This window comes from Mesorhizobium sp. M0030 (assembly GCF_040323695.1).
GTDB lineage: Bacteria > Pseudomonadota > Alphaproteobacteria > Rhizobiales > Rhizobiaceae > Mesorhizobium.
This window is the reverse complement of record NZ_JAMYVE010000001.1, coordinates 623641-735200: the sequence shown is the minus strand read 5'-3', so window position 1 is coordinate 735200 and position 111560 is coordinate 623641. Positions and strand designations below refer to the sequence as shown.

At 63.6% G+C, this 111560-nt stretch carries 111 protein-coding genes, 1 tRNA gene and 4 pseudogenes (2 of these 116 only partly in view); 65 read left to right on the top strand and 51 right to left on the bottom strand.

From position 1 onward, the window contains the following. The 3 genes from accD to NKJ80_RS03440 all read left to right on the top strand — a co-directional run. Positions 1 to 712 carry the 3' portion of an acetyl-CoA carboxylase, carboxyltransferase subunit beta gene (accD, locus tag NKJ80_RS03450; protein ID WP_023687437.1) on the top strand. The gene continues 215 nt to the left of window position 1, outside the view, so the window shows 712 of its 927 coding nt (coding positions 216-927); its start codon lies beyond the left edge, outside the window; it ends in the stop codon at positions 710 to 712. A 62-nt stretch (positions 713 to 774) separates the two neighbouring features. Then, positions 775 to 2100 (top strand): bifunctional folylpolyglutamate synthase/dihydrofolate synthase, encoded by a 1326-nt coding sequence (locus tag NKJ80_RS03445; protein WP_023728840.1) that lies wholly within the window; start codon positions 775 to 777, stop codon positions 2098 to 2100. Positions 2101 to 2127: 27 nt separating this feature from the next. Next, positions 2128 to 2547: a VOC family protein gene (locus NKJ80_RS03440; RefSeq protein WP_023687435.1), complete on the top strand. Its 420-nt coding sequence runs from the start codon at positions 2128 to 2130 to the stop codon at positions 2545 to 2547. 438 nt (positions 2548 to 2985) lie between these two features. Here NKJ80_RS03440 and NKJ80_RS03435 read toward each other — a convergent pair whose 3' ends face one another. From NKJ80_RS03435 to NKJ80_RS03375, 13 genes are all read right to left on the bottom strand, one after another. Continuing rightward, positions 2986 to 3267: a cupin domain-containing protein gene (locus tag NKJ80_RS03435; protein WP_023672296.1), complete on the bottom strand. Its 282-nt coding sequence runs from the start codon at positions 3265 to 3267 to the stop codon at positions 2986 to 2988. Between the two features lie 190 nt (positions 3268 to 3457). Then, entirely contained in the window at positions 3458 to 3781 is a 324-nt protein-coding gene (trxA, locus tag NKJ80_RS03430; RefSeq protein WP_023672297.1) for a thioredoxin, read from the bottom strand. A gap of 72 nt (positions 3782 to 3853) precedes the next feature. Beyond that, complete coding sequence (addA, locus tag NKJ80_RS03425) at positions 3854 to 7375, bottom strand: double-strand break repair helicase AddA (RefSeq protein ID WP_352497040.1); 3522 nt, start codon at positions 7373 to 7375, stop codon at positions 3854 to 3856. After that, positions 7372 to 10509: a double-strand break repair protein AddB gene (gene addB / locus NKJ80_RS03420; protein ID WP_352497039.1), complete on the bottom strand. Its 3138-nt coding sequence runs from the start codon at positions 10507 to 10509 to the stop codon at positions 7372 to 7374. Before addB ends, addA begins: the two co-directional genes overlap by 4 nt. Then, the gene (locus NKJ80_RS03415; protein ID WP_031197320.1) at positions 10506 to 11210 is read right to left on the bottom strand and encodes a nucleotidyltransferase family protein; all 705 of its coding nucleotides are present in this window, start codon (positions 11208 to 11210) and stop codon (positions 10506 to 10508) included. The genes addB and NKJ80_RS03415 overlap by 4 nt, the downstream gene beginning before the upstream one ends. Positions 11211 to 11224: 14 nt before the next feature. After that, positions 11225 to 12736, bottom strand: coding sequence for a tRNA (adenosine(37)-N6)-threonylcarbamoyltransferase complex ATPase subunit type 1 TsaE (tsaE, locus tag NKJ80_RS03410; RefSeq protein WP_352497038.1), 1512 nt, complete (start codon positions 12734 to 12736; stop codon positions 11225 to 11227). 8 nt (positions 12737 to 12744) lie between these two features. After that, a complete protein-coding gene (locus NKJ80_RS03405; RefSeq protein WP_023687430.1) occupies positions 12745 to 15309 on the bottom strand; it encodes a sensor histidine kinase in 2565 nt (854 codons plus the stop codon). A gap of 309 nt (positions 15310 to 15618) precedes the next feature. Then, entirely contained in the window at positions 15619 to 17019 is a 1401-nt protein-coding gene (ahcY, locus tag NKJ80_RS03400) for an adenosylhomocysteinase (protein ID WP_023681401.1), read from the bottom strand. Positions 17020 to 17226: 207 nt separating this feature from the next. Continuing rightward, complete coding sequence (locus tag NKJ80_RS03395; RefSeq protein WP_023672303.1) at positions 17227 to 17517, bottom strand: HPr family phosphocarrier protein; 291 nt, start codon at positions 17515 to 17517, stop codon at positions 17227 to 17229. Further along, positions 17514 to 17915, bottom strand: coding sequence for a PTS sugar transporter subunit IIA (locus tag NKJ80_RS03390; protein WP_023672304.1), 402 nt, complete (start codon positions 17913 to 17915; stop codon positions 17514 to 17516). The genes NKJ80_RS03395 and NKJ80_RS03390 overlap by 4 nt, the downstream gene beginning before the upstream one ends. A 164-nt stretch (positions 17916 to 18079) precedes the next feature. Beyond that, positions 18080 to 18541 carry an HPr kinase/phosphorylase gene (locus NKJ80_RS03385; RefSeq protein ID WP_352497037.1) on the bottom strand — a complete coding sequence of 154 codons (462 nt, stop codon included), beginning with the start codon at positions 18539 to 18541 and terminating at the stop codon, positions 18080 to 18082. Positions 18542 to 18553: 12 nt separating this feature from the next. Next, a complete protein-coding gene (locus NKJ80_RS03380; protein WP_023750805.1) occupies positions 18554 to 20335 on the bottom strand; it encodes a sensor histidine kinase in 1782 nt (593 codons plus the stop codon). A gap of 85 nt (positions 20336 to 20420) precedes the next feature. Then, positions 20421 to 21122, bottom strand: coding sequence for a response regulator transcription factor (locus NKJ80_RS03375; protein ID WP_010912942.1), 702 nt, complete (start codon positions 21120 to 21122; stop codon positions 20421 to 20423). Between the two features lie 347 nt (positions 21123 to 21469). Here NKJ80_RS03375 and NKJ80_RS03370 point away from each other — a divergent pair, with 347 nt between their 5' ends. The 4 genes and pseudogenes from NKJ80_RS03370 (at position 21470) to NKJ80_RS03355 (ending at position 25641) form a co-directional block, all read left to right on the top strand. Continuing rightward, complete coding sequence (locus NKJ80_RS03370) at positions 21470 to 23080, top strand: phosphoenolpyruvate carboxykinase (protein ID WP_352497036.1); 1611 nt, start codon at positions 21470 to 21472, stop codon at positions 23078 to 23080. Positions 23081 to 23166: 86 nt separating this feature from the next. Continuing rightward, the gene (gene arfB / locus NKJ80_RS03365; RefSeq protein WP_023672309.1) at positions 23167 to 23601 is read left to right on the top strand and encodes an alternative ribosome rescue aminoacyl-tRNA hydrolase ArfB; all 435 of its coding nucleotides are present in this window, start codon (positions 23167 to 23169) and stop codon (positions 23599 to 23601) included. A 150-nt stretch (positions 23602 to 23751) separates the two neighbouring features. After that, positions 23752 to 24381, top strand: a pseudogene (locus tag NKJ80_RS03360) (alpha-ketoglutarate-dependent dioxygenase AlkB family protein). Positions 24382 to 24504: 123 nt separating this feature from the next. Then, complete coding sequence (locus tag NKJ80_RS03355; RefSeq protein ID WP_023681407.1) at positions 24505 to 25641, top strand: phosphatase PAP2 family protein; 1137 nt, start codon at positions 24505 to 24507, stop codon at positions 25639 to 25641. Here the strand turns inward: NKJ80_RS03355 and coaA are convergent. The 9 genes from coaA to hisB form a co-directional block, all read right to left on the bottom strand. Further along, complete coding sequence (gene coaA, locus NKJ80_RS03350; protein ID WP_023672313.1) at positions 25628 to 26587, bottom strand: type I pantothenate kinase; 960 nt, start codon at positions 26585 to 26587, stop codon at positions 25628 to 25630. The two genes, NKJ80_RS03355 and coaA, sit on opposite strands and share 14 nt — an antisense overlap. A gap of 132 nt (positions 26588 to 26719) precedes the next feature. Next, positions 26720 to 27043 carry a phosphoribosyl-ATP diphosphatase gene (locus tag NKJ80_RS03345; RefSeq protein WP_023681408.1) on the bottom strand — a complete coding sequence of 108 codons (324 nt, stop codon included), beginning with the start codon at positions 27041 to 27043 and terminating at the stop codon, positions 26720 to 26722. Between the two features lie 8 nt (positions 27044 to 27051). Continuing rightward, positions 27052 to 27858, bottom strand: a complete 807-nt coding sequence (gene hisF, locus NKJ80_RS03340) for an imidazole glycerol phosphate synthase subunit HisF (RefSeq protein WP_023703763.1) — start codon at positions 27856 to 27858, stop codon at positions 27052 to 27054. Further along, the gene (locus tag NKJ80_RS03335; RefSeq protein WP_023681410.1) at positions 27855 to 28691 is read right to left on the bottom strand and encodes an arginase family protein; all 837 of its coding nucleotides are present in this window, start codon (positions 28689 to 28691) and stop codon (positions 27855 to 27857) included. The genes hisF and NKJ80_RS03335 overlap by 4 nt, the downstream gene beginning before the upstream one ends. After that, positions 28688 to 29434: a 1-(5-phosphoribosyl)-5-[(5-phosphoribosylamino)methylideneamino]imidazole-4-carboxamide isomerase gene (gene hisA, locus NKJ80_RS03330; RefSeq protein WP_023703761.1), complete on the bottom strand. Its 747-nt coding sequence runs from the start codon at positions 29432 to 29434 to the stop codon at positions 28688 to 28690. The genes NKJ80_RS03335 and hisA overlap by 4 nt, the downstream gene beginning before the upstream one ends. Positions 29435 to 29437: 3 nt before the next feature. Continuing rightward, complete coding sequence (locus NKJ80_RS03325; protein WP_023703760.1) at positions 29438 to 29728, bottom strand: DUF1330 domain-containing protein; 291 nt, start codon at positions 29726 to 29728, stop codon at positions 29438 to 29440. A gap of 1 nt (position 29729) precedes the next feature. Then, positions 29730 to 30380 (bottom strand): imidazole glycerol phosphate synthase subunit HisH, encoded by a 651-nt coding sequence (gene hisH / locus NKJ80_RS03320; protein ID WP_352497035.1) that lies wholly within the window; start codon positions 30378 to 30380, stop codon positions 29730 to 29732. A 1-nt stretch (position 30381) separates the two neighbouring features. After that, entirely contained in the window at positions 30382 to 30858 is a 477-nt protein-coding gene (locus tag NKJ80_RS03315) for a DUF2628 domain-containing protein (protein ID WP_023739747.1), read from the bottom strand. Between the two features lie 4 nt (positions 30859 to 30862). Further along, complete coding sequence (gene hisB, locus NKJ80_RS03310; RefSeq protein WP_023724184.1) at positions 30863 to 31462, bottom strand: imidazoleglycerol-phosphate dehydratase HisB; 600 nt, start codon at positions 31460 to 31462, stop codon at positions 30863 to 30865. Positions 31463 to 31699: 237 nt separating this feature from the next. Between hisB and hslV the strand changes: the two genes are divergently transcribed. The 5 genes from hslV to NKJ80_RS03285 all read left to right on the top strand — a co-directional run bounded on the left by hslV (position 31700) and on the right by NKJ80_RS03285 (position 35923). Further along, complete coding sequence (gene hslV, locus NKJ80_RS03305) at positions 31700 to 32251, top strand: ATP-dependent protease subunit HslV (RefSeq protein ID WP_023672322.1); 552 nt, start codon at positions 31700 to 31702, stop codon at positions 32249 to 32251. Continuing rightward, entirely contained in the window at positions 32241 to 32768 is a 528-nt protein-coding gene (locus NKJ80_RS03300) for a GNAT family N-acetyltransferase (protein ID WP_352497034.1), read from the top strand. Before hslV ends, NKJ80_RS03300 begins: the two co-directional genes overlap by 11 nt. 4 nt (positions 32769 to 32772) lie before the next feature. Then, the gene (locus NKJ80_RS03295) at positions 32773 to 33375 is read left to right on the top strand and encodes a DUF2585 domain-containing protein (RefSeq protein ID WP_023727851.1); all 603 of its coding nucleotides are present in this window, start codon (positions 32773 to 32775) and stop codon (positions 33373 to 33375) included. Position 33376: 1 nt separating this feature from the next. After that, positions 33377 to 34690: an ATP-dependent protease ATPase subunit HslU gene (gene hslU, locus NKJ80_RS03290; protein WP_023672325.1), complete on the top strand. Its 1314-nt coding sequence runs from the start codon at positions 33377 to 33379 to the stop codon at positions 34688 to 34690. Positions 34691 to 34966: 276 nt separating this feature from the next. Then, on the top strand, positions 34967 to 35923 hold the full coding sequence (locus NKJ80_RS03285; protein WP_352463452.1) for a DUF1402 family protein: 957 nt from the start codon (positions 34967 to 34969) through the stop codon (positions 35921 to 35923). Between the two features lie 132 nt (positions 35924 to 36055). On the opposite strand, the gene NKJ80_RS03280 is transcribed toward NKJ80_RS03285, so the two are convergent. From NKJ80_RS03280 to NKJ80_RS03270, 3 genes are all read right to left on the bottom strand, one after another. Further along, on the bottom strand, positions 36056 to 37285 hold the full coding sequence (locus NKJ80_RS03280; RefSeq protein WP_352497033.1) for an NAD(P)/FAD-dependent oxidoreductase: 1230 nt from the start codon (positions 37283 to 37285) through the stop codon (positions 36056 to 36058). Between the two features lie 4 nt (positions 37286 to 37289). After that, complete coding sequence (locus NKJ80_RS03275) at positions 37290 to 37604, bottom strand: MocE family 2Fe-2S type ferredoxin (RefSeq protein WP_023672328.1); 315 nt, start codon at positions 37602 to 37604, stop codon at positions 37290 to 37292. Positions 37605 to 37689: 85 nt separating this feature from the next. Next, the gene (locus NKJ80_RS03270) at positions 37690 to 38793 is read right to left on the bottom strand and encodes a fatty acid desaturase family protein (RefSeq protein ID WP_352497032.1); all 1104 of its coding nucleotides are present in this window, start codon (positions 38791 to 38793) and stop codon (positions 37690 to 37692) included. A gap of 174 nt (positions 38794 to 38967) precedes the next feature. On the opposite strand from NKJ80_RS03270, the gene NKJ80_RS03265 reads away from it, so the two are divergent. The 12 genes and pseudogenes from NKJ80_RS03265 (at position 38968) to NKJ80_RS03210 (ending at position 48518) form a co-directional block, all read left to right on the top strand. After that, positions 38968 to 39999 (top strand): LacI family DNA-binding transcriptional regulator, encoded by a 1032-nt coding sequence (locus NKJ80_RS03265; protein WP_023684066.1) that lies wholly within the window; start codon positions 38968 to 38970, stop codon positions 39997 to 39999. A 372-nt stretch (positions 40000 to 40371) separates the two neighbouring features. After that, a complete protein-coding gene (locus NKJ80_RS03260; protein ID WP_023684065.1) occupies positions 40372 to 41313 on the top strand; it encodes a sugar ABC transporter substrate-binding protein in 942 nt (313 codons plus the stop codon). A 161-nt stretch (positions 41314 to 41474) separates the two neighbouring features. Next, positions 41475 to 42551 carry an ABC transporter permease gene (locus NKJ80_RS03255; RefSeq protein WP_352497031.1) on the top strand — a complete coding sequence of 359 codons (1077 nt, stop codon included), beginning with the start codon at positions 41475 to 41477 and terminating at the stop codon, positions 42549 to 42551. Between the two features lie 2 nt (positions 42552 to 42553). Continuing rightward, positions 42554 to 43336 carry an ATP-binding cassette domain-containing protein gene (locus NKJ80_RS03250; RefSeq protein WP_027049093.1) on the top strand — a complete coding sequence of 261 codons (783 nt, stop codon included), beginning with the start codon at positions 42554 to 42556 and terminating at the stop codon, positions 43334 to 43336. Between the two features lie 113 nt (positions 43337 to 43449). Next, positions 43450 to 44445, top strand: a complete 996-nt coding sequence (gene iolG, locus NKJ80_RS03245) for an inositol 2-dehydrogenase (RefSeq protein WP_352497030.1) — start codon at positions 43450 to 43452, stop codon at positions 44443 to 44445. 30 nt (positions 44446 to 44475) lie between these two features. Further along, the gene (locus NKJ80_RS03240; RefSeq protein WP_352497029.1) at positions 44476 to 45270 is read left to right on the top strand and encodes an SDR family oxidoreductase; all 795 of its coding nucleotides are present in this window, start codon (positions 44476 to 44478) and stop codon (positions 45268 to 45270) included. Positions 45271 to 45342: 72 nt separating this feature from the next. Continuing rightward, positions 45343 to 45606, top strand: a complete 264-nt coding sequence (locus tag NKJ80_RS03235) for a type II toxin-antitoxin system prevent-host-death family antitoxin (RefSeq protein WP_352497028.1) — start codon at positions 45343 to 45345, stop codon at positions 45604 to 45606. After that, positions 45603 to 46025 (top strand): type II toxin-antitoxin system VapC family toxin, encoded by a 423-nt coding sequence (locus NKJ80_RS03230; protein WP_352497027.1) that lies wholly within the window; start codon positions 45603 to 45605, stop codon positions 46023 to 46025. Before NKJ80_RS03235 ends, NKJ80_RS03230 begins: the two co-directional genes overlap by 4 nt. 258 nt (positions 46026 to 46283) lie before the next feature. Then, a complete protein-coding gene (locus NKJ80_RS03225) occupies positions 46284 to 46409 on the top strand; it encodes a hypothetical protein (protein WP_280938682.1) in 126 nt (41 codons plus the stop codon). Positions 46410 to 46499: 90 nt separating this feature from the next. Continuing rightward, a pseudogene (locus tag NKJ80_RS03220) lies at positions 46500 to 47570 on the top strand (3-deoxy-7-phosphoheptulonate synthase); the annotation flags it as partial. Between the two features lie 95 nt (positions 47571 to 47665). Beyond that, positions 47666 to 48025: an ArsR/SmtB family transcription factor gene (locus NKJ80_RS03215; protein ID WP_023672338.1), complete on the top strand. Its 360-nt coding sequence runs from the start codon at positions 47666 to 47668 to the stop codon at positions 48023 to 48025. Beyond that, positions 48003 to 48518, top strand: a complete 516-nt coding sequence (locus NKJ80_RS03210; protein WP_352497026.1) for an SRPBCC domain-containing protein — start codon at positions 48003 to 48005, stop codon at positions 48516 to 48518. Before NKJ80_RS03215 ends, NKJ80_RS03210 begins: the two co-directional genes overlap by 23 nt. Positions 48519 to 48632: 114 nt before the next feature. On the opposite strand, the gene NKJ80_RS03205 is transcribed toward NKJ80_RS03210, so the two are convergent. Next, on the bottom strand, positions 48633 to 49268 hold the full coding sequence (locus tag NKJ80_RS03205) for a LysE family translocator (protein ID WP_352497025.1): 636 nt from the start codon (positions 49266 to 49268) through the stop codon (positions 48633 to 48635). 127 nt (positions 49269 to 49395) lie between these two features. On the opposite strand from NKJ80_RS03205, the pseudogene NKJ80_RS03200 reads away from it, so the two are divergent. Continuing rightward, positions 49396 to 50094 (top strand): annotated as a pseudogene (locus NKJ80_RS03200) (helix-turn-helix transcriptional regulator). Between the two features lie 8 nt (positions 50095 to 50102). Here the strand turns inward: NKJ80_RS03200 and NKJ80_RS03195 are convergent. Further along, positions 50103 to 51212 (bottom strand): Gfo/Idh/MocA family protein, encoded by a 1110-nt coding sequence (locus NKJ80_RS03195; RefSeq protein WP_352497024.1) that lies wholly within the window; start codon positions 51210 to 51212, stop codon positions 50103 to 50105. 213 nt (positions 51213 to 51425) lie between these two features. Here NKJ80_RS03195 and NKJ80_RS03190 point away from each other — a divergent pair, with 213 nt between their 5' ends. From NKJ80_RS03190 to phnN, 10 genes and pseudogenes are all read left to right on the top strand, one after another. After that, positions 51426 to 52271 carry a MurR/RpiR family transcriptional regulator gene (locus NKJ80_RS03190; protein WP_023744933.1) on the top strand — a complete coding sequence of 282 codons (846 nt, stop codon included), beginning with the start codon at positions 51426 to 51428 and terminating at the stop codon, positions 52269 to 52271. An 18-nt stretch (positions 52272 to 52289) separates the two neighbouring features. Continuing rightward, the gene (locus NKJ80_RS03185) at positions 52290 to 52844 is read left to right on the top strand and encodes a hypothetical protein (RefSeq protein ID WP_352497023.1); all 555 of its coding nucleotides are present in this window, start codon (positions 52290 to 52292) and stop codon (positions 52842 to 52844) included. A 249-nt stretch (positions 52845 to 53093) separates the two neighbouring features. Next, on the top strand, positions 53094 to 55028 hold the full coding sequence (locus NKJ80_RS03180) for a bifunctional 5-dehydro-2-deoxygluconokinase/5-dehydro-2-deoxyphosphogluconate aldolase (protein WP_352497022.1): 1935 nt from the start codon (positions 53094 to 53096) through the stop codon (positions 55026 to 55028). A gap of 33 nt (positions 55029 to 55061) precedes the next feature. After that, complete coding sequence (gene iolD, locus NKJ80_RS03175) at positions 55062 to 56912, top strand: 3D-(3,5/4)-trihydroxycyclohexane-1,2-dione acylhydrolase (decyclizing) (protein ID WP_352497021.1); 1851 nt, start codon at positions 55062 to 55064, stop codon at positions 56910 to 56912. A gap of 144 nt (positions 56913 to 57056) precedes the next feature. Beyond that, positions 57057 to 57974 (top strand): myo-inosose-2 dehydratase, encoded by a 918-nt coding sequence (gene iolE, locus NKJ80_RS03170; RefSeq protein ID WP_352497020.1) that lies wholly within the window; start codon positions 57057 to 57059, stop codon positions 57972 to 57974. A gap of 9 nt (positions 57975 to 57983) precedes the next feature. Beyond that, positions 57984 to 58232, top strand: coding sequence for a hypothetical protein (locus tag NKJ80_RS03165; RefSeq protein ID WP_023687401.1), 249 nt, complete (start codon positions 57984 to 57986; stop codon positions 58230 to 58232). Between the two features lie 192 nt (positions 58233 to 58424). After that, entirely contained in the window at positions 58425 to 59237 is an 813-nt protein-coding gene (gene iolB, locus NKJ80_RS03160) for a 5-deoxy-glucuronate isomerase (protein WP_023672346.1), read from the top strand. A gap of 154 nt (positions 59238 to 59391) precedes the next feature. Next, positions 59392 to 60099, top strand: a complete 708-nt coding sequence (locus tag NKJ80_RS03155; RefSeq protein ID WP_352497019.1) for a DUF1045 domain-containing protein — start codon at positions 59392 to 59394, stop codon at positions 60097 to 60099. Between the two features lie 34 nt (positions 60100 to 60133). Further along, positions 60134 to 61287 (top strand): annotated as a pseudogene (locus NKJ80_RS03150) (alpha-D-ribose 1-methylphosphonate 5-triphosphate diphosphatase). Further along, positions 61284 to 61913: a phosphonate metabolism protein/1,5-bisphosphokinase (PRPP-forming) PhnN gene (phnN, locus tag NKJ80_RS03145; protein WP_023741263.1), complete on the top strand. Its 630-nt coding sequence runs from the start codon at positions 61284 to 61286 to the stop codon at positions 61911 to 61913. The pseudogene NKJ80_RS03150 and the gene phnN overlap by 4 nt, the downstream one beginning before the upstream one ends. A gap of 2 nt (positions 61914 to 61915) precedes the next feature. Here the strand turns inward: phnN and NKJ80_RS03140 are convergent, their stop codons facing one another. The 3 genes from NKJ80_RS03140 to NKJ80_RS03130 all read right to left on the bottom strand — a co-directional run bounded on the left by NKJ80_RS03140 (position 61916) and on the right by NKJ80_RS03130 (position 65570). Beyond that, positions 61916 to 62902, bottom strand: a complete 987-nt coding sequence (locus NKJ80_RS03140) for an ABC transporter permease (RefSeq protein WP_023684050.1) — start codon at positions 62900 to 62902, stop codon at positions 61916 to 61918. 44 nt (positions 62903 to 62946) lie between these two features. Then, positions 62947 to 64485 carry a sugar ABC transporter ATP-binding protein gene (locus NKJ80_RS03135; RefSeq protein ID WP_352497018.1) on the bottom strand — a complete coding sequence of 513 codons (1539 nt, stop codon included), beginning with the start codon at positions 64483 to 64485 and terminating at the stop codon, positions 62947 to 62949. Between the two features lie 122 nt (positions 64486 to 64607). After that, the gene (locus NKJ80_RS03130) at positions 64608 to 65570 is read right to left on the bottom strand and encodes a sugar-binding protein (protein ID WP_023672352.1); all 963 of its coding nucleotides are present in this window, start codon (positions 65568 to 65570) and stop codon (positions 64608 to 64610) included. A gap of 580 nt (positions 65571 to 66150) precedes the next feature. Here NKJ80_RS03130 and NKJ80_RS03125 point away from each other — a divergent pair. Together NKJ80_RS03125 and NKJ80_RS03120 are read left to right on the top strand one after the other, a co-directional pair. Further along, a complete protein-coding gene (locus NKJ80_RS03125) occupies positions 66151 to 67251 on the top strand; it encodes a LacI family DNA-binding transcriptional regulator (RefSeq protein WP_027049100.1) in 1101 nt (366 codons plus the stop codon). Between the two features lie 218 nt (positions 67252 to 67469). Next, positions 67470 to 67652: a hypothetical protein gene (locus NKJ80_RS03120; RefSeq protein ID WP_031205052.1), complete on the top strand. Its 183-nt coding sequence runs from the start codon at positions 67470 to 67472 to the stop codon at positions 67650 to 67652. A gap of 358 nt (positions 67653 to 68010) precedes the next feature. Here the strand turns inward: NKJ80_RS03120 and NKJ80_RS03115 are convergent, their stop codons facing one another. The 13 genes from NKJ80_RS03115 to NKJ80_RS03055 form a co-directional block, all read right to left on the bottom strand. Beyond that, positions 68011 to 68604, bottom strand: a complete 594-nt coding sequence (locus NKJ80_RS03115; protein ID WP_286461242.1) for a hypothetical protein — start codon at positions 68602 to 68604, stop codon at positions 68011 to 68013. Positions 68605 to 69149: 545 nt separating this feature from the next. Further along, entirely contained in the window at positions 69150 to 70061 is a 912-nt protein-coding gene (locus tag NKJ80_RS03110; protein WP_023734807.1) for an ABC transporter permease, read from the bottom strand. Beyond that, on the bottom strand, positions 70058 to 71158 hold the full coding sequence (locus NKJ80_RS03105; protein ID WP_023734808.1) for an ABC transporter permease: 1101 nt from the start codon (positions 71156 to 71158) through the stop codon (positions 70058 to 70060). Before NKJ80_RS03105 ends, NKJ80_RS03110 begins: the two co-directional genes overlap by 4 nt. Further along, positions 71155 to 72678, bottom strand: a complete 1524-nt coding sequence (locus tag NKJ80_RS03100) for an ABC transporter ATP-binding protein (RefSeq protein ID WP_023739727.1) — start codon at positions 72676 to 72678, stop codon at positions 71155 to 71157. Before NKJ80_RS03100 ends, NKJ80_RS03105 begins: the two co-directional genes overlap by 4 nt. 3 nt (positions 72679 to 72681) lie before the next feature. Continuing rightward, complete coding sequence (locus NKJ80_RS03095; protein WP_196814159.1) at positions 72682 to 73779, bottom strand: BMP family ABC transporter substrate-binding protein; 1098 nt, start codon at positions 73777 to 73779, stop codon at positions 72682 to 72684. 26 nt (positions 73780 to 73805) lie between these two features. After that, a complete protein-coding gene (locus tag NKJ80_RS03090) occupies positions 73806 to 75185 on the bottom strand; it encodes an amidohydrolase (protein ID WP_023700478.1) in 1380 nt (459 codons plus the stop codon). A gap of 1 nt (position 75186) precedes the next feature. Then, positions 75187 to 75846 carry a glutathione S-transferase family protein gene (locus tag NKJ80_RS03085; protein ID WP_023689145.1) on the bottom strand — a complete coding sequence of 220 codons (660 nt, stop codon included), beginning with the start codon at positions 75844 to 75846 and terminating at the stop codon, positions 75187 to 75189. Further along, a complete protein-coding gene (locus NKJ80_RS03080) occupies positions 75843 to 76688 on the bottom strand; it encodes an aromatic ring-hydroxylating oxygenase subunit alpha (RefSeq protein ID WP_023699367.1) in 846 nt (281 codons plus the stop codon). Before NKJ80_RS03080 ends, NKJ80_RS03085 begins: the two co-directional genes overlap by 4 nt. Next, a complete protein-coding gene (locus tag NKJ80_RS03075; protein ID WP_023714514.1) occupies positions 76685 to 77338 on the bottom strand; it encodes a Rieske 2Fe-2S domain-containing protein in 654 nt (217 codons plus the stop codon). The genes NKJ80_RS03080 and NKJ80_RS03075 overlap by 4 nt, the downstream gene beginning before the upstream one ends. 157 nt (positions 77339 to 77495) lie before the next feature. Then, entirely contained in the window at positions 77496 to 77729 is a 234-nt protein-coding gene (locus tag NKJ80_RS03070) for an acylphosphatase (protein ID WP_023822906.1), read from the bottom strand. Positions 77730 to 78026: 297 nt separating this feature from the next. Further along, positions 78027 to 78103, bottom strand: a tRNA-Arg gene (locus tag NKJ80_RS03065). A gap of 162 nt (positions 78104 to 78265) precedes the next feature. Next, positions 78266 to 79168 carry a DUF1003 domain-containing protein gene (locus tag NKJ80_RS03060; protein WP_023703727.1) on the bottom strand — a complete coding sequence of 301 codons (903 nt, stop codon included), beginning with the start codon at positions 79166 to 79168 and terminating at the stop codon, positions 78266 to 78268. A gap of 429 nt (positions 79169 to 79597) precedes the next feature. Then, complete coding sequence (locus tag NKJ80_RS03055) at positions 79598 to 80566, bottom strand: D-alanyl-D-alanine carboxypeptidase family protein (RefSeq protein ID WP_023689149.1); 969 nt, start codon at positions 80564 to 80566, stop codon at positions 79598 to 79600. 249 nt (positions 80567 to 80815) lie between these two features. Between NKJ80_RS03055 and NKJ80_RS03050 the strand changes: the two genes are divergently transcribed. The 4 genes from NKJ80_RS03050 to NKJ80_RS03035 all read left to right on the top strand — a co-directional run bounded on the left by NKJ80_RS03050 (position 80816) and on the right by NKJ80_RS03035 (position 85302). Beyond that, on the top strand, positions 80816 to 82627 hold the full coding sequence (locus NKJ80_RS03050) for a methyl-accepting chemotaxis protein (RefSeq protein WP_352497017.1): 1812 nt from the start codon (positions 80816 to 80818) through the stop codon (positions 82625 to 82627). Between the two features lie 236 nt (positions 82628 to 82863). After that, positions 82864 to 83955 carry a hypothetical protein gene (locus tag NKJ80_RS03045; RefSeq protein WP_352497016.1) on the top strand — a complete coding sequence of 364 codons (1092 nt, stop codon included), beginning with the start codon at positions 82864 to 82866 and terminating at the stop codon, positions 83953 to 83955. A 269-nt stretch (positions 83956 to 84224) separates the two neighbouring features. Next, the gene (locus NKJ80_RS03040; protein ID WP_023689152.1) at positions 84225 to 84845 is read left to right on the top strand and encodes a nucleoside triphosphate hydrolase; all 621 of its coding nucleotides are present in this window, start codon (positions 84225 to 84227) and stop codon (positions 84843 to 84845) included. An 85-nt stretch (positions 84846 to 84930) separates the two neighbouring features. Beyond that, the gene (locus tag NKJ80_RS03035; protein ID WP_023700470.1) at positions 84931 to 85302 is read left to right on the top strand and encodes a hypothetical protein; all 372 of its coding nucleotides are present in this window, start codon (positions 84931 to 84933) and stop codon (positions 85300 to 85302) included. 25 nt (positions 85303 to 85327) lie between these two features. Here the strand turns inward: NKJ80_RS03035 and NKJ80_RS03030 are convergent, their stop codons facing one another. From NKJ80_RS03030 to NKJ80_RS03020, 3 genes are all read right to left on the bottom strand, one after another. Then, on the bottom strand, positions 85328 to 86032 hold the full coding sequence (locus NKJ80_RS03030; RefSeq protein WP_023732693.1) for a glutathione S-transferase family protein: 705 nt from the start codon (positions 86030 to 86032) through the stop codon (positions 85328 to 85330). A gap of 153 nt (positions 86033 to 86185) precedes the next feature. Then, a complete protein-coding gene (locus NKJ80_RS03025) occupies positions 86186 to 87394 on the bottom strand; it encodes a beta-ketoacyl-[acyl-carrier-protein] synthase family protein (RefSeq protein ID WP_023683604.1) in 1209 nt (402 codons plus the stop codon). A 5-nt stretch (positions 87395 to 87399) separates the two neighbouring features. Then, positions 87400 to 87654, bottom strand: a complete 255-nt coding sequence (locus NKJ80_RS03020) for an acyl carrier protein (RefSeq protein ID WP_023671226.1) — start codon at positions 87652 to 87654, stop codon at positions 87400 to 87402. A 235-nt stretch (positions 87655 to 87889) separates the two neighbouring features. Between NKJ80_RS03020 and NKJ80_RS03015 the strand changes: the two genes are divergently transcribed. The 5 genes from NKJ80_RS03015 to NKJ80_RS02995 are packed head-to-tail and all read left to right on the top strand — an operon-like array spanning position 87890 to position 90241. Further along, positions 87890 to 88711: an urease accessory protein UreD gene (locus tag NKJ80_RS03015; RefSeq protein ID WP_081732475.1), complete on the top strand. Its 822-nt coding sequence runs from the start codon at positions 87890 to 87892 to the stop codon at positions 88709 to 88711. 30 nt (positions 88712 to 88741) lie between these two features. After that, positions 88742 to 89044, top strand: coding sequence for an urease subunit gamma (locus NKJ80_RS03010; protein ID WP_023671228.1), 303 nt, complete (start codon positions 88742 to 88744; stop codon positions 89042 to 89044). A gap of 11 nt (positions 89045 to 89055) precedes the next feature. Next, a complete protein-coding gene (locus NKJ80_RS03005; RefSeq protein ID WP_352497015.1) occupies positions 89056 to 89310 on the top strand; it encodes a DUF1272 domain-containing protein in 255 nt (84 codons plus the stop codon). 29 nt (positions 89311 to 89339) lie between these two features. Continuing rightward, positions 89340 to 89927, top strand: a complete 588-nt coding sequence (locus NKJ80_RS03000) for a HupE/UreJ family protein (RefSeq protein WP_352497014.1) — start codon at positions 89340 to 89342, stop codon at positions 89925 to 89927. 8 nt (positions 89928 to 89935) lie between these two features. Then, positions 89936 to 90241, top strand: coding sequence for an urease subunit beta (locus tag NKJ80_RS02995; RefSeq protein ID WP_023671231.1), 306 nt, complete (start codon positions 89936 to 89938; stop codon positions 90239 to 90241). Positions 90242 to 90267: 26 nt separating this feature from the next. On the opposite strand, the gene NKJ80_RS02990 is transcribed toward NKJ80_RS02995, so the two are convergent. After that, positions 90268 to 90765 (bottom strand): hypothetical protein, encoded by a 498-nt coding sequence (locus tag NKJ80_RS02990; protein WP_023671232.1) that lies wholly within the window; start codon positions 90763 to 90765, stop codon positions 90268 to 90270. A gap of 123 nt (positions 90766 to 90888) precedes the next feature. Further along, positions 90889 to 91251, bottom strand: a complete 363-nt coding sequence (locus NKJ80_RS02985; protein ID WP_023671233.1) for a hypothetical protein — start codon at positions 91249 to 91251, stop codon at positions 90889 to 90891. 180 nt (positions 91252 to 91431) lie between these two features. On the opposite strand from NKJ80_RS02985, the gene ureC reads away from it, so the two are divergent. The 8 genes from ureC (at position 91432) to NKJ80_RS02945 (ending at position 97719) form a co-directional block, all read left to right on the top strand. Continuing rightward, positions 91432 to 93144, top strand: coding sequence for an urease subunit alpha (gene ureC, locus NKJ80_RS02980; RefSeq protein ID WP_031245402.1), 1713 nt, complete (start codon positions 91432 to 91434; stop codon positions 93142 to 93144). A 92-nt stretch (positions 93145 to 93236) separates the two neighbouring features. Next, a complete protein-coding gene (locus tag NKJ80_RS02975; protein ID WP_023750391.1) occupies positions 93237 to 93830 on the top strand; it encodes a hypothetical protein in 594 nt (197 codons plus the stop codon). A 42-nt stretch (positions 93831 to 93872) separates the two neighbouring features. Further along, a complete protein-coding gene (locus NKJ80_RS02970) occupies positions 93873 to 94478 on the top strand; it encodes a glutathione S-transferase family protein (RefSeq protein WP_352497013.1) in 606 nt (201 codons plus the stop codon). Further along, positions 94475 to 95077 (top strand): urease accessory protein UreE, encoded by a 603-nt coding sequence (gene ureE, locus NKJ80_RS02965; protein WP_023750392.1) that lies wholly within the window; start codon positions 94475 to 94477, stop codon positions 95075 to 95077. The genes NKJ80_RS02970 and ureE overlap by 4 nt, the downstream gene beginning before the upstream one ends. Continuing rightward, entirely contained in the window at positions 95070 to 95741 is a 672-nt protein-coding gene (locus NKJ80_RS02960; protein ID WP_023750393.1) for an urease accessory protein UreF, read from the top strand. Before ureE ends, NKJ80_RS02960 begins: the two co-directional genes overlap by 8 nt. Then, the gene (locus NKJ80_RS02955; RefSeq protein ID WP_023671239.1) at positions 95738 to 96178 is read left to right on the top strand and encodes a DUF3995 domain-containing protein; all 441 of its coding nucleotides are present in this window, start codon (positions 95738 to 95740) and stop codon (positions 96176 to 96178) included. Before NKJ80_RS02960 ends, NKJ80_RS02955 begins: the two co-directional genes overlap by 4 nt. 13 nt (positions 96179 to 96191) lie before the next feature. Beyond that, a complete protein-coding gene (ureG, locus tag NKJ80_RS02950) occupies positions 96192 to 96824 on the top strand; it encodes an urease accessory protein UreG (RefSeq protein WP_023671240.1) in 633 nt (210 codons plus the stop codon). A 127-nt stretch (positions 96825 to 96951) separates the two neighbouring features. After that, positions 96952 to 97719: a class II aldolase and adducin N-terminal domain-containing protein gene (locus NKJ80_RS02945; RefSeq protein ID WP_023671241.1), complete on the top strand. Its 768-nt coding sequence runs from the start codon at positions 96952 to 96954 to the stop codon at positions 97717 to 97719. Positions 97720 to 97800: 81 nt separating this feature from the next. Here the strand turns inward: NKJ80_RS02945 and NKJ80_RS02940 are convergent, their stop codons facing one another. Then, positions 97801 to 98433, bottom strand: a complete 633-nt coding sequence (locus NKJ80_RS02940) for an HAD family hydrolase (RefSeq protein WP_023671242.1) — start codon at positions 98431 to 98433, stop codon at positions 97801 to 97803. 219 nt (positions 98434 to 98652) lie between these two features. On the opposite strand from NKJ80_RS02940, the gene NKJ80_RS02935 reads away from it, so the two are divergent. Next, positions 98653 to 99612 (top strand): sugar-binding transcriptional regulator, encoded by a 960-nt coding sequence (locus NKJ80_RS02935; RefSeq protein ID WP_023671243.1) that lies wholly within the window; start codon positions 98653 to 98655, stop codon positions 99610 to 99612. Between the two features lie 35 nt (positions 99613 to 99647). Here the strand turns inward: NKJ80_RS02935 and NKJ80_RS02930 are convergent, their stop codons facing one another. Continuing rightward, positions 99648 to 99833 carry a hypothetical protein gene (locus NKJ80_RS02930; RefSeq protein WP_352497012.1) on the bottom strand — a complete coding sequence of 62 codons (186 nt, stop codon included), beginning with the start codon at positions 99831 to 99833 and terminating at the stop codon, positions 99648 to 99650. A gap of 110 nt (positions 99834 to 99943) precedes the next feature. Here NKJ80_RS02930 and NKJ80_RS02925 point away from each other — a divergent pair, with 110 nt between their 5' ends. The 10 genes from NKJ80_RS02925 (at position 99944) to NKJ80_RS02880 (ending at position 110429) form a co-directional block, all read left to right on the top strand. After that, a complete protein-coding gene (locus tag NKJ80_RS02925; RefSeq protein ID WP_023671245.1) occupies positions 99944 to 100852 on the top strand; it encodes a LysR substrate-binding domain-containing protein in 909 nt (302 codons plus the stop codon). A gap of 112 nt (positions 100853 to 100964) precedes the next feature. Next, positions 100965 to 101306, top strand: a complete 342-nt coding sequence (locus NKJ80_RS02920) for a hypothetical protein (protein ID WP_155923262.1) — start codon at positions 100965 to 100967, stop codon at positions 101304 to 101306. Positions 101307 to 101551: 245 nt separating this feature from the next. Then, positions 101552 to 102862: an ABC transporter substrate-binding protein gene (locus NKJ80_RS02915; RefSeq protein WP_023671248.1), complete on the top strand. Its 1311-nt coding sequence runs from the start codon at positions 101552 to 101554 to the stop codon at positions 102860 to 102862. A gap of 119 nt (positions 102863 to 102981) precedes the next feature. Then, entirely contained in the window at positions 102982 to 103854 is an 873-nt protein-coding gene (locus NKJ80_RS02910; RefSeq protein ID WP_023729779.1) for a carbohydrate ABC transporter permease, read from the top strand. Positions 103855 to 103865: 11 nt separating this feature from the next. After that, positions 103866 to 104690 (top strand): carbohydrate ABC transporter permease, encoded by an 825-nt coding sequence (locus tag NKJ80_RS02905; RefSeq protein ID WP_023671250.1) that lies wholly within the window; start codon positions 103866 to 103868, stop codon positions 104688 to 104690. A 50-nt stretch (positions 104691 to 104740) separates the two neighbouring features. Further along, positions 104741 to 105745 carry an ABC transporter ATP-binding protein gene (locus tag NKJ80_RS02900; protein ID WP_023689168.1) on the top strand — a complete coding sequence of 335 codons (1005 nt, stop codon included), beginning with the start codon at positions 104741 to 104743 and terminating at the stop codon, positions 105743 to 105745. After that, entirely contained in the window at positions 105742 to 106512 is a 771-nt protein-coding gene (locus NKJ80_RS02895) for an L-iditol 2-dehydrogenase (RefSeq protein WP_023729778.1), read from the top strand. Before NKJ80_RS02900 ends, NKJ80_RS02895 begins: the two co-directional genes overlap by 4 nt. Positions 106513 to 106558: 46 nt before the next feature. Then, positions 106559 to 108037 (top strand): mannitol dehydrogenase family protein, encoded by a 1479-nt coding sequence (locus NKJ80_RS02890; protein WP_352497011.1) that lies wholly within the window; start codon positions 106559 to 106561, stop codon positions 108035 to 108037. A gap of 11 nt (positions 108038 to 108048) precedes the next feature. Then, positions 108049 to 108708, top strand: a complete 660-nt coding sequence (locus NKJ80_RS02885; protein WP_023729776.1) for an HAD family hydrolase — start codon at positions 108049 to 108051, stop codon at positions 108706 to 108708. Between the two features lie 134 nt (positions 108709 to 108842). Continuing rightward, a complete protein-coding gene (locus NKJ80_RS02880) occupies positions 108843 to 110429 on the top strand; it encodes an FGGY-family carbohydrate kinase (RefSeq protein ID WP_352497010.1) in 1587 nt (528 codons plus the stop codon). 54 nt (positions 110430 to 110483) lie between these two features. Here NKJ80_RS02880 and NKJ80_RS02875 read toward each other — a convergent pair whose 3' ends face one another. Further along, positions 110484 to 111560, bottom strand: partial view of an ABC transporter ATP-binding protein gene (locus NKJ80_RS02875; protein ID WP_352497009.1) — the 3' portion only. The gene runs 18 nt beyond the window's last position; the window shows 1077 of its 1095 coding nt (coding positions 19-1095); the start codon falls outside the window, past its right edge; the stop codon is at positions 110484 to 110486.

Here is a 111560-nt window from a genome sequence, read left to right as displayed (position 1 = left end):
ATACGAGCAGCTTGAGAACCCCAAGGTCATGCAGGACCCGCTCAAGTTCCGCGACGAGAAGCGCTACACCGACCGCTTGAAGGACGCCAAGGCCAAGACCGGCCTGGAAGACGCCATCATCAATGCGCTGGGCACGGTCGAGGGCCTGCCGGTTGTAGTGACGGTGCAGGATTTCGCCTTCATGGGCGGCTCGCTCGGCATGGCCGCGGGTGACGCCATTGTGCACGGTTTCGAGGTCGCCTTGCAGCGCAAGCGGCCGCTGATCCTGTTTGCCGCCTCCGGCGGCGCGCGTATGCAGGAAGGCATCTTGTCGCTGATGCAGTTGCCGCGCACCACGATCGGCGTCGATCGGCTGAAGGAAGCCGGCCTCCCATACATCGTCGTCTTGACCAACCCGACCACCGGCGGCGTCACCGCCTCCTACGCCATGCTGGGCGACGTGCATATCGCCGAGCCCGGCGCGCTGATCGGCTTCGCCGGCCCGCGCGTCATCGAGCAGACTATCCGGGAGAAACTGCCGGACGGTTTCCAGCGCTCCGAATATCTGATGGAGCACGGCATGGTCGACATGGTGGTGTCGCGGCTGGAACTGCGCGAGACGATTTCACGGCTGTTGAAAATCCTGCTCAAACTGCCGCAGGAGCAAAAGCCGCTGGAGCCGGAAATCCTGCCGCCGTCGGTCATCCCGACGGAAGCCCGCCCGCAGGCCTGACGCGACATTTCTGGCCGCAAACCGCGATTGCGTGCACCTGCGCGCATGCGTAGGATTCGCTCATGACAACGCTTGCCGCAGATCGTGAAATCGAAGCCCTGATGGCCCTGCATCCGAAAGGCTTCGACCTTTCGCTCGACCGCATCACAAGGCTGCTCGAACGCCTCGGCAATCCGCAGGAGCGGCTGCCGCCGGTCATCCATATCGCCGGCACCAACGGTAAGGGCTCGTGCGCGGCCTTTTCGCGCGCGCTGCTCGAAGCCGGCGGCCACCTTGTCCATGTCCACACTTCGCCGCATCTGGTGAACTGGGCCGAGCGCTACCGACTGGCGGCCGAGGGCGGCGGCCGGCTGGTCGACGACGAGACCTTCGCCGAGGCCATCGCCCGCGTCGCCCGGGCCAATCAAGGCCAGAAGATCACCGTCTTCGAAATCCTAACCGCCGTCACCTTCATCCTGTTTTCCGAACATCCGGCTGCCGCCGCCATCATCGAGGTCGGCCTTGGCGGCCGCTTCGACGCCACCAATGTCGTTGCCCGGCCGGCGGTGTCGGTGATCATGCCGGTGTCGATGGATCACGAAGCCTATCTCGGCGACCGGGTCGAACTGATCGCCGCCGAAAAGGCCGGCATCATGAAGCGCGGCTGCCCGGTGGTCATCGGCGCGCAGGAGAGCGAGACGGCGCTGCAAGTGCTGATCGAAACCGCCGAGCGGCTGGATTGCCCGACCTTCGTCTACGGCCAGGATTTTCTCGCCTTCGAGGAAAACGGCCGCATGGTCTATCAGGATGAGGACGGGCTGATGGACCTGCCGCCACCGCGCCTGCCCGGGCGCCACCAGTTCGCCAATGCGGCGGCAGCGATTGCCGCCGTCAAGGCCGCCGGTTTCGAAATCAGTCATCGCGCCACTGAGAAGGCGATGGCGAGCGTCGCATGGCCGGGCCGCATGCAGAAATTGGCACAGGGCCGGCTGGCGGACCTCGCTCCCAAGGGCGCCGACATCTGGCTCGATGGCGGTCACAATCCGGGCGCCGGCGTGGTGGTGGCGGAAGCCTTGGCCGAGCAGGAGGAAAAGAACCCGCGGCCGCTGTTTTTGATTGCCGGCATGATCAACACCAAGGACCAGAGCGGCTATTTCCACGCCTTCAAGGGCCTGGTCCGCCATGTCTACACCGTGCCGGTGAGCATGAGCGACGCCGGTGTGCCGAATGACGAACTGGCGATCCGGGCGACCGAGGCCGGCCTCACCGCCGAGCCGGTCAGCTCCGTCGCCAGCGCGCTGATGCTGTTGCGCGACACCTGGGACGGCCCGGCGCCGCGCATCCTGATCGGTGGTTCGCTGTATCTCGCCGGTGCGGTGCTGGCCGAAAACGGCACGCCACCGACCTGAATCCACACTTTCGCGAGGGAGCCGGTGATGATCAAGGTGAAGCAACTCGCCCATGTCTGCATCTTCGCGCATGATCTGGAAGCGACGCGGGCCTTCTACCGCGACGTGCTCGGCCTCGACACGCAGTTCAACTTCCTGCGCGACGGAAAGGTGTTCGGCTTCTACCTCAATTGCGGCGATCGCAGCCATGTCGAGGTGTTCCAGAAGGACGGCACCAGCCATAGCGAGCTCAACCAGATCAACCATTTCTGCCTTGAGGTGGAAAACATCGATGCGGCGATCGCCCACATCAAGTCGAAAGGCATTGATATCACGGCCAAGAAGCATGCCTGCGACGACACGTTTCAGGCCTGGATCCGCGACCCCAACGGCGTGAAGATCGAGCTGTTCGAATACACCGCAAAAAGCGCGCAATTCACCGGCGGGGATCGCATCGCCGACTGGTAGTATTTTGGCCCGGGGAATCTATCGGGCGGTTGCCCCTCGGGCAGAAGCCCCGATATGCTTGGCGAAGCATGGAGGCAAGCTCGAATGGTTGTGAAGTGTCTTGTTACCGTCGACAACGACCCGCCGGAGGAGCTGATATTTGAATATGCTCCGCGGGTCGGCGATCATGTGATGTTACCGGGAGCCATCGAGCCACCGCACCCAATTGTTCGAGTGGCCCACAGACCGACGCGCCCCAATGATGCATCCGGCCAGCCCAGTGTCGCGTATTTCGTAAGCCGAGAGACGTTTCTCTATCGTGTGTATACGGGCGCTATAGAGGGATATGGGCAGGTCCTGAAGCCCGCGACCGGACGGAAGCCCGGCAAGCCTAGGCAGGCCAAAAAAACCGTGGCTCAAACTAAATAGACATCGGCGGCCGCGGCACCAGTCTGAGGCCTATTTCAGCTCGATCTCGATGAAGGCGTATTCGCCGTCATTGGCGCTGATGACGTCGTGCTCGACGCCTTCCTTGCGGAAGTAGGGCGCGCCCTTCTTCATTTCAGCAAAACTCTCGCCGTCCTTGGTCACCAGCTTCACCTTGCCGTCCATCAGCGGCACCACGACGTAGTCATGGCGATGCCGGTGCCAGCCGGTGTTGTCGCCGGGCTGGAAGCGGTATTCGGTGACGATGACGCGCTCATTGTCGATGAAGACGGTGGCCTTGGCGGATCCGGTCATTCTGTTTCTCCCTGTCCTGCCTCAAGCAGATGACATGGAGTGCGCCGATGCGAGGGCCAGAGGCGGCCGGGCGATGACGCCAAAGAAAAAGCCCGGCGCGAGGGCCGGGCTTCGATCTCGGGAACTAATGCAGGTCACCCAAAAGTGGTCCCGGTTTTGGGAGGACGACATGCATCAAAACAAAGCCAGATCAGGCGAGGCTGCCATTGATCCAGTGCGACAGCGCGGTCTTCGGCGCGGCGCCGACCTTCATGTCGGCGACTTCGCCGCCCTTGAAGATCATCAGCGTCGGGATCGAGCGCACGCCGAACTGGGCGGCAAGCTCGGGGTTCTCGTCGATGTTCAGCTTGGCGATCTTGATCTTGTCGCCGAGTTCGTTGGCGATCTCTTCCAGCGACGGACCGATCATCTTGCAGGGGCCGCACCATTCGGCCCAGAAATCCACGACGACGGGCTGCGAGGCGTTGAGCACATCGGCCTGGAAATTGCTCTTGTCGACCTTGACGGTGGCCATGCGAAATCCTTTCGAAATTTATCTCGCACCAAATGTGGTGGTTGAGCAGCCCTTCTTCAAGCAGAACTTGTGTCACGCTCCCGTGAGTCGGGCAAGGGCGTCATCCATCGCCTGCGCCGGCAGTTCGATCAGCCTCGGCGCCTCGGTAAACAGCAGCGCCGCCGTCACTGCGCGGCCGGGGTAAAGCGGCTTGAGCAGCGCGCGGTAGAGCGCCAGCTGCAGTATATAGGCCGGCGGCACCTGGGCCAGACTCGCAGGCGCCGGCCGGTTGGTCTTGTAGTCGACGATCGATACGCGCTCGGGCGTCACCGCCAGCCGGTCGATCTTGCCCGAGATCGAGCGCAATCTGCCTTTGACTTCGAGGCTGCCCATGACCGCGACTTCAGCGCGTGACGAGGACGAAAACAGCCCGGCAAAACGCGAATCTCTGAGGATCGCCATCACCGAAGCCAGCGCCTTGTTGCGCTCGGCCTCCGGCCAGTCGGCGCCGGCTCGAATGAGATACTGCGCCGCCGCGCCTTGCCGTTCGTCTTCGGCAAAACCGGGCAGCATCTGCAGCAGCTTGTGCAGCGCCAGCCCGCGCATCACCGCAAAGCCCGGCTCCGCCTCGCTGTCCAGCACCGGCGAGCGGGTATCGACGACCGCCTCCTTGCCCTCGTCGATCAGCGCCGAAGCGCCAGAGGGCGATAGCGGGCGCGGCAGTTCTTCATAAGGCGGCAAAGGGCGAAACAGGTTTGCCGGCAAGAACGGCAAAAGCGGTTGCGGCAGCCGCGCCTCGTCGGCGGCTGCCAGCGCCACCGGCGGCAGCTTGGTCATGACGAAACGATGCACCGGCTCGCTGCTGGCGGGATGATGGCGCTCCGTGCTTTCCGGCGCGGCAAGCAGCGCGCGGCTGACAATCGAATGCCAGGTGCCGGTGCTCGGCGAACGCTTGCCGTGATAGCCGCAGACGATCAGCCGGTCCTCGGCGCGTGTCATGCCGACATAGAGCAGCCGCCGGTATTCGTCGTCGGCAAGCTCCCGCGCCCTGGCCGAGGCCGCCTTGGAGAAGCCGTTCGCGACATCGGCGGCCGAGCGCCAGAGATAGCCCTTGCCGTCGAAATTGCGGCCCGAAGCGTTGAACGGCATCAGCCGCGGCAGATGCTGGTCGCTGAACGGCGCCGAACCGCCATCGACCAGGAAGACAACAGGCGCTTCCAGGCCCTTGGCGGCGTGCACGGTCATGACGCGGACCTCGTCGCGCGTCTGGTCCATCTCGCGCTTGATCTCCGGACCGGTGTTCTCCAGCGTCGCCAGAAAGGCTTCCAGCCCCGGCAGTCCGGTGCGTTCCTCGGCCAGGCAGAAACTCAGGAATTCGTCGAGGATGTCGCCGGCTTCCGGTCCAAGCCGGGCGATCATCTTCTTGCGCAGGCCGTCGCGCGCCAGCACCCCGGCGTAGAATTCGAACACCGGCCGGAACGCCGCCTCGTTGGCCCAGCCGTCGAGCCGGGCAACGACATCGGTCAGCGCGGTATTGTCGACGGCATGCTGGCGTAGTGAGGCGATCAGCGATGTTCCGGCTGGACGTCCGGCGCCAAGCGTAAAAAGCGTCTCCTCCGACACGTCGAAGACCGGGCTGCGCAGCACGGCGGCGAGCGACAGGTCATCCTGCGGCTGGATGAGGAAATGGCCGAGTGCGATCAGGTCCTTGACCGCGATATGGCCGGGCAGGCTCAGCCGGTCGGCGCCGGCGACGGGAATATCGCGGTCCTTCAGCGCGCGCGACAGCGCATGGACGAAGCGGTCGCGCTTGCGCACCAGCACAAGAATGTCGCCGGCCCTCAGCCTGCGTCCCTTGCCCTCGATGATCTCGCGGTCCTTGAGCCAGGCCTCGATGGTCGCAGCCACATGCTCGGCCACCCGCACAGCCGGCGCGCTGGCATGGTTGACCGGCAACGTCCAGTCGTCGGGCTCCTCGACGGCGTCAGCGCCGAGCGACGGCCAGACCTCGACATAGCCAGGCGCGTCGTTGCGGATCGCCTTATGGTCGAGCGGATCGGGGTCATGGCTGATGCCGCGCCGCACGCCCGGATCGGCAAAGACGCGGTCGACGGCGGCAAGCACGTCGTCGGTCGACCGGAACGACCAGGTCAGTTTCAGGTCGGCAAACGAAGCATTGGCGGCGTTCACGCGTCCGGAAAACAAGAGCCGGCTGTCGGCGAAGGAATCCGGCGCGGCACCCTGAAAGGAATAGATCGACTGCTTTTCGTCGCCGACGGCGAACACCGTGCGATTGGTCGTGCCGCGCTGGCCGTGGCCGGCAAAGAACTCCTCCGCCAGCCGCTTCACCACCTCCCATTGGTCGGGGCTGGTGTCCTGCGCCTCGTCCAGCAGGATGTGGTCGATACCCTGGTCGAGCTTGTACTGCACCCAGGGTCCGGCATCCGGCCGCGCCAGAAGGTTGACGGTGCGGGTGATGAGGTCGTTGAAGTCGAGAAAGCCGCGGCTGCGCTTCAGGCGCTCGTACCGCACGATCAGCCAGTCGGCTATGGTCAACGCCGCGACCGTGCCTTCCAGCATCCGGAACAGCGCCAGCCGGTCGGAGACCTCTGTTATCGCCTTGACGGCCGCCAGATAGCGCTCGGGAAGGTCGGGCAGCCGGCCGAGCAGCGCCTTCTTGAACAACTTTGAGGGATCATAGGGGTCGCCATCGGCCTTGAGAAAGGCTTTGCCGAGCATCTGCAGCCGGCGGGTCGGGTCCGTCTCGGCAAAGGCCAAGCGGGCATAGGGCAAGAGATTGTTGAGCACGGTGCGGGCGTCGGCGGCCTCGGCGGCACTGGCGAACACTGCAAAGAAGTCCAGCAGGAAACCCGGCAGCGGCCATACCGATGCCGCTATGTCTTCGGCGTTCTGCCCGGGGCGAAAATGGAATTCGTCGAACAGGGCCCGAAAGCCGGCGCCGTCGCGCCGGACCGCATCGATGAAGCCGCGTAAGCCGTCGCGCTTGCGCACGATTTCGGCGAGCAGCGCGTCGAGCCCGTGTTCGCCGCCGCGCTCCAGCACGGTGGCAAAGGCCTCGGCCAGTCCGGTGTCTCCGGCTGACGTGCCCGAAATCATGTCGCGTCGCGCCGCGGCGAACAGCGAGGCCTCCATCTGCGGATCGAGCATTTCGAAATGCGCCGGGATGTTGGCCTCCAGCGGGAACTGGTGCAACACCGATTCGCAAAAGGCGTGGATGGTCTGGATTTTCAGCCCGCCCGGCGTTTCCAGCGCTTCGGCAAACAGCCGGCGCGCCCGCCGCATCGTGTCGCGGTCGGGCCGGCGGCCGTCCACCGCCTCAATCCTTGTGGCAAGCTCGGCATCGCCGAGCGCTGTCCATTCCGACAGGGTCGAGAACACGCGGTTCGACATGTTGGCGGCGGCCGCCCGCGTATAGGTCAGGCACAGGATCTTCGACGGATCGGTGCCGTTGAGCAGCAGCCGGACGACGCGCTGGGCCAGCACATGCGTCTTGCCCGAGCCGGCATTGGCCGACACCCAGGCCGAGTTCTTCGGGTCGGAAGCGCGCGCCTGGTTGGCGGCGGTTTCGCTCGGGACGGGATAGGCTTTTTTCATGCCTCCCCCGCCTCGTCATCGCTGTCGCCACCGGCCGACCATTCGAGCACGCGCGCCAGATGGTCGTAATCGCCATCGCTCTCGCCCTCGCGAAACGGCAGCGCCCGCGACAGGTAGCCGGTCGTCGGATCGGCATAATGGACCAGCAGCTTTTCCAGCCGCGCCCAGGCCTCCTCGGCGAGGTCTTCGGCGGTCCGGGGCTGGCGGTTGTAGTCGAGGATGGATTCCTCGAACACTTCGCCATTCGGCTTCAGCCGCACGAATGCAAGCTGCGAGGGTTCGCGCGCGCCAAGCCCCTTGAAGGCGCCGCGCCGGAGCAGCGCCCCTTCGAGCGCCAGCTGTGGCGCCAGCAGCGTGTGCGCCTGCGCCTTGGATGGCGAGGAGCCGGTCTTGTAATCGAGAATGTCGGCCATGCCACCGGCCAAAAGGTCGACGCGGTCGGCATAGCCGGACAGCGTCACACCGGTACGGCCGACAGCCGTCTTTTCGGCGCGCTCCTCGGCATGCCGCCGGGCGACGGCAGGGGCGCGGCCGCGCTCCCATTCGATGATGTTGGCGGCGAGCTTTTCGAAGCGCGGCCACCACACCGCCTCGACGTCGGCGGGCAGGGCGATCTCGGCAAAGCAGGTCCGGCCGGCAGCGATGAGGCGTTCCAGAGCTTCGGGCGCGCGGGGATCCGCCACCTCTGTCGAGAACAGATGCAGGATGTCATGAAACAGCGTGCCGCGCTCGGCCGCGCCGGGGTCGCGGATCACCGGCTCGAGCGGCAGAAGGCTCAGAATACGCTTGGCATAGACCGCATAGGGGTCGCGGCGCAGCGTCTCGATCTCGGTCACCGAGAAGTGGGTGGGCCGCATGCTCAGCGGCGGTTTCGGCTGCGGTCGCGGCGCGAAATGCTGCCGCTCGCCGGCATCGAGCGCGCGCGCCCAGGCAAGCAATTCGTCGCCGCGTCCGCGCAGTGCGGCTGCAGGATCCTTGCCGATGAAGGTGAGGATGCGCTGCAACCAGCGCGACGGCACCGCCGGTGCGTCGCCGGCTCGGGCGGAGCGCGTCAGCACCACCTTTTTCGCCCCCATCGCCATCTGGAAGTCGTGGGCGGCAAGGCCGATGCGCCGCTCCGGCGGCTCGAGATCGATGCCGGTCTTCATCAACCGCGACATGAAGCGATCGCTTTCCGGCTTGCGTGGCCACACGCCTTCGTTCAGCCCGCCAATGACAAGCGTGTCGACGCTCTGCAGCCGTGCCTCCAGCGCGCCCCATATCGCGATGTTGCGGTCTGTGCCTTGCCCCGGCTTGACCGTTTCCGGTGCTACCAGCGCGTCCATCACATCAGGCCATTCGTCGGCCGGGAAGTCGAACGATGCAGACGCGGCGACCACACCGCGCAGCAGCTCGGCGAGTTTCTCCCCGGCGTCGCCGGCATAAAATTCAGCCAGGCTGCCCTCCGCCGTGCGGCCGAGATTTTCCAGCGCGGCGACGCTCGCTCTGGTCAACGCGACGAGATCGGCATTCTCTTCACCGCGAAAGGCAGTCAGCGGCGCCAGCGCCGCCACAAGCCGGCTCAGCATATCGCGGGCATCGTCGATGCCGCGCACGCTCAGGCGCGAAAACCAGAAGGGCTGGCGCTTGTCCCCGCTCAGCCCGGCGAGACGCTCCTCGAACAGTGCTGGCAAGGCGGCGATGTCGGGGCGTCCGGTGCCGCCGCGCAGCGCCACGAGTTCGATGAGCTCGGCGGCATGGCGCACGCCGGTGCGCTCAAGTCCGAGCCCGAGCAGCGGATGCTTGAGCAGCGACAAAAGGTCGACGGGATCGCCGGGCCGGAATACCGCGTGAAGTGTGAGCCGGAGCAGGCTGGCTGCAGGCGTGTTGGCGAGCGGCGTGCCGCCGGAATCGTCAGCGATCACACCGAAGCGCAACAGCTCGGCCGAGACGCGCCGCGCCAGCCCGCGGTCGCCGGTAACGAGCGCTGCCCTGTGCCCCGGCTGTTCCACGGCGGTTTTCAGCGCGATGGCGATCGCCGCCGCCTCGTCGCGTTCGCTGGCGGCTTCGATCAGCGTCACGTCGGCGAAGGCCTCGGCGATGTCTACGGCGTTGAAGCATATGCGGGTCTCGGCCCATAATTCCGTGGTCTCGGCCGGCCGCAGCGCCTCGCCGACAAGGGCCGCGCGGAGCGCCAGTGCGGGCTCGGCGGAGACCACTTCCTCGACATCGCCACGCAGCACGCCAATCTTGCCGATCAGCTTGGCCATGCCGTATTGCGGGTGGCCAAGCAGTGCCGGCCGCGCACCGGGCGCCCCAATCGCGGCAAAAGACGGTTCGTCCAGCATCCCATCGAGCCCGGGCAGCACCACGGCGCCGTTGGGCAGGCTGGCGACCGTGGCAAGCAGTTCGGCCGTGGCGGGAATAGAGCCCGTCGAGCCGGCGGCGATCACCGGGCCTTTGGGCGGGTTGCGTTCCAGCCGCTTCGCCTCGCGCCGGATCAGCGCATTGCGGTGCGCGGCCGGGTTGGAGCGGTCGCGCTCCTCCAGCAATTTCGGCCAGGCCTCGGTGACGATACGGAGGAAATCGAGCGTCACAAGCCACCATCCGGCAAGATTGCCGGTGACCAGATCGGCAAGCCTGGTCCAGTCCGTGCCTTCGGTTTCGATCTCGTCCATCAGCCGGGCGAGGTCGCGCGCCAGCCAGATCGCATCGGCGGCGGAGGCCGGCACGACGATCTCTTCGTTGAACATATCAAGGACATGCGCCGGCAAGGTGCGCTTCCAGGCCCGCACCAGCGGCGCCAGTAGCAGCAGGCGTTCGATGGCTGCGATCGGCGGCGCCATTTCAAGCTCGGTCGGCGTGCCGGCGTCGAAGGCGGCTTCGTCCTCGTCGAACTCTCCGAGCGGGCGGATGACCGGCAGGATCGCCGAACGGCGGCTCCCCCCCGGTCCCGAAAGCGCGTCGACAAAAGCGCCGCGCAGCGCACGGGCCGCGCGCCGTGTCGGCACATAGATGGTGACATCAGCCAGCGCCAGCGGATCGCCGTCGAACCGGAAGCCGGGCACCAGCCGTCCGGCCAGCAAGGCCTCGGCCAGAGTCGGCAGGAATGGCGCTCCGGGCGGGATCGAAAGAACGCGGCGCGCGCCGCTCATACCACCTTCGCGAGAGCTTCGGCGGCGGCCGCTTCCGCCTGCGGAATGGCGTCGGGAGTGCCGACGGTGATCCAGCTTCCGCGCATCTGCATGCCGAACAGACGGCCAGAGGCGATTGCCTTGTCGAAATAGGTGTTGAGCGAATGCGCCCCGGCCGGCGCATCCCTGAAGATGGCGGGATTGACGATTGCCGCTCCGGCATAGATCAACCCGGCCGGATCGCCTTTCGAGCGCCGCAGGCCGCCATCCGGCGCCATCAGGAAATCCGTGCCGACACCGTGTCCGGTGGCCGAGTCGAGATCGGTAAGCATCAGCAGAATATCCATTTTCGCGCCGTCCCATGCAAGGGCAAGGCGCTCGAGGCTGGGCTGGCCGCTGTCGATCCAGAACGTATCGGCGTTGATGATGTAGAAGGGGTCGCTGCCCAGCAGCGGCAATGCCTTGACGATGCCACCCGCCGAATTCAGCAGTGCGTCGCGCTCGTCGGAAATGACGATCTTTGGCGCCCGCCTGTGGGCGATATGGGCGACGATCTGGTCCGGCAGATAGTGCACGTTGACGATGGCTTTCTCGACGCCGGCCGCTTCGAGACTGTCCAGCCCCCAGTCGAGCAAGGTCCTGCCGGCGATCCGCACCAGCGGCTTCGGCATGGTGTCGGTGATCGGCCGCATGCGCTTGCCAAGACCAGCCGCCAGCACCATCGCTGTGGTCAAGGTCACGGGAGCCGTTCCTCCAGCAGGCCATGTGCCATGTAAAACTCCTTCAACTGAGCCAGCGCCGGGTGCGCCAGCGCCCGCCTGAGATAATCGCGGATGCGCGGCAGGTGTCGGAGATAATAGGGCTTGCCGTCGCGCTTTTCGAGCCGCACGAAAATGCCGAGGATCTTCGAATTGCGCTGCGCCGCCATGATCGCATAGGCCGCGCGGAAGGCGTCCTCATCGAAGCCGCCGGCGGCGTGGCGCGCAGCGACATAGGCGTCCACGGTCCGCTGCTCGATATCGGGCGAAACGGTGACGCGGGCATCCATGGCCAGCGACGCAACGTCATAGGCCGCCGGACCCATCAGCGCGTCCTGGACATCGACGATGCCCAGCCGGTCGTGGCCTTTGCGGTCACCGCGCCAGATGATGTTGGGCGAATGGAAGTCGCGCAGCATCAGCGTGTATTCCTGTGTGTCCAGCCGATCGAGAACCGCGTTCCATTCCCTGTGATAGCCGGCGCGTAAAGCCTCGCTTGCCGGGCTGCCGGTCACCATCGGCACATACCAATCGACCAAGAGATCGGCTTCGATCAGCATGGCGGCGCGATCGAAGGGCGGCACCTCGTGGAAGACGCCCGGCACGGCCTCCATGCGCTGCGGCCAGGTCTTCCCATGCATCATCGCCAGCAATTCGGCCGCTGCCGCGTAGCGCTCGGCCACCGGCTCATCATTGCCGTCGAGAAAACCTTCCGAGCCCAGATGCTCCAGCAGCAGAAAGCCCCGTTCGGGATCCTCGGCATGGATTTTTGGGACACTGACACCTTGCGCCAGCAGCGCCTTGTCGATGGCGACGAAAGCGGTGACCGACTGCGCCGTGTGGGCGATCACGGCATAGGGCTTGCCGTCGCGCACCGGCGGCCCCAGCACCAGCCTTGGCGAATTCATCAGCACGCGCGGCGCAAGGCCGGCGAGCGAAACAATCTCGTAAGAGCGCGCCGAGGCGTCGCCGACGAAATGGCGCCGCGCGGCGTCGCCCCAACCGGCCGTTTTGAGGAAATCGCGCATCGCCAGCGATCGCGCCACGCGTTCGAAGGCAACGCCTTGGCCCGATAGTTTCGCCAATCGTCCTTCGTCCTGATGGACGAGTTCGATCCAGATCGACGTTCTCGGAAGAGCGGCCTCCGCCCGTTCCGGCCACTCGACAAGGGCAGCGCCCTGCAGCAGCGCCTCGTCGAAACCCAGCTCGTCCATCTCGCCGGCCGAGGACAGGCGATAGAGATCGAAATGGTGCACGGGGATGCGCGTGTCGTAGCTTTGCACCAAGGTGAAGGTAGGGCTCGGCACATCGAGGCCGGCATCATCGGCCAGCGCCCTGATCAGGGCCCGCGCCAGCGTCGACTTGCCGGCGCCGAGATCGCCCTTGAGCGCCAGCACGTCGCCCGGCCGCAGCGCCATGGCCAGGTCTTCGCCGAGCCTTGCGGTCGCAGCCTCGTCGGCGAGAAAACGCTCCAGCACAACAACAGTCATCGAGCGCGCTACTCGGCCGCGGCGCGGATGCCCGACGGTGCATCGGGGAAGGTGCAGATGACGGTGGTGCCCTTGTCCTTGCCGGTCTCGATGCGCACGCTGCCGCCGTGCAGCTCGACAAAGCTCTTGACGATCGACAGGCCTAAGCCCGCACCGCGCCGGCGCCCGCCATTGGTGCGCGGCTCGAAGCGGCGGAACACCGAATCGAGCAGGTCCGGCGGCATGCCGGGGCCGTTGTCATGGACGGAGAATTCCACACCTTGCTCCAAATGCCGGCAGGCAAGCGTGATAGTGCTCGCCTCCGGCGCGTAATTGGCGGCGTTGCTGAGCAGATTGTAGAGGATCTGGCGAACCCGGGTCTCGTCGCCGTGAAAACTCTTCGGCGCCGCAGCGGCGTCGATCCGGAGCTTGATCGAATGCTCTTGCAGCCGGTCGGCGACCAGTTCGGCCGCGGCCTCGATGGTGCGCTCGACGCTTACTTCCGAAATGTCGAGCTGCATGATGCCGGCGTCGACGGTGGCGAGGTCGAGTATGTCGTTGACGATGGTGAGCAGCACCGAGGATGACGAGCCGACATGCTCGACATATTCGCGCTGCTTTGGGCTGAGCGGCCCGGTCGCCGGCAGCGACAGAAGCTCGGTGAAGCCGATGATGTTGGTCAGCGGCGAGCGCAGCTCGTAGGAGACATGCTGCACGAACTCGTTCTTCAGCTGGTCGGATTTCTGCAGCGCTTCGTTCTTGTCCTTCAGCGCGCGCTCGACATTGACGCTGTCGGTGACGTCCACAAAGGTCATCATCACCTGGCCGTTGGGCAGCGGGATGACGGCGTAGCTGAGCACTGTGCCGTTCTTCAGTTCGGTCTGGCCATGGCGGTCGCGGCGCTCGTCGTCGAAACCGGTGATGGCGGCGACGAACCCGCCCCACGGGCTGTCGACGGCGCGCTGGTCGCTGAGATCGCGGATCGCCGAGACATGGACGTTGGGCTTGATCACATCCTGGCTCAGTCCCCACAGCGCGACAAAGGCCGGGTTCGACAGGCGCAGCCGCCCATCGGGACCGAACACCGCGACGCCTTCGGCCAGATTGTCGAGCGTTTCGCCCTGGACCCGCACCGCCGTCTGGTAGCGGCTTTCCAGGTCCATCTTCTCGGTCAGGTTCTCAAACACCCAGGTCACGCCGCCCTTCGGCTGGGGGTTGGCGACCACGCGGATGGTCTTGCCGTCGGGCAAATGCCACCAATGCTCTTGCGATTCCACCGCGCGGTAGGCGCCAAGCAGGCCTTCTTTCCAACGCCGCCATTCCGGCTGCTCGGCGATCTTGCCTTCGCTGCGCAGCCGGTCGAGCAGCAGCGCATTGTCGGGCGCGCTGTGCAGGAAGCCCGGGTCCAGCCCCCACAGTTTCTGGAACGCCTGGTTGAAGAAGCGCAACTTCTCGTTGGCATCGAAGATCGCCACCGCCGTGTTGAGCTGGTCGAGCGTGTCGGCATGGCTGCGCACCGTGCGCTCATATTCGCCGCGAATGGTTTCGGTGGCGCTGGTGTCGCAGGCAAGGCCGGCCGAGCCGTCCGCACCGGCGAAGTCGGTGACGGCGAACACGCGGCGGTCGCCCTCGATCACTGTCGACAGCGTTTGTTCGAAGATTGGGCGCGATTTGTGCTGCGCGGCGATCTGTTCGCGCGCTTGGGCGCCGAGGAATTCCTTGGCTTCGCGCACGGCGGTCTCGGCGTTCGGTGCCTCGACCGCTCCGGCATAGGCACGGTTGACCCATTTCAGCCGCCCGTCGGTGGCGCGCAGCCAGGCCGGCATCGGCAAGGCGTCGAGCAGGCCGATCATGGTCTCGTAGTCGGCGGCCAGACGCTGGTTCTCGATCTTCAGCCTGGCTTGGCTCCTCTGAGTTTCCGACAGCGAGACGAAGCGCACCAGCACATGCGCGGCGCTCTTGCGGCCATGCACTTCAAGCGGCGCCCCGGCCTGCGATTCGATCACGAGATCAAAGGGTTTCGCTTTCTCGCGCAGACCAGCGACGGCATTTTCGAGCGCCGCCGCCGAGCGCGGCATCAGCCAGCGGCCGAAGGCGAGGAAGGCTGCACGGTCGTCCGGCGCACCGCTTTCCAGCGGCAGCGTGCCGATGAGCTCCGGCTTCTTGTTCTCCGACGCCCAGACGATGACGCGCTGGTCACGCAGATTGAGCAGCGCCTCGGAGCGCTGCAGCGCCGCATTGATGTCGGCAATGCGGGCTCTGAGTTCGACATTCTGCGCCGAGGTGCGGGCTCTTTCGCGGATCAGGAAGATGGCCGAGACCAGTGCCGCGCCCATGACGCCGACGAACATGGCGAGCTGGATGACTTCGACCGCGCTGACCGACAGTCCGGCCTTCTGCGCAATGGCCGGCTCGGCATGGGCGGCAAACGAGGTGAGCGGGCCGGCAAGAGCTGAGGTGGCAAGAAAGCCGGCGGTGCGGGCGCCGACGCGCCTCTTCAGGCCACCGCCTGTCGTGACGGAGCCAGTGCTATCGGAATCGTCATGGCCGCCGGAAACGGCCGATCCCGCGCGAGGCGGGTTTTCCCCCGGCATGTCTTGGTCCTCTTCGCCGCCTGAATGCAAGACCGCCCAGATCAGGATCACGTTTGGTAGAAACGCCCTTCTGACCTAACTCTCTCTTGAAGAGCATGATCTTTTCCGAAAACCGCTTCCCACTTTTCGCTGACGCGGTCCTTCGGTTCGAATCATGCTCTCGATGCGTACGCCGGCCCTCGTCCCCGGCCCACGAATCAGCACAATAGCGCGTGCTGGAATCGGCGTGAAGAATCATCCGCGCAAAAAAGAAGCCGGGCGAAAAGTCAATCGCCCGGCTTCAATATCTAGTGATAAATGCCGCTTCTGTTAATAGCGGTAGTGTTCCGGCTTGAACGGACCCTGCGGGGTCACGCCGATATAGGCGGCCTGTTCGCCGGACAGTTCGGTCAGGCGGGCTCCGAGCTTGTCGAGATGCAGACGCGCCACCTTCTCGTCGAGGTGCTTGGGCAGCACATAGACCTGGTTCTGGTACTGGCCGGGCTTGGTGTAGAGTTCGATCTGCGCCAGCACCTGATTGGTGAACGAGGCCGACATCACGAAGCTCGGATGACCGGTCGCGTTGCCGAGGTTGAGCAGGCGCCCCTCGGACAGCAGGATCATCCGCTTGCCGTCCGGGAAGGTTATCATGTCGACCTGCGGCTTGACGTTGGTCCATTGCAGGTTGCGCAGCGACGCGACCTGGATCTCATTGTCGAAGTGGCCGATATTGCCGACGATCACCATGTCCTTCATCGAGCGCATGTGGTCGAGGGTGACGACATCCTTGTTGCCGGTGGTGGTGATGACGATGTCGGCGGTTGGTGCGGCATCTTCCAGCGTGACGACTTCAAAGCCGTCCATCGCCGCCTGCAGCGCGCAGATCGGATCGACTTCCGTGACCTTGACGCGGGCGCCGGCGCCCTTGAGCGAAGCCGACGAGCCCTTGCCGACGTCGCCATAGCCGCAGACGACCGCAACCTTGCCGGCCATCATGGTGTCGGTGCCGCGGCGGATGCCGTCGACCAGCGATTCCTTGCAGCCATATTTGTTGTCGAACTTCGACTTGGTGACCGAGTCGTTGACGTTGATCGCCGGGAACGGCAGCAGACCCTTCTTCTGCAGCTGGTATAGCCGGTTGACACCCGTGGTCGTCTCTTCGGTGACGCCGCGAATGGCTTCCTTCTGCTTGGTGAAGAAGCCGGGCGAGGCCTTCAGGCGCTTCTTGACCTGGGCGTAGAAGTATTCCTCTTCCTCGCTCTGCGGGTTGGACAGCACGTCCTCGCCGGCTTCGGCGCGGGCGCCGATCAGTATGTACATGGTGGCGTCGCCGCCATCATCGAGGATCATGTTGGAGAGGCCGCCATCGGCCCACTGGAAGATCCTGTCGGTATAGTCCCAGTACTCCTCGAGCGACTCGCCCTTGACGGCGAACACCGGGATACCGGCCTCGGCGATGGCCGCGGCCGCATGGTCCTGGGTCGAGAAGATGTTGCACGAGGCCCAGCGGATATCGGCGCCAAGCGCCTTCAGCGTCTCGATCAGCACCGCCGTCTGGATGGTCATGTGCAGCGAGCCGGTGATGCGCGCACCTTTCAACGGCTTCTTGTCGCCGAATTCTTCGCGGCAGGCCATCAGGCCCGGCATTTCGGTTTCGGCGATATCGAGTTCCTTGCGGCCCCAGCCGGCAAGCGAGATGTCGGCAACCACATAGTCCTTGCTACCTGTCATGGCAGTGCTCCGGTGCGATTTGTCTTCAGAATGCGCCTGCGCCACACGGCGCGTCGAAGGGCGCGGAATGCCGGCCTGACTAGCAGATCGCCGCCAAGACGACAATGGGATATAAAGAAATCTTTATGCGCGCATGTGTTTGCGGAGCATGATCCCGAAAAGTGGAAGCCGGTTTCGGACAAGATCATGCTCAAACAAAAAAGAGCTTCAGCACTCTTCGCCGAAGCGCGAGGCGACCAGCTGCTCCAGCGCGTCCATCGCCGCTGCGGCTTCAGCGCCGCTGGCTGTGACGCGGATCGAATAACCGGGGCTCGCCGCCAGCATCATCAGCCCCATGATCGAGGTGCCGCCGACCTTGAGACCATCCTTCTCGACATGGACGGTGGCGTCGAAGCCGCTGGCGACCTGGACGAACTTCGCCGAGGCGCGCGCATGCAGGCCGCGCTGGTTGACGATCGGGAACTCGCGCACGATCTCACCGGGCGACAGCGCGTTCATTTGCTGCTCAGCAGCTGACTTGCGACGTTGATGTATTTGCGCCCCGCGGCCTGCGCCTCGTCGAGCGCGGTCGCCATGTTGTCGCCCTTGCGGATCGACGACAGCTTGATCAGCATCGGCAGGTTCATGCCGGCGATGACCTCGGTGCGACCGGATTCCATCACCGAAATGGCGAGATTGGAAGGCGTGCCGCCGAACATATCGGTCAGAACGATGACCCCGGTCCCGGTGTCGACGCGGCCGACGGCGTCGACGATATCGCGCCTACGCTGCTCCATATCGTCATCGGCGCCGATTGCCACGGTTTCGAAATTGTCTTGTGGCCCCACGACATGTTCCACGGCATGGCGGAACTCGGCGGCCAGTTGACCGTGCGTTACAAGCACGAGTCCGATCATTCTATGGTGGCTCCCGTCATCGCCGCTTCACAGGCGCTTTTTATGCTCGCCGGCCATCCCAGGCGGCGGGAGCGCTATCTTGTCGACGCGCGGCGCGTTGACAAGCCCAAAATTGCGTCGGCCATGGCCAATTTGACGCATTGCAGCAAAAAACCGGCGGCGGATCATACGAAAGGCGCAATCTCCAGCCGCGCCATTACCGCCGGCAAAGCCGCAGTGACGTTGCGCTGAACGAGGTCGATGCGCGGCACCACACAGCCGGCAATGGTCGCGCTCGACTCTTCCTGGAAACGCTCCACAGCGTTTGCGGCAACCAGCTGGATCGTAAGGTCGATGACCCCCGCAGGTTGGAACAAAAGCGGCTTCGGACCAAGTCCGGGCACCTCTGTGAGGCCGGCGATGCTGGCGGGCGCATGGCAGACCAGCCGCCCGAAACGCGCCGCGACAAACAGCTGGTCGTCGCCGATCAGCCGCGCAAACAGCCCGAGCCGGCTGAAATGGTCGATGAGCGCCAGCGCCAGCGTTGTCTTGCCCGAGCCGGACGGCCCGGTGATCAGGACGCCCCGCTCGCCAATCAGGATTGCGGTGGCATGGATGTTCTCGGGTTCCGCGGTGGGATCGGGCATGCGCAGCCGCGATCAGCCTTCGGCCGGCAGCGTAACGACGAAGCGCGCGCCCTTGATGTCGCCGGGCTTGGTGCCGGGGATGTTCTCGGCGGTCAGCGTGCCGCCATGGGCTTCGACGATCTGCCTGGATATCGACAGGCCAAGCCCTGAATTCTGGCCGAACGCCTCGCCGGCCGGGCGGTCGGTGTAGAAGCGCTCGAAGATGCGGTCGATGGCGTCGGCGCGGATTCCGGGGCCGTTGTCGTCGACGGTGACGATGTTGACCTTGCCCGCGCGTGCCAGGGAAATGGCGATGTGACCGTGGTCCTCCGGCACGAAGGAGCGGGCATTCTCGATCAGATTGGTGATGACCTGGCCGATCCTGAGATCATGGCCGGTGACGAAATAGCCTTTGACGCCTTGCGGCAGCTTGGCGGCCTTGAATTCGATCTCGACAGCCTTTTTGTTGCGCGTCGCTTCGCGCGACACGGCGACGAGATCGGTGATGAATTTCTTCAAATCGACCGTGGCGGCATCCTCACGCGCCAGTTCGGCGTCTAGGCGCGAGGCATCGGAAATGTCGGTGATCAGCCGGTCGAGACGCCGGACATCGTGCTGGATGATCTCCATCAGCCTGCCGCGTGAATTGTCGTTCTTGGCAAGCGGCAAGGTCTCCACCGCGCTGCGCAGCGAGGTCAGCGGGTTCTTCAGCTCGTGCGAGACATCGGCGGCGAAGCTTTCGATCGCCTCGATGCGGGCATAGAGCGCATTGGTCATGTCGCGCACCGCGACCGACAAATTGCCGATCTCGTCCTGGCGGTCGGAAAAGTCGGGGATCTCCTCGCGGCTCTTGACGCCGCGCCGCACCCGCACTGCCGCCGCCGATAGGCGGCGCAGCGGATTGGCGATGGTGGATGCGAGCAGCATCGACAGGATGGCGGTGACCAGGGCGGCGATGCCGAACACGCGCAAAATAGCCTTGCGTTCGGCGGCGACGATCTTGTCGATGTCGCCGCCTTCCGTCGACAGCATCAGCACGCCGAGGACGGCACGGAAGCGCTGGATCGGCACCGCCACCGAAACGATCTGCTCGCCCTGTTCGCTCACCCGCACGATCGTCGATGGACTGCCGGTCAGCGCCTTGACCACTTCCGGGAAGGCCGCACCGTTGCCGCCGGGCTGCTCATGGTAGACGGGCAGGTCCTTGTTGCGGAAGAAGTCGAAGACGAATTTCTGCACGCGCTCCAGCATATCCGGCTGCTCGTCCTCGACCGGCGGCAGGTCGTAGCGCAGGATTTGGCCGCGCGAATAGAGATGGCGCGAATCGAGCAGCAGATTGGCGTCGCGGTCATAGATGCGGGCCCGGGTGCGCGTCGGCGAAATCAGCCGCCGCAGCACCGGCGCCACGCGCTCGGGATTGATCGGGAAATCCAGATTGTCGAGCTGGTCGGAGCCCGGCCCCAGGCTTTCGCCGGCCTGCAGTTCAAGCAGTTTTTCTGGATCGATGCTGATCGAATCGGTCTCGACCGTCGCCGACGCGGCAATGGCGCCGGCGATGATCTCGCCCTGCGTCATCAGGCTTTCGACGCGGGCGTCGATCAGCCCGTCGCGGAAGGTGTTGAGATAGAGGATGCCGGTGACCAGCACGGCGAGGCCGGCCAGGTTGAGGAACAGGATGCGCCGGGTCAGGCTGGAAAAGATGTGGTGGCCGAGGAAGCGGCGCATCGGCACCGTCAACCTCGACAGGAATGCGGGCAGAATCCGCGACCGCCTGACAGCGCTCGTTCGTCTGCTCCGCTGTACATCCACTGCCATCGAATAGCAGCTCCCGCCTAGTCTTTGGTTTTATGCATGTCGTCGTCCCAAAAACCGCGACCACTTTTGGGCGACATGCATCAACTCAAGCTTCGCGGAACCGGTATCCGACTCCGTAAAGGGTTTCGATCATTTCGAAGTCGTCATCGACGGCCTTGAACTTCTTGCGCAGCCGCTTGATGTGGCTATCGATGGTGCGGTCGTCGACATAGACCTGCTCATCATAGGCGGAATCCATCAGCGCATCACGGCTTTTTACCACGCCGGGGCGCTGCGCCAACGAGTGCAGGATGAGAAATTCGGTGACCGTCAGCGTCACCGGCTCGCCCTTCCAGGTGCAGGTATGGCGTTCCTGGTCCATGACGAGCTGGCCGCGTTCCAGCGAACGGGCCTGCTGGCTGGGCGCCTTTGCCGCAGCTTCGCGGGCGCTGGCGCGGCGCAGCACGGCGCGCACCCGCTCGACCAGCAGGCGCTGCGAGAACGGTTTGCGGATGAAATCGTCGGCGCCCATCTTGAGGCCGAAAAGCTCATCGATCTCATCGTCCTTCGAGGTCAGGAAGATCACCGGCAGGTCGGACTTCTGCCGCATCCGGCGCAACAGCTCCATGCCGTCCATGCGCGGCATCTTGATGTCGAGGATGGCGAGATTCGGCGGCCGCGCCGCCAGGCCTTCCAGCGCCGACGCACCATCCGTGTAGGTCTCGACGCGATACCCCTCGGACTCGAGGGCGATCGACACCGATGTCAGAATGTTGCGGTCGTCATCGACAAGCGCGATTGTTGCCATTTCAAGCGGCTCCCTCATGAGCTGTCCCTTCTGTCTTAGAGAAGGGGCTTTTGCAGGACAAATTAGGTACAAAATGTGGCACAGGCTCCACCCGCTGTCGCGGACGGCTTGCCGGCGGCCCCATCGGAACCTCTACACGGGGTTGGACGAACACTGTGTGCCAATCCTTGGGGCAACCACCGTGATTTTTTGCACATATAAACGATTTAAACAACTTTCAAAATTTTTAAATCGATTAATGATTTGATATCATTCGAGTTTTCTGGTTCTCACCGTCTCAGCCCCTAACGCGGGCTCGCCGGAAACGCGCCGGCAAAGTGCGGCGAATCCAGAAGAAGGGACCCTTGATGTCGGAAGTCGGCAAATGCAATTCTGCTTGCGCGATCGATCGTATCGGCCTGAAAACCACCGGCACGGTGCATTATAATTTTGGTGCGGCCGCCCTTTATGAGGCAGCGATCCGTCGTGGCGAGGCCCGGTTGACCGCCGGCGGCGCGCTGCTTGCCGAGACCGGCCAGCACACTGGCCGCTCGCCCAAGGACAAGTTTGTCGTCCGCGATGGCGCCACCGAGCCCCATGTCTGGTGGGACAACAACAAGGCGATTTCGGCGGGCCAGTTCGAAATGCTGCTCGCCGATTTCCTTGTCCACGCCGCGAATAGCGATCTCTATGTGCAGGACCTCGTCGGCGGCGCCGATGCCGAGCTGAAGCTGCCGACGCGGGTCATCACCGAATTCGCCTGGCACTCGCTGTTCATCCGCAATCTTTTGATCCGCCCGCAGGCCGCCGAGCTCGAGGATTTCGTGCCGGAGATGACGATCATCGACCTGCCGTCCTTCCGCGCCGATCCGGCCCGCCACGGCAGCCGCACCGAAACGGTGATTGCGGTCGATCTCACCCGCAAGATCGTGCTCATCGGCGGCACTTCCTATGCCGGCGAGATGAAGAAATCGGTGTTCACCATGCTCAACTATCTGCTGCCGGAAAAGGGCGTCATGCCGATGCACTGCTCGGCCAATGAGGGTCCGGGCGGCGACGCAGCGATCTTCTTCGGGCTTTCCGGGACGGGCAAGACGACGCTGTCGGCCGATCCGTCACGTACGCTCATCGGCGACGACGAGCACGGCTGGGGACCGCACGGCATCTTCAACTTCGAAGGCGGCTGCTACGCCAAGACGATCCGGCTGTCGGCCGAGGCCGAGCCGGAGATTTTCGCCACCACGCAGCGTTTCGGCACGGTGCTGGAAAATGTCGTGCTCGACGCCGACCGCGTGCCGGACTTCAACGACGGCCGGCTCACCGAAAACACGCGCTGCGCCTATCCGCTGGATTTCATCCCCAATGCCTCGAAGAGCGGACGGGCCAGCCACCCGAAAAACATCATCATGCTGACCGCCGATGCCTTCGGCATCATGCCGCCGATCGCACGGCTGACCCCGGCGCAGGCGATGTACCACTTCCTCTCCGGCTACACCGCCAAGGTGGCCGGCACCGAGAAGGGCGTTACCGAGCCGGAAGCGACGTTCTCGACCTGCTTCGGCGCCCCGTTCATGCCGCGCCACCCCAAGGAATACGGCAATCTGCTGCGCGAGCTGATCGCCCGCCACGGCGCCGATTGCTGGCTGGTCAACACCGGCTGGACCGGCGGCGCCTACGGCACCGGCAAGCGCATGCCGATCAAGGCGACGCGCGCCTTGCTGGCCGCAGCGCTTGACGGTTCGCTGAAGGCGTCCGGTTTCCGCACTGACGCCAATTTCGGCTTCGAGGTGCCGGTTGCTGTGCCTGGCGTCGAGAGCGCCATTCTCGACCCGCGTTCGACCTGGGCCGACAAGGCAGCCTATGACCGGCAGGCAGCGCGATTGGTCGGCATGTTCGCCGTCAACTTCGAGAAATTCGAGAGCCATGTCGATGCCGTCGTGCTCGGCGCAGCACCCCGCCTGCAGGAAGCTGCGGAATAGTCCAGGCATCTTCACCGAAGCATCCTTGAAAGGCGCGGTCTCGATCGGGCCTTTTCTTTTTTGGTCCGCCGCGCCATGACTGCGGCATGCCTATCGACGACATCATCATATCAGACGAAGCCGTAATCCATCCGGGCGACCTGCACGAGGATTTCATCCGCTCGTCGGGTCCCGGCGGCCAGAACGTCAACAAGGTGGCGACCGCCGTCCAATTGCGCTTCGACGCCGCCAATGCAGCTGGCCTGTCCGAACGCGTGCGCGCGCGCACGATCAAGCTCGCCGGCCAGCGCGCCACCAAGGACGGCGTCATCGTCATCGAGGCCGGCCGCTTCCGCACCCAGGAGCAGAACCGGGCCGATGCCCGGGCAAGGCTGACGGCGCTGGTCGCCAAGGCCGCGGAACCGCCGCCGCCGCCGCGCAAGAAGACCAGGCCGTCGAAAGGCTCGGTGGAGCGGCGGCTGCAAAGCAAGGCAGGGCGCGGCACGATCAAAAAGCTGCGCGGCCGGGTAGAGAACGACTAAGGACCGCGCCGACTGCGCATAAAGCGGCCTCCCCTGCCGCAGCCGCAAGGTTTCGCCATTGCCACAGAAAGGGAGGCCGACAACGGTGGCTTTCGGGTCGCCGTTCTGATTGGCGGTGGCATGGTTTCAGTATCAACCGGAGGCGAAGTCATGCTCGTTCTGCCCAAAGGCGTCCGCCACTTGCCTGGTTATCTGTCCCGCGCGGCGCAGGAAGCGCTGGTCGAAGAGGTGAGGACAATTGTACAGCGAGCGCCGCTGTACGTGCCGGCGATGCCGCGGACCGGCAAGGAGATGAGCGTGCGCATGACCAATTGCGGCACGCTCGGCTGAGTCACCGACAAGGAGCTGGGCTATCGCTACCAGCCAACGCACCCACTCACCGGAGAGCCATGGCCGCCGATCCCGGACGCGCTGCTGCAATTGTGGCGGGAGGTCGCCGCCTATCCGAATCCGCCGGAGGCCTGCCTGGTCAATTTCTATACGCAGGACGCCAAAATGGGTCTGCACCAGGATCGCGACGAAGCCGATTTCTCGGCCCCAGTGGTCTCGGTGTCACTTGGCGACGATTGCCTGTTCCGGGTCGGCCAAGTGACGGGCAGGGGGGCCACACGCGACGGCGGTACCAAATCGTTCCGCCTGAAAAGCGGCGACGTCGTCGTGCTCGGCGGCGAAGGCCGGCTCTGCTTCCACGGCGTCGACCGCATCTATCCGTCGACCTCGGCGCTGCTGAAAAAAGGCGGCCGGATCAATCTGACGCTGCGGCGGGTGACCTTGCCTTGAAGAGGTGAGAGTGCATTCTTGCACTTACTGAACCACTGACCTTGCGAATAAAAGTCCCTAACGGAATTTAAGGTTTCGGCCGCTAGTCTGCGCCAAAACGTCATCATTCCCGGTGTGGATACCATGCTCGAAATCGAATCCGAAGTGATTTGGCGCTACATTCGAAATGCCGCATGGCGCACGGTTTCGATCGCCCGCTCGGATGCATCGCTCTACCTGTTCATTGGCATCTACACTGCAACGGGGCTGGGGTTTCTGGCTTGGGTCGGCGCGCTCCATCGCACCGCATACCAGACCTACGTGCCGATATGGCTTATGGTTTTCGGTTTCGTGCTGCCGGCGGTATCGCTTCTCCTGGAAACCGGCTGGCTTTTGCATCGATTTGAGCGTCGGCGGAAATTTGCTGCGGGCAAGATGTTCTCAGCCGAGCGGATGGCGGTTCTCTTTTCCGGCATATGTCTGTTGATGGGCATCATGATTTTCCAAAGCACCTTCACCTCGGTCAAGAACGGCATGTCCGTCCTGTGGAAAGGTTTCCCCTATGATCGCGCCTTGGCAGATATCGATGCCTATCTGCATTTCGGCACTGATCCGTGGCGATGGCTCTACGTTATCGGCAAGCATGACTGGGTACGGGAATCCGTCGGATGGAACTACGACATGCTGTGGTTCATCATTTGCTACAGCATGCTGTTTTTCATGGTCACGTCACCACGCACCACGCATCTGAAGAGACGCTATGTGCTGTCCTTCATGGTGGTGTGGGTAGTCGTCGGAAACATCCTGGCCGGGCTGTTCATGTCGGCCGGACCGGCGTTCTACGGCTATGTCACCGGCGATGTGCCACGCTTCGGTGAACAGCTTTCGTTTCTTGCGCAAAGCCCGTCGGCGAGTTCCGCCGCCGTGTACCAGCAGTATCTGTGGACGCTCCAGACCGAGGGTGTGACTGGACTCGCGTCGGGAATATCGGCATTTCCAAGCGTTCATGTCGCCTTGATCACCCTGAATGCGGTGTATACCTGGGAGTACGACCAGCGGTTGGGCGCCATCGCATTTCTGTATGTCGCCTTCATAGTCGCGAGTTCGGTCTATCTTGGTTGGCACTATGCGATCGATGGTTATGCGGCGGTCGCGCTCACGATCGCCCTATGTGCGGCCGTCCGCAAGCTGGTACCCGACGGCGAAATCCTGATGCCAGGCCCGGCCCGGCAATCGGCGGCTGGCGGCAGCCGCCCGGAGGCGGCCGTCACAGTTTCCTGAGCGCCACTTCCTCGACCAGATGATTGGCGCCCTTGCGCAGGATGAGGTCGGCGCGCGCTCGTGTCGGCACGATGTTCTCGCGCAGGTTTTTCAGGTTGATGTTGGCCCACAAGCCTTCCGCAATGGCACGCGCGGCGTCTTCCGAAAGCTGCGAATAGCGGTGGAAGAAGGAGTCCGGATTGCGGAAGGCCGTCTCGCGCAGGCGCATGAAGCGGGCGATGTACCATTGGTGGATCAGCTTTTCGTCGGCGTCGATATAAATGGCGAAATCGAAGAAATCCGACAGGAACGGCACTATCTTGCCGTCCTTCGGCAATTTGCCGGGTTGCAGAACGTTGATGCCTTCGAAGATCAGAATGTCGGGCCGGTCGATGGTGACGAACTCGCCGGGGATGACGTCATAGGTCAAATGCGAATAGACGGGCGCGCGGACATTGCGCTGGGCCGACTTGATGCCCGAGAGGAAACGCAGCAGCGCACCGACATCGTAGCTGTCGGGAAAGCCCTTGCGCTCCATCAGATTGTCGCGTCGCAACACCTTGTTGGGCAGCAGGAACCCGTCGGTAGTGATGAGATCGACCTTGGGGCTCGACGGCCAGCGCGCCAGAAGCTCCTTCAGCACGCGCGCCGTGGTCGATTTGCCGACCGCAACCGAACCGGCAATGCCGATGATGAACGGTGTCTTGACCACATCCAGCGCGTTGAAGAAGGCCTGGCGCTGGCGAAACAGCAGCTGGCTGGCCTCGACATGCGCCGAAAGCAGCCGCGAGAGCGACAGATAGATGCGCTTGACTTCTTCCAGGTCGACCGGATCGTTCAACGAGCGCAGACGGTTGATCTCGTCTTCGCCCAGCGTCATCGGCGTGTCGGCGCGGAAGTTCGACCATTGCTCGGCCGAGAAGAAACGATAGGGGGAATATTTCTCGGTCGGAGCGAGCTGGTCCATCGAGTTTCCTGCCCTCTAGAGCATGAGGCCGAAAAGTGTGAAGCGGTTTTCGGGCGACATCATGCTCCCTCTATCAATTGAGAGACGGATTCAGATTTAAGGCCTCGGCCCGAAATCATCCGGCTCTAGCGGTCAGCCTTTAGGCCGGGATGCCTTTTCAGTGACGCCCGAACGGCCGGTGCGGCCCTCAAGCTCCTTCAGCACCTCGCCCAGCGAAACGCCGGCCATGCCAAGCACGACGAGCCAATGATATATGAGATCGGCACTTTCGGAAACGAGGGCTTTCTCGTCGCCCTTGACGGCGGCAATGACGGTCTCGACTGCCTCTTCACCAAGCTTCTGCGCCGCCTTGTCGATGCCTTTGGCGAACAGTTTTGCCGTCCACGAGTCCGGGTCGCCGGAACGGGCGCGTTCGCCAATGATTGTTTCCAGATCGGACAGCGAAAATTCAGCCATGGCGCAGCCTACTGCCTTTGTGGAGTGGATTGAACCGGGTAGTCCAGCCGCATCGGTAGCCCGGCCGCGGCCATATGCGCCTTGGCTTCCGCAATCGTGTAAGTGCCGAAATGGAAGATCGAGGCGGCGAGCACGGCGCCGGCATGGCCGTCGCGAATGCCCTCGACCAGATGATCGAGCGTGCCGACGCCGCCCGACGCGATCACCGGCGCGCGCACCGCATCCGCTATCGCGCGGGTCAGCGCAATGTCGTAACCGGCCTTGGTGCCGTCGCGGTCCATTGAGGTCAGCAGGATCTCGCCAGCGCCGCGATCGACCATTTTTCGCGCGAACTCGACCGCATCGATGCCGGTCTTTTCGCGGCCACCGTGGGTGAAGATCTCCCAGCGGCCGGGCTCTTTCGGCGCCGACACCTTCTTAGCGTCGATGGCCACGACAATACACTGGTTGCCGAACTTGTCGGCGGCTTCGGCGACGAAATCGGGGTTCTTCACCGCCGCAGTGTTGATCGACACCTTGTCGGCGCCGGCCAGCAACAGTTTACGGATATCGGCGACCTGGCGCACGCCGCCGCCGACGGTCAGCGGCATGAAGCATTGTTCGGCGGTGCGGGCGACGACGTCGAAGATGGTTTCACGGTTGTCGGACGACGCGGTGATATCGAGAAAGCAAAGCTCGTCTGCGCCGGCCGCGTCATAGGCTTTGGCCGCCTCGACCGGATCACCGGCATCGATGAGGTCGACGAAATTGACGCCCTTGACGACACGGCCGTTCTTGACGTCGAGGCAAGGGATGATTCGGGCCTTCAGCATCAGCCCTTCTCCATCGTCGCCAGCAACTCGCTTAGCAGTTCGCCGACCAGCGGCGGAACCTCGGCCTGCGCATCGAACGCCGGATCGTAGGCGGAAATGGTGATGCCGGAAATCGGCAGCAGGCCGGCCATGCCGCAGACAGCCTGGCGCAGCTGTTTCGGCTCCGGGCCGCCGGGCGTGGTGTAGCGGTTGGCCTGCAGCGCACCGGGGTCGTGCACGTCGAGATCGAGATGCAGGTGCACCCGCTTCGCATCCGGCGCCTTCAGCCTGCCGCTCGCCGTCGCCCAGTCCGGGCATTCGGTGCGGATGACCGGCAACGTCTTCAACAGCTCCGTTTCGGCCGGATCGAGATCGCGCGCGTTGACCAGCACGCAGCGCGCCGGATCGATCGGCCTGAAGCCGGGGATGGCCGAGGCCATCGGCTTCCAGCACAGGCCGAGAACCGTGGCCAGCGCCATGCCGTCGAGAAAGCCGAAGATGGACGTCTCCGGCGTGTTGAGATCGCCATGCTGGTCGGCCCAGATGATCGCATCGGCATCCTCGCCGGCAACCGCACCGGCCGATGTCAGGCAATTGCCGGCCAGCACGATGGGAAACCGGCCGCGGTCTATGGCGATGCGGACCTCGCCGGAGACGGCACCGCACACGGCAAAGCCGGTGGCGATCTCGCGCTGCTGTTCGTCGCCAACCCTGCCGATATCGGTGACGACGACGTCATGCCCGGAGAGCGTCAGCGCGTCGACAAGCCCGCCGGCGATGAGTGCATCCGGGCCTCGGCCCATGCCGCCGTGATAGTGGCCGCTGTCATAGGAGGCCAGGATGATGGAGATTTTCACGGCCGGGTCTCCATCGCCTTGCGCTGCAGCACCGCCAGCGCCTCGGCCGGATCGATGCGCCCGTCATAGAGCGCGCGACCGGAGATGGCGCCTTCCAGTTTCTTCGCGTCGGGCATGGTCATGCGCACGATGTCGGCGATCGAAGCCAGCCCGCCCGAGGCGATGACCGGGATCGAGACCGCGTCGGCGAGATCTATCGTGGCATCCCAGTTGATGCCGGTCAGAACGCCGTCGCGGTCGATATCGGTGTAGATGATGGCGGCAACGCCGGCGCCTTCGAATTTCCGCGCCAGTTCGATGACGCCGAGGCTGGAGGCCTCGGCCCAGCCTTCGACCGCCACCTTGCCGCCCTTGGCGTCGATGCCCACGGCGATCTTTCCAGGAAATTCCTTGCAGGCTTCCCGGACCAGGTCGGGATCGCGCACCGCCACCGTGCCGAGGATGACGCGGGCCAGCCCGCGGTCGAGCCAGTCCTCGATCTGCGCCAGCGTGCGGATGCCGCCGCCGAGCTGCACCGGGTTTTTCGTCGCCTTGAGGATGGCGCCGACCGCCGCGCTGTTGACGCTCTGGCCCTTGAAGGCGCCGTTGAGGTCGACGACATGCAGCCATTCAAACCCTTGCTCTTCGAAGGCCTTGGCCTGGGCCGCAGGGTCGTCATTGTAGATGGTCGCGGTCGCCATATCGCCGTGCTTCAGCCGCACGCACTTGCCGTCCTTGAGGTCGATGGCCGGAAACAGGATCACCGTTCAGACCCCTTCCACAATGGCGAAATGCGAGGTCGAACAAGCGCGCCGGAATTTCAGCGCTGCCTGGTATTCGGGGGAATGGAAGCAAGCCAGCGCGACCTCGTAGCTTTCGAACTCGACGATCACATGGCGATTGCCGGATGGCCCTTCCGGGCTTGACGACTGACCGCCTCGCGTCAGGAATTTCGCGCCGTATTTGTCGAACGCCGCTTTGTTGGCGGCGATGTATTTCGGATAGTTTTCCGGATCGGTCACATCGACCATCGCCATCCAGTAGCCCTTCTTGCTCATCTCAAGGCCTCCAGCGCAGGAAGTTGGTGATCAGTGCCAGGCCGAGCGCCTGGCTCTTTTCCGGATGGAATTGCGTGCCGGCAAGGTTGCCGCGCTCGACCGCCGCCGTTACCGGGCCGCCATAATCGGCAACGGCCAGCACTTCGTCCGGCCTTGTCGCGTCGAGATGGTAGGAATGAACGAAATAGGCGTGCAGACCCTTGGGCCCGGTCGCAATACCGGAAAACAGCGGGTGCTTGCGGTCGAGGTCGATCGTGTTCCAGCCGATCTGCGGGATCTTCAGCGCCGGATCGGCGGGCGTGATCTCCTTGACGTCGCCGGCAATCCAGCCGAAGCCCTTGGTCACGGTCTTTTCCAGGCCGCGCTCCGACATCAGCTGCATGCCGACGCAGATGCCGAGGAACGGCCGCGCCTTGGCGATCGCTACCTCTTCCACCGCTTCCCACATGCCGGCGACGCCGCGCAGGCCCGCCGCGCAATCGGCATAGGCGCCGACGCCGGGCAAAACGATGCGGTCGGCGCTGCGCACACGCTCGGCATCGGCGGTCAGCTCGATGGCAGCCGCAATGCCGGCTTCATGCGCGGCGCGCTCGAAGGCCTTGGTGGCCGAGCGCAGATTGCCCGACCCGTAATCGATGATCGCGACCCGCATCTCAGGCTTTTCCCGGCGTATGGCTCAGGCCCAGCGTCAGCCCGGTCTGCGCCGGCCGGGCCAGGCTGGCGTCCGGCACGATGCGCGGCAGCGGCGCCGGCTCATCGGCAAGCGCCTCGGCGTCCAGTGACTGGCGAATGTCGGCATCGTCAGGATTGTCGGCTTCGACGACGCCCCATTCATGCCAGCCGCCGCGGCGCAGCGCTGCGAGCCGCAACCCTTGGCCTTCCAGCCCGATATAGAGCGACACCAGTAAAGACAGTGCGGAGCCGGCCCAGTCCAGTCCCAGCCATTGGCCGAGCACCGAGATGAGCCCCATGGCGACGAAGGCGAGCGCGGCCTCGATCCAAAGCCGGTGCCAAGCGAGCCACAGCGGCGCCACCAGGAAAGCCAGCCAGGAAAAACCGTCGCGGACAAAAATGGTTGCGTCGGCCGCCTCGGTGCGGCCTGGCGGTTCCATCACGACATAGATGGCCATCAGCCTACCCTTTCAGAGATCCCTTGGTGGAGGGAACCGCTTCCGGCTGGCGCGGGTCGCGCTCCAGTGCGAAACGCAGCGCGCGCGCCACCGCCTTGAAGCAGGTCTCGGCAATATGGTGGTTGTTGGCGCCATAATGGTTGGTGACATGCAGCGTGATGCCGGCATTCTGCGCCAGCGCCTGGAAGAATTCACGCACGAGTTCGGTGTCGAACGTGCCGATCTTGGGCGACGAGAAGGCGACATTCCAGACCAGGAACGGACGGCCCGACACGTCGATCGCGGCCCGCGTCAGCGTTTCGTCCATGGCCAGGTCGACAGAGGCGTAGCGCATGATGCCGCGCCGCTCGCCCAGCGCCTTGGCCAGCGCCTGGCCGATCGCAATGCCGGTGTCCTCGACCGTGTGGTGGTCGTCAATGTGCAGGTCGCCCTTGGCCTTTACCGTCATGTCGATCAGCGAGTGGCGCGACAGCTGGTTCAGCATGTGGTCGAAGAAGCCGACGCCGCTCGACATGTCGGATTTTCCGGTGCCGTCGACATCGACCGAGACGCTGATCTCGGTTTCCTTGGTCTTGCGGCTGACTTCGGCGGAACGGGACGCCATGACCTTGTCCTTGGCTGAGGGGTTCGAAACTCAAGACGGGGTTCCAAGCTGTCTTTTGCTTGAAAACGAAAGCCTTCTAGCAGCATGATCCGGCGATTGCCAGTTGCGATGCGGACAGCCACCGGCCATGGCGGACGCCGTTTGCAATCACCCGCCCCATGCATACATATGGCCGATCGAAATCACTCGTACCGCGCGCCAATCGCCTTATCGGGATCGCGCGAATCGGAGCTAAAAATGTCCAATGAACTGAGTATGCACGCCACGACCATCGTGACGGTGCGCAAGGGCAACAAGGTGGTGATCGCCGGCGACGGCCAGGTCAGCCTTGGCCAGACCATTATGAAAGGCAACGCCAAAAAGGTGCGCCGCATCGGCAAAGGCGGCAATGTCATTGCGGGCTTCGCCGGCGCCACGGCGGATGCTTTCACCCTTCTGGAGCGGCTGGAAGCCAAGCTCGAACAATATCCCGACCAGTTGACGCGCGCCTGCGTCGAGCTCGCCAAGGACTGGCGCACCGACCGTTATCTGCGCCGGCTGGAAGCAATGATGCTGGTGGCCGACAAGTCGGTTTCGCTGGCGCTCACCGGCACCGGCGACGTGCTGGAGCCCGAATTCGGCGTCATGGCCATCGGTTCCGGCGGCAACTATGCGCTGGCCGCTGCCCGCGCGCTGATGGACAGCGACAAGGATGCCGAGGAGATCGCCCGCAAGGCGATGCAGATCGCCTCCGACATTTGCGTCTACACCAACAACAACTTCGTTGTCGAAACGCTCGATGCCGGCTAACCCGCCGGTGCTCTATGATTTTCGACCGGTTACCGAAAAAGACCTGCCGATGATCGCCGGCTGGCTGGCCGAGCCGCATGTCGCCGAATGGTGGGACGATCCGGAGCCGGAAATCGCCGAAATCCGGGAGCACATTGACTCTATTTCTGTAGAGCCGCTGATCGTCGAGCTCGACGGCAGGCCGATCGCCTATCTGCAGAGCTACGATCCGCATCTGGAAGAGGACCATCCCTATGCCGACCAGCCGTTCGGCACGCTCGGCATCGACCTGTCGATCGGCGTGCCTGACCTGGTTGGCAAAGGTCATGGCTCGGCGATCGTCAGGCAATTCGTCGAGCAACTGTTCGAGGAAGGCGCGCCGCGCGTCATAATCGATCCGCATCCCGGCAATGGCCGTGCCATCCGCGCCTATGAAAAGGCCGGATTCCGCGTCATTGATCGCAGGCACTCTAGATATGGCGACGCCGTGCTGATGGCTGTCGATGGCAAAGAGAGCGACGTGGAAGAAGGGGAATGAGTTGATGGCGACACCGGGCACTGCCAAAAATTACTCGGCCTACGAAGACAGCTGGCGCATGGGGCTTCTGCTCGTGCTCGCTCTGCTCATCTTCCAGGCCGGTGCGCTTTACGGCATGGGCCGCACGCCGATCTGCACCTGCGGTTACGTCAAACTCTGGCACGGTGTGGTGAACAGTTCGGAGAATTCCCAGCATATTTCCGACTGGTACACCTTCTCGCACATCATCCACGGCTTCCTGTTCTACGCCTTGGCCTGGTTCCTGTTCCCGCGCTCGCCAATCGGTCTGCGCCTGGCTTTCGCCGTCGTCATCGAGAGCGGCTGGGAACTCCTGGAAAACAGCCCGTTCATCATCGAGCGCTACCGCGCCGGCACCATTTCGCTGGATTACTATGGCGATAGCATCATCAATTCGGTGTCCGACACGCTGGCCATGGTGCTGGGGTTTGTGATGGCCAGAAAGCTACCTATATGGGTGGTCGTCGGCCTCGCCCTCATCTTCGAACTGGGTGTCGGCTACCTCATCCGGGACAATCTGACGCTCAACGTGATCATGCTGCTGCATCCGTTCGAGTCCATCAAGCAGTGGCAAAGTGGAATTCAGTGATATGACCACCTTCTCTCCCCGTGAAATCGTTTCGGAACTCGACCGCTTCATCATCGGCCAGAAGGACGCCAAGCGCGCCGTGGCCATTGCCTTGCGCAACCGCTGGCGCCGCCAGCAGCTGGAAGGCCAGATGCGCGAAGAGGTGATGCCGAAGAACATCCTGATGATCGGCCCGACCGGCGTCGGCAAGACCGAGATCTCGCGCCGCCTGGCGCGGCTCGCCGGTGCGCCTTTCGTCAAGGTCGAGGCCACCAAGTTCACCGAAGTCGGCTATGTCGGCCGCGATGTCGAGCAGATCATCCGCGACCTGGTCGAGATCGCCATCGGCCTGGTGCGCGAGAAGATGCGCGAGGACGTGAAGGCGCGCGCGCACCTCAATGCCGAGGAGCGCGTGCTGGAAGCCCTGGTCGGCAAGACGGCGAGCCCGGCGACCCGCGATTCCTTCCGCAAGAAGCTGCGCGACGGCGAGCTCGATGACAAGGAGATCGAGATCGAGGTTGCCGACACCGGCACCGGCGGCATGCCCGGCTTCGAGATCCCCGGCATGCCGGGCGCTAATATCGGCGTGCTCAACATCAACGACATGCTGTCGAAGGCGATGGGTGGCAAGAAGACCAAGGCGCGCAAGACGACGGTCAAGGAGTCCTACGCGCTGTTGGTCAACGACGAGTCCGACAAGCTGCTCGACCAGGACGAGGTGGTGCGCCGGGCGCTCGACGCGACCGAAAATGACGGCATCGTCTTCCTCGACGAGATCGACAAGATCGCCTCGCGCGAAGGCGGCATGGGCGCCGGCGTCTCGCGCGAAGGCGTGCAGCGCGACCTGCTGCCGCTGATCGAAGGCACGACGGTGGCGACCAAATACGGACCGTTGAAGACCGACCACATACTGTTCATCGCCTCGGGCGCCTTCCATGTCTCGAAGCCCTCCGACCTGTTGCCGGAATTGCAGGGCCGCCTGCCGATCCGTGTCGAGTTGCGGGCGCTGGAGAAGGACGATTTCATTCGCATCCTAACCGAGACCGAGGCCAGCCTCATCAAGCAGTATATCGCGCTGATGAAGACCGAAGGCGTCGACCTCACCTTCACCGACGATGCCATCGATTCGCTGGCCGGCATCGCTGTCGACCTCAACGCTAGCGTCGAAAACATCGGAGCGAGACGCCTGCAGACGGTGATGGAGCGCGTGCTAGACGAGATCTCCTACGACGCGCCCGACCGCAACGGCACCAGCGTCGCCATCGATGCCGCCTATGTGGAAAAGCATGTCGGCGACCTCTCGCGAAACACAGATTTGTCGCGATTCATCCTTTAAACGAGGGCGCCGGTTCATCCGGCGCCGGCATTAGAGCGCCGCGCGTCCTTTGGACGCGCAAAGGTCGCTCTAACAGTATTGAATCGACGCATCGGACTTTCCAAAAATCGGTTTCGATTTTTGGGCCGATGCTTAGGCAACAGTTTCCGGCAAACATCATCGTGTGTGGCCGGATGGTATCATGCGGCCACCTTTCGTCTTGCCGGCTGCAAGGGCGCTCTCGACTCGACCGGGAGCTTTACCTAGTTTGCGCGGCAATTCTCTAGGCGGCGGCGCATGAAAAAACTGATCCTGCTCATTCTCGGCTTGACGCTGGCGGCGACGCTGTTCGCGGCTGACGCGGCGACATTGGTGCCGGCGGGCAACCGCAATGCCGTGCAACCTGACATACCGGGCGCCTCGAGCCGCCGCACCCAGGCGACCAACACCACTTTCCAAGCCAAATACCGCAAGGTCTACGCCTTGCTTCAGAACGACGCCGAACTGCGCGCCAAGATCAGGAAGGCCGCCGCTGCCTACGGCATCAATCCTTTGCACATCGTCGGCGCCATCGTCGGCGAGCACACCTACAATGTCGACGCCTACGACCGGCTGCAGACCTACTACGTCAAGGCGATCTCCTACCTCTCCAGCAAGCTGTCCTTCGCCTATGACGGCGAGGACATCACCGATTTCGTGCAGCGGCCGGAATTCAAGAAATGCACCATGTCGGACAGCTACGACCTGTGGGAATGCCGCGAGCAGGTGTGGAACCGATCCTTCCGCGGCAAGACCGTCGACGGCACCAGCTTTCCCAACGACCGCTTCGGCGCCACCTTCTTCCAGCCCTATTATGCCGGCCAGACCTTTGGCCTCGGCCAGCTCAACCCGCTGACCGCGCTGCAGATGAGCGATCTGGTGCACAAGGTGTCGGGGCTGCCCGAACTCGATGTCGGCGATCCCAATGGGGTCTACAAGACCATCATGGATCCGGATCTGACATTGCCCTACGTCGCAGCGACGATCAGGAAGTCGATCGACGCCTACAAAAACATTGCCGGCTTCGACATCTCAGGCAATCCGGGGCTGACCGCCACGCTCTACAATGTCGGCAATCCCGAGCAGCGCGCCTATGCGCTGAAAGCAGAGAACGACAAGCGCCGCGCGGCGGGTGAGACGGTCAAACTGCCGGAAGAGAATTATTACGGCTGGCTGGTCAACGACAAGCTGGACGAGCTGAAGGCGCTGTTTTAGCGGGCTTAGCTCAGCCGTCTACCTCCCCCTTTGTGGGGAGGTCGGACCGCAGGTCGGGGTGGGGGCCGGTGCCGCACCCCACCCCGCTGCTTCGCAGCGACCCTCCCCACAAGGGGAGGGTAAGTCAGTCCTTCACGCTGCCAGCAACGACTTCAGCTTCACATCCGGCGACCCCAACGCCTCCGGCGCCGGCCTAGCCCGCTTGGCGATCAGCATCTCGGCCAGCCTGATGTCGCGCGCCACGGCATTGCCCGTACCGAGGCCGCTCGCCGCCACCAGCCTGCCATCCTCGGCCAGATGAAACAGAATAAAAGCACCGTCGCCGAGATCGCGGCGGACCGTGCTTTTGCCCTCGTCCGAAAGGCCGGCGATCTGCAGCGACAAACCATACTGATCCGACCAGAACCATGGCACCGCGGCATGCGCTTCGCGGGCGCCCAGCATGTTCTTCGCGGCCAGCGCACCCTGTTCCTGCGCATTGCGCCAGGCTTCCAGCCGCACCCGCCGGCCAGCATAGACAGCGAGCGGAAACGAGCAGCAATCGCCGGCGGCGAAGATGTCGGGATCGATTGTTTGGAGTTCGCCATTGACGGCGATGCCGTTATCGACGGTCAGGCCCGCTTCCGCGGCAAGCCCGGTCACCGGCACGGCGCCGATGCCGATGACGGCGAGATCGGCGACGATGTCCTGCCCATCGGCGAGCATGATGTGCACCTCAGCGCCGTCGTCGGCGATATCAGCGATGCCCTGACCGGTGAGCACGGTCACGCCTTCGGCCTCATGCGCCTGATGGATGATTTCAGCGATCTCCGCCGGCACCCCGCGCATGAGGATGCGCGGCTGCGCCTCAATGACCGTGACGCTGGCCCCGAGCTTGCGCGCCGAAGCGGCGAGCTCCAGGCCGATAAAGCCACCACCAATGATGGCGATGCGGTTTGCCGGGCTGAGGTGGGCGCGAATGGCCAGCGCGTCGGCAAAGGTGCGGAGGTAGACGCAGCGCGACCCCAATCCCGGCATCGGCAGCTTGCGCGGTGTCGAGCCGGTCGCCAGCAGCAGCTTGTCGTAGGCCAGGGCCGAACCGTCCGACAGCCGCACCATATGCGCCGGGCGGTCGATCGCCACCGCTTGAACGGAATGGATATGCCGGATCGATTTCTCGGCCAGAATTTCGTCGCTGGCGATCGTCTTGATCTCGGCCGCGTCGCTCGTCATTGCGTCCTTGGACAGGGGCGGCCGCTCATAGGGCAGATGGGGTTCGTCACCCACCAGCGTCACCGGCCCGTCATAGCCCAGTTCGCGCAGTGTCAGCGCTGCCCGCCCGCCGCACTCGCCGGCGCCAATGATGACCATTCCCGCCTGCATGGTCCTATCCGATCTGGATCAGCACTTTGCCGGCCTCGACCTTTACCGGATAGGTGGCGAGATTGACGCAAACCGGCGCGCCCCGTGCCGCCCCCGTCTTGTAATTGAAGCGGCCATTGTGCTTGGGGCACTCGATGATGTCGTCCATCACCAGCCCGTCGGCCAGATGCACCTTTTCGTGCGTGCACAGGCCATCCGTGGCGAAATAATCGTCGTCAGGGCTGCGATAGATGGCGAAGGTGCGGCCGCCATGGTCGAAGCGCATCACATCTTCTTCGTCGATGTCGCCGGCAGCACAGGCTTCGATCCAGTCGCTCATGTGTTCCTCCCAAAAGCAATTCCAGGAAAAGTGCGTTGCGGTTTTCCGTTCGGAGTTGCGTCAAAACAAAAGCTTAATCGCGCGATCATTCCGCCGCGGCGGCGACGGCGTCGTTGTGGAGTTCCTCGCGATAGGGCCGCGCCGTTGGCGGCAGTTCGCGCTTGAGGAAATAGTCCTCGTTGCGCAGCTGGCGCAAAAAGGCCGGGATCATCTCACGATAGCCGGCCAGGATCGACGGCGTCGGCGCCGGCAGATCGTGCTTGATCAGCGCATGCAGTTTAGGCAGCGCATGATAGGGCACCATCGGGAACATGTGGTGTTCGACGTGATAGTTCATGTTCCAGTAGATGAAGCGGCTGACCGGGTTCATGTAGACGGTGCGGCTGTTCAGCCGGTGGTCGATGACATTTTCCGCGAGCCCGCCATGCTGCAGCAGGCCGACCATGACATGATGCCAGGCGCCGTAGAGCCGGGGCAGCCCGACCAGCATCAGCGGCAGCCATGAACCGAAATAAAGCGCCAGCGCGATCGTCACGGCATAGATCGCCGTCCAGATGCGGGCGATGCGAATGGCTTTAGGCTGCTCCTGTTCGGGGATAAAAGTCTTTTCCGCCGCGCTGATATTGCCGGCGGCATTGCGCAGCATGTCCGACATCGCATGCCAGGCATCCTGCACGCCGATAAAGCCAAGCGCGACCCGGAACAGATCCGGCGGCCGCATAACGGAGATTTCCGGGTCGCGGCCGACGATGATGGTGTCGGTGTGGTGGCGGGTGTGGCTCCAGCGCCAGGTCACCGGATTGCGCATGATCATGAAGCAGGCGATCTGGTAGACCGCGTCGTTCATCCACTGCGTGCGGAAGGCAGTGCCATGGCCGCATTCGTGCCAGCGTGAATCGGTGGACGAGCCGTAGAGGACGCCATAGACGAAGAAGAACGGCACGCACCACCAGCTGCCCCAGAACCAGGCGCCGCCGGCGGCACTCAGGATCAGCGCGGCGAGCCAGATCGTGGTGTCGCGGATCGCCGGCCCATCGGAGCGCTGCATCAGCTCCTTCATCTGCTTGCGCGGAATATCGGTGTGATACCACTCGGCCGCCGACAGGCCGGTCTCGACGGCGAGCTTGGAATCGCGGCCGATCAGGCTGTAGTCGCGCCGGGACGGTGGTGTGGATAGTGTCGCTTCCATAGGGGCTGCCTCCGTCGGCCACAGCATCCGTCAGGACGGATATGTCCATTACAGGCGCCTGTGTCCGAGCGCAAAATAGCGCCATGCGGTGATAGTCTCAATATCACAAAGATAGTTTCTATCATTTTCCATCAGAACGATGTAAGCAGTTGCAGGCACTCATGCGGGACAGTCATGGCAAAACGGCCAACCATCACCGATCTGGCGCGCATCTCCGGCGTTAGCGTCGCCACTGTCGACAGGGTGCTGAACAACCGGCTGCCGGTGCGCGAGGAAACCGCGCGCCGCGTCTATGAGGCGGCGACCGGCATCGGCTACCACGCCGCCGGGCTGATCAAGCGGCGCATGCGCCAGGAATTGCCGGAATACCGCCTCGGCTTTCTGCTGCTGCGGGGCAATGATGTTTTTTACGGCGATTTCGCGAGGGAGCTAGAAATGGCGGTCTCGCAATCGCAGCGCTTCCGCGGCGTCGCCACCATCGATTTCGCCAGCTCGCTAGCCGCCGACGAGATCGCCGCCCAGATGCGCAAGCTGGCAGCGAAATCCAGAGCAATCGCCGTTGTCGGTCCGGACCATCCGACGCTGACGGCGGTCGTGGAGTCGCTGAAAGCGAGGGGGCAACCTGTCTTCTCGCTGCTGTCCGACTTTGCCGCTGGCATCCGTGAGGGATATGTCGGCCTCGACAATCGCAAGGTCGGTCGCACCGCGGCCTGGATGATCGCCAGGGCGGCAAAGAACCCCGGCAAGGTCGCCCTTTTCGTCGGCAGTCATCGCTTCCACGGCCATGAACTGCGCGAGATCGGATTTCGCTCCTTCTTCCGCGAACATGCGCCGGACTTCACGGTGATGGAAACGCTGGTCAATCTGGAAGCCAACCAGGTCACCCACGATGCGATGATCGATCTCCTGGTGCGGTATCCGGATCTTGCCGGCTGCTATGTCGCCGGCGGCGGCATGGAAGGCGCGGTGTCGGCGCTGCGCGCAGCGAAGCCCGCAAACATGCCGGTGGTCGTCTGCAACGAGATCAACGCCGAATCGCGCGCGGCACTCGCCGACAACATCCTGACAATGGTGATCTCGACGCCGCTCGCCGCCTTGTGCCGCGAGCTTGTCGACCTGATGGCGCATTCCATCGAGGCCGGCGCCGCCAACGCGCCGGGCCAGACCTTTCTGCCCTTCGACATCTATCTGCCGGAAAATATCTAACGCGTTGCCGCGCCGACCCGTTCGGCGCGGGCTCTCCGGCGATGATAGAATCTATCAGATTCTGCCTTCAGACTCGGCCTGGGCCGCTGTCGGCCTCGATTCGACGTGAAATTGCGGCGCGGCGACCGAAAATCCGCTTTCCGACTTAGGAATCGCTCTTGACGTCTCGCGAAAAAATGGAATAAATATTTCATCAGATTGGTATTTTGGTTCTTTCGTTCCGGAACATCTGTTTCAAACTGGGAGCCTGGCGTTCCATCCCTTGGACAAAACGCCATACGGAACAGGAAGGCATCAGGGAGAGATTCCTCGGGCTATCGGGGATTCCGGGTAGATCGGTGCAGCCGGACACCAATGTGGAGGAGAAACACAATGAAGAAACTGATTTTGGGCGTCGCCTTTGCGGCGCTGATGAGTTCGTCCGCTTTTGCCGCCAAGGTCGGCGTGTCGATGGCCAAGTTCGACGACAACTTCCTCACCGTGCTGCGCAACGGCATGATCGAGCAGGCCAAGGGCATGAGCGGCGTGGAACTGCAGGTCGAGGACGCGCAGAACGACGTCGCCAAGCAGCTCGACCAGATCAAGAACTTCGCCGCCTCGGGCGTCGACGCCATCATCGTCAACCCGGTCGATACCTCGGCCACGCAGGCGATGTCGGACGCCGCCGCAGCCGCCAAGATCCCGTTGGTCTATGTCAACCGCCAGCCGGTCAATGTCGACACGCTGCCGGACAACCAGGCCTTCGTCGCGTCGAACGAGGCCGATTCCGGCACGCTCGAGACCAAGGAAGTCTGCCGCCTGTTCACCGAGGCCGGCAAGAAGGAGGCCAATGTCTATGTCATCATGGGCGAGCTTTCCAACCAGGCCGCCGTGCAGCGCACCAAGGACATCGAAGAGGTGATCGCCACGCCGGAGTGCAGCTTCATCAAGATCATCGACAAGCAGACTTCGAACTGGAACCGCGACGAAGCGCAGAACCTGATGACCAACTGGCTGTCAACCGGCAAGCCGTTCGACGGCGTCATCGCCAACAATGACGAAAGCGCCATCGGCGCCATCCAGGCGATGAAGGCCGCCAACATCGACATGAAGACGGTTGTCGTCGGTGGGGTCGACGCCACGCAGGACGCGCTTGCCGCCATGCAAGCAGGCGACCTCGATGCGACCGTGTTCCAGGACGCGGCCGGCCAGGGCGCCGGCGCGCTCGACGCGGCACTGAAGCTCGCCAAGGGCGAGAAGGTCGAGCACAAGGTCTACGTGCCCTTCCAGCTGGTTACGCCGGCCAACATCGACAAGTTCCTGAAGAAGAACTGAGCCGGCAACTCACGCGTAAGCAATTCCAGGAAAAAGTGTGAAGCGGTTTTCCGTCCGGAATTGCGACAAACAAACAAGAGAGCGGCGCAACCGCGCCGCTCCCGTTTCCCCCACCGCCCTGAGGGGCGGAAGGGCAAATGCGGCCTCACGGAGGACAAGGCATGTCACAGACATCTCATGGCGTCGGCGGGGTCAGCTATGACGCGAAGAGGCGGACATGGCCGGCCGAATTCAACGTCTTCCTGGCGCTGCTCATTCTGGTCGTCATCTTCGAAATGATCGGCCGCATCTTTCTTGGCGACAGCTTCCTGTTCAACACGCGCGACAACGTCGCCGGGATCTTCAATGAGGCCCGCCTGCAGATCATCATCCTGCAGGTGTCGATCGTCGGCATCATCGCCATCGGCGTCACGCAGGTGATCATTTGCGGCGGCATCGACTTGTCCTCGGGCTCGATCGTCGGCGCCACCGCCATGATCGCCATGAGTTTTGCCCAGGTGGCGACGGTCAACGGTAACCCCAACCCCAAGGCGATGTTCCTGGCGCAAGGCTGGACCGACCTGCCGGTCATCGTGCCGGTACTAGTCGCCATCGGCTGCGGTCTGCTCGCCGGTCTCGTCAACGGCTCCTTGATTGCATACACGCGCATTCCGCCGTTCATTGCCACGCTCGGCATGATGGTGACCGCGCGCGGCATTGCCAAATGGTGGTCCAAGGGTCAGCCGATCTCGTTTCCGACCGAAAGTTTCGCTGGTATCGGCAAGGGGCTGATGCCGGTCATCATCTTCCTGTCGCTGGCGGTGCTGTTCCAGCTGATCATGACCTACACACGCTACGGCAAGCATTGCTATGCCATCGGCTCCAACGAGGATGCCGCGCGCATGTCCGGCATCAAGATCGCCAACCACAAGATCCTCGTCTACGTCATTGCCGGCATCCTCGCCGCGCTGGCCGCCATCGTGCTCTCCTCCAAGAACCTGACGGCACAGTCCGGCATGGGAGTCATGTACGAGCTCGACGCCATCGCAATGGCGGTCATCGGCGGCGTCTCTTTGTCGGGCGGCCGCGGCTCGATCGTCGGCACCGTGATCGGCTCGCTGATCTTCGGCGTCATCATTTCCGGCTTCACCTTCCTGCGCCTCGACGCCTACTATCAGGAGATGGTCAAGGGCGTGATCATCGTCGGCGCGGTCGTTCTCGACCAATGGCGCCAGCGCATGCGGGCATTGAGGGCTTGACCATGCCAGATATCTCCACGACAGACATCGTCCTGAAGACCGAAAACCTGACCAAGCGTTATGGCGGCGTGCACGCGCTGGAAGGCGCGAATTTCGAGCTGCGCAAGGGCGAGCATGTCGCCATCATGGGCGACAATGGCGCCGGCAAATCGACCTTCGTGCGCCAGATCACCGCCGTCGAGCAACGCACCAGCGGCCAGATCTGGTTCGACGGCAGGGAAGTGAATTTTGCCGGGCCGATCGAAGCGCGCACGGCGGGCATCGAGACCGTGTTCCAGAACCTAGCGCTGGCCGACGATCTCGACGTGCCGTCGAACCTGTTCCTCGGCCGCGAAAAGGTGCTTTTCAATCTCGGGCCGTTCTCGATCCTCGACCGCAAATACATGCGCAAGGCGACCGAGGCGGCGCTGATCCGCACGGCAGTGAAAATCCCCAATTTGTCGAACACCATTCGCCACATGTCGGGCGGCCAGCGCCAGTGCGTTGCGATCGCCCGGACCGCGACCTTCGCCTCCAAGCTGATCATCATGGACGAGCCGACGGCAGCCCTTGGCGTGCAGGAGACGGCGCAGGTCGAGAACATCATCCGCACGCTGAAGGACAATGGCGAGCCGCTGATCCTGATCAGCCACAACATGCGCCAGGTGTTCGACCTGTGCGATCGCATCGTCGTCTTCCGGCGCGGCCGCATCGTCGCCAACCTGCGCAAGGAAAACACCGACGGCAACGACATCGTCTCCTACATCACCGGCGCCAAGACCGGGGAGGCGGAACTCGCGGCCTGAACAGGATGGTCATCCTGTTTTCTGGCGTGCTCGAAAAATTATCTTGCCACCTTTCTCAAAAGGAAGGTGGAGACACAACTCTCTCGAACCCATCCCCCTAGAGGAAATACCCCATGACTGTTCGTTTCGCCCTCCTCGGTGCCGGCCGCATCGGCAAGGTCCATGCCCGCGCCGTCGGCTCCAACCCGCAGGCCAGACTGGTGGCCGTTGCCGACGCTTTTGAAAAGGCCGCGACCGAGTTGGCAACCGCCTATGGCGCCGAAGTGCGCACCATCGACGCGATCGAGAAGGCCAAGGACGTCGACGCCGTGGTCATCTGCACGCCGACCGACACCCATGCCGATCTGATCGAGCGTTTCGCCAAGGCCGGCAAGGCGATCTTCTGCGAGAAGCCGATCGACCTCGACGTCAAGCGCGTCGAGAAATGCCTGGCCGTGGTCGACAAGGCCAAGGCGACGCTGATGGTCGGTTTCAACCGCCGCTTCGATCCGCACTTCGCCGCCGTGCGCAAGGCGATCGACGACGGCGCCATCGGCAAGGTCGAGATGGTCACCATCACCTCGCGCGATCCAGGTGCGCCGCCCGTCGACTACATCAAGCGCTCGGGCGGCATCTTTCGCGACATGACAATCCACGATTTCGACATGGCGCGCTTCCTGCTCGGCGAAGAGGTGGTCGCGGTCAGCGCCCATGCCTCGGTTCTGGTCGACGAGAAGATCGGCGAAGCGGGCGATTTCGACTCTGTCAGCGTCATCCTCGAAACCGCGTCCGGCAAGCAGGCCGTCATCTCCAATTCGCGCCGCGCCACCTATGGCTACGACCAACGCATAGAGGTGCATGGTTCCAAGGGCATGGTCGCCGCCGAAAACCAGCGGCCGGTGTCGATAGAGGTCGCCAACGAGAAGGGCTATACCCGCCCGCCGCTGCACGATTTCTTCATGACCCGCTATCTCGACGCCTACGCCATCGAGATCGCCGCCTTCATCGCCGCCGCGACGTCGGGCAAAAAGGCATCGCCGAGCGGCGCCGACGGCCTCGTTGCGCTAAAACTGGCCGATGCCGCGCTGAAGTCGGCGAGATCGGGCAAGACCGTCCGCCTCGACAAGTAAGAACCGGAACCAGGGCACAGGAGCAGAGCGATGAGCACATCCGCCGATCGCAATTCGAACACGCGCGCCATCGTCACCGGCGGTGCGCAAGGCATCGGCTTTGCCGTCGCCGAAGCGCTGGCCGACGAGGGCTGCAAGGCGCTGGCGCTCATCGGCCGCTCGCAGGAGAAGGGCGACAAGGCGGTCGCCCACTTCAAGAAGGCAGGCGTCGATGCGATCTTCATCAGCGCCGACGTCTCGAAAGTGGCGGACTGCAAGCGCGCGGTGGCAACCGCGATCTCGCATTTCGGCACCATCAACGCGCTGGTCAACGCCGCCGCCACCTCCGCGCGCGGGTCGCTGGTCGAAACCTCCGAGGAGACCTTCGACCAGATTTTCCAGACCAATGTGCGCGGCCCGTTCTTCCTGATGCAGGGCGTGGTGGCCCATCTCCTGGACAAGAAGGCGCCGGGCTCGATCGTCAACGTGCTGTCGATGTCGGCACATTGCGGCCAGTCGTTCCTTGCGCCCTATTCCTCGAGCAAGGGCGCGCTGGCGACGCTGACCAAGAACGTCGCCAACGCCTATCGTTTCAACCGCATCCGCTGCAACGCCGTGCTGCCGGGCTGGATGGACACCGAGGGCGAGGACATCGTGCAGAAGAAATGGCACGGTGCCTCCGACGACTGGCTGGCAAAGGCAGAGGCCGGCCAGCCCATGGGCCAACTGGTGAAGCCCGACCAACTGGCGCGGCTGATCAGCTACATGGCCAGCCCGCAATCCGGCGTCATGACCGGCTCGCTGGTCGACTATGACCAGAACGTCGCGGGGACCTCGCCGGAGTAGCCTCAAACCCTGTTGCAGCAACATCGCCATTCCCACATAGTCATGATAGTCAGGCTAGTCACGAGGGATGCGATGCTAACGTCATCCAAAGACACCAACTGGAGGGTTGCCGGGGCAAAAGCCCGGCTCTCCGAGGTCATCGAGCGCGCACAGTCCTCGCCGCAGACGATCACCAAGAACGGCAAACCAAGCGTGGTTGTCGTCTCGGCCGAGGAATGGCAGCGCAAGATCGCACGCAAGGGTACGCTTGCCGAGTTCCTGCTGGACTCGCCGCTGCGCGGCGCCGATCTCGAGCTTGAACGTCAGCGCGACGAACCGCGTGACCTGCCGCTGTGAGACTGCTGCTCGACGCGAATGTCCTGTCCGAGGTGACGAGGCCAGCGCCTGACGCACGTGTCCTGGGCTGGCTGGACGAGCTTGATGAGGACCGCTCCTTCATCAGCGTAGTGTCGATCGCCGAGATCCGGCGCGGCGTCTCTCTGATGGATGAGGGCCGCAAACGCGAGGCGCTGGCCGAATGGCTCGCCCGGGACCTGCCCCAGCGCTTCGAACAGCGGGTTTTGCCGGTGGACGATGCGGTTGCCTTGGCCTGGGGCGACCTGATGGGTTTTGGCAAGCGCCGCGGTCGTGGTCTATCGTCGATGGACGGCCTGATCGCAGCCACTGCGATTGCGCACGAGCTCACCTTGGCAACGCGCAATGCGAAACATTTCGAAGGCTTGGGAATTGAACTCTTCGATCCCTGGACCGCATGAGCCGCTCCGCGTTATACGTGTTGGCGATTGGCGAAACCGCCGGCACTTCGTCATCCACGGGCGGAGCAAGGAGCGTAGCGACGCAGCGCAGACCCGAGGATCCATGCCGCGACTTCAGAGCGCTGCTACGGTCCAGAATTCTGCTCCGCCGCACTCCACGGCCCAGGTCACGGGATGGATCCCAGGGTCTCCGCGACGGAGCTTCGCTCCTGCTCCGCCCAGGGATGACGAAATCGCGAGGATTCGGCCCATCCCGAATTGTCTCCGCATACCCCACGTGACAAGCGCCTCGGCATCGACTATATGAGCCTCATGATCAACCTGACCGCCACCTATTGGTACTTTACGAGCTCGCTGGCGGCGGGAGGATTGCGCTCGATCTGAAGATTGCAGCAACAAGTCCGAACAGCCGCCAGACCTGGCGGCTTTTTTGTATCAGCCGGCAGGTCTCCCTAAAAACAGGAGCAGAAAGCCGTGTTGACCACCACAGACGATCTTCGGGTCAAGGAAATCCGAGAATTGAGCACGCCGGACCAGGTGATGCGGGAGATCCCGCGCACGCTGACGGCAACGCGCACCGTGAGCGCCTCACGCAACGCCACCCATGCCATCTTGAACGGCACCGACGACCGGCTGCTTGTCATCGTCGGCCCGTGTTCGATCCACGACCCGGTCGCGGCCGTTGACTATGCCAGCCGGCTAGTGGCGCTGCGCGAGACCCTGTCCGACCGGTTGGAGATCGTCATGCGGGTCTATTTCGAAAAGCCGCGCACGACCGTCGGCTGGAAGGGCCTGATCAACGACCCCGACCTCGACGGCAGCTTCAACATCGACAAGGGGCTCAGGATGGCGCGCAACGTGCTGTCGGCGGTCAACAATCTCGGCCTGCCCGCAGCGACCGAATTCCTCGACATGACGACGCCGCAATACATTGCCGACCTCGTCGCCTGGGGCGCCATCGGCGCGCGCACCACCGAGAGCCAGATCCACCGCGAACTGGCTTCCGGCCTGTCCTGCCCGGTCGGCTTCAAGAACGGCACCGACGGCAATCTCAGGATCGCCGCCGAGGCGGTGAAATCCGCCGCCCAGCCGCACCATTTCATGGCGGTGACCAAGGGCGGACGCAGCGGCATTGCGACTACTACCGGCAATGAGGACTGCCACGTCATCCTGCGCGGCGGCGTTCAGCCGAATTACGATGCGGCGAGCGTCGAGGCGGCCTCGGTCGAACTTGCCCGCATCGGCGTCGCCCCCCGTCTGATGATCGATGTCAGCCACGCCAACTCGAGCAAGAAGCCGGAGAACCAGCCGAAGGTGGCGGCCGATGTCGCCGGCCAGGTGGCAGCAGGGGACGAGCGTATCATCGGCGTCATGATCGAGAGCAATCTCGTCGCCGGCCGGCAGGACGTGGTATCAGGCAAGCCGCTCGTCTATGGCCAGAGCATCACAGATGGCTGCATCGACTGGGCGACCACAGAGACGGTGCTGCACGGCCTCGCCGGCGCCGTAGAATGGCGCCGCTCAGCCCGCCGCGCCATGATGAGAACCGGTCGGGCGCCGCCTGATACGAGGCGATGCGCGGGAAGGACGCTGCGGCTCCCCTTGCACCTCGGCAACCGGTCTGCTAAATACTGAACCATATGGTTCAGTATACCGACTTGGATTCCTCGTTCGCCGCGCTCTCGGACGCCACCCGGCGTGGCGTTCTGGAGCAGCTCGGACGCGCAGACGCTTCGATCACCGAGCTTGCCGGAAAGTTCCACATGACCCTCACGGGCATGAAGAAGCACGTCGGCGTCCTGGAGCAGGCGGGGCTCGTCACCACGCAGAAGGTTGGCCGCGTGCGGACCTGCAAGCTCGGCCTGCGCGGACTGGAGGAAGAGGCGGCCTGGATCGAGCGGCACCGCCTGCTCTGGGACGCACGCTTCAACGAGTTGGACAAGGTTGTCGAGGAATTGAAACGGAAGGAGAAAGCCGATGCGCCAAAGAACCGAGAGTGAGCCCACGAACAGCCGCACCACGGTCGAACGGAAGTCCGAACGCGAGCTGGTCGTCACGCGAACAGTCAACGGTCCGGCGCGCATCGTCTTCGAGGCGTGGACCAAGCCCGAGCTGTTCAAGCAGTGGTGGGTGCCGAAGTCGATGGGCATGTTCCTGCGTTCATGTGAGATGGATGCTCGTACCGGAGGCACGTACCGCCTGGTGTTCGGCCACGACGCCTCGGACCATCACGAATTCTTCGGCAGGTACATCGAAGTGACACCGCACTCACGCCTCGTCTGGACCAATGACGAAGGTGGTGACGGTGGACCCGTCACCACGCTGACCTTCGAGGAAAAGGGTGGCAAGACGCTGCTGGTCATGCACGAACTCTATCCCTCGAAGGAGGCTCTCGACGCGGCCGGTACCGGGGCGGCGGATGCGATGGGCGAGACGTTCGAGCAATTGGACGAGCTTCTCGTCGTCTTGGGCGAGAGCGTGAGGCGGTCATGACGTCATCGATCTCCGGGACGGGTTGCTGCCGCCCTCGACGACGAAAAGACCGGGACAGTGATCCGCAAGCGCAGCGCCGAGACGAAGATACGCGGCGTCATCGCTTGATCGGGATCACGCTGCCCTCAACCCTTCCCATGCCGTAAACACCGAGACCGCAAACAGCAGCAGTCCGGCCGCCCGGCCCGCAAAAGCGGTCGCCCGCGGATTGGCCACCAGCAGATTGCGGCTGCGGCCGGCGGTGATGGCGAGCCCGCCATAGATGGCGGCCTGCGTCAGCATCGTCAGCAAGCCCATGACCGTCGCCTGCATCCAGATCGGGCCGTAATCCGGCTTCAGGAACTGCGGATAGACGGCAAATATGAAGAGATAGGCCTTCGGGTTGATCAGGCAGGTCACCAGTCCCTGGCGAAAGGCCTTCCAGGCCGTACGGCTGCCGGCGGGCCCGTCGTGGCCGACGGTGATGGAACTGCGCACCAGCGAGATGCCGATGAAGGCCATGTAGGTGGCGCCGGCTATCAGCAGCGGCTTGTACAGGATCGGCACGAAATGCATCAGCAGGCCGACGCCGATGGCGCCGTTCAGCGTGTGCACGATGCCGCCGACCATGATGCCGCCGGTGGCGGCGAGGCCCCGGTCGCGGCCGCCGGTGAGCGCGTTGGCTAGCACGAACAGCATGTCCATGCCGGGCACGATGATGATGCCGGACAGCAGGATAAAGAACAGCCAGAGATTTTCCGCGTAACTCATGTCAGTTGCCTGTCGTTTCCTGCTGGGGTGCCGTTGAGGAATTTGTTGATTTTCAACCTGATAGGCAGTCCAATAAATCATCCCAACTGACGGGGATGTGTCAGTAGCGTTTCATCAGGGAGAGGAAATGCGCAAGGCGTCGCGGCTGTTCGAGATTATCCAGATCCTGCGGCTGGCGCGGCAGCCGGTGACGGCAGCCATGATCGCCGGGCAGCTGGAAGTCACGATGCGTTCGATCTATCGCGACATCGCCGCACTGCAGGCAATGCGCGTGCCGATCGAAGGCGGGCGCGGTATCGGCTACATATTGCGGCCCGGCTTCGACCTGCCGCCGCTGATGTTTTCGATCGAGGAGATGGAAGCGATCGTCTTGTCGCTCGCCCTGCTGGAGCGCATGGGAGACAGCGAACTCAAGCAGGCGGCCAAGCGCGTCAGCGCCAAGATCGCCAGCGCCGTGCCGCCGCCGTTGCGCCAGGCGTTCGACGCCAACGCGCTGCATGTCTGGGGGTTCGCAGCACCGGCAATCGGCACCATCGATCTGGCGCTTGTGCGCCGCGCCATCCGCGACGAGGAAAAGCTCGACCTGTCCTATCGCGACGAAATCGGCCGCGCCTCCGAGCGGCTGATCCGTCCGATCGCGCTGATCTACTATTCAGAGACCGCCAACATCGTCGCCTAGTGCGAATTGCGCCAGGCCATCCGCAATTTCCGCAGCGACCGCATCGCGGATTGCCGGGCGACCGGGCTGCGCTTCAAGGGCGAAGGCGATCGCCTGCGGCAGGTCTGGGTCAGTGGCTGGGAGGCGAACGCTGTCGCTGGCGGCTGAAGCGGATCTTACCGCACATCCACCCAGCGCTTCTCCTCGAACGACCTCGCCATCGCGTGCACGGTGCGCTCGATCTCCAGCCCTTCGGCAAATTCGATGACCCGTGCCGGCTTGCCGGCAAGCCGCGTCAGCAATTCGTGGCACTCGATGATCTTGAGGTCGTTGAAACCGAGGCCATGGCCGGGCGCCGGGAGGAAGGCGTCGTAAGGCTTGTGGTGCGGCGCCACCAATATGGTGCGGTAGCCCTGTTCGGTCGGGCGATCGGCGGTGACATAGAGCTGGATTTCGTTCATCCGCTCCTGGTCGAACAGGATCGATCCTTTGGAGCCGAAAATCTGTATGGCGATGCGGCCCTTGCGGCCCCAGGCCGAGCGGTTGACCAGCAGCGTGCCGGCAATGCCGTTTTCCAGATGCATCAGCACGCTGGCGATGTCGTAGGTTTCCACCGCACGGCGGCCGCCGCTGGCCAGCTTGCGGTCGACATAGGGCTTGGCCATGTCGCAGATCACTTTTGCGACGCGGCCGAACAGCGTCGAGACCAGCGACAGCGGATGCACGGCGAAATCGTCGAGCGCGCCATAGCCGGAAGCAGCCTCGTGCTTCCAGAAGAACAGCGCTTCCGGATCGGCCATGAAGTCCTCGTCCATCTCGATGCGCAGATGGTTGACCTCGCCGATGATCTTTTCCTCGAGCAGCGCGCCGATGTGGCGGATGGCCGGGCTCTGTATGTAGTTGTAGCCAAGGGCTGCGACCTTGCCGGATTTCCTGGCCGCGGCCGCCATCGCCGCTGCTTCGGCAAAGCTCGGCGCCATCGGCTTCTCGCACCACAGATGCTTGCCGGCTTCGAGAATAGCGATGGCCATCTCCGGATGGAACTGATTGGGCGTGGTCAGCGAGACGATATCGACCTCGGGGTCGTTGACGACGGCACGCCAGTCGCCCGACGCCTTGGCGAAGCCGAACTCGCCGGCCTTACGCTTGGCCAGCTCCTCGTTGACCTCGCCGAGATGGACCAGCTTCGGCTTGGCGACATCGGGAAAGACGGCGCCGACGGCGCTCCACGCAATGGCGTGGCATTTGCCCATGAAACCCGTGCCGATAAGACCAACGCCGACCATTTCTTTCTCCCAATACCTGAAGCGATCGATGGATGAATTAGTCCATTTCTTCTCCGAATGGAATGTCTGCCTCATTTTTTATGGCCTTCTTGCGCAGGCTCGCTATGATGGGGCAGAGAGGACGTCACTTGAGTTAAAGAGAGCATGATGTCGTACGAAAACCGCTGCACACTTTTCGGCATCATGCTCTAGATGAGCTTGGACGGGGCGACGATGGACGAACGGGTACCTCGCGACTTCGAGACGCTGCGCGCCACGATCCTCGATCGCCGTGAAACCTTGCCCAAGCGCATCGCCCAGATCGCCGCCTATGCGCTCGACAATCCCGATGACATCGCCTTCGGCACCGCCGCCAGCATCGCCGCTTCGGCGGGCGTGCAGCCGTCCACCTTGATCCGCTTTGCCCAGCAACTAGGCTTCGACGGCTTCACCAGCCTGCAGCAGGTGTTTCGCGAGCGGCTGCGCGAGCGCAATTCCTCTTATGACGAACGCCTGCAGGCGCTGCGCGCCAAGGCCGATGCGGGTGCTGGACACCGAGCCATCTTCGACGGCTTCGTCGCCGCCGCCAGCACTTCGCTCAACGATATATCGCGCTCGCTGGACGAGGCGCATCTGGAAGACGCGATCTCGCTGCTGGCCAAGGCCGAGACCATCTATGTCCTGGCCAAGCGCCGCTCCTACCCGGTGGCGAGCTACATTGCCTATGCCTTGGGCAAGCTGAAGATCCGCAACCAGCTGATCGAATCCGCCGCCGGCCTCAATGCCGAGATGGTCGCCTTCGCCACCCCGGCGGACGCCGTCATTGCCATCAGTTTCTCGCCCTATGCGCCGGCCACCATCGAGGAGGCCCGCACCATTTCCGAACAGGGCGTGCCGATCATCGCCATCACCGACAGTTCGTTTTCGCCACTAGCGCAGTTCGCCAAGGTCTGGTTCGAGGTTGCCGAGGCCGATTTTGCCGGCTTCCGCTCGCTGTCGGCCACCATGGCGCTGGCCATGGCGCTCACCGTCGGCGTCGGCGAGAAGCGGCGCAGCACCGGAAAGAAGCGCAAGGTCTAGGCAATCCCAGAAAAAGGCGTGAAGCGGTTTTCCGTCCGGAAAATGCGGACTTGGGATCTGTGGAAAGGGATCATCCCGTATGCCATGCTAGAACCGAAGTTCATCGAGAATGGTTCATGCATGAATTGGGAACAGATCGCATCGGATTTCGCTTGGGACGGCTCACGGCGAGATATCTACGTTCTGAACACGTCTGAGGCAGATTGGCAGGCCGTCTGGGACATCCTCCTCGAATGGACCCCGCCTGCCAATTTCAGTGTCTCCGGCAAGATCGAATCGATGCCATTGGGGGTCGAAGCCGCCCTGGAAAGCGAAACAGACAGCCTACTTTCTTTTTACGTCGGGCCAATCCAGCTTGGATGTCACTTCTTCACCGTTGTCGAAATCGAGTTCGACTTCGATCCTAGGCAAGTCAGCGGAGAAACTGAGATTGAGCACCTTGACCGCTTTGTGCGATTGCTAGGTGACGCTACTGGGAAGCAGGTAACTCTGACGCAGGAAAATGATCAGGAGGCTATCATCGCCCGCTACTCTCCCGACCTTGGGAGTGTCGTCTGGCGTGCTTTTTCATAACCGAATCGTTTTGTCGGCTGGCGGCTTTCCCCCTCAAACTCGTCTCGATCCACATCTGGTTGCGCGGTAACGGGTCTCCATCCTAAGTCTCCAGCAGCAATCGCTCTTCGGCACTTTTAAAGGAAGGAATGCTCATTCCATATTGACTATAGATTGGAATTATTATTTCATATTCCCGGCGCCACGCTGCCGCTCGCGCGTGTCCCCCAACTACGTTGCTCAAGACAACAAGACCGACGGGAGGTTCCAATGAGCGAAGCCGTGGACGCCAAACAGGCGACGCTCGATGTCATCACCATCGGTCGCGCTTCCGTCGACCTTTACGGCCAGCAGATCGGCTCGCGGCTGGAGGACATCACCTCCTTCGCCAAATCGGTCGGCGGCTGCCCGGCCAACATCTCCGTTGGCACGGCGAGACTAGGCCTGCGCTCGGCGCTGCTCACCCGCGTCGGCGACGAGCAGATGGGCCGCTTCATCCGCGAGCAGCTCAGGCGCGAAGGCGTCAATGTCGATGGGCTCAAGACCGACCAGGAACGGCTGACGGCCCTGGTGCTGCTTTCGGTCGAGAGCGAAGGCATCTCGCCAATGATCTTTTATCGCAGCGACTGCGCCGACATGGCGCTCGCCGAAGAAGATATCGATGAAGCCTTCATCGCCTCGGCCCGCTCGATCGTCGTCACCGGCACGCATTTTTCCCGACCCAACAGCGACGCCGCCCAGCGCAAGGCGATCCGCATCATCAAGGCCAGGGGCGGCAAGGTGGTGTTCGACATCGACTACCGCCCCAACCTCTGGGGACTCGCAGGCCATGCCGAGGGTTTTGAGCGCTATGTCAAATCCGACCGCGTCTCAGCCCAGCTGAAGACGGTGCTGCCCGATTGCGACCTCATCGTCGGCACCGAGGAAGAGATCATGATCGCCTCGGGCGCCGACGATTGCCTGAGCGCGCTGAAGACGATCCGCGCGCTGTCCAAGGCAACCATCGTACTGAAGCGCGGCGCCATGGGCTGCATCGTCTATGACGGGCCGGTCAGCGACGATCTGGAAGACGGTATCGTCGGCAAGGGCTTTCCGATCGAGATCTACAATGTGCTCGGCGCGGGTGATGCCTTCATGTCCGGTTTTCTGCGCGGCTGGCTCGGTGGCGAAAACCTGGCAACGGCGGCGACCTGGGCCAATGCCTGCGGCGCCTTCGCCGTGTCGCGGCTGCTCTGCGCGCCGGAATATCCCACCTTCGAGGAATTGCAGTTCTTCCTCAAGAACGGCAGCAAGCACTTAGCGTTGCGCAAGGACGAGGCGATCAACCACATCCATTGGGCGACGACCCGCCGCCGCGATATCCCCTCGATGATGGCGCTCGCCTGCGACCACCGTGTGCAGCTTGAGGACGTCGCGGCAAAGACCGGCGCCGATCCGGCGCGCATCCGCGATTTCAAGGTGCTGGCGGTCAAGGCTGCGGCGAAAGTCGCCGCCGGCCGCGACGGCTATGGCATGCTGATCGACGAGAAGCATGGCCGCGAAGCGATGTTCGAATTCGCCCGCCACCCCTTTGCCTGGCTCGGCCGTCCCGTCGAACTGCCGGGCTCGCGGCCGCTGCGCTTCGAGTTCTCGCAGGACATCGGCTCGCAACTGGTGGAATGGCCGGTCGACCACTGCATCAAATGCCTGTGCTTCTATCACCCCGACGATCCGGCAGCGCTCAAGGATGAGCAGCAGCAGAAGCTGCGCTCGCTGTTCGAAGCCGCGCGGAAGGTCGGCCGGGAGCTTCTGGTCGAGATCATCGCCGGCAAGCACGGCAAGCTCGACGAAACGACCATCCCGCGCGCCCTGGAAGAACTCTATGCGCTTGGCATCAAGCCGGACTGGTGGAAGCTCGAACCGCAGGCGTCGGCCGGCGCCTGGGCCAAGATCGAAGCGGTGATCCTGAAGCACGATCCCTGGTGTCGTGGCGTCGTGCTGCTGGGTCTCGAAGCGCCGCAGGACGAACTGGAAGCGGCCTTTGCCGCCACCGCCAAGGCGCCGATCGTCAAGGGCTTTGCCGTCGGCCGCACCATCTTCGTCCACGCCGCCGAACGATGGCTGGCAGGCAAGATGACGGATGACGAGGCTATCGCCGACATGGCCGCGCGCTTCGAACAGTTGACCGAAGCGTGGCTTGCCGCGCGTGGCCGTAAAGCAGCATAAAGGCGCGGCAAGAGGACTGCGGAGGAAAACACCATGAGCAAGACAATCCGCCTGACGATGGCGCAGGCGCTGACCCGCTTTCTGAGCAAGCAGATGACCGAGATCGACGGCAGAAGAGTGCCCATCTTCGGCGGTGTGTGGGCGATCTTCGGTCACGGCAATGTCGCCGGCATCGGCGAGGCGCTGTACCAGCTGCGCGACGAATTGCCGACCTTCCGCGCCCACAATGAGCAGGCGATGGCGCATGCGGCGATCGCCTATGGCAAGGCCAATTTCCGCCGCCGCTTCATGGCCGCGACCTCTTCGATCGGCCCCGGTGCGCTCAACATGGTGACGGCGGCGGCGCTCGCCCACGTAAACAGGTTGCCCGTCCTGTTTTTGCCGGGCGATGTCTTCGCCAACCGCATTCCCGACCCGGTGCTGCAGCAGGCCGAGGACTTTTCCGACGGCACCGCGACGGTCAATGACTGCTTCCGTCCGGTGTCGCGCTATTTCGACCGCATCACCCGTCCCGAGCAGATCATCCCGGCATTGGCGCGGACCATGCAGGTGCTGACCGATCCGGCGGAATGCGGCCCGGTGACGCTGTCGCTCTGCCAGGACGTGCAGGCCGAGGCCTATGACTATCCCGAGAGCTTTTTCGCCGAGCGCGTCTGGCACCAGCGCCGGCCGCGTCCGGACCGGCATGAATTGGCGGCGGCGGTCACCGCGCTGAAGGGTGCGAAAAAACCGCTGATCATCGCCGGCGGCGGCGTGCTGTATTCGCAGGCTTCGGATGAACTGGCGAAATTCGCCGAGAGCGCCGGCATTCCGGTCTGCGAGACGCAAGGCGGCAAATCCTCGCTGCCCGACACACATCCGCTCAACATGGCAGCAGTCGGCGTCACCGGCACGTCCGCGGCCAACCGGCTGGCGGAAGAGGCCGATGTCGTGCTGGCGATCGGCACCCGCCTGCAGGATTTCACCACCGGCTCATGGGCGCTGTTCAAGAATTCCGGCAAGACCATTATCGGACTCAACGTGCAGCCTTTCGATGCCGGCAAGCATCGTGCGCTGCCGCTGGTCGCCGACGCGGCCGAAGGGCTTGTCGAACTCGGTGCGGCGCTGGGGGGCTGGAAAGCACCGGCGACATGGACCGACAATGCGACCCGGGGCAAGAAGGCCTGGCAGGTTGACGCCGGCAAGGTGACGGCGTCGACCAACGCCGCCTTCCCTTCGGACGCGCAGGTGATCGGCGCCGTGCAGCGCGCCCTGGGCTCAGGCGTGACGCTGCTGAATGCGTCGGGCGGCCTGCCGGGCGAGTTGCACAAGCTCTGGCAGGCAGGCGCGCCCGGCTCGTACCATGGCGAATATGGCTTCTCGACCATGGGCTACGAGATTGCCGGCGGGCTCGGCGCCAAGATGGCCAAGCCCGACCAGGAGGTCGTCGTCATGGTCGGGGACGGCTCCTACCTCATGATGAATTCCGAAATCGCCACGTCGGTGATGCTTGGCCTGAAGCTGACCATCGTGGTGCTCGACAACAGGGGTTATGGCTGCATCAACCGGCTGCAGATGGCCACCGGCGGCGCCAACTTCAACAACCTCCTGAAGGACGCGCGCCACGAGATCTTGCCCGACATCGACTTCGCGGCGCATGCGGCCAGCATGGGCGCTATTGCCCAGAAGGTGCCGTCGATCACCGGCCTGGAGACCGCGCTGCAAAAGTCGAAAACCAACGACCGAACCACCGTGCTGGTCATCGACACCGACCCGCTGATTTCCACCGATGCCGGCGGCCATTGGTGGGATGTCGCGGTGCCGGAAGTCTCCGCACGGCCGCAGGTCAACGCAGCCCGCAAGGCCTATGACGAAAAGCGGCAGATGCAGACTATTGGCGATTGATGCTAAGTCAGCGCTGCCCCTACCTCCCCCTTGTTGGGAGGTCGGACCGAAGGTCCGGGTGGGGGTCTGGCGCCGCACCCCACCCGCTGCTTCGCAGCGACCCTCCCCACAACGGGAGGGTGAACAAGAAACCGGAGCTAAAACTTGAAAGCCAAACTGGGCATGTCCCCCATTGCGTGGTGGAACGATGATCTTGCCGACCTCAGCGACGACGTCTCGCTGGAAGAGTGCCTGCGCCAGTCGCGCTCTGCCGGCTTCACCGGCATGGAAATGGGCCGGCGTTTTCCAAACGACCCCGAAATCATGCTGCCGATCCTGAAGCAGGCCGACGTGACGCTGTGCGGCGGCTGGTTCTCCGGCACGCTGGTCGATGAGGACATGGGCAAGAACAGGGATCGCATCCAGCCGATGATCGACCTGTTCAAGGCGGTGAATGCGCCTTGCATCGTCTATGGCGAGGTCGGCCGCTCGATCCAGGGTGATCGCTCCAGGCCTCTCGCCACCAAGCCGAAATTGTCGAACGACGAGATGAGGGCCTATGCCAGGCGCCTCACCGAGTTCGGCGAATGGTGCGCAGAGCAAGGCATGCCGCTGTCCTATCACCATCACATGGCGGCGGTGGTCGAGACCGAGCCGGAGCTCGATGCCTTCATGCGCCATTCCGGCGAAGGCATTCCGTTGCTGCTCGATGCAGGGCATCTCGCCTTTGCCGGCGGCGACGTGTTGCGCGCCATCGACAACCACCACAAGCGGATCAGCCATGTCCATGTGAAGGATGTGCGCATGGGCGTGATCGACGGGCTCGACCGCACAAAGCAGTCCTTTCTCGACGCCGTGGCGCTCGGTGCCTTCACGGTGCCTGGCGACGGTTCGCTCGATTTCGGCGCCATCGTGCAGCGCTTCGCCGACCATGGCTATGAAGGCTGGTTCGTCGTCGAGGCCGAGCAGGACCCGAAAAAGAACCCGCCGCTGAAGATGGCCCAAGTGGGTTACAAGGAGCTGATGCGGGTGATGACGGCGGCCGGCTACACGGTCGAGACGCAAGGCTTTCCCAATGCGTAAGCCGGTCCGATGAAGGATTACGAGCACCCGTTCTTCCGGCCGCTGTGGCGGCGCGTTGCCGTCGTCGCCGTCTGCGTGATCTGGGCCGGAATAGAATTCGCCTCCGGCACCCCATTCTGGGGCATCATTGCGCTCGGCTTTGCCGCCTACGCCGTCTGGCAGTTCTTCTACCTTTACAAGCCGGTGGAGGAGAGCAAGGCTGCGCCTGATCGACCGCAGACCGGCGAAGCGAAGGCGGACGCCGAACCGAAGGAATGAAGCGGCCGTGGCTCGGAAGGGCTTGCGGGTCGGACACTCGACATCTGGCGTATCGCCTACGTCGGTGATTGGCCGGAACGTCCCTCGCTTCGTCATCCTAGGGTCTTCGCGACGGAGCTTCGCTCCTGCTTCGCCCTAGGATGACGAAGTTGAGAGGCCGACCTCGAAGACTTGCGATAGGAGAGACAAAACATGTCGAAACTGCTCGTCAAAGCCGACAAGGGCCATGGCCGCGTCGCCCATGTCACGCCCAAAAGCGCCGGATGGACCTATGTCGGCTTCGACCTGCACCGCCTGAAGCCGGGCGAGACCGCATCCGGCAAGACGCAGGATCGCGAAGTCTGCCTGGTGTTCGTCACCGGCAAGGGCACGGCAAGGGCCGGCGGCCAGGAACTCGGCCTGCTCGGCGAGCGCATGTCGCCCTTCGAGGGCAAGCCGTGGTCGGTCTATATTCCGGAGGGTTCGGACTGGTCGGTCACCGCCGACACCGATCTCGAACTCGCGGTCTGCTCGGCGCCGGGCCTGGGCGGCGGCTTGCCCGTTCGCGTCATCGCACCCGACGACCTCGGCCAGGAGACTCGGGGCAAAGGCACCAACACGCGCTACGTCACCAACATATTGCCCGAGGGCAAGCCCGCCGACTCGCTGCTGGTGGTCGAGGTCATCACGCCCGGTGGCCACACATCGAGCTACCCGCCGCACAAGCACGATCAGGACAATCTGCCGGCCGAATCCTATCTTGAGGAAACCTATTACCACCGCCTCAACCCGCCGCAGGGCTTTGCCTTCCAGCGGGTCTACACCGACGCCGACAAGTCGGGCGCCCGCGAACTGGACGAGGCGATGGCGATCGAGGACGGCGATGTCGTGCTGGTGCCCAAGGGCTATCATCCGTGCGCGGCCTGTCACGGCTACGACCTCTATTACCTTAACGTCATGGCCGGGCCGAAGCGGACGTGGAAGTTCCACAACGCGCCCGAGCACGAATGGCTCATGAAGGCCTGATCGGCCTTCGCTTGCGCCGGAAGCTGTTGGTCCAGCAGCGAAAAATCGTCGGCTAACGATCCATGGGGTCGATTTGCCTTCGAAAACTCGCATAAGCTTCGTCAATCCGTCATGGAAATCACCTATGGCAGCGGGCTGACGAGGATTTTTTTCGATGCGCTACGCCATCTATTTCACCCCGAGGCAGGACGAGCCGCTGGCGCGGCTCGCCGCCAACTGGCTGGGCCGCGACCCCTTTGGCGCCGCCGCCAGGCCGGTCGAGGCGGTGGGCGAGCTGTCGGCGGCCGAAGTCGCCTTTCACACCGCATCGGCGCGGCGCTACGGTTTCCATGCGACGCTGAAAGCGCCCTTCCGGTTGGCCGCCAACGAAACCGAAAGCTCGCTGCGCGCGGCGCTGGACGCCTTTGCCGAAGCAACGCCGACGGTCACCATCCCGCGCCTGGTCGTCAGCCAGATCGATGGTTTCTTCGCTTTGGTGCCGGAAGGCCCGCTGCCGCCGCTCAACCGTTTCGCCGATGATGTCGTGCTTAGCTTCGACCGTTTTCGCGCGCCGCTCACCGAAGCGGAGATCGAACGGCGCAGCCCGGATTCGCTGAAGCCGGCCGAGTTCCGCAATCTCTGTCAGTGGGGCTACCCCTACGTGTTCGAGGCCTTCCGCTTCCACATGACGCTGTCCGGCCGGGCCGGACCGCAGGAAAGCCAACGTCTGCGCGCGGCAATTGACAGGCTGTTCGCCGATGTGCTGCAGCAGCCGGTGCTGGTGGATGCGCTGACGCTGTTCGTCGAAACCGAACCGGGCGCTCCGTTCATGGTGCTTTCGCATCATGCGCTCGGCCGCCGCGCTGCCCGAAAAACCGCCTGACCGCAATTCGTCCGAGTAAGCAAGGACTGCCTGAATGACCGCCGAAACTGTTCTCCACAACGCCCGCATCGTGCTTGCCGACGAGATCGTCGAAGGGTCGCTCGTGCTGCGCGACGGTTTTATCTCCGGCATCGACGCCGGCACCGGCCAAATCGGCAGGAATATGGCTGGCGAGGACATGGGCGGCGACTACATCATTCCGGCCTGGTCGAGCTGCACACTGACCATCTCGAAGGCCACTATGCGCCGCGCCCGAAGGTGCGCTGGAACCCGATCGCCGCCGTGCTCGCCCATGACGCGCAGGTAGCGACCGCCGGGATCACCACCGTGCTCGACGCGCTGCGCGTCGGCATGGACGAGGACGCCGACCTTACCTCCGACGATATCCGCAAGTTGGCCGACGCGATCGAGGACAGCGTCGCGAAGGACCGGTTGCGGGCGGACCATTTCCTGCACCTGCGCTGCGAGGTCTCGGCGCCGGATTGTTTGCGGGCTTTCGCCAATTTCGATGGCGACGAGCGGGTCAAGCTGGCCTCGCTGATGGACCATGCGCCGGGACAGCGCCAGTTCGTCAATCTCGAGACCTACGCCCATTACTATCAGCGCAAGCTGAAATTGACCGACCGCGACTTCCAATTGTTCTGCGAAAAGCGGATGTCGGAATCGGCGAAGAATTCGGGACCGAACCGGGTGGCGATATCAGCCGCCTGCAACGAGCGGAGCATTGTGCTGGCGAGCCATGACGACGCCACATCAGGCCATGTCGACGAGGCGATCGAACAAGGCGTGCGCGTCGCGGAATTCCCGACCACGCTGGAAGCCGCCAAGGCCTCGAAGGATGCCGGGCTCGGCGTGCTGATGGGCGCGCCCAACGTCATGCGCGGCTCCTCGCATTCGGGCAATGTCTCGGCCCGCACGCTGGCCGGCGACGGCCTGCTCGACATATTGTCGTCCGACTATATCCCTTTCAGCCTGATCCAGTCGGCCTTCTTCCTCGGCGACGTCGTCGAGGGCATTTCCCTGCCGCAGGCGGTCGCGATGGTGTCGAAGAATCCGGCCGAGGCGATCGGCCTCAACGACCGCGGCGTCATCGAACAGGGCCGCCGCGCCGATCTGGTGCGTGTGCGCGTCGACGACCATGTGCCGGTCGTGCGCACTGTCTGGCGCCAAGGGCGCCGGGTCGCCTGATGGTCTCGGCGTCGATCGACCGCGAACTCAGCAGCGAGGCCTTTCCGCTCCGCAACGGCGTGTTTGTCGCCGTCGTCGGCCCGAGCGGCGCCGGCAAGGATACGGTAATCGGCTATGCCCGCACCTTGTTTGCCGACGAGACGAGGCTGGAGTTCGTCCGCCGGGTCATCACCAGGCCGAGCGACGCCGCAAGCGAGGATCACGACACGCTGGCCGACGCGGCCTTTGCCGAAGCCGAGGCCGACGGCGCCTTCGCCATTTCCTGGGAGGCGCACGGGCTGCGCTACGGCATTCCGGCCGATGTCGACTGGTCCATCGCCAATGGCCATGTCGCGGTCGCCAATGTCTCGCGCGCAGTCATCCCGGTGCTGCGGGAGCGCTATGCCAATCTGGCTGTCGTCGAGATCACCGCCTCGCCGGAAATCCTCGCCGAGCGTCTCGCCCAGCGCGGCCGCGAATCGCGCGGCGAAGTGCTGGCTCGGCTCGCCCGCAGCGCCAATATCGCTTTGTCCGGCTCCGGCGTCACCTCGATCGACAATGGCGGCCGGCGCGAAGCCGCCGGAGAACGCTTCGTCGAGGTGCTGCGCAAGGCGATGGCCTTCTCGGATATATCCGGCGTGATGTAGCGCTACTCCGCCGCGACAGTCTTGCGGCTGGCATCGAGCATCAGCCGCCTTGCGCGGAACACGCCCCATTGCTGGTCGACCAGCACGCCGATCAGGATCACGCCGCCCATCACCGCGAAGTTGAGCGAGGACGGGATGCCGAGCAGATTGACCAGGTTCTGCAACTCCTGCAGCAGCACGGTGCCCAGGATGACGCCAACCAGCGAGCCTTCGCCGCCGCGCAGCGAGAAGCCGCCGAGAACGGCGGCGGCAATGGCGTAGAGCTCGTAGAACTGGCCGTGGCTGGCCGGCGAGATCGAGCGCGTGTACATGGCGAAATAGATCGCCGACAGCGCCGTCAGAACGCCGCAGATGACATAGGCGGCCATGACGACGCGGCCGGTGCGAATTCCTGAATATTTCGCCGCCTCTTCGTTCTTGCCGATGGCATAGAGGTAGCGTCCGAACACCGAGCGGTGCAGCACCACCCACATGACGATCGAAATGACGATCAGTGCGATGAAGCTGTTGGGCACGCCATAGCTGCGGCCCGCAGTGAGGAATTCGAGCTCGGGAAAATTCTGGCCGAAGGCGAAACCGGCGGTGCCGTCGGCGGTATAGAAACGGGCGACCCCGCGATAGATCAAAAGGCCGCACAGCGTCACCACGAAGGGCTGCAATTTCAGCCTTGTGATCAGCCAGCCATGCGCCAGCCCGATGATGCCGCCCAGCACCAGGATCAGCGGCAGCGCCACCGGCCATGGCATGTCGCGCACGGCGATGAAATCGATGAACAGCGTGCCGAGCAGCGCCACCAGCGATCCCACCGACAATTCGATGCCGCCGGTGATGATGACGAAGGCCTGGCCGATGGCGAGGATCCCAAACAGGCCGATCAGGTTCGAGGTGTTGGCGAGGTTGATCGGCAAAAGAAAGCGCGGGTTGATGGCGGTCACCACGGCGCCGACCACCAGGATCAGGATCAGCAGGCCGAGATCTTTTTTGCTCATCGTCTTCTCCCCAATGCGCCGGACCGGCAATCGCCTGAAGCCCGCTAGTTTGCCGGCTTGCCGACCGCCAGCAACAGCACGTTTTCCTGGCTGAATTGTTCTTTGTCGAGAATGCCCGAGATCCGGCCCTCATGCATGACGGCGATGCGGTCGGACACGCCGATCACCTCTTCCATGTCGCTGGAGATCATCAGCACGGCCACGCCGGCATCGGCCAAGGCTCGCATCAGCCCGTAAATCTCGGCCTTGGCGCCGATATCGATGCCGCGCGTAGGCTCATCGAGGATCATCACCTTCGGGTTCATCGCCAGCCATTTGCCCAGCACCACCTTCTGCTGGTTGCCGCCCGACAGCGTGCCGGTTCGCGTCTGCACCGACGGCGCCTTGATGCCGAGATTGCTCTTCTGCTTCTCGGCGGTGGCGGTCTCGGCGCTTGCCGACACCAGTCGACGCTTCGCATGCGCCGGCAGGTTGGGCAGCGAGATGTTCTGCGCGATCGACAGGTCAAGCAAAATGCCGGTCAGCTTGCGGTCTTCCGGAACCAGAAAAATGCCATGCGCGACCGCATCGGCCGCCGAACCCAGCACAAGCGGCTTGCCGTCGAGTTCGAGCCCACCGCCAAGCGTGCTGTCTATGCCGAAGAACACCCGCGCCAGTTCGGTGCGGCCGGAGCCGACAAGGCCGGCGAGGCCGAGGATTTCACCGCGCCTGATGTCGAGGTCGACCGGCCGGGCAGGGTAGGCGGGGGTGCGGATGGCTTTGGCCGAGAGCGCAGTGGCGCCCGGCGCCCGAGCCGCCTCGGAGGCCTTCTCGCGCTCCTTCAGCATGCGGCCGATCATCAGCTTGACCATCTGGTCGTGGTTGATGGCGCTCTTCGGCAAGGTGCCAGCCAGCATGCCGTCGCGCAGCACCACGACGCGGTCGGCGACGCGCTCGACCTCATGCAGCCGGTGCGAAATGAAGATGACGCTGATGCCATCGGCCTTCAGCGCCTTGATGACGTCGAGCAGCTTGTCGGTTTCGGCGAGCGGCAGGCTCGACGTCGGCTCGTCGAGGATCACCAGCCGCGCCTTGATCGACAGTGCCTTGGCGATCTCGACCATCTGCTGCTGCGCCAGCGACAGCGAGGCAACCGGCGTATCGGCGGAGAAATTGGCGCCGACGCGCTTCAGCAGTGGCGCCACCATTTCGCGCAGCTTGGCGCGGTCGACCAATCTCAGCGGCCCGCCGCGCAACGGCTCGCGGCCGAAGAAGATATTGGCGGCAACATCGAGGTTTTCGAAGAGATTGAGTTCCTGGTGGACGAAGGCGATGCCCGACCCCAGGCTGCCTTCGACGGTGAGCCCGTCATGCGCAACGCCGTCGACGGTGATGGCGCCGCTGTCCGGCCTGGTGACGCCGCCGAGGATCTTCATCAAGGTCGATTTGCCGGCGCCGTTTTCGCCGACCAGGCCGATCACCTCGCCCGGCCTGACCTCCATGGAAAAGCCGTCCAGCGCCACCACGCCCGGATAGGTCTTGCGCACGTTCTCGAGGCCGAGGAACGGGGTGGTTGCGACGATAGATGGGTCGGAATAATTCATCACGCCATATTTGATCAGGCTTGCCAGCAGCCGGTGGGCTACAGACTGACGGGCCTTGGCCGACCCGTCAACACGATCGCCGGCTCAAGGCGAACCCTGAGCCGGCGCAACTGCTCGTGGTCTCAGTTTCCGGACATCGCCTTCAGATTGGCGGCATAGGTGTCGACATCGTCCTTACCGATGATCTTGGTCGGGATGATGATCAGGCCGCCTTCCGGAATGCCTGATTTGTCGCCCTTGAGATAGGCGGCCATCAGCTTCATGCCCTGATAGGCCCACTCGAAGGGCTGCTGCACGACGGTCGCCGCCACGGTGCCTTCCTTGACGCCGCCCAGCGTGATCGGATCGTCATCGAAGCCGACGACGGTGATCGAGCCGAGCTTGCCGGCGTCGCGCAGCGCTTCATAGATGCGCGGCGTGTTGTAGGAATAGAAGCCGACCATGCAGGTGATGTCGGGGCTGGCGACCAGCGCGTCCTCGACATTCTTCTTGGCGCGCGCCTGGTCGATGTCGTCGCCGCGCACGTCCACCAGTTCGATCTTGCTGCCGGCGAGGCCGTCCTTCATGCCCTGGATGCGTTCCTTGGCATTGTCGGCGCCGAGCAGGCCGACGAAGCCGAGGCACTTGCCGCCGTCCGGCATCGCCTTCTTGGCGATCTCGGCCGCCTGCTTGCCGGCGTCGACATTGGACGAGCCGATATAGGCGACGCGCTTGGTCTGCGGGGCATCGGAGTCGGTGGTGAACAGCGCCGTTTCCGACGCGATCTTGTTCAGGCCGTCGGTCGAGGTCTTGGGGTCGACGGCCGAGACCATGATGCCCTTGACGCCGGCGGTCACCAGATCGTCCATCAGCCGCTGCTGGATGGCGACCGAGGACTGCTCGGGATATTTGAGTTCGAGATTGTAGTCGGGCAATTCGGCCTGCGCCTTCTTGACGCCGGCTTCGGCGGCCTTCCAGAAATCGGAAGCGCCGTTGACGACGAAGGCAAGCGTCGGCTTGTCGTCGGCGCGCGCAATGGCTGTCGCGGTCAGGCCAAGCAGCAGGGCTGCGGTGGCCACGGATGCATGTCGTATCAAGGATTTCATGTTCAACCTCCCGTTTTGGCTCAGTCGTCGGACTGAACCGATCTTGCATTCACTGACTTGCCGCTCGCGATTTGGACGCCCTCCTCCTCAGGGGTTCCCGGCGCTGAAGAATGGCGTCGTCGGTCGCGATCACGGACTTTAGAGACTCATCCCGTGCTCGTAAATAGTCTGATTTGTCTGACATATCACATGTCCGAGACCAAGCTTGCGGAGGCAAACCCCGCTCGCCATCGGGCCATTCACGTGCACTTCTCGCCGCACGGGTCCCACCTGACCGGACACGGCGGATTGACGTTACAGCGTCGTTTTGTATTAGTAAACACTATTAGCAGAGGTCTCGCGCGGACACTCGGCGGTGGCCCTAGGTCTAGTTTGCCCGAACAGGTGCAGCACGGCTTCGCGCAAGCAGATGCCTTGCAGTCCTTGAATTTCACGCAGCCCGCAGCGGCATGGCGGGGAACTTCAAAACTGCTAATAAAGATAATCGCCTTCGACTATTTCCATTGGTCGACGGCGCGACACCATCTTGTCGGTGTGGCAGGCTTGCGACTAGACAGGCTGGGGATTGGGACGCAATGCCATGAGCGAGACGAGGGATCCGGACGACACGGCGAAGCGGCGCAAGGCGCCGGCGAGAGCTGCCAAGGGCGGCCGCGTCACCATGACCGACATTGCCAGGGCAGCCGGTTGCTCGCAGGCGACCGTCTCTTTCGTGCTCAACGATTCGCCCGGCATCCGGCTGTCGCAGCAGACGCGCGAGCGGGTGATCGACGCCGCGCGCTCGCTCGGCTACGCAGCACCCGCCTTCTCGGCGCTGCGCAAACCTGTTCCCGCCTTCGATGGACTTGACGGTGTCATCGGTTTCGCTGTCGACCAGCTGGCGACAAGCCCGGAAGCCGTTGTCGCCATCGAGGGCGCGCGCCAGGCGTCGTGGAACGCCGGCAATGTGTTGCTCGTGGCGCAGACCATGGGCGACGCCGTCATGGAGCCGCGCGCCGTTGCGGCGCTCACCAGGCGCGGCATCTCGGCGCTGATCTACATGACCATCTTCACCCGCGAGATCACGGCGCCGGACTTCCTCTACGGCCTCGACATCCCGGTCATCCTGCTCAACTGCTACACGGCCGATTATGCCTTCCCGGCCGTGGTGCCGTCCGAGATCGCCGGCGGCCAGAACTCGACCCGGCATCTGATCGGCCACGGCCACCGCCGCATCGCCACCATCACCGGCGAGCCGTGGATGCAGGCCGCGCAGGACCGGCTGAAAGGCTACCGCAGGGCGCTCGCCACCGCCGACATCCCGTTCGATCCCGAACTGGTGGTCGAGGGCGACTGGTCGGCGAGCGCCGGCTATGCCGCGACCGTGGAGCTTTTGGAGCTGAAAGAGCGCCCGACCGCCATCTTCTGCCAGAACGACCGCACGGCCATCGGCTGCTACGAAGCGCTGAAGGAGGCGGGCCTGCACATCCCGCAGGACATCTCCGTCGTCGGCTATGACGACGAGGAGATCGCCCGCCATCTGTTCCCGCCGCTGACGACATCGATCCTGCCGCACATGGCGATGGGCCAATGGGCGATCGAACAGCTCGAAGTGCCGCCTGCCGGCCGCGGCCGCTATCCCATCACCAAGCTGGAATGCCCGCTGGTGCAGCGGGAGTCGGTGGCAGCTGTGGCTGGATAAAGTTGAACCAGCCCATCCCGATGCAAATCGGGATGGGTCTGTTTGGTGTTTGCGCCTCAGGGCAGGGTCTATCCGGGAACGTGCCGCGGTTAGAACCGCAAGACGACAAAGGAGCGCCTGCGATAGCAGCGCCGGCGCAACCGGCCATGCCGCCAGAACGTGCGGCAGTGCCGTCTCCAGACATGCCGCCTGTGGTGGCGACGACGGTGCCATCGCCGATGCGATATCTGCTCGACATCGCCCGGGCCTTCGTCGTCATCAAACGAATTGGCATCCTGCTTGTCGAGTTCATCGAGAATGCCGTTGCCGACATTGGGAACCCCGGCCACGGCCTCGAGAGGCCGAACCGCGGTAGCAAGCGCCGCGGCCCCCGCAACGCCGAACAATGCTGTCAAGAATGATCGCCGATCCATCAAAACCTCCATCAGCAAGACAAGGCTAACATGACGAGCCTAACACAAAGCAGCTAGAGCGGGTGATACAAAAGGCCAGAGGCGAATCTTCGAGCCGGCCCAAACGGGTGACCGGACGGACGGCAGAGGTCAGATTAAGGCCGCAACCGGGCGGCGCGCTTCCTTCGGCTCGGCGACCAAGCCATGCGGAATGCCGCCGATGAAAGCGCATAGCCTGAGCGGTTCCGCCTTTCCGCGAAACGCTGAACCGCTCGGCAAAGCTCTCTCCCTAAGAATGCCCGCCACCTTGCGGCATTGGGGCTGGCTGAGAGACTGACGCCCCACGGCAGATGCGATGTTGCGGTACTCAGCGCCGCGCCAATATCCGGCAGAGCTCCTTCAGGTCCCGGTCGTAGGTGCCCTTGCCGCTGAGCACGCTGGCGCAGCGTTTCTTCATCTTGGCGATCTGGCCGGCCGACATGGCGCTGATGGCAACCACCGCCGGTCGCGTCGGCACCGCCGGCGTGTTGGGATCCCGAGGGCTGGTGGGCGCGGTCGGTGCGCCAATGCCGACCCCGACCCCGGCCGTCACCCCATTGCCCACCCCGACACCGGCGCCGACCCCGACACCGCTGCCGACGGTTGCGCCGACCCCGACCCCGACGCCCGTGCCCACCGATGCGCCGACGCCGGCCGCAACGCCGCTGGTGCCGCCAACCGTAGCGCCGACACTGGCGGTGGTGCCGCTGGTGCCGCCGACCGTTGCGCCGACATTGGCGCCCTTGCTGCCGCCGACCGAGACGCCGACGCCAAGCCCGCCGCCACTGCCGCCGACCGAGACGCCCACCCCACCGCTGCCGCCGATGCCTACACTGAGCCCGCCCGCGCCAGCCGGAAAGCACAAAGCCACGGCAACAGCGCCACCGGCCAAGGCCTTTGTTAAACTTTTAAAGAAATCCATAATGACGCTCCCCGTGTTGGTTGCCTGTACGCAGGTTGAACAGCATCCGTTACCAATATGATTACGCGAGTGTAGCGTTTTTAGTTTCTGCGAGAATAGGTAGTATTGGAAATCGTTGTTATGGCTGCTTGCGGCGATCGGAATATATATTTTGGAATTGGCGGAAAAAATCGAGGATTTGCGGTTAGACTCGGAACCTTAGACAGGCAGGACGAGTGCTCGCATGCGGGAATTTGCCGGGCGCATGCCTCAGGCCGTCTTGCGAAGCCGCTTCCCTAGGCTGCGGTGGAGAATGGACCCTCGAGAATGGGCTCGTGCTGGGGAAAGGGGACGACCCAAGAAACCCGCGACGATCTCCACCGATGTCGGGCGCGTTGTGCGTCACATCGTTCCGCTGCTCGCAGTCGACGGCGTCAGCGCTACCCTTGCGGGCATACCTTCGCCCCGTTTGGCGTTTCTGCCCTTTGGATCGGATGCCGATCGTCCGCTGGCGTTTCGAATCTCTTCAACTTACGCCGAGTTTCGCAAATCCACTTTCATCCCGGCTAACGTTCGAAGGGTTCGCCAAGCGAGGCGACACCGTTCAGCCTGAGCAAGCGGCGGTCCGCCGAGATGACACCGAGCACGACGATCGTAACGAGATAGGGAAGGCTGGAAAGCAGTTGCGATGGCAAGTCCAGACCGGTCGCCTGGGCGGCGAGGCTCATCAGCGAAACCGCGCCGAAGAGGCAGGCACCCAGGAAGATGCGGCCAGCGAGCCACGTACCAAAGACAACGAGTGCGATCGCGATCCAGCCACGTCCGGCAATCATACCGTCCGCCCAAAGGGGCGTGTACACCGCCGCCGCATAGGCGCCGGCAAAACCCGCCATCATGCCACCAAAAGCTATGGCCGCGACACGGATAGCGATGACCGGATAGCCGATGGCGTGGGCTGCCTTGGGATTCTCGCCGATTGCCCTCACGACAAGGCCGACTCTCGTATAGGCAAACATCGCCCAGATCGCAAACGTCACGGCAAGGGAAAGCCATACGACGACGTCCTGGACAAACAGCCTGCCGACTACCGGGATTTCCGAGAGGCCGGGAAAGACAAGTTTCGGGAGCCCCTTCACCGTCAAGCTCTCGTAGCTTTTGCCGAACAGCGCCGAAAGGCCTTGGCCGAGAATGCCGATCGCAAGGCCTGTCGCGACCTGGTTTGCCCGGAATCCGAGTGCCAGCACTGCAAAGACGAGGGACAGGACGGCGCTACCGAGGCCGGCGGCAACGAACCCCAGCAGGTGTCCACCGCCGTGGTAGACGACGATGAACGCGAGCACCGCGCCGAGGGCCATCAGGCCCTCTACGCCGAGGTTAAGAACACCGGCGCGCTCGACCACCAACTCGCCGAGTGCGGCAAGGAGAAAGGGGGTTGCCGCTGCGAGCATGCCCGAAATAATGAACTCGACGGCGTTCATGGCTGGCTCAGGTGATGGGGGCGGCGCCACTCGATGCGGTAGCGCACGAAGGCCACAGCGCCGAGATAGGCGAGCAGCAAGCTGCCTTGGAAGACGCGGACGGCGGCGATCGGCAGGTTTGCCGACACCATCGCATTGTCGCCGCCGATATAGAGGACAGCCATAAAGAGCGCGGAAAAGATGATGCCGACTGGATGCAAGCCGCCGAGATAGGCGACAATGATGGCCGCATAACCGTAGCCGGTCGAGATCGAGCGCTGCAGCTGGCCGAGCGGACCCGCGACTTCCGCCGCGCCTGCCAGTCCCGCCGCCATGCCACCGATCAGAAGCGACAGCCAAATCGCACGCCCTTCGCTGAAGCCGGCGTAACCGGCCGCGCGCGGGGCAAGGCCGCCGACCTTGAGCTTATACCCCATGAAGCTTCGCTGCATGAAAACCCAGGCCACCAGCGAGAGCGCAAGTGTGATGAGCAGCGAGACGTTGACGCGGGTACCGGTGATCAGGGTCGGCACCATCGCGTCGTTCTGAAACATGACGGATTGTGGGAAATTGAAGCCGGCCGGGTCCTTCCATGGGCCGAGCAGCAGGTAGTTGAGGACTTGCGCCGCAACGAGGCTCAGCATCAAGGAGACCAGGATCTCGTTCGCATTGAGCCTGACGCGCCAGAAGGCGGTGATAGATGCCCAAAGTGCACCGCCGAGGGCACCGAGAAGCAGCATCAGCGGCCAGATCCACTGCCCGGTCGCCTGCGGAAACCAGACGGGGATCGCCGAGGCGAAAATAGCGCCCAGGATAAACTGGCCCTCCGCGCCGATGTTGAACACTTTTGCGCGGAAACCGATCGCCAGCCCCTGAGCAATGAGGAGAAGGGGCCCCGCCTTCAGCAGCACCTCCGCAAACGATGCCCAGGAGAGGAACGGCTCGAGAAGCATCGCGTACAGGACGGCCGCCGGATCTCGGCCTATCAGCACATAAAGGCCCAGATTGAGGATGATCGCCATGCCAAGCGCGACAGCCGGGGCCAGCATGGCCGCGACGAGCGAGGCATGCTCCCGGCGGACGAGCGCGGGGAGGAACGGCGCGGCCCAAACGCTCATGCAGGAACCTTCTCTGGCGAGGCATGTGCTCCGATCATGTATCTGCCGATGTCTTCGGGGCGCGTGTCCCGCGTGACCAGAGGCGGACTCAGCATTCCATGATGGAGCACCTGGATGAAATCGCAGAGTTCGAAAAGTTCCTCGAGTTCCTCGGAAATTACGAGGATCGCCACGCCCAGGTTGCGCAACGCGATGAGCCGCCTTCTGATGGCGGATGCAGCGCCAATGTCTACACCCCAGGTCGGCTGCGCCACGAAAAGCAGTTTTGGCGACAGCATCATCTCGCGACCGACGATGAATTTCTGCAAGTTGCCGCCGGACAGCGAGCCCGCTTCGGCATCCGGGCCGGAGGCGCGGACGTCGTACCGACGGATGCATTCGCTGGTGAAAGCCGTCGCTCCGGCGCTGTTGATGAGGCCGCGCCTCACGAGATCGAAAGGATGGGCGGTAAGAACGGTGTTGAGCACGAGCGACATTTCAGGGACCGCGCCGCGTCCCAGCCGGTCTTCGGGCACGAAGGCGAAGCCAAATCTCCTGCGCGCGGCCGCATCGAGTGTGCCTACGTCGCGGCCCATCATGTAGATCCGGTCGCGTTGTTCCTTCAGCAGCATCGCTTCGCCCGAGATGAGCGCGGCAAGCTCGCCTTGGCCATTGCCCGATATTCCGGCTATGCCAAGGATCTCGCCTGATCGTACCGTGAGGCTGATGCCGGAGAGCGGCGTGGCAAAGGGGTCGTCCGGCGTGTAGTCCATGTCGATTATTTCCAGCCGCTTCTCCCCCTCGGGCATGGCCAACGCGGGCATCACCTCGGGCATGTCGCGGCCGATCATCATCCGGGCGAGGTCGTGCGCATCATAGTCGCGCGGGTCGACGGTGCCGATAACGCGCCCTCCACGCAAGACCGTCGCCTGGTCACAGATCGTGCGAATTTCCTCCAGTTTGTGGGAGATGAACAGGATGGACACGCCGCGGTCGCGAAGGCGCCTGAGCGTGTCGAACAGCTTCTTCACCGCCTGCGGCGGCAAGACCGAGGTCGGCTCGTCGAGAATGAGCAGCTTCGGGTCCGTCATCAGGCAGCGGATGATCTCCACCCGCTGCCGTTCGCCGACCGAGAGCGCGTGCACATCGGCGAGAGGATCCACTTCAAGGCCGAAATCCTGGCCGAGGCTGCGGATGCGCCCCGCCAGCTCCGCCTTGCCGCCGGGGACGACGAGCTGGATGTTCTCGACGACAGTCAGCGTCTCGAACAGCGAGAAATGCTGAAAGACCATGCCGATGCCCCTGCGCCGTGCCTCAGCCGGCGAGGCAAGGCGCAGATGCTCTCCGTTCCAGACGACGGTGCCTTCGTCCGGCTGTTCAACGCCATAGATGAGCTTCATCAGCGTCGATTTGCCCGCCCCATTCTCCCCGAGGATCGCATGGATCGATTGGGGCGCCACGTCCAGATCGATGGCTTGGTTGGCCCGGATCTGGCCGTAGCTCTTCGAGATGCCGCGGAGCGACAGAAGGGGCGGGGTCATGACTTACTTCGGCAGTGGTGTGGTGACACCCTTGACGTGCCAGTCCATCGCGACGATCTCGGGATCCGCTATCGTCGCACCGGCGGCGGCGGCTTCGCTGCCGTCGGCCTTGGTGATTGGACCTGTGAAGGGCGAGAAGCTGCCGTCGGCGATCTTCGCCGCCACTTCCTTGATCTTCGTCATCGTGTCGGCTGGGATATCTGAGTTCCAGTCCACGACCTCCACCACCTTTTCGGCGACGCCGAGGAAGGTGTTGGCGCCCTTGAAAGTTCCGGCGAGATGGGCATCCACGGAAGCCTTGAAGAAGGGCGACCAGTCTGTCGCGATGCAGCCGAGATATTTCTTCGGTGCATATTTCTTCATCGACGAATTGAGGTTGAACGCGTAGACGCCAGCCTCCTCGCAGGCCGAGATCACGGAGGGTGTGTCCTGCGCGTTCGAGAAGATCACGTCGCAGTTCTGTGCCATCAGCGCCTTGGCGGCTTCCTGTTCCTTGGCCGGGTCGAACCAGGAGTTCACCCAGACGACCGATACCTCGATATCGGGATTTACGGTCTGTGCGCCGAGCGTAAATGCGTTGATCGAGGTGATCAGCTCCGGAATGGCGAAGGCCGAGACGGAGCCGACCTTGCCGGTCTTGGAAAGAGCTGCGGCGGCTATGCCGAGCAGGTAAGTGCCCTGGAAATACTTCGCCGCGAAGGGCGAGAAATTCGGCGCGGTCTGGAAGCCGGAGGCATGCAGCACGGTGACCGCAGGATCGCGGCGGGCGATCTGTAATGCACCATTCTGGTAGCCGAATGAGCCGGCGATCAGGAACTTGTTACCGTCGGCGACGGTCTTGTTCATGATCCGGTCGGCGTCCGGCCCTTCGGCGATGTTCTCGATGACGGTGATCTTCACCTTGTCGCCGTATGCGGCCTTGACCGGCTCGAGGCCGGCGGCGAGCGCATGGCCCCAGCCGACATCGCCGACCGGCGACGGGAGCACGAGCGTGATACCGAGCGGCTCGTCGGCCGCAAAGGCGGGACGGCTGCCAAGCGCGCCGGCAAGCCCTGTCGCGGCAAGGCCCTTCATCAGAGTTCTGCGGGTCAGATAGTTCAGCATGTCAGTTCCCCTGTCTTAAGTTGTTAGAATTCCACCGCGGCAAAGGCGGCTTCCGCGTCCGCAGCAAGCCGGGCCTCGTTCAGCCCGGTAAACGCACCCTTCTCCCAGACGATGCGGCCGTTGATCATGGTCATGTCGGTGGGCATGCCGATACCGACCTTGGCGATCAGGCTCAATGGATCGTGGCGCGTGCCGACATAATCCATGCGGCGCGTGTCGATCGCGAAGAGGTCGGCGCCCATGCCGGGCGACAGTCGGCCGATGTCATTGCGGCCCAGAAGCGCGGCCCCGCCCGTTGTCGCATAGCCGAGGAAATCGACCGGCGCAGGCACGGGATGAGCGCGCGTCGAGGCCGCCAGGCATTGCAGCATGTAGGCGGAATGGATGCAGTGCATGAGGTTGGAGTTGTCGTTCGAGGCAGCACCGTCGCAGCCGAGACCGACGCGCAGGCCAAAGGCGGACATGGCGGGAATATCAGTCACCTCCGCACCCACCAGATAGACCGGCTCCGGGCAATGCGAGACACCGGTGCCGCTCGCCGCCATCAGCCGCAGTTCGTCATGCGTCAGCTCCCAGCAATGGGCATAGAAAGTGTCTCGGCCGGCAAATCCGAGGTCCTCGAGATAGTCCACCGTACGCATGCCATGGCGGGCCTCGATGATCGGGCTTTCGCCCTCGCCGACATGGGTGTGCATCCGCACCCCGCGATCACGCGCCAGCGAAACCGATTCCACGAAGGTCTCGCGGTAGCAGTTGACCGGCTGGCAGGGAGCGACCACGACCTGACGCATGCTGAAGGGACTGGTGTCGTGATAAGTGTCGATGAGGCGTGCGCAGTCGGCAATGAATTCGTCCGTGGTCTCCAGCATCTCGTCTGGAATGGTCGAGCCTTCCGATTTTGGCAGCGTGTTGCCGCCGCGGCCGGCATGGAAACGCATGCCGAGAAGATCGGCCGCTTCGAACTGCCGGTCGATGAGCCGTTTTCCGGCATGGCGCGGAAAATTGTACTGGTGGTCGAAGGCCGTCGTGCAACCGTGCTTTATCATCTCTGCCATCGCCGTGATCGAGGCGTGGTAGAAACAATCCTCGTTGAGCCGGGAGAAGATCGGATAGATCCGGTCGAGCCATTCGATGACCGACAGCTTCGTCCAGTCGAGTTCGGCACGGTTGCGCACAAAGCACTGAAAGAAGTGATGGTGCGTGTTGACGAGGCCGGGATAGACGAACCAGCCGTCGGCGTCCTGCACGATAGTACCGGCCGGCAACTCGCTTCTGTGCAGGCCTTGCCCGATTGCCTCGATCTGCGGGCCATTCGTCAGCACATCGACATTGCGCCGGACGCTCGGACCCCTGCCCTCGTCGGTGATGACCGCTGCGCAATTCTTCAGGAGATAGCCGGTCACCTCACGCCTCGTCCAGCATGGGTCGCGGTTCGGGCTTCAACTCGTGCAGCCGGTGGATACCGGGCATCTCGATGAAATTGTCGAGGCTGCGGAGCGCTCGCGACCAGAGCCGGATCGTGGGATACGAATCGAGGGAAACGCCGCCGTCGGGCGCGAGCGCGACATAGGGAAAGCAAGCAATGTCGGCAATCGTCGGCCGGTCGGAAGCGAGAAACCGGTCGCCACGCATTTTTTGTTCGAAGAGGCCGGCTTCCAGCTCACGTAGTGCCGCTATGCCATTGGCCTGAAGCGCACCGATGTCACCGGGGCGCAGCAGCATCTCATGCAGGCGCGCGCCGCCGAGGTTGGCGGTCAGCCTGTGCGAGAAGGAAAGCCATTGCTGGATGCGCGCCGTCTCCTCGGGGGCGCCGCTGCCGAGCCAGGCCGGTGCTGCCTTCGCGGCGAGATAGCCAAGCATGGCGGAAGACTCGGTCAGGATCAGGTCGCCGTCTTCAAGGATCGGGATGGAGCCTCCCGGATTAAGCGCCATAAGCTCGGGGCCACGATGCTCGGCGCCGGGATGGAAGTCGACCGGGCGGATTTCGAGCTTCACCCCTGACAGCGTCGCCATCAGGCGCACCTTGTAGCAACTTGGGGAGAGGATGTAGTCGTAAAGCTTCACTGTGCCACCAATTGCGCGCCGTAGGTATAATTGTGGCGCTTCAGCCAGCGGCGATAGGCGACCGAGGTCAGGTCGGCGCGCGTCGGGATTTCCATGCCGGGATCGAGCGGCAGAAGACGCGGGATCTGGTTTTCGAGGATCGAGCGGTCCTGCAGGAAAATCGTCTGCTGGAAATGGATGAGGTCGGTCTGTGGCGTCTCGTCATCAAAAAGCGCCATCCACGGCCAGACGTCGCAGAGATCCTCGGCAAGCGGCTGGACGAATAGCGCAATCACATCCCATTCGCCCGGGCGCGGCGGGCAGGTCTTGTAGAGGACTGAGCAGGTCGGAGCCGGCACGCGGTACATGTATTCCGTCGTGATACCTCCGCTCGCGGATTTCGCCGCCTGCGGCTGGTAGAACTTCACCTGGGTCGCCCAGACCTCATCCTCTTCCTCGCGGATATCGACCTTGTAGTTTTCGACCTCGGTATGTGGCTCCGAGCCGAGGATGTCGGTATGGACGAAGGGGAAGTGTGCGATGTCGAGGAAGTTCTCGACGGCGCGGAGCGGCGAGCAGCGCACCCGCACCACGCCGACATCGACGAAGCGGCGCCCGGGCTGGTCTGCCTCGGGAATCGGAAAGACCGGTTTCTTCGGTTCGCCGAGCGACGACCAGATATGGCCATAGCGCACCGAAACCGGCAGCACGCGCCCGTTTTCGCCTGTCACTTTCGCCGCGCCATTGGCGTCGAGCGCAACCTTGATCCGCTCGTCCATCAGGGTGGTCTCGCGCCCATAGCGGTCGAGCCGGCTGAAAAGCCCGACCGGATACCATTCGTCGCGCATCGCATCGTCGATCATGGCACAGCCCCTTTCGCCTCGATCCCTTCGGCCATGCGCCGAAGGCTCTCGGCGGCTCGCGAGGCGGCGATGCGCTCGGACGCATCGCAATCGGCTGGAACAAGGACGTGGATCAGCGTCTCGCCGGCTTCCCGCGGGATAGGCAGCAGGCGAATTGCCGGCGCGCCGGGTGCCTGCCAGACGTATCCTTCAACGGTGGCCTTCGTACCGGCAGCGACCGAGAGCGCCGAATGTCCGGCACGGGCCGTCAATGAACGGAGCGGCACGTAACCCTCAAAAAGGGGTGGGTTGCCATCAGGCTCTCCATCAGCGACCCAGATGATCCCGCCGGCCTCTTCGACCAACCGGGTCGCAACGCGAATCGTCTCCGGCGGCGTGAGGCTGGGATGGGCAGGAATGCGCAGGCACTGACCGGCCTGCGAATAGGTCCAGCCGTGATAGATGCAGGAGAGCGCCTCGCCGCGCACGAAGCCATGGGAGAGGCGCATGCCGCGATGCGGACAGCGATCCGCCGATGCCGCCAAGCGCCCCGATTGGCTTCGCCAGAGGGCAATGGGACCGGCGGGCGTCCGCGCCGGCATTACCTGTCCTGTTGGCAGATCCTGGGTAAGGGCGACCGGCACCCAGGTGTCCGTCTTGTCGGACAGCATGACCTTACTTTCCGTACTGATACTACTGTTTCCCGACCAGAGAGATGCCGGCGCAAGGAGTTGGCGAACCGCTCGATGCGGCTGACGTATGCATAATTATTTCGCAATTGCAATATTGATTAAATTAAGTGCAAACGGAGGGTAACCACACGCAAAGCTATATGTTTTTTTGCTCGACAGGCGCGCGGTCGACCGTCTCGACCCAGACTTCAATGGGCCCAAGCGAACATCCCATCTCCATCATGTCGATCAGTTCCGCCGCACCGGCAATATCGAGTTCGATGCGATCGGTGCTTGCATGAGCGATGTGGTGCGCGAGACCGAGCTTGGCCGCATGGCGCATGATCCAGGGCAGGAAGGACGCGGGTTCGAGGTGGCCGCGAATGGTCATCCGCTCATGCAAGCGGTGTTGACTTTGCTTCATCACGAACGGAACGCGCGCCTTGGTGTCATGGTCGGCAGCATAGCGTCTGACTGAACGGGCGGAAGTGGTAATCGACGCGCCATGACGCCGAATATGGACTGATCGCCCATGCCTACACCGGGCACTCATGCATGTCGCCCAGAAGTGAGCCGCGGTTCTGGGACAACGACATGCATTAAAACAAAGACTTCAAGCGGGTCGCATGGATCCGTTCAGCGTGACGCGCTTTAGGGTTATCTGAGCTATTGTAATACATGGGTAGATTGGCGCACCCGACAGGATTCGAACCTGTGACCTCTGCCTTCGGAGGGCAGCGCTCTATCCAGCTGAGCTACGGGTGCCTTCAAGGAACCTGAAAACGAACCAGCCGATAGGCCGGCCAGCCACGGCTTCTTAGCGGAAGCCGGCGCGGGCTTCAACGGGCAATTGGCGTGGCGATATTTTCGAAGCCACGTCGCGCGGCTCGGCAACTTCGCGTCCGCCTTGCAGCCTCAGCCCGGGACTCACCCCGCCACCTCCACCTTCGCCACCCGCCTGCGCACCCTGCGCGGCGCCCGCTTCGCCTTCTTCGCGCCGGTCAGTTCGTGCATCGCATCCAGCTGCATCTGCTGCATTTCGGCCAGCCGCGTCCATTGGCGCGAGATCAGATAGTCGAGCTTTTCGTGCAAATGGCGCACTTCCAGCTCGGCTTTCAGGTTCACCCGGTAGTCGTTGAACGAGCGCAGGCGGTCCTTGGCCTCCGTCCGTCTCTGGCTCATCATGATGATCGGCGCCTGGATGGCGGCGATACAGGAGAGCAGCAGGTTGAGCAGGATGAAGGGGTAGGGGTCGAAGGCGCTGCTCACGCCCGCGATCAAATTGATGCCGATCCACACCGCAAGCACGCTGCCGAACGAGATCAGGAACCACCAGCTGCCGCCGAAAGCCGCCATGTTGTCGGAGACGCGGTCGGCGAACGAGCGGTGCTCCTCGAACTCCTCTTCCGAGTTTTCCGAAATCGTGTCCTGCCTGGCGATCGATTCGACCACCTGGCGGTCGAGCTCGGAGAATTCGCCATGCTCCTGCTGCAGCAGCTCCTCCATGTAGCGCATGCGGTAACGGCCGAGCTCCTCCCGGCTGATGCGGGCGCCGCGCGGCAGGTCGGGATGATCGGAGCGGATGCGGTCGGCCAGGCTCGGCCTGAGGTCGTCGATGCGCACCAGGTCACGCTTGCGAAACTTTCTACCTGATATCGCCGACGGTTTTCGCTTCGGCTTCAGGCGGCCATGGGGTTCGGAGTCCGGCACATCGGGCGCTTCCAGCGCCTCGTCGGCAACCAGTTCGGCGTCGTGGGCGGGCGGCGCCTCGAAATACTCGCCGCCGCTGTCGTTTTCATTGTCGGCCTGTTCGGATGGTTTTGGGCTCATGATGCCGGCTCCTGCTGTCGCGCCCACGATACGCCAAGGCGAGGCGGCATAGCCACTGTGGCGGTGAAGATTGGGGGCTTGTGCATGCTTGTGATGAATGCCTGCTGCAATTGCCTGTGGCAGCGCAGCCCCCCGGGGCCTCGCTCGCCTGCTGCTCGGCAACCAGACCGCCGAAGTGCTGTTGCCGACGGAGGTCGCGCCTGCTGCAGAGTTAAGATGAGGCAGCGATCCTTCACGACCCCCCTCTGTCCTGCCGGACATCTCCCCCTCAAGGGGGGAGATCAGATGTCGCCATGGCTTCGCCAAACACGAAAAAGAGGCGAGACGCCGAAGCTGCTAATCTCCCCACTTGAGGGGGAGATGGCCGGCAGGCCAGAGGGGGGTGCTGTCCCGCCGGCGTTTCAGAGTTCCTCCACCCAACGACGGGTTCTATTGCGGCGGTAAACCAGGCAACTGCGACCCCTGCGCCGGCAAACCAGGCGGCGGCAGGCCGGGCGACGCGGCCGGCTGATCTCCCGCAAACATCAGCCGCGTCTTCGTATCGGCCATGGCGGGCGACAGACTGCGCTGGATCAGCGCTTCGACATGGTCGTTGCGCTGCCTAGCGCTGTCGGCGCCCATCACCACCACGATCAGATGCCGGCCGTCGGCATTGTAGGACGTGACGATATTGTAACCGGATGCCCTGATATAGCCGGTCTTGATGCCGTCGACGCCGCGCACCCGGCCGAGCATGTCGTTGTGGCCGCGCACCAGCCGGCCGCGGAACATGAAGTCGCTTTCGGAGAAATAGTGGAACTGCTGCGGGAAGCGGGCGCGCAGCGCCATCCCCAGCGTCGCCATGTCGCGCGCCGATGTGTGCTGGCCATCGTCGGGCAGGCCGGAGGCATTGCGGAAGACGGTGCTGCTCATGCCGATCTGGCGCGCCTTGGACGTCATCATGGCGGCGAACTGGTCCTCCGAGCCGCCGAGATATTCGCCCACCGCCACCGCCACGTCATTGGCCGACTTGACCACGATCGCCCGGATCGCCGAATCGACATCGATGCTCTCGCCGCGCTTGAAGCGCAATTTGGTCGGCGGCTGCCGGGCGGCATTGTCGGAGACCGGAATCTGCGTTTCCTTCGAAACGCGGCCGGACTCCAGCGCCTCGAACAGCAGGTACAGCGTCATCATCTTGGTCAGCGACGCCGGATAGCGTTGCGCCCTCGAACTGACTTCGAACAGCGTCTTGCCACTGCCGGCATCGACGACGATGGCCGCATATTTCTCCTGCGGCGCCGGCACCGCCAGCACGCTGTCGGGCGGTGCGGTGGTGCTGCAGCCGGCCACGAAGACAAGCAGCAGGAGGGCTGCGAGAAATTTCTGGGCGGGGGAGGGGAAATGGAAATTTGGCAAGTCAAGTCCGGCGTTGCTGAGAGGGCCGGAACCTAGCCTAACCCATTTTGTTCGTCCATTTGGTTAACGGCGGAGCTGCCGATGACGCTGCCAATCTCCCCCGCAAGGGGGGAGATCAGATGTCGCTTCGGCTCCGCCAACCATCGGCGCTGAAACGGCAACCTCCCGAAATCGCCTGCTTCCTGTCCTGTTTTGCCTGCGGGGTCGCGGTGCTGCTATAGAGGCGGCAATTGCTTGGGGGATTTGACAATGACCGGTGACATCGGCGCGGCTGCGCCATCTCTTATCAGGGCTTCGCTCAGCCGCACCGGCAAATGGGCCGGCAGCGTCGCTTTCATCGGCGGCGCCGCATCCGACATCCTCAATCCGCTGGCGCCGTTCGCCGCCTATATCGCGCTGGTCGCTTCGGTTGCCGCCGCCGTCATCGCCATTGCCATCGTTCTGCGGCTGGTGCTGGCCGCCAAGGCGCTGCCGGCGCTGATCTTTGCCACCAGCGCTGCCGCCGTCGCCGGCGGCGTCTATGGCCTGCAGCAGCAGTCCAATTCGCAGAACGGTGTGATCGCCGGCCTGGTGCCGGCCGTCGCCCAGTTGCAGCAGCAGATGGGCATCGTCTCGGCCAGGGTGGCCAGGATCGAGCAAACGGTAACCGAGACGAAGCTGGCGGTCGACCAGGTCAAGCAATCGACTGACGCGGTGGCGAAGAAGACCGAGGAAATTGCGTCGACCCAGCAGCAGCAGGCTGAGCAGGGCGCGCAGACGCAAAAGTCGGTAGAGGCGGTCAAGCAGACGACCGAAACGCTCGCTGCCGGCCAGCAGAAACAGGCCGAGCAGGCGGATAAGCTTCAGGCGACCACCGAGCAGATCGCCGCCTCGATCGACACCATCGCCAAGGGCTTTGCCGCATTGGCCGCGCAGGGCGGGACGATCGCCGAGCCGAAGCGGCCGGACGAATTCTATCACAATGCCCGCGTCTACGAGCTTTCCGGCGACATGCTGAATGCGCGGCGCTCCTATCTCGCTTTCGCCGGTTTCGACGTCGACGCCGTCGATCCCTACACACGCTTCGCCACCCTGCTGCGCGTGCAGGACGGCAAGGCCGGCGCCCGCGAAGTGTTCGGCGCCCTGGCCGACAAGGCCAAGGCGCTGTCGATCAAGCTGGTCCATATCCTGCAGTTCGACGATGCCCAGCGTCTCGACAAGCTCAACGCCTTCATCGCCGCCAATCCGGATTTCGCACCGGCCTATTACCTGCTCGCGCAGGAGTTTTCCGAGGATCGCCTCGGCGTCCAGTCGCTGTCCGACAAGCGCAGCGAGGCCGAGGCGCTGACCAGGTTCGTCTCCTATGAAAAGGAAGGCGGGCTGCTCAAATATTTCGTCGACCAGACGCAGCTCGCCGACTGGCTCGACCGCAGCCGTACCCGCCTGACGGCGCTTGGCGACGTGCTCGACCCAGCACGCTTTGCCCCGACGCTGACGCCGATGCGCTCCAATGCCGGCTGGACGATCTCCATCTCGCTGCCCGAGGCCGCGACCGGCATTTCCTGGCGCATGGGTGTGTCAGGTCCGTTCACCGACACCGGGCTGATGGCGATGAACGACCAGCGCACCGGCAAGCCGATGCCCAATCCGAGCTTCGAATTGCCCGACAGCACCACGGCCACCACCATCGGGGTCAAGTATCTCGATCTCAGGGGCCGCGAGACCGGGCCGTTCAACATAAGTTTCGATCCGGACGCAGCGCTGCAACAGGGCAACAAACAGATCCTCGACCAGTTCTGGACGTCGTGGATCGCCTTCGACGCCAGCGGCAATCATGGCCTGGTCTATTTCTCCCAGATGCTGTCGTTCCGCTGCGGCATCAAGGAGGTGCGCTACAGCCTGAACGGCACGGCGCTCGACAGGGAGATCAAGCTGCCGCCTTGCGACAAGAAGGACCCGTACGCCATTCCTTATGACTACCAGCCTTACTTCAAGGTCGCCGACAACGTGACGTCGATGGCGGTGCAGGTCACCTACACCGACGGCACCAAGTCGCCGGTGCGCGAGTATAAGCGGCAGTAGGCGCCCACCCTCCCCCATGTGGGGAGGGTCGATCCGCGTAGCGGATCGGGGTGGGGGTCCTCGTAGGGCGCTACCCCCACCCCGTCGATCGATCTCCGCTTCGCTCCGATCGCTCGCCGACCCTCCCCACAAGGGGGAGGGTAAAAATCGCCCTGATGCAAAATGCCGGTCGCTGTGCTTGCGCATCCGTCACGGAGCGGGTTTGTTCGCTGCCATCAGAATCAGCAGGTGCGCGGATGGATACGGTCACGATCAAGGCAAAGGGCATTTCGGTCACGCTCGATCTCACTGTCGGCCATATCGCCGACATGACGGTCGACAGCGATGGCCGCCAGCTGAAGCCGCTGCACCGCGCGCCCTGGATCGATGCCGGCGAGACGCTGCCGCCGGATCTGCCTCAAGGCACGGTGCGGCTGTCTGGCGATTTCCTATGCGCACCGTTTTCGGCCAGCGACATCGAGGCCGCACCGCTGCATGGCTGGCCGGCCAACAGCGCCTGGGATGTCACCGCCAGCGAAGTGACATCCGACGGCTGGCGGGCCGTCTTCCGGTTGCGCCGCACGGTGATGGGCGCGACGGTCGACAAGATCTTCACGCTCCGCAACAGTCATCCCTTTCTCTATCAGGAGCATGTCTTTTCCGGCGGTTCCGGCGCGGTCTCCGCCGCCCACCATCCGATGGCGGCGATGCGCGATGGCGGCCGGCTCGCCTTCTCGCCGAAGCGCTTTGCCGGGACAATGGACGCACCGCTGGAGCCCGATCCGGCCCGCGGTCGCTTCAAGCTTTCCTATCCCGCCCGCTCGACCGATCTGACGCGCTTTCCAGCCACTGGCGGCGGCACGCTCGATCTCACCGACTACCGCATGGAGGATGAGCGCGAGGATTTCATCACCCTGGTCGAAGCCGATCATGACGGTCCGGGCTGGACGGCGCTGGCGCGCCGGGCCGAACAGGATCTGGTGCTGGTGCTGAAGAACCCGGCGGAGCTTCCGGTCACCATGCTGTGGTTCAGCAATGGCGGCCGCGACTACGCGCCGTGGAGCAGCCGCCATCGCGGCGTGCTCGGCATCGAGGACGGCCGCGCCGCCATCGGCCATGCCGCATCGATCGACGACAATTGGCTGAAGCGCGAAGGGGTCGCGACCGCTTTTACCCTCGGCGGCGAAGTCTCCTTCCGCCATGTCATCGGCACGCTGCCGCTGACGAGCGGCGAGCCGCCGCGCGATATCGGGACAGCCTCAGGTCACATGCGTCTCACCGGAGCCGCTGGTTCGACCCGCGATGTCAGGTTCGACAGCGATTTCCTGCGGATCGGCCAGCCCGGCTGATTTTCGAACGCTGGCCCTGCCCCTCACCTGCCTGCCGGCATCCTCGACACACGGCACATGGAGCTTGTCCGCCGCACCGCCGCGCCAACCAATCTGCTTGGCGCTGCGGCGGACGCATAGGGGGAGAAGTGTTACCCATCTATCGGCTGGACACCGGCAGGGCGACGAGGGGCGGCGCTGACGTGGCGGATGTCGTGAGATTGCCCAAATCGCGGTTTGAAATTTCCTCAAACTGCCGACAAGATGCAAAGCATAGCTGGAAGCGCCCAATGTCCGAAATCGCCCATCTCGCCGCCACCATCTTCAAGCGCGCCGGCAAGGCGAAACGCTTCATCGTCGCCATTGCCGGCCCGCCCGGCGCCGGCAAGTCGACGCTCTCGGCCGGGCTGCATGATCTGTTGCCGGAGGGCGCGGCTGAAGTCGTGCCGATGGACGGCTTCCACTATGACGACATCGTGCTCGACCAGCGCGGCCTGCGGCCAAGAAAGGGCGCGCCGGAGACTTTCGACTTCGCCGGCTTCGAGACGCTGTTGAAGCGCATCCGTTCGGGCGAGCCAGACATCGCCATTCCGGTGTTCGACCGCAGCATGGAATTGTCGCGCGCCGCCGCCTCCATCGTTGCCGCCGAGACCAAGTTCATCCTGGTCGAAGGCAATTACCTCCTGCTCGACGAGGAGCCGTGGTCGCGGCTGGCGCCGCTGTTCGACTTCACCATCTTTGTCGATGTGCCGCGGGCCGAACTCGAGCGCCGCCTTCTGGTGCGCTGGCACGAGCATGGCCGCTCCGACGAAGACGCCCGCGCCTGGATCGCTTCCAACGACATGCCCAACATCGATCGCGTGCTCGGCCGTCGCAGGTCCGCCGACCTGGTTGTTGGCGATCCCGCATAGTTCGCTCGACTTCGGAACGGGAACCTTAAGACTTTCAGGTCGTTATCTCTCATCGGCAATCGTGCCGCCGTGAGGGAACCGTCAGATGGCAACCAAGGCAAAAACACCCGCCAAGAGCAAGACCGCTCAACCCAAAGCCAGGCAGGCAAAGGCCACGCAGGCCAAGGCAGGCGCCGGCCCGGCGATCGCCGAGCGGTCCAAGGACGCAAAGCCGGCTTTCGGCAAAGCGGCGCCAAAGAAGGTAGAACCGGTCGCGACGGCGAAGGTGGCGGCGAAAACCTCCAAACCCAAGAAGCCGGCAAGCCGCGGCTCGATGGCCGGCGGGGCCATGCGCACGGTCAAGGCGACCGCCAATGTCGCCGCTGGTGCGGTGGCGGCGACAGCCAGGGGCGCCGCGTCGCTCGCTGCGTCCGTTATCGGCAAGGGCGGCTCGAAAAGCAAGGCCAAGGCGAAATAGACCTGGTTGCTTCGGCCGGCCGAGGTCAATTCCTGGCGGGAATGGTCAGGCCGCGCTGCACCGCGGGCCGCGCCAGCCCGCGCTCCAGCCATGCCGCGACGGTGGGGAAGTCGTCGAAGCCGACGAGTTCTCGCGCCTCGTAGAAGCCGATCAGATTGCGCACCCAGCCCAGCATCGAAATGTCGGCGATCGTATAGTCATCGTCCATGATCCAGGTTCGACCCTTCAGCCGCGTCTCCAGCACCCCGATCAGCCGCCGCGATTCATTGCGGTAGCGATCCAGCGGCCGCTTGTCGGCGATCTCGCGCCCGGCGAATTTATTGAAAAACCCGACCTGTCCGAAAATCGGTCCGATCGCCGCCATCTGGAAGAACACCCATTGGATGGTCTCGTAGCGCCGCGCCGGATCGGCCGGGATCAGCTTGCCGGTCTTGTCGGTGAGGTAGAGCAGGATGGCGCCGGATTCGAACAGGCCGAGCGGCTTGCCGCCCGGCCCGTCGGGGTCGATGATCGCAGGTATCTTGCCGTTCGGGTTCAGTGACAGGAATTCCGGTGTCCAGCTCTGGTCCTTGCCGATATCCACCAGATGCGCCTCGTAGGGCAGGCCGAGTTCTTCCAGCGCGATCGAGACTTTCACCCCATTCGGCGTCGTCGCGGAATAGAGCTGCAGACGGTCGGGGTGGCTGGCCGGCCAGCGCTTGGTGATCGGAAAGACGGACAGGTCGGTCATCGAAAGCTCCGGTCGGGAATTTGGCGCGGTCTCGCGCCGTTTGGCGGGTTGCGAAGGATTATCCTCGGCGTCTTTGCCGATCAACCGGCCGACGGTGCGCACACCGTCTTCGCAGTCATTCAGGGCCAGTCGCTCAGGGCTAGTCGCTTGCCGTCAGACCGCCTTGAACGCCACCACGGCATTGGTGCCGCCGAAGGCAAAACCGTTGCTGATCGCCGCGCGCACCTTGCGCTCGCGCGCCACATTCGGCGTGATGTCGAGATCGCAGTCGGGGTCGGCCTGCCGGAAATTGGCCGTCGGCGGCACGATGCCTTCGCGGATCGCCATCACGCAGGCGATCATTTCCAGGCCGCCCGAGGCGCCGAGGCAATGGGCATGCATCGACTTGGTCGACGACACCGACAGCTTGTAGGCATGGTCGCCGAAGACGCGCTTGATTGCCGCCGTCTCGATCTGGTCGTTGGCCTTGGTGCCGGTGCCGTGGGCGTTGAGATAATCGACGTCCTCGGGATTGAGCCCGGCGTCCGCCAGGCAGGCGCGCATCGCCGCCGTCGGTCCCTCGACTGTCGGCGCGACGATATCGGAAGCGTCGGCGGAAAGGCCGGCTCCGGCAAATTCGGCCAGAATGGTCGCGCCGCGCGCCATGGCGTGTTCATAGGTTTCCAGCACCGCCATTCCAGCACCTTCGCCGAGCGACAGGCCCTGGCGATCGGCTGAGAACGGCCGGCAGGTATCGGGCGCCAGCACCCGCAGGGCTTCCCAGCCTTTCAGGATGCCCCAGAGCAGCGGCGCGTCGGTGCCGCCGGCGACCATGACATCGGCGCGGCCGAGCCGGATCTGGTCGACCGCCGAGGCAAAGGCGTGATTGGACGAGGAGCAGGCCGAAGTGACGCCGAACACCGGCCCGCGCAGGCCGAGATTCATGCTGACATGGCCGGACGCCGCACTCGGCATCACTTTCGGCACGGTGAAGATGCCGGCCCGGTTCTTGCCGTCGACCAGGATGGCGCGGTAGTTCTCCTCGATCGCCTCCCAGCCGCAGACGCCGACGCCGACGACCGCGCCCATCCGGTAGGTGGTTGCTTCATTCGATGTCAGGCCGGCATGCTGCATGGCTTCGCGCGCGGCAATCGTCGCCAAAAGGCTGAAGCGGTCCATCGACACGGTCTGCTTGTGGCTGATGCCATGGTCGGGCAGCGTCTTGATTTCGCAGCCGACCTTGACCTTCAAATCATGCAAACCGGGATTGCTGATTTGACCGATGGCCGATCGGCCGGCCCGCATTTCGTTCCAGATTGCAGGCGCATTGGCGCCGAGCCCGCATATGCCGCCGATGCCGGTAATGACGACGCGCTTTTGCATTCAGCTCAGGCTTTTTTCGCAATCAGCGCGCGAACAGCCTCAACCATATCGCCGACATTCTTGAGATTGCTCCAGGCATCGACCGTGTTCATCTCGATCTCGATGCCGTACTGCTCCTCGAGATCGAAGATGATCTCGGTCAGTTCCAGGGAATGGATGCCAAGCGCGGTCAATTCCGTATTGGTGGTGATCTCTTCGCCACCGGGCTCCGCATGTGCCCTGATCTTGGCGATGATTTCCGTTGCCAGCTCGTCAGCCATTCGATTCCTTCCCCAATTTTATAACGTCGCGGTGCCGATTGGTTGGCGCCCCTGTTGCCTGGACTGAAATCGCCGTCGCCTTCAAAAACCCGCCAGGCGCAGCATGACCGTTCCAAAGAGGCTCCCTCTATAGAAACGGAAACGTTGTCAAGCAACAAGCTATATCAACAAGCACCATATCGACAAAGCGCCGGGAGTGCTTAACGTTAGCGCCGTGGATACGTTGCAGCATGTCTTGATCTCAGCTCTTCCGGCCCAGCGCGCGGCCGGGGCGGCCCGGCTTGCGTGCGGCGTCAGGGATGGACGCACCCGGCTTTTGCGCCTCTATCAGGACGGCTCGGCCAAAATCCGCATGCCGGCCGTTGCGGCCGATCCGCTCGAAGCCGTGCTCATCAACACCGCCGGCGGTCTGACCGGCGGCGATCGGCTCGGCTGGGAAATCGATGTCGGGCCAGGTGCCTCCGCCTCGATAACCACCCAGGCCTGCGAAAAGATCTATCGTGCCGCTAGCGACTGCGCCGAAGTTCGGGTGAAGCTCAGCGTCGGCGCGGGCGGGCGTATCGCCTGGCTGCCCCAGGAAACCATCGTCTTCGACCGCTCGGCCTTTGCCCGCACGCTCGAGGTCGAGCTTGCCGCAGGCGCCGAGGCATTGCTGCTTGAAGCCACCATATTCGGCCGCCTCGCGATGGGCGAAGAGGCCGCGCACGGCCATTTCCACGACCGTTGGCGTGTCCGCCAGGATGGTGCGCTCGTTCATGCCGAGGATTCCCGCATCGGGCCGGCTATCGCGGCGGCACTTGGCCGCCCGGCGGTCGCCGGCGGCGCCATTGCCGCTGCGACGCTGCTGATGGTTTCGCCGCAGGCCGAAGGCTTGCTCGATGCGGCCCGCGACATCATCGGCGCCGACGGCGATGCCAGCGCCTGGAGCGTCAAAAAATCTGGCAAGCTTCTTGCGAGGCTGTTTGCCGAGGACGGCTACCAGCTGCGCAAGCGGCTGGTTCCGCTCGTCGAACTGCTCAACGGGCGGGCGGGTCTGCCCAAATTATGGTCACTCTGAGCCAAATCCAGGCCAAATCCAGGAAAGCGCATGAACCTGACGCCGCGTGAAAAGGACAAGCTGCTCATCGCCATGGCGGCGATCGTGGCGCGCAAGCGGCTGGAACGCGGCGTCAAGCTCAATCACCCCGAAGCGATCGCGCTGATCACCGATTTCGTCGTCGAGGGCGCCCGCGACGGCCGCCCGGTCGCCGAACTGATGGAGGCCGGCGCCCATGTCATCACCCGCGCGCAGGTGATGGAAGGCATCGCCGAGATGATCCACGACGTGCAGGTCGAGGCGACCTTTCCCGACGGCACCAAGCTGGTGACCGTTCACGAACCGATCAGGTGAGGAGAAAAACGATGCTGGAGCTGCGACCGAATTGCGAATGCTGCGACAAGGACCTGCCGCCGGAAGCGACGGACGCGCTGATCTGCACCTTTGAATGCACCTTCTGCGCTGACTGCGCTGAACATGTGCTGGGCGGCGTCTGCCCGAACTGCGGCGGCAATTTTTCCGCACGCCCGATCCGCCCAGTGGAGAAACTGGTGAAATATCCGGCCTCGACCCAACGCGTGCTCAAGGCCGAGGGCTGCGGCCCGCGCAAGGCTGCGTGATTGTTTTCGTGACTTCGAAGGGAAGACCGATGATCTCTGCTTCAACCAAACGCACCACGCTTGCAGCGATCCTGCTGCTGGCGGCGGCGATGCCCGCCTATGCCCATGTCGGCATCGCCACCACCTCGTCCTTCGCGGCGGGCTTCGCGCATCCGCTGTCCGGCCTCGACCATATGACCGTCATGGTCGCCGTCGGCCTTTGGGCGGCGCTCAAGGGCGGCAAGGCGATATGGGCCTGGCCGCTGGCCTTTGTCGGCGTAATGCTGGTCGGCGGCGCGCTCGGCATGCTCCACGTGCCGGTGCCTTTCGTCGAACCGGGCATCCTTGCCTCCGTCGTCGCGCTTGGCTTTCTGGTGGCGTTGGCGGTCGATCTGCCGGTCTCGGCCGGAGTCGCCATCATTGGCCTGTTCGCGCTGTTCCATGGCCATGCCCACGGCACCGAAGTGCCGGAAAATGCGGGTGGGCTTGACTATATGGCCGGCTTTGCCGTTGCCACCGCACTTCTCCATGCCATGGGCATCGCTGCCGGCCTTGGCCTCGGCATGCGCTTTCGCGGGCTTGCCCGCGCCGCAGGTGCTGCCTGTGCTGCCGTCGGCCTGGTCTTCGGCGTTTTGTGAGGCTAACGATGATTCCCGGCGAAATCATCACGGCAAGCGGCGACATCGAGCTCAACAAGGGGCTGCCGACGGTGACGCTGAAGGTGGCCAACAGCGGCGACCGGCCGATCCAGGTCGGCAGCCACTACCATTTCTTCGAGACCAATGAGGGGTTGAAATTCGATCGCGACAAAGCGCGCGGCATGCGTCTGGACATTGCCGCCGGCACCGCGATGCGCTTCGAACCGGGACAAGAGCGGGACGTCACGCTGGTGCCGTTCGGAGGAAAACGCGAGGTCTACGGTTTTCAGCAGAAGATCATGGGCAGGCTGTGAGATCGACGGGGTCGGGCGCCCTGAGGTCAGTTCGACGGCCTGGCCGCCGCGTAGATGACGATTCTTGCCGAGCCGTCGAATTCCACCGCAAGGACGTCTTCCGTAAGCACGCGCCGCGAATCGATGGCGTTGAACAGCAAGGCGTTGGCGTCGATCTCCTTGCGCAGTTCCGCAATGTCGTCCTGATGCTGTTCGACCTTGCTCTCGACGGCCGGCGGCGGGCCGCCTTCGCTGCGCGCCGCGTCGGTGAGGAAGACGATATCTACCGTATCGAGCTTGGACGTCTTGCGCACGGCGCCGATGTTCTCACGCGTCCGCTCGATCGCGGTGATGATCTTGTTGGTCTGTGGTTCCGTCCGCGCCTCCTCCTGCCGGACATCGGAGCCGACGATCCGGTTGACGGTGTCGGCCCGGTTGACGGCGTCAGCGCTTTCAAGACCTTGCGCGGCTTGCGGGCCGAAAGCTGCGAGAAATGCGCAGGCAGCAAGGCTCTGGAGCCATCTGGTGTCGGCAAAGACAGGCATCGCTCGCTCCTGGTGGACTGTTCTGTGCAACGCCGTTCGGCGCCAAAGGGACGAAACGCCTCCTGTCGAGCGAAGGTTCCCTGTGGGCTGGCGGGCCGGGTGCCGGCCCGCCAAGCGCTTCTTTCAGCTTGCCTTCTTGGTGACAAGGGTCAGCGCGCCATCGGTGGTCATGCTGGCGGCGACCACCTGTGCCGAGGTGAGCCCCTTGGCTTCGAGCGCCGACTTGATCTGCGGCGTCGCGTCGATCGAAGAGCGCAGTTTCTGCAGCCCGGCATCGCCACGCTGGGCGATCACCTGATTGACCTGCGTCTGGGTGGCCTTGGGCAATTCGCTGATATCGACGATGTTGACCTTCTGGATCGCCGGCGCCGCCGGCTGAGCGCTGGGCGCCGCCGGCTTCGGTTGCGGCGTGGGCTGCTGCTGGGCGCCGGCTACGGTCGCGGAGGCCAACGTGGCGGCGGCTGCAAGAACGATGATTTTGCGCATGTATTTTCCTTTCATCGATTTGGCCAAGGGTTTGGCAAACGGGCGGTTTGGGGTGGCACGGCCACCTCAACGGCCAAATGGGATCAGAAGGTGTCGCCGAGCGGGTCATTGCATGACCATTGGATGGCGACGATGTGGAGTTCGGCTGCGGCCGGACTCTCGTTTGGGGAGCATTGACTGATGGCTAGAATTACCCGCGCCGCCTACGCGCAGATGTATGGCCCGACGGTCGGCGACAGAGTGCGCCTGGCCGATACCGAGCTGTTTATCGAGGTCGAAAAGGACCTCACCGTCCATGGCGAGGAGGTGAAATTCGGCGGCGGCAAGGTCATCCGCGACGGCATGGGCCAGAGCCAGGTGTCGCGCGCCGGCGGCTCGGTCGACACCGTCATCACCAACGCGCTGGTGGTCGATGCCACTGCCGGCATCTTCAAGGCCGATATAGGTCTCAGGGACGGCCGCATCGCGGCGATCGGCAAGGCCGGCAATCCCGACACGCAGGACGGTGTCACCATCATCATCGGCCCCGGTACCGAGATCATCGCCGGCGAGGGCAAGATCCTGACCGCCGGCGGCTTCGACGCGCACATCCACTTCATCTGCCCGCAGCAGATCGACGAAGCGCTGATGTCGGGCATCACCACCATGCTCGGCGGCGGCACCGGCCCGGCGCATGGCACGCTGGCCACCACCTGCACGCCGGGACCCTGGCACATGGCGCGCATGATCCAGTCCTTCGACGCTTTCCCGATGAACATCGGCCTGTCCGGCAAGGGCAATGCCTCGCTGCCGGCGGCGCTCGAGGAAATGGTGCTGGGCGGCGCCTGCTCGCTGAAGCTGCACGAGGACTGGGGCACGACGCCGGCGGCCATCGACTGCTGCCTGTCGGTTGCCGACGATTACGACGTGCAGGTGATGATCCACACCGACACGCTGAACGAATCCGGCTTTGTGGAGAACACCGTCGCCGCCATCAAGGGCCGCACCATCCACGCCTTCCACACCGAAGGCGCCGGCGGCGGCCATGCGCCCGATATCATCAAGGTCTGCGGCCTGCCCAACGTCATTCCGTCTTCGACCAACCCGACCCGGCCCTACACCGTCAACACGCTGGCCGAGCATCTCGACATGCTGATGGTCTGCCACCATCTGTCGCCGTCGATCCCTGAAGACATCGCCTTTGCCGAAAGCCGTATCCGCAAGGAGACCATCGCGGCGGAAGACATTCTGCACGATATCGGCGCCTTCTCGATCATCTCGTCGGACTCGCAGGCCATGGGCCGTGTCGGCGAGGTGGCGATCCGCACCTGGCAGACCGCCGACAAGATGAAGCGCCAGCGCGGGTCATTGCCGCAGGAGACCGGCAACAATGACAATTTCCGCGTCCGCCGCTACATCGCCAAATACACCATCAACCCGGCCATCGCGCATGGGCTGTCCAGGGACATCGGGTCGATCGCGGTCGGCAAGCGCGCCGATCTGGTGCTGTGGAACCCAGCCTTCTTCGGCGTCAAACCGGACATGGTGCTGATCGGCGGCATGATAGCCGCAGCCCCGATGGGCGACCCCAACGCCTCTATCCCGACCCCCCAGCCCATGCACTACCGCCCGATGTTCGGCGCCTATGGCAAGGCCAGGACCAACTCGTCGGTGACCTTCGTTTCGAAGGCGGCGCTGGAGTCCGGCCTGCATGGCAGGCTCGGCGTCGACAAGCAGTTCGTCGCGGTCGAAAATACCCGCGGCGGCATCGGCAAGCACTCGATGATCCTCAACGACGCCACGCCGCATATCGAGGTCGATCCCGAAACCTATGAGGTTCGCGCCGATGGCGAACTCTTGACTTGCGAGCCGGCAACCGTGCTGCCGATGGCGCAGCGGTATTTCCTGTTTTGAGGCGAGGGGCGATTTGATCGACCCGGCAAATTCCATTGCGAGCCGGTCGGTGCCGCCGCAATATGCGGCTCAAAGAAACCGCGTAGCAGGTCATGGCCACCGAAATAGCCTCCGCCCACGACATCTTCCCGCATATCCGCATCGTCATGGGCATGGTGATCGGACTTGGCGTCGCTCGCCTGCTGTCGGGGGTGGCGCGAATCGTCCAGCATCCCGGCCAGTACAGGCTCTATCCCGTGCACCTCGGCTGGGTCGCCTCCATGCTGTTGCTGCTGGTGCATTTCTGGTGGTGGGAGTTCGGCCTCTACACCATTGAGGTCTGGACTTTCGGCAAGTACCTGTTCCTGATCTTCTACGCCATCACGCTGTTCCTGCTGTGCGCGCTGCTGTTTCCGGATTCGATGCTCGACTACACCAGCTACGAGGATTTCTTCTATTCACGCCGTGGCTGGTTCTTCGGCCTGCTGGCGACGACCTATCTGCTCGACGTCGTCGACACGCTGCTGAAGGGTCCCGAGCATTTCGCCCGCTACGGCAATGAATATCTGTTCCGAACGCCGGTTTTCGTGGTGTTGTGCATCGCCGCCATACTGGTGCCTGACCGCCGCTTCCACATCGCCTTCGTCGCCGGCACGCTGATCTATCAGATATCGTTCATCCTGCGGCTCTTCGACACCATCGTCTGAACAGTGGCTATGGTTTAGGGTCGCAGGAAAGAGGGTTCAACCATGTACAAGGCCATCGGATCGCGTGGCTCCCGCGTCAGCTGCGTTCTGTGGATGCTTGAGGAACTCGGGCAGCCCTATGAATTCGTCGAGGTCAAATTGCGCTCGCCGGAAGCCTATGCGCTCAACCCGTCGGGCAAGGTGCCGATCCTGATCGATGGCGAACTGACGGTGACGGATTCGGCGGCGATCTGCGTCTATCTCGCCGACAAGCACGCCGACAAAGGCATGGGCGCCAATCCAGGTGTGGCCGGACGCGCCGAAATGGATTCCTGGATGCATTTTGCCCAGTCCGAGTTCGAAGCGCCGCTGTGGAACAAGCTGCGCCACCGCTTCCTGTTGCCGAAGGACGTGCGGGTCGATGTCGGCCCCGCCGCCGCCTACGATTTCGCCTCGGAGGCCAAGGCGCTCGACGGTCGGCTGGGGGATCGGGAGTTTGCGCTGGGCGACCGGTTTTCCGCCGTCGACGTGCTGTTGGGCGACATGGGCGGCTGGGCCCGCGCCGGAAAATTCCCGATCGAATCCGAGCGCGTCAACGCGTATTTTGACCGCGTCCTGGCGCGGCCTGCCCGTGCGAGAGCCCAGGCTAACGGTGGAGCCATGCGATGAAACTCAACCTGAACACCGACTTCACCAAGTTCCCCCGGGCCGTCTCGGTGGTGCCTGCCGGCACTGCCGGAACTACGCCGCCATCCGGCCGTGCCGTCCTGCCCCATGACGAGCGTCATTTGCGCCGCCGCGCCATTGAGCTTGCCGACGGCAGCAAGGTGCTGGTCGATCTGCCCGAGCCCGTGACCTTGAACGATGGCGACCGGCTGGTGCTGGAGGATGGCGGCCAGGTCGAGATCACCGCGGCACCCGAAGAGGTCTACGACATCCGTGCCCGCCACGCCGTGCATCTGACCGAACTCGCCTGGCATATCGGCAACCGCCATCTGGCGGCAGCGATCGAGCCCGGCCGCATCCTGGTCCTGCGCGACCATGTCATCAAGGCTATGCTGGAAGGGCTGGGCGCCACGGTGCGCGAAGTCTCCGAACCGTTCAAGCCGGTGCGCGGCGCCTATTCCGCCCAAGGTGCGCATGGTCACGATCACAGCCATGCGCATGCGCACGCCGAAGCGCATTCCCATGATGGACGTTCCCACGCACACAGCGAGTCGCATTCGCACAGCCATTCCCATGACGGGCATCATCACGATCATGACTGACCAGCCATCCGGCATCGCTTTGCTGCGGCTCATGGCGTGGCTGTCGCCGGCCTTTCCGGTCGGCGGCTTTGCCTACAGCCATGGTCTCGAACGCGCCGGGCAAGACGGGCTGGTTGCCGATACCGCCAGCCTCGCCTTCTGGCTGGAGACGCTGGTCGAGATGGGCTCGGGCTGGAACGACGCCGTGCTCTTCACGGAAGCCTGGCGTCGCGCCCGCGACGGCGGCGATCTCCATGAAATTGCCGATCTCGCCGAAGCGCTGGCCGGCTCGCGTGAGCGTCACACCGAAACCATGCTGCAAGGCGCCGCCTTCCTGAAAGCGGCAGCGGCGTGGGCGAATCCGGTGTTGGGCCGCCTGCCGGCCGAATGCGCCTACTGTGTCGCCGTCGGCGCCGCTGCCGGCGGCAACGGTTTCGCGCTTCAGGACGCGATGTCGGCCTTCCTGCAGGCCTTCTTCTCCAACCTCGTCCAGGCGGCGATCCGACTCGGCATCGTCGGCCAGACGGACGCCATGGCCTTGCTCGCCGGCTTCGAGCCGTTGGCGCTGTCGACGGCCGCGCGCGCCGCCGGCTCGACATTGGACGATCTCGGCGGCTGCGCCTTCATCTCCGACATCATGGCGATGAAGCACGAGACGCAGTATTCCAGGCTGTTCCGCTCATGATCGTCCTCGCCTTCGCCCTCTCGGCCGTCCTGCTGCTGATCACCGCGCTGCATGTCTATTGGGGCCTTGGCGGCATCTGGCCGGGCAGGGACGGCGTCTCCTGCGCCCACGCCGTCGTCGGCTTTCGCGGCGTCGACGAGATGCCGACGCCGTTTCCCTGTTTCGCCGTTGCCGCGTGCCTGTGCCTCGCAACCCTGTGGCCGCTGGCGCTGACCGGGGTCTTCGCCTCCCCCTTTCCAAGGGAGGGCCTTGCCGCCACAGCGCTGCTCATCGGGCTCGTCTTCCTCGGCCGCGGCATTGCCGGCTTCACGCCGTGGTGGCGCCGTCTGGCGCCGGAACAGCCTTTTGCGCGGCTCGATATCAGCTTCTATTCGCCGCTCTGCCTGTTGATCGGGCTCAGCTTCGCCATCCTCGCCATCACGGAGTTTTCGGCATGACGGAGTTTTCGGTATGACTCAGGCAAACGGTCCCCTGCGTATCGGCATCGGCGGTCCCGTCGGCTCCGGCAAGACGACGCTCACCGAAAAGCTCTGCAAGGCGCTGCGCGACGATTTCTCCATCGCCGTCGTCACCAACGACATCTACACCAAGGAAGACGCCATGATGCTGGCCCGCCTGCAGGCGCTGCCTGAGGACCGCATCGTCGGCGTGGAGACCGGCGGCTGCCCGCACACCGCCATCCGTGAGGACGCCTCGATCAATTTGCAGGCGATCGCCGGACTGAACAGGAAATTCCCCGATCTCGACATCGTCTTCATCGAATCCGGCGGCGACAATCTTGCCGCCACCTTCTCGCCCGACCTTGCCGACCTGACCCTCTATGTCATCTCGGTTTGCCAGGGCGAGGAAATCCCCAGGAAGGGCGGGCCGGCGATCACCCGTTCCGATTTCCTGGTCATCAACAAGAGCGATCTGGCGCCCTATGTGAACGTCAACCTCGATGTCATGGAGAGCGACGCCGCCCGAATGCGGGGCAAGCGCCCGTTCGGCTTCACCGACCTGTCGCGCGGCAAGGGACTGCAGGAAGTCATCGACTTCATCGTCGAACATGGCGGGCTGCAGTCGGCTCGCTCGGCGGCGTAATGCATGTCGCCCAAAAGTGCGTGGCGGTTTTGGGACAACGGACAATGCGAAGACAGCCTGACCCACCAGTTTGCGGTTGCTGGCCACGGCTGAGCGCGGCATTCTCTTAAAAACGGAGGTTTTTCGGATGAGCATCGCCCGCCTGCAAAAGGAAACGCTGACCAACCTGCCCTACTATGAGGAGCGCGTCGATCTGGCCGCCGCCTTCCGCTGGACGGCGCGGCTCAACATGCATGAAGCCGTGGCCAATCACTTTTCGCTGTCGGTCAACGAGGACGGCAGCAAATTCCTGATGAACCCCAACCAGGTGCATTTCTCGCGCATCAAGGCGAGCGACCTTTTGCTGATCGACGCCAATGATCCCGAGACATTGTCCGGCCCGAATGCGCCCGACCCGACCGCCTGGGGTCTGCACGGCGCCATTCACCGCAACGTGCCGCATGCGCGCTGCGCCATGCATGTGCATTCCATCCACGCCACCGTGCTGGCATCGCTGGCCGACTCGACCCTGCCGCCGATCGATCAGAACTCGGCCATGTTCTTCAACCGCCACGTCGTCGATGCCCATTATGGCGGGCTGGCCTTCGAGGAAGAAGGCGAGCGCTGCTCGCAACTGCTCACCGACCCGAAGGTCAAAGTGATGGTGATGGGCAATCACGGCGTCATGGTCATCGGCGACACCGTCGCCGACGCCTTCAACCGCATGTTCTATTTCGAGCGCGCCGCCGAAACCTACATCAAGGCGCTGTGGACCGGCCGTCCGCTGCGCACGCTGTCCGATGCCATTGCCGAAAAGGCCGCCAGCGAGATGGACGACTATCCCGGCCAGGCAGAGCGTCACCTTGCCGAGCTGAAGGCGATCCTCGACGAGGAAGAGCCGGTGTACCGGAGCTGAATGAGTTCACCCTTCTCCCTGTTCACGGGGAGAAGGTCCCGGCAGGGGGATGAGGGGCAGCGCCGACGTTCATAGGCTCACTCAGAGTCCCAACTGAGCCCGCAACTCTTCCGCACTGTTGATCACGACAGCGCCCTTCGGTCCTGCCATCGGCGCTTCCGGCCAGAAGATCGTCCGCATCCCCGCGGCCAGGCCTGATGTGGCGCCGGTAACGCTGTCGTCGACGGCCACCGCGTCTGAAGGATCGACGCCGGCCAGCCATGCGGCGCGCAGGAACGGTTCGGGATGCGGCTTGCCTTCGCGCACGTCGTTTCGGCTGATCGTGCGCATGCCGGGATAGATCAGGCCGACGGCGCTCAGATTTGCATCGACGATCACCCGGTCGGAATTGGACACCACCGCCTGCTGCACGCCGAGCGCGCGCAATTCGTTGAACACTTCGATCGCGCCGGGGCGCGGCTTCAGCGTCTCGGCCATCGGCATGTAGTGATCGTATTTGCGCACGATCCAGTCGTCGAAGGGCAGGTCGAGGCCGAACTCGCTGCGCAGCATCTCGTAGACCGGTGCGGCGGCGACGCCCAGCACCCGCTCATGCAGGTCGGCCGGCGGCGTAATACCGACGCTGCGCAGCGCCGCCACCAAGGCCGCCTCATGCAGCGGCTCGCTGTCGACCAGCGTGCCGTCCATATCCCAGAAAACCGCTTTCGGCGTCATGCGAGGCTCCTTTGCCGATCCCCTTAAAGCGTTTGTATCAGGAGATAAACCGCCGAGCCCGTCCGCTGGCGATTTTCGCTTGGTTGGTTGCCGCGCGGCGGCCGGATCGAAGCAGCAAGCAATTGCCCTGCCGATAGACAATTGCGCGCCGACACATTCCCTGCAAGACTATGACGCTTCGCCCAAGGGCGGGCAAAGGGGCAGGGCTGGAGGCACATTTTGAATTCGCGGCAAGACGGCGGCAGCAGCAGGCTGGACGAGGCAGCGCGCGCCGGCTGGCTTTATTATGTTGCCGGCAACACCCAGGACCAGATCGCCGCCACGCTCGGCATTTCCCGGCAGACGGCGCAGCGGCTGGTGTCGCTGGCGGTGTCGGAGGGGCTGATCAAGGTTCGCGTCGATCACCCGATCGCCAATTGCCTTGATCTCGCAGCTAGACTGAAGTCACGCTTCGCGCTCGACCTCGTCGAAGTGGTGCCGAGCGATCCAACCTCATCCTCGACCACGATCGGCATTGCCGAGGCGGCTGCGGCCGAGATCGAGCGGCGGCTGCGGTCACCGACGCCCATCGTCTTGGCCATCGGCACCGGCCGCACGCTGAAGGCGGCGATCGAGCAATTGCCGCCGATGGAATGCTCGCAGCACAAGGTTGTGTCCTTGACCGGCAACATCTCGCCCGACGGTTCGGCCGCCTTCTACAACGTCATCTTCACCATGGCCGACCGGGTCAAGGCGCGCTCGTTCCCGATGCCGCTGCCGGTCATCGCCTCGTCGCCGGAAGAGCGCGAGATGCTGCTTGCCCAGCCGATGATCCAACCGACGCTGGCGCTGGCCGCGGAAGCCGACGTGACCTTTGTCGGCATCGGCGATCTCGGCCCGAAGGCGCCGCTCTACGAGGACGGTTTTATCTCGGAAAGCGAGTTGAAGGCGTTGCAAAAGGCTGGCGGCGTCGCCGAGATCGTCGGCTGGGTGTTCGATCGGGAAGGCCGCATGATCGAGGGCATCACCAACGACCGGGTATCGTCGGCAGCCTTGCCGTCACGCGAAAAGTCGCTGGTCATTGCGCTCGCCATGGGCGAGCGTAAGTTGCCGGGCATCCTGGCCGCGGTGAACCGCCGGCTGGTCAATGGCCTCATCACCGACGAGCGGACCGCCACGGCCTTGCTCGACGGTTCCTGATAGATTAAGCGGCCCATCGATAAAATCCAACACGTTTATTTGCAGCGCCCGGACGGGTCGTTGCCGTCGAGAAAACCCATGTCGCGCTGCAGATGCGGCGACAACTCCCGGACGTCGACGTAGCCGCGCCGGCGGTGCACAAGCAGGGAAAATTCATGCACCAGCAGGGAAAACCAGCTCTGCGCCGGGGTCGGATGGAGCTTTTGCTGTACCGTGGTCATGATCTTCAGCCTCCGCTATGCTTGAACTTGATTGATCGTTGACATTAGATATCGGCCTGATTGCCTCTTGCCGCCAATCAAACGTCGATCACGACCCATAAGGAGGGCTTATGCCCGATCTCAAGGCACCACAGCTCGCCCAGTTGCCGCCGCTACAGGCCATCAGGGTGTTCGAAGCCGTCGCGCGGCATCTCTCCTTCACCAAGGCCGCGCAGGAACTCGGCATGACGCAGGCCGCCGCCAGCTACCAGATCAAGCTTCTGGAAGAGCGCATCGGTTCGCCGCTGTTCCTGCGCCAGCCGCGCCAGATTGTGCTGACGGAACCCGGCCAGCGCCTGGCGCCCGCCGTCAGCGAGGCGTTCAGCTTGCTCTCAAGCGCCTATTCCGCCGCGCGTGGGGGCGCCGATGGTGTGCTGTGCGTCTCGACGCTGCTGACCTTTGCCTCGAACTGGCTGGCGCAGCACCTCGGCTCCTTCCAGGTCGCGCATCCGTCGCTGGCGGTGCGCGTCGATACCTCGAACAGGGTGATCGATTTTGCCCGCGAGGACATGGACATCGCTATCCGCTCCGGCAGCGGCAAGTGGCCTGGAGTGGAGACCCATCTTTTGTTCAAGGCCGATTTCACCCCGGTGCTGAGCCCGGCACTCGCTGCCACCATAGGTGGCGTCCACGAACCCGCCGACCTGTTCAAGCTGCCCATTCTCGATCCCGGCGACATCTGGTGGCGGGAATGGTTCGCCCTTGCCGGCGTCCCGGCGGACGAACTTGCCAGGCGCACCGGCACCAGCATGGGCGCGCAGGCCTATGAGGCGAACGCGGCCATCGCCGGCCATGGTGTGGCGATCCTGACCACCGCATTGTTCAAGACCGAGCTCGCCGCCGGCCGCCTGATCCAGCCCTTCGACCTGGTCGGCGACGACGGCCACGCCTATTGGCTGGTCTACCCGACGGCGCGTCGCAACGTGCCGAAGATAAAAGCCTTCCGGGACTGGATCCTGGCCGAGATCGCCTGCGCCTGAGGGCGAGCGATTCGCGGATTGAGTTCCGAGATGCAAAGCGAGCCATGGATCCGCGACGAATGCTCGCTTTCGCGGACAAACAGCTGCGATCGGGCCACCCGGTTAACCAAGCTTGACAAAAACGCTGTCGATATCACTCGCCCGGCATAGGCTTGTGCTTGTGACGACCCAATTGAGCAGGATCAATCGTCTGCAGATTGAAACAGGGTCGATCAGCCGGCTGATGAAAGTCTATCGCGTCGAAGAAATCGAAAACAACACCGTGCGCACGACGCAGGTGATCGAAGCATTTACGCCGTTTCAAGCTGCCGTGAAGGCAATCGGCCGGGAAGTTAGGCTGCGCAAGGACGAGCCCAGCTGGATCCAGGTGACGGAAGTGCTGACCAGAGCCAAGCAAACACGCGACGGCAGGGTTTTCGAATATTCCGTCGGAAGCTACCCGTCCCACGGCTGACGGGCTGGGCCCTATCGCTCCCTTGGCGCCATGATTGGGTTGCGATGGGTCGGCATCAACCCGCTCTCACATCCCCGTGCAAACAGCTTCCCAAATCCATTCAATATCCCTCTACGCGCGCAACGTCGCGCACCTGCCCCGTGTGCTGCGCTGCAGCATCGAATCCGGCTTGACATAATTAACGCCAAGTGAGTAATTGCCCATTACCAAGGCAAATGCTCATCTTGGTTCATGGGAGGAATTTGATGAAACTGCGCACGCTCACTTTGGGCCTGTTGTCGGCCAGCGCCTTCGCTTTCGCCGCGCATGCCGAATCCATCACCATCGCCACCGTCAACAATGGCGACATGGTCCGCATGCAGAAGCTGACCGACGACTTCACCAAGGCTAACCCCGACGTCACGCTCAACTGGGTCACGCTCGAAGAGAACGTGCTGCGCGAGCGCGTCACCACCGACATTGCCACCAAGGGCGGCCAGTATGACGTTATGACCATCGGCACCTACGAGGTTCCGATCTGGGCCAAGCAGAACTGGCTGTTGCCGCTCGACAAGCTCGGCGACGACTATGACGCCAAGGACATCATCCCGGCCATCGCCGGCGGCCTGTCGGTCGACGGCAAGCTCTATGCCGCGCCCTTCTACGGCGAAAGCTCCTTCGTCATGTACCGCAAGGACTTGATCGAGAAGGCCGGGCTGAAGATGCCCGACGCCCCGACCTGGGACTTCATCAAGCAGGCCGCCGACAAGATGACCGACCGCGCCAATGGCGTGAACGGCGTTTGCCTGCGCGGCAAGGCCGGCTGGGGCGAGAACATGGCCTTCCTCACCGCCATGTCGAACTCCTTCGGCGCCCGCTGGTTTGACGAGAACTGGAAGCCGCAATTCGACCAGCCGGAATGGAAGAACACGCTGCAGTTCTATGTCGACCTGATGAAGGCCGACGGTCCCGAGGGCGCCTCGTCCAACGGCTTCAACGAAAACCTGGCGCTGTTCCAGCAGGGCAAGTGCGGCATGTGGATCGATGCCACCGTCGCCGCCTCCTTCGTCTCCGACCCGAAGAACTCGACCGTCGCGGACAAGGTCGGCTACGCACTGGCCCCCGACAATGGTCTGGGCAAGCGCGGCAACTGGCTGTGGGCCTGGTCGCTGGCCATCCCGGCCGGCACGCAGAAGGGAGACGCCGCACAGAAGTTCGTCTCCTGGGCGACCAGCAAGCACTACGCAGAACTGGTTGCTTCGAAGGAAGGCTGGGCCAACGTTCCTCCGGGCACGCGCTCCTCGCTCTACGCCAATGCCGAGTATCAGAAGGCGGCTCCGTTCGCCAAGATGACGCTGGACTCGATCAATGCCGCCGACCCGACGCATCCGACCGTCAAGCCGGTGCCCTATGTCGGTGTGCAGTTCGTCGCCATTCCTGAGTTCCAGGGCCTCGGCACAACCGTTGGCCAGCTGTTCTCGGCGGCGCTCGCCGGCCAGACCAGCGTAGACGACGCGCTCAAGCAGGCGCAGGACGCCGCCACCGCGACCATGACCGAAGGCGGTTATATCAAGTAAGGCTCCTCCCGGTGCCGAATGCCGGCCGCCTCCTTGGCCGGCAACGGCCGCCCGAATCCCAGTTCGGGCGGCCCCTTTCACACACCTGAAAATTTGGCTGACCTTGAAGGGTGACCGTCATGGCTACTCAGCAGACCCGTTCGCTTGCCCGCTTTATGTTGGCGCCATCCGTGGTGCTGCTGTTCGTCTGGATGATCGTGCCGCTGGCACTCACGATCTGGTTCTCCTTCCAGCAGTACAATCCGCTCAATCCGATCCGCGACGGGTTTGTCTGGTTCTCGAATTACTCGCTGTTCTATTCCAACCCGGCATTCCTGCAGTCGATCCTCAACACGCTGGTCCTGGTGGGCAGCGTGCTGCTGATCACCGTCATCGGCGGCATCATGCTGGCGCTGTTGATCGATCAGCCGATGTGGGGACAGGGGATCGTCCGCATCCTCGTCATCTCTCCGTTCTTCGTCATGCCGCCGGTGGCTGCACTTGTCTGGAAGAACATGATCATGCACCCGCAATACGGCGTCTTTGCCGACATTGCGCGCTTCTTCGGGGCTCAACCGATCGACTGGTTCGGGCAGCATCCGATGCTTGCCATCATCATCATCGTCGCCTGGCAATGGCTGCCCTTCGCAACGCTGATCCTGCTGACCGCATTGCAGTCGCTCGACGGCGAGCAGAAGGAAGCCGCCGAGATGGACGGCGCCGGCTTGGTCAGCCGCTTCATCTATCTGACGCTGCCGCACATGTCGCGCGCCATCACCGTCGTCATCCTGATCCAGACCATCTTCCTGCTGTCGGTCTATGCCGAAATCCTGGTCACCACCAATGGCGGACCCGGCTATGCCTCCACCAACCTGCCCTTCCTCGTCTACCAGAAGGCATTGCTGGAGTTCAAAATCGGCCAGGCATCGGCCGGCGGTGTCATCGCCGTCATTCTCGCCAACATCGTCGCCTTCTTCGCCATGCGCGCGGTCGGCAAGAACCTGGACAAGTAAGGGAGGATACGATGGCACGTGCAGTCACCACCCAACACAAGGTCATTGCGACAGGCGCCGCCTGGATCGTCGCGCTGCTGATCTTCTTCCCGATCCTCTACACGATCATCACCTCGTTCAAGTCGGAGCAGGAGGCCATCCAGGGCTTCGCGCTGATCCCGTCGGGGACGTTCGAGAGCTATACCGAGGTCCAGGCGCAGAGCGGCTACTTCAAGTTCTTCTTCAACTCGGTGCTGCTCTCGGTCGGCTCGACCATCCTGGCCCTGATAGTCGCGGTTCCGGCCGCCTGGTCGATGGCCTTCTCGCCGGGCAAGTGGACCAAGGACATCCTGATGTGGATGCTCTCGACCAAGATGATGCCGGCGGTTGCCGTGCTGTTCCCGATCTACCTCATCTTCCGCGATGCCGGACTGCTCGACAGCCGCATCGGCCTGATGATCATGCTGATGCTGATCAACCTGCCCATCGTGATCTGGATGCTCTACACCTACTTCCGCGAAATCCCCGGCGAGATCCTGGAAGCGGCACGCATGGACGGCGCCACCTTGTGGGGCGAGATCGTCTATGTGCTGACCCCCATGGCCGTGCCGGGCATCGCATCGACCATGCTGCTCAACATCATCCTGGCGTGGAACGAAGCGTTCTGGACCATCCGCCTGACCACCACCGAGGCAGCGCCGCTGACGGCCTTCATCAGTTCATTCTCGAGCCCGCAAGGCCTGTTCTGGGCCAAGCTTTCGGCGGCCTCGACGCTGGCCATCGCCCCCATCCTGATCATGGGCTGGTTCAGCCAGAAGCAGCTGGTGCGCGGCCTGACATTCGGCGCGGTAAAATAACGGACGTTGCCTGAAGCAATCCGGCCAAATAACCCCTCGGGGAGGAAACCATGGGAAACATCACGCTCAAGAACGTCTCCAAGCATTTCGGATCGACGGTCATCATTCCAGGCCTCGACCTGGTCATCGAGAATGGCGAGTTCGTCGTCTTCGTCGGGCCGTCGGGTTGCGGCAAGTCCACGTTGCTGCGCCTCATTGCCGGGCTCGAGGACACCAGCGGGGGCACCATCAACATCGATGGCCGTGACGTCACCGGCGAGGCGCCGGCCAAGCGCAAGCTGGCCATGGTATTCCAGTCCTATGCGCTCTATCCGCATATGACGGTGGCCAAGAACATCGGCTTCCCGCTGAAGATGGCGGGCGAGGATGTGGCGACGATCGACAAGAAGGTGAAGGACGCGGCCCGGGTCCTCAACCTCACCAACTATCTCGAACGCCGGCCCGGCCAGCTCTCCGGCGGCCAGCGGCAACGCGTCGCCATCGGCCGCGCCATCGTGCGCCAGCCCTCGGCATTCCTGTTCGACGAGCCGCTGTCCAACCTCGATGCCGCACTGCGCGGCACCATGCGGCTCGAAATCAGCGAGCTGCACCATCAGCTCAAGACGACGATGGTCTACGTCACCCACGACCAGATCGAAGCCATGACCATGGCCGACAAGATCGTCGTGCTCAACGCCGGCAACATCGAACAGGTCGGCTCGCCGATGGAACTCTACAAGTCGCCGAAGAACCTGTTCGTGGCGGGCTTCATCGGTTCGCCGAAAATGAACCTGATCGAAGGTGCGCCGGCGGCCAAATACAACGCCAAGACCATCGGCATCCGTCCCGAGCATATGGGGATATCGACCACGGCGGGTGACTGGAAAGCCCTTGTCGGCGTCGCCGAGCATCTGGGCTCCGACACCTTCCTGCATGTCCAGGCCGACGGCGTCGGTCCGCTGACGGTACGCGCCGATGGCGAACTGGCCGTACGCCATGGCGACACCATCTATTTGACGCCGGACAAGGTCCGCATGCATCGCTTCGGCCCCGACGGAAAGGCGCTGACGCAGTGAGACTGAAAGGCAAATCGGCGCTGATCACCGGATCCGCGCGCGGCATCGGCAGGGCTTTTGCCGAAGCCTATACGCGCGAGGGTGCCACGGTGGCCATTGCCGACATCAATCTGGCGGCTGCCGAAAAGACGGCCGCCGAGATTGGCGCCAACGCCTATCCGGTCAGGCTCGACGTCAGCGACCTTGCTTCGATCCAGGCGGCGGTCAAGGCGGTCGAAACAAAGACCGGCGGCCTCGACATACTGATCAACAATGCTGCCTTGTTCGACCTGGCGCCGATCGTCGAGATCACCGAAGCGAGCTATGACAAATTGTTCTCCGTCAACGTCGCCGGCACTTTGTTCATGCTGCAGGCAGCGGCGCGTTCGATGATCGCAAGGGGCAAGGGCGGCAAGATCATCAACATCGCCAGCCAGGCAGGACGGCGCGGCGAGCCGCTGGTCGCCGTCTATTGCGCCACCAAGGCCGCGGTGATTTCGCTGACCCAGTCCGCCGGGCTCGACCTGATCAAGCACCGCATTAACGTCAATGGCATCGCGCCCGGCGTCGTCGACAGCGATATGTGGGATGAGGTCGATGCGCTGTTTGCCAAATATGAGAACCGGCCGAAGGGCGAGAAGAAGCGGCTGGTCGGCGAGGGCGTGCCCTATGGCCGCATGGGCAAGCCGGAGGACCTGACCGGCATGGCGGTCTTCCTGGCCAGCGACGACGCCGAATACATCGTCGCCCAGACCTACAATGTCGATGGCGGCCAATGGATGAGTTGATGGGCCGGGATCACGAAGGCCGCAGCCCGGCCAAAAGGGTAGAAAAATGACCGTGAAACTCTCCTCCTCGATCCTCTCGGAACTCCCCGCCAAGGTCGCCGGTCCCAGATATGATCGCTCCAGGCTCAAACCCGGTATCGTCCATTTCGGCGTCGGCAATTTCCATCGCTCGCATCAGGCGGTCTACCTCGACGATCTCTTCAATGCAGGCATCGGCCATGACTGGGCGCTGGTCGGCGCCGGGGTCTTCGAGGGCGAAAAAATCGGCCGTTCCAAGCTGCAGGAGCAGGACTGGCTGACCACCGTGGTCGAGCAGGATTCCGACCATATGAGCGCCCGCGTCACCGGCGTTATGATCGACTTCCTGACGCCCGGCGATGCCGATGCCATCATCGACCAGCTCGCCGATCCGGCGATCAAGATCGTCTCGCTGACCATCACGGAAGGCGGTTATTTCATCGATCCGGCCTCCGGCAAGTTCAACCCGACCCACCCCGACATCGTCGCCGACGCACAGGCAGGCACGACGCCGAAGACGGTGTTCGGCCTCATCCTTGCGGGCCTGATGCGCCGCCGGGCCGACGGCATCGTGCCGTTCACCGTCATGTCCTGCGACAACATCCCTCATAATGGCCATGTCACCTCGGATGGCGTCATTGGGCTGGCCCGGCTGATCGACGAGGATCTGGCGAACTGGGTCAGCGACAATGTCGCCTTTCCCAACGGCATGGTCGACCGCATCACGCCCGCCACCTCCGACCGCGAGCGCGGTATTCTCGCCTCGGAGTTCGGCCTCGAGGACAACTGGCCGGTGTTCTGCGAGCCGTTCAAGCAATGGGTGCTGGAAGACCGTTTCACCGACGGCCGCCCGCCGCTGGAAAAGGTCGGTGTGCAATTCGTGAGGGATGTCGCGCCCTATGAGCTGATGAAGATCCGCATCCTCAATGGCGGTCATGCCACGATCGCTTATCCCGCAGGGTTGATGGACATCCATTTCGTCCATGAGGCGATGCAGGAGCCGCTGGTGCGCGGCTTCCTCGCCAAGCTCGAGCATGACGAGATCATCCCGACCGTGCCGCCGGTGCCGGACACCGTGCTGGAGGATTATTACCAGCTCATCGAGCACCGCTTTTCCAACCCCAAGATCGGCGACACCATCCGCCGGCTTTGCCTCGACGGTTCCAACCGGCAGCCGAAATTCATCATCCCGACCATCGCCGACCGGCTGAAAGCCGGGAAGAGCGTTGCGGGTCTCGCGCTGGAATCGGCGCTGTGGTGCCGCTATTGCTTCGGCACCACCGACAGCGGCGCCGACATCGAAGCCAACGATCCCAGCTGGGACCGGCTGCAGGCAACCGCCAAGGCGGCGAAGGATGCGCCCGGCGCCTGGCTTGCGATGGAGGACATCTATGGCGATGTCGGCCGCTCGGCGGCGTTCGCCGAGGCCTTTGCCCATGCGCTCAACGTCTTGTGGGCGAATGGCACGCGCGCGACGCTGACGCGCTACATCTCCGGCAAGCTCTGACGCCAGCCGCAATGACGCCCGAACTGGTCATCTTCGACTGTGACGGCGTGCTGGTCGACAGCGAGGCGCTGTCGGTTTCGGCTCTGCTCGGCATGATCTCTGCCGCCGGGGGCTCGGTCAGCGAAGATACCGCCTACGAGCATTTCTTAGGCAAGAGCATGAAGAGCGTGCGCGAGATACTTCTTCGCGATTTCACCATCGACATCACCGACGTGCATCTGACCGACATGCGCGTCGAACTGATGCGCAAATTCCGCGAGGAGCTGAAGCCGATTCCCGGCATCAGCGACATCCTGCCGAGGCTGGGCGTGCCCTGCTGCGTCGCGTCCTCCGGCACGCTCGACCGGATACGCTACGCGCTCGACGTCACCGGTCTGCTCGGCCTGCTCGAGCCGCATCTGTTCAGTGCCGCCATGGTCGCGCGCGGCAAGCCGGCGCCGGATCTTTTTCTCCATGCCGCCGCCGCCATGGGCGCGCATCCCGGTAATTGCATCGTAATCGAGGACAGCCCTGCCGGCATCGCGGCGGCGCGTGCGGCCGGCATGCGCGTCTTTGCTTTCACCGGCGGTTCGCACGCCGGCAACCCGGCCTTGAAAGCGCGGCTTGCGTCGAGTGAACCGGACTTTATATTCGCGGACATGCTGCAATTGCCCGATCTGATTGCAGGCTAGAGCATGATGCCGAAAAGTGTGAAGCGGTTTTCGGACGACATCATGCTCTACTTCTTTGATTTAGAGACGGATTCAGATTTCAGGTCGAACAGACCTGAAATCATACGGCTCTAGGGAGCGAGAGTAAAAGCATCTTGACGAAGAGCTTCGTTTGCGCGGTCGATGTCGGCACCGGGAGCGCCCGCGCGGGCATTCTCGATACGTCAGGCACCTTGCTCGGCCGCGCCGAGCATCCGATCGTCATGAACCAGCCGAAGGTCGATCACGCCGAGCACAATTCGCAGGATATCTGGTCGGCGGTCTGCATCGCGGTGCGTGCCGCGCGCGAAAAGGCCGGTGTGTCAGCCGACGATATTGTCGGCATGTCGTTCGACGCCACCTGCTCGCTGGTGGTGCTGGACAGGAATGCCGGCCAGCTCAGCGTCTCGGTGACGGGCGAACGGCGCTGGGACACCATCGTCTGGCTCGACCATCGCGCCATCGCCGAGGCAGATGAATGCACCGATAGCGGCCACGCCGTACTCGACTATATCGGTGGCGTCATGTCGCCGGAAATGGCGACGCCGAAGCTGATGTGGCTGAAGCGCAATCTGCCGGGAACTTGGCATGAAGCCGGCTACCTATTCGACCTCACCGATTTCCTGACCTGGAAGGCGACCGGGTCGCTGGCGCGCTCGCAATGCACGCTGACCGCCAAATGGACCTATCTGGCGCATGAGGAAACCGGCTGGCGCCGTGACTTCTTCGACAGGGTCGGGCTTGGCGATCTGTTCGAACACGGCAGCCTGCCGGAGAAGGCAAGTGCTGTCGGCGCAGACATCGGCACGCTCACCCCTGAAGCGGCGGCGGAGTTGGGCTTGAGCGAAAACTGTCGGGTCGGCGCCGGCGTCATCGATGCCTATGCCGGCGCGCTTGGCGTGCTCGGCGGCTTTGCTGGCGACGAGCAGAATATCGGCCGCCATCTGGCATTGATCGCCGGCACCTCGTCCTGCGTCATGGCCATGTCGCCCGATCCGCAGCCTTTCGCCGGCGTCTGGGGTCCATACTATGGCGCCGCACTGCCAAAGCTCTGGCTGTCGGAAGGCGGCCAGTCGGCTACCGGGGCTTTGCTCGACCACATCATCCGCTGGCATGGCGCCGGCGGCGAGCCGGATGCGGCCATGCATGCCAAGATCGCCAGGCGCGTCGCTGAACTGCGCAGCACTGAAGGCGACAAGCTGGCGGCGAGGTTGCATGTGCTGCCGGATTTCCACGGCAACCGCTCGCCGCTTGCCGACCCGCATGCCGTCGGCGTGGTCAGCGGGCTGACGCTGGATTCCTCCTTCGACAGCCTGTGCAAGCTCTATTGGCGCACCGCCGTCGGCATCGCACTCGGCGTGCGCCATGTGCTGGAGGCGCTGAACGAGAACGGCTATCTCATCGACACGCTGCATGTCACCGGCGGCCACACCAAGAACCCGTTGCTGATGGAGCTTTATGCCGACGCCACCGGCTGCGCGGTGATCGAGCCGCTGGCCGACGAAGCCGTTCTGCTCGGCACCGGCATGGTCGCCGCCACCGCGGCCGGTCTGTTCCCGGACCTGAATGCCGCTTGCGTCGCCATGCAGCAAGGCGGCAGGGCGCGCACCTCGAACCCGGCCGCGTCAGGCCGCTTCGACCGCGACTACAGGATCTTCCTCGAAATGCACCGCCAGCGGCAGGAGCTCGACGCCATCAGCTAGAGCAATTCCAGGAAAAGTCTGAAACGGTTTTCCGTCCGGAATTGCGTACCAAATCTAGGCCTCCTCTCGCCTGCGCAAGGATGCGCCCGTTGCCGCGTCGAACAGATGCACGCTCTCCTCCTCGAATGTGTAGCGCACAGGCGCGCGCAACGCCGGGCATTCGCGGGTTGATACCAACGCACCGACCTCCTTGCCGCCGCAGGCGAACGTCACCAGCGCGTCATTGCCATGGAACTCGATGAGGTCGGCGGTGCCTTGCAGAAGATTGATGCTCTGAGCGCCGGCGGTCTTCAGGTCCGGCGGTCGGATTCCAAGCACGGCGCGCTGGACGCCGCGCAGATCGAAGCCCGAGCCTTCTATGGAGAAGGTCGAGCCGCCGCCTGTCAGCGTCCAGCGTTCGTCCTTCCGCCCGACGGCCACGTCGATGAAATTCATGTTCGGCGTACCGATGAAGCCGGCGACGAACAGATTGCCCGGCTGGCGATAGATCTCCGCAGGCGAGCCGATCTGTTCGATAACGCCATCCCTGAGCAGCACGATCCGGTCGGCCAGCGTCATCGCTTCCAACTGATCGTGGGTGACATAGACGGTGGTGGTCTTCAGCGACTGATGCAGCCGGGCGATCTCGACCCGCATGTGGTTGCGCAGCTTGGCATCGAGATTGGACAGCGGCTCGTCGAACAGGAACACTTTCGGCGTCTTGATCATGGCGCGCGCAATCGCCACGCGCTGCTGCTGGCCGCCGGAAAGTTCGGTCGGCTTGCGGGCGAGGTAAGGTTCGAGGCCGAGCGTCGTTGCCACCGCCTCGACCCGCTTCCGGATCTCGGCCGGGGGCACTTTCTGTCGCTTGAGCCCAAAGGCGATATTGTCGAAGATCGTCATATGCGGGTAGAGCGCATAGTTCTGGAAAACCATGGCAATGCCGCGCTCGCCGGGCTCGAGATCGTTGACCACTTTGCCGCCGATCGACACTTCCCCGCCGCTGATATCCTCCAGTCCGGCCAGCATCCTGAGCAAGGTCGACTTGCCGCAGCCGGACGGGCCGAGGAATACGACGAATTCGTGCTCCTCGATCGAGAGATTGAGGTCGCGGATGACGGTGGTGGCGCCGTAAGCCTTGTCGACATGGGA

What these genes read in the sequence shown, in the direction of transcription:
- NKJ80_RS03445 (WP_023728840.1), top strand. Translation starts at nt 775, where the DNA reads ATGACAACGCTTGCCGCAGATCGTGAAATCGAAGCCCTGATGGCCCTG.
- NKJ80_RS03440 (WP_023687435.1), top strand. Translation starts at nt 2,128, where the DNA reads ATGATCAAGGTGAAGCAACTCGCCCATGTCTGCATCTTCGCGCATGAT.
- NKJ80_RS03435 (WP_023672296.1), bottom strand. Translation starts at nt 3,267, where the DNA reads ATGACCGGATCCGCCAAGGCCACCGTCTTCATCGACAATGAGCGCGTC.
- trxA (WP_023672297.1), bottom strand. Translation starts at nt 3,781, where the DNA reads ATGGCCACCGTCAAGGTCGACAAGAGCAATTTCCAGGCCGATGTGCTC.
- addA (WP_352497040.1), bottom strand. Translation starts at nt 7,375, where the DNA reads ATGAAAAAAGCCTATCCCGTCCCGAGCGAAACCGCCGCCAACCAGGCG.
- addB (WP_352497039.1), bottom strand. Translation starts at nt 10,509, where the DNA reads ATGAGCGGCGCGCGCCGCGTTCTTTCGATCCCGCCCGGAGCGCCATTC.
- NKJ80_RS03415 (WP_031197320.1), bottom strand. Translation starts at nt 11,210, where the DNA reads ATGGTGCTGGCGGCTGGTCTTGGCAAGCGCATGCGGCCGATCACCGAC.
- tsaE (WP_352497038.1), bottom strand. Translation starts at nt 12,736, where the DNA reads ATGACTGTTGTTGTGCTGGAGCGTTTTCTCGCCGACGAGGCTGCGACC.
- NKJ80_RS03405 (WP_023687430.1), bottom strand. Translation starts at nt 15,309, where the DNA reads ATGCCGGGGGAAAACCCGCCTCGCGCGGGATCGGCCGTTTCCGGCGGC.
- ahcY (WP_023681401.1), bottom strand. Translation starts at nt 17,019, where the DNA reads ATGACAGGTAGCAAGGACTATGTGGTTGCCGACATCTCGCTTGCCGGC.
- NKJ80_RS03395 (WP_023672303.1), bottom strand. Translation starts at nt 17,517, where the DNA reads ATGAACGCGCTGTCGCCCGGTGAGATCGTGCGCGAGTTCCCGATCGTC.
- NKJ80_RS03390 (WP_023672304.1), bottom strand. Translation starts at nt 17,915, where the DNA reads ATGATCGGACTCGTGCTTGTAACGCACGGTCAACTGGCCGCCGAGTTC.
- NKJ80_RS03385 (WP_352497037.1), bottom strand. Translation starts at nt 18,541, where the DNA reads ATGCCCGATCCCACCGCGGAACCCGAGAACATCCATGCCACCGCAATC.
- NKJ80_RS03380 (WP_023750805.1), bottom strand. Translation starts at nt 20,335, where the DNA reads ATGGCAGTGGATGTACAGCGGAGCAGACGAACGAGCGCTGTCAGGCGG.
- NKJ80_RS03375 (WP_010912942.1), bottom strand. Translation starts at nt 21,122, where the DNA reads ATGGCAACAATCGCGCTTGTCGATGACGACCGCAACATTCTGACATCG.
- NKJ80_RS03370 (WP_352497036.1), top strand. Translation starts at nt 21,470, where the DNA reads ATGTCGGAAGTCGGCAAATGCAATTCTGCTTGCGCGATCGATCGTATC.
- arfB (WP_023672309.1), top strand. Translation starts at nt 23,167, where the DNA reads ATGCCTATCGACGACATCATCATATCAGACGAAGCCGTAATCCATCCG.
- NKJ80_RS03355 (WP_023681407.1), top strand. Translation starts at nt 24,505, where the DNA reads ATGCTCGAAATCGAATCCGAAGTGATTTGGCGCTACATTCGAAATGCC.
- coaA (WP_023672313.1), bottom strand. Translation starts at nt 26,587, where the DNA reads ATGGACCAGCTCGCTCCGACCGAGAAATATTCCCCCTATCGTTTCTTC.
- NKJ80_RS03345 (WP_023681408.1), bottom strand. Translation starts at nt 27,043, where the DNA reads ATGGCTGAATTTTCGCTGTCCGATCTGGAAACAATCATTGGCGAACGC.
- NKJ80_RS03325 (WP_023703760.1), bottom strand. Translation starts at nt 29,728, where the DNA reads ATGAGCAAGAAGGGCTACTGGATGGCGATGGTCGATGTGACCGATCCG.
- hisH (WP_352497035.1), bottom strand. Translation starts at nt 30,380, where the DNA reads ATGCGGGTCGCGATCATCGATTACGGGTCGGGCAATCTGCGCTCGGCC.
- NKJ80_RS03315 (WP_023739747.1), bottom strand. Translation starts at nt 30,858, where the DNA reads ATGGCCATCTATGTCGTGATGGAACCGCCAGGCCGCACCGAGGCGGCC.
- hisB (WP_023724184.1), bottom strand. Translation starts at nt 31,462, where the DNA reads ATGGCGTCCCGTTCCGCCGAAGTCAGCCGCAAGACCAAGGAAACCGAG.
- hslV (WP_023672322.1), top strand. Translation starts at nt 31,700, where the DNA reads ATGTCCAATGAACTGAGTATGCACGCCACGACCATCGTGACGGTGCGC.
- NKJ80_RS03300 (WP_352497034.1), top strand. Translation starts at nt 32,241, where the DNA reads ATGCCGGCTAACCCGCCGGTGCTCTATGATTTTCGACCGGTTACCGAA.
- NKJ80_RS03295 (WP_023727851.1), top strand. Translation starts at nt 32,773, where the DNA reads ATGGCGACACCGGGCACTGCCAAAAATTACTCGGCCTACGAAGACAGC.
- hslU (WP_023672325.1), top strand. Translation starts at nt 33,377, where the DNA reads ATGACCACCTTCTCTCCCCGTGAAATCGTTTCGGAACTCGACCGCTTC.
- NKJ80_RS03285 (WP_352463452.1), top strand. Translation starts at nt 34,967, where the DNA reads ATGAAAAAACTGATCCTGCTCATTCTCGGCTTGACGCTGGCGGCGACG.
- NKJ80_RS03280 (WP_352497033.1), bottom strand. Translation starts at nt 37,285, where the DNA reads ATGCAGGCGGGAATGGTCATCATTGGCGCCGGCGAGTGCGGCGGGCGG.
- NKJ80_RS03275 (WP_023672328.1), bottom strand. Translation starts at nt 37,604, where the DNA reads ATGAGCGACTGGATCGAAGCCTGTGCTGCCGGCGACATCGACGAAGAA.
- NKJ80_RS03270 (WP_352497032.1), bottom strand. Translation starts at nt 38,793, where the DNA reads ATGGAAGCGACACTATCCACACCACCGTCCCGGCGCGACTACAGCCTG.
- NKJ80_RS03265 (WP_023684066.1), top strand. Translation starts at nt 38,968, where the DNA reads ATGGCAAAACGGCCAACCATCACCGATCTGGCGCGCATCTCCGGCGTT.
- NKJ80_RS03260 (WP_023684065.1), top strand. Translation starts at nt 40,372, where the DNA reads ATGAAGAAACTGATTTTGGGCGTCGCCTTTGCGGCGCTGATGAGTTCG.
- NKJ80_RS03255 (WP_352497031.1), top strand. Translation starts at nt 41,475, where the DNA reads ATGTCACAGACATCTCATGGCGTCGGCGGGGTCAGCTATGACGCGAAG.
- NKJ80_RS03250 (WP_027049093.1), top strand. Translation starts at nt 42,554, where the DNA reads ATGCCAGATATCTCCACGACAGACATCGTCCTGAAGACCGAAAACCTG.
- iolG (WP_352497030.1), top strand. Translation starts at nt 43,450, where the DNA reads ATGACTGTTCGTTTCGCCCTCCTCGGTGCCGGCCGCATCGGCAAGGTC.
- NKJ80_RS03240 (WP_352497029.1), top strand. Translation starts at nt 44,476, where the DNA reads ATGAGCACATCCGCCGATCGCAATTCGAACACGCGCGCCATCGTCACC.
- NKJ80_RS03235 (WP_352497028.1), top strand. Translation starts at nt 45,343, where the DNA reads ATGCTAACGTCATCCAAAGACACCAACTGGAGGGTTGCCGGGGCAAAA.
- NKJ80_RS03215 (WP_023672338.1), top strand. Translation starts at nt 47,666, where the DNA reads ATGGTTCAGTATACCGACTTGGATTCCTCGTTCGCCGCGCTCTCGGAC.
- NKJ80_RS03210 (WP_352497026.1), top strand. Translation starts at nt 48,003, where the DNA reads ATGCGCCAAAGAACCGAGAGTGAGCCCACGAACAGCCGCACCACGGTC.
- NKJ80_RS03205 (WP_352497025.1), bottom strand. Translation starts at nt 49,268, where the DNA reads ATGAGTTACGCGGAAAATCTCTGGCTGTTCTTTATCCTGCTGTCCGGC.
- NKJ80_RS03195 (WP_352497024.1), bottom strand. Translation starts at nt 51,212, where the DNA reads ATGGTCGGCGTTGGTCTTATCGGCACGGGTTTCATGGGCAAATGCCAC.
- NKJ80_RS03190 (WP_023744933.1), top strand. Translation starts at nt 51,426, where the DNA reads ATGGACGAACGGGTACCTCGCGACTTCGAGACGCTGCGCGCCACGATC.
- NKJ80_RS03180 (WP_352497022.1), top strand. Translation starts at nt 53,094, where the DNA reads ATGAGCGAAGCCGTGGACGCCAAACAGGCGACGCTCGATGTCATCACC.
- iolD (WP_352497021.1), top strand. Translation starts at nt 55,062, where the DNA reads ATGAGCAAGACAATCCGCCTGACGATGGCGCAGGCGCTGACCCGCTTT.
- NKJ80_RS03165 (WP_023687401.1), top strand. Translation starts at nt 57,984, where the DNA reads ATGAAGGATTACGAGCACCCGTTCTTCCGGCCGCTGTGGCGGCGCGTT.
- iolB (WP_023672346.1), top strand. Translation starts at nt 58,425, where the DNA reads ATGTCGAAACTGCTCGTCAAAGCCGACAAGGGCCATGGCCGCGTCGCC.
- NKJ80_RS03155 (WP_352497019.1), top strand. Translation starts at nt 59,392, where the DNA reads ATGCGCTACGCCATCTATTTCACCCCGAGGCAGGACGAGCCGCTGGCG.
- NKJ80_RS03140 (WP_023684050.1), bottom strand. Translation starts at nt 62,902, where the DNA reads ATGAGCAAAAAAGATCTCGGCCTGCTGATCCTGATCCTGGTGGTCGGC.
- NKJ80_RS03135 (WP_352497018.1), bottom strand. Translation starts at nt 64,485, where the DNA reads ATGAATTATTCCGACCCATCTATCGTCGCAACCACCCCGTTCCTCGGC.
- NKJ80_RS03130 (WP_023672352.1), bottom strand. Translation starts at nt 65,570, where the DNA reads ATGAAATCCTTGATACGACATGCATCCGTGGCCACCGCAGCCCTGCTG.
- NKJ80_RS03125 (WP_027049100.1), top strand. Translation starts at nt 66,151, where the DNA reads ATGAGCGAGACGAGGGATCCGGACGACACGGCGAAGCGGCGCAAGGCG.
- NKJ80_RS03120 (WP_031205052.1), top strand. Translation starts at nt 67,470, where the DNA reads ATGCGATATCTGCTCGACATCGCCCGGGCCTTCGTCGTCATCAAACGA.
- NKJ80_RS03115 (WP_286461242.1), bottom strand. Translation starts at nt 68,604, where the DNA reads ATGGATTTCTTTAAAAGTTTAACAAAGGCCTTGGCCGGTGGCGCTGTT.
- NKJ80_RS03110 (WP_023734807.1), bottom strand. Translation starts at nt 70,061, where the DNA reads ATGAACGCCGTCGAGTTCATTATTTCGGGCATGCTCGCAGCGGCAACC.
- NKJ80_RS03105 (WP_023734808.1), bottom strand. Translation starts at nt 71,158, where the DNA reads ATGAGCGTTTGGGCCGCGCCGTTCCTCCCCGCGCTCGTCCGCCGGGAG.
- NKJ80_RS03100 (WP_023739727.1), bottom strand. Translation starts at nt 72,678, where the DNA reads ATGACCCCGCCCCTTCTGTCGCTCCGCGGCATCTCGAAGAGCTACGGC.
- NKJ80_RS03080 (WP_023699367.1), bottom strand. Translation starts at nt 76,688, where the DNA reads ATGATCGACGATGCGATGCGCGACGAATGGTATCCGGTCGGGCTTTTC.
- NKJ80_RS03075 (WP_023714514.1), bottom strand. Translation starts at nt 77,338, where the DNA reads ATGCTGTCCGACAAGACGGACACCTGGGTGCCGGTCGCCCTTACCCAG.
- NKJ80_RS03070 (WP_023822906.1), bottom strand. Translation starts at nt 77,729, where the DNA reads ATGACCATTCGCGGCCACCTCGAACCCGCGTCCTTCCTGCCCTGGATC.
- NKJ80_RS03060 (WP_023703727.1), bottom strand. Translation starts at nt 79,168, where the DNA reads ATGAGCCCAAAACCATCCGAACAGGCCGACAATGAAAACGACAGCGGC.
- NKJ80_RS03050 (WP_352497017.1), top strand. Translation starts at nt 80,816, where the DNA reads ATGACCGGTGACATCGGCGCGGCTGCGCCATCTCTTATCAGGGCTTCG.
- NKJ80_RS03045 (WP_352497016.1), top strand. Translation starts at nt 82,864, where the DNA reads ATGGATACGGTCACGATCAAGGCAAAGGGCATTTCGGTCACGCTCGAT.
- NKJ80_RS03040 (WP_023689152.1), top strand. Translation starts at nt 84,225, where the DNA reads ATGTCCGAAATCGCCCATCTCGCCGCCACCATCTTCAAGCGCGCCGGC.
- NKJ80_RS03035 (WP_023700470.1), top strand. Translation starts at nt 84,931, where the DNA reads ATGGCAACCAAGGCAAAAACACCCGCCAAGAGCAAGACCGCTCAACCC.
- NKJ80_RS03030 (WP_023732693.1), bottom strand. Translation starts at nt 86,032, where the DNA reads ATGACCGACCTGTCCGTCTTTCCGATCACCAAGCGCTGGCCGGCCAGC.
- NKJ80_RS03025 (WP_023683604.1), bottom strand. Translation starts at nt 87,394, where the DNA reads ATGCAAAAGCGCGTCGTCATTACCGGCATCGGCGGCATATGCGGGCTC.
- NKJ80_RS03020 (WP_023671226.1), bottom strand. Translation starts at nt 87,654, where the DNA reads ATGGCTGACGAGCTGGCAACGGAAATCATCGCCAAGATCAGGGCACAT.
- NKJ80_RS03010 (WP_023671228.1), top strand. Translation starts at nt 88,742, where the DNA reads ATGAACCTGACGCCGCGTGAAAAGGACAAGCTGCTCATCGCCATGGCG.
- NKJ80_RS03005 (WP_352497015.1), top strand. Translation starts at nt 89,056, where the DNA reads ATGCTGGAGCTGCGACCGAATTGCGAATGCTGCGACAAGGACCTGCCG.
- NKJ80_RS03000 (WP_352497014.1), top strand. Translation starts at nt 89,340, where the DNA reads ATGATCTCTGCTTCAACCAAACGCACCACGCTTGCAGCGATCCTGCTG.
- NKJ80_RS02995 (WP_023671231.1), top strand. Translation starts at nt 89,936, where the DNA reads ATGATTCCCGGCGAAATCATCACGGCAAGCGGCGACATCGAGCTCAAC.
- NKJ80_RS02990 (WP_023671232.1), bottom strand. Translation starts at nt 90,765, where the DNA reads ATGCCTGTCTTTGCCGACACCAGATGGCTCCAGAGCCTTGCTGCCTGC.
- NKJ80_RS02985 (WP_023671233.1), bottom strand. Translation starts at nt 91,251, where the DNA reads ATGCGCAAAATCATCGTTCTTGCAGCCGCCGCCACGTTGGCCTCCGCG.
- ureC (WP_031245402.1), top strand. Translation starts at nt 91,432, where the DNA reads ATGGCTAGAATTACCCGCGCCGCCTACGCGCAGATGTATGGCCCGACG.
- NKJ80_RS02975 (WP_023750391.1), top strand. Translation starts at nt 93,237, where the DNA reads ATGGCCACCGAAATAGCCTCCGCCCACGACATCTTCCCGCATATCCGC.
- NKJ80_RS02970 (WP_352497013.1), top strand. Translation starts at nt 93,873, where the DNA reads ATGTACAAGGCCATCGGATCGCGTGGCTCCCGCGTCAGCTGCGTTCTG.
- ureE (WP_023750392.1), top strand. Translation starts at nt 94,475, where the DNA reads ATGAAACTCAACCTGAACACCGACTTCACCAAGTTCCCCCGGGCCGTC.
- NKJ80_RS02960 (WP_023750393.1), top strand. Translation starts at nt 95,070, where the DNA reads ATGACTGACCAGCCATCCGGCATCGCTTTGCTGCGGCTCATGGCGTGG.
- NKJ80_RS02955 (WP_023671239.1), top strand. Translation starts at nt 95,738, where the DNA reads ATGATCGTCCTCGCCTTCGCCCTCTCGGCCGTCCTGCTGCTGATCACC.
- ureG (WP_023671240.1), top strand. Translation starts at nt 96,192, where the DNA reads ATGACTCAGGCAAACGGTCCCCTGCGTATCGGCATCGGCGGTCCCGTC.
- NKJ80_RS02945 (WP_023671241.1), top strand. Translation starts at nt 96,952, where the DNA reads ATGAGCATCGCCCGCCTGCAAAAGGAAACGCTGACCAACCTGCCCTAC.
- NKJ80_RS02940 (WP_023671242.1), bottom strand. Translation starts at nt 98,433, where the DNA reads ATGACGCCGAAAGCGGTTTTCTGGGATATGGACGGCACGCTGGTCGAC.
- NKJ80_RS02930 (WP_352497012.1), bottom strand. Translation starts at nt 99,833, where the DNA reads ATGACCACGGTACAGCAAAAGCTCCATCCGACCCCGGCGCAGAGCTGG.
- NKJ80_RS02925 (WP_023671245.1), top strand. Translation starts at nt 99,944, where the DNA reads ATGCCCGATCTCAAGGCACCACAGCTCGCCCAGTTGCCGCCGCTACAG.
- NKJ80_RS02915 (WP_023671248.1), top strand. Translation starts at nt 101,552, where the DNA reads ATGAAACTGCGCACGCTCACTTTGGGCCTGTTGTCGGCCAGCGCCTTC.
- NKJ80_RS02910 (WP_023729779.1), top strand. Translation starts at nt 102,982, where the DNA reads ATGGCTACTCAGCAGACCCGTTCGCTTGCCCGCTTTATGTTGGCGCCA.
- NKJ80_RS02905 (WP_023671250.1), top strand. Translation starts at nt 103,866, where the DNA reads ATGGCACGTGCAGTCACCACCCAACACAAGGTCATTGCGACAGGCGCC.
- NKJ80_RS02900 (WP_023689168.1), top strand. Translation starts at nt 104,741, where the DNA reads ATGGGAAACATCACGCTCAAGAACGTCTCCAAGCATTTCGGATCGACG.
- NKJ80_RS02890 (WP_352497011.1), top strand. Translation starts at nt 106,559, where the DNA reads ATGACCGTGAAACTCTCCTCCTCGATCCTCTCGGAACTCCCCGCCAAG.
- NKJ80_RS02885 (WP_023729776.1), top strand. Translation starts at nt 108,049, where the DNA reads ATGACGCCCGAACTGGTCATCTTCGACTGTGACGGCGTGCTGGTCGAC.